This window comes from Microcoleus sp. MON1_C1 (assembly GCF_036701945.1).
In the GTDB taxonomy this organism is placed as follows: domain Bacteria; phylum Cyanobacteriota; class Cyanobacteriia; order Cyanobacteriales; family Microcoleaceae; genus Microcoleus.
The window spans coordinates 6,951-122,293 of sequence record NZ_JAUBRO010000020.1 but is presented as its reverse complement, the minus strand read 5'-3'; the positions used below and the strand labels follow the sequence as shown (position 1 = coordinate 122,293).

General features: G+C 45.9%; 88 protein-coding genes and 2 riboswitches (1 of these 90 only partly in view). Of the genes, 42 read left to right on the top strand and 46 right to left on the bottom strand.

All coding sequences use genetic code 11. The features are described 5' to 3' along the window. Nucleotides 1-1,525, bottom strand: the 5' portion of a protein-coding gene (dnaG, locus tag QUA62_RS13670) for a DNA primase (protein ID WP_333404670.1). It extends 494 nt beyond the left edge of the window; only the first 1,525 of its 2,019 coding nucleotides appear in the window; its start codon is at nt 1,523-1,525; the stop codon falls past the left edge of the window. Nucleotides 1,526-1,904: 379 nt separating this feature from the next. Here dnaG and QUA62_RS13665 point away from each other — a divergent pair, with 379 nt between their 5' ends. After that, a complete protein-coding gene (locus tag QUA62_RS13665) occupies nt 1,905-2,846 on the top strand; it encodes an NAD-dependent epimerase/dehydratase family protein (RefSeq protein WP_333404668.1) in 942 nt (313 codons plus the stop codon). Nucleotides 2,847-3,429: 583 nt separating this feature from the next. Further along, nucleotides 3,430-5,526, top strand: coding sequence for a tetratricopeptide repeat protein (locus tag QUA62_RS13660; RefSeq protein WP_333404666.1), 2,097 nt, complete (start codon nt 3,430-3,432; stop codon nt 5,524-5,526). An 85-nt stretch (nt 5,527-5,611) separates the two neighbouring features. Here the strand turns inward: QUA62_RS13660 and QUA62_RS13655 are convergent, their stop codons facing one another. Together QUA62_RS13655 and QUA62_RS13650 are read right to left on the bottom strand one after the other, a co-directional pair. Beyond that, nucleotides 5,612-6,280: a hypothetical protein gene (locus tag QUA62_RS13655; protein ID WP_333404664.1), complete on the bottom strand. Its 669-nt coding sequence runs from the start codon at nt 6,278-6,280 to the stop codon at nt 5,612-5,614. Nucleotides 6,281-6,345: 65 nt separating this feature from the next. After that, on the bottom strand, nt 6,346-6,672 hold the full coding sequence (locus QUA62_RS13650; protein WP_190656658.1) for an MgPME-cyclase complex family protein: 327 nt from the start codon (nt 6,670-6,672) through the stop codon (nt 6,346-6,348). Between the two features lie 114 nt (nt 6,673-6,786). Here QUA62_RS13650 and QUA62_RS13645 point away from each other — a divergent pair, with 114 nt between their 5' ends. The 4 genes from QUA62_RS13645 (at nt 6,787) to QUA62_RS13630 (ending at nt 12,134) form a co-directional block, all read left to right on the top strand. Next, a complete protein-coding gene (locus tag QUA62_RS13645; protein WP_333404662.1) occupies nt 6,787-7,011 on the top strand; it encodes a hypothetical protein in 225 nt (74 codons plus the stop codon). 364 nt (nt 7,012-7,375) lie between these two features. Beyond that, a complete protein-coding gene (locus QUA62_RS13640) occupies nt 7,376-8,584 on the top strand; it encodes a glycosyltransferase (protein WP_333404660.1) in 1,209 nt (402 codons plus the stop codon). An 812-nt stretch (nt 8,585-9,396) separates the two neighbouring features. After that, nucleotides 9,397-10,605 carry a hypothetical protein gene (locus tag QUA62_RS13635; RefSeq protein ID WP_333404658.1) on the top strand — a complete coding sequence of 403 codons (1,209 nt, stop codon included), beginning with the start codon at nt 9,397-9,399 and terminating at the stop codon, nt 10,603-10,605. After that, nucleotides 10,605-12,134, top strand: a complete 1,530-nt coding sequence (locus QUA62_RS13630; protein WP_333404656.1) for a Dyp-type peroxidase — start codon at nt 10,605-10,607, stop codon at nt 12,132-12,134. The genes QUA62_RS13635 and QUA62_RS13630 overlap by 1 nt, the downstream gene beginning before the upstream one ends. Nucleotides 12,135-12,165: 31 nt before the next feature. Here the strand turns inward: QUA62_RS13630 and QUA62_RS13625 are convergent, their stop codons facing one another. The 3 genes from QUA62_RS13625 to QUA62_RS13615 form a co-directional block, all read right to left on the bottom strand. Beyond that, complete coding sequence (locus tag QUA62_RS13625; RefSeq protein ID WP_333404654.1) at nt 12,166-13,074, bottom strand: MoxR family ATPase; 909 nt, start codon at nt 13,072-13,074, stop codon at nt 12,166-12,168. A 163-nt stretch (nt 13,075-13,237) separates the two neighbouring features. Further along, on the bottom strand, nt 13,238-14,452 hold the full coding sequence (locus QUA62_RS13620) for a bifunctional riboflavin kinase/FAD synthetase (RefSeq protein WP_333404652.1): 1,215 nt from the start codon (nt 14,450-14,452) through the stop codon (nt 13,238-13,240). 243 nt (nt 14,453-14,695) lie between these two features. Then, the gene (locus QUA62_RS13615) at nt 14,696-15,598 is read right to left on the bottom strand and encodes an MBL fold metallo-hydrolase (protein ID WP_333404650.1); all 903 of its coding nucleotides are present in this window, start codon (nt 15,596-15,598) and stop codon (nt 14,696-14,698) included. Nucleotides 15,599-16,720: 1,122 nt separating this feature from the next. Between QUA62_RS13615 and QUA62_RS13610 the strand changes: the two genes are divergently transcribed. Continuing rightward, nucleotides 16,721-17,653, top strand: coding sequence for a hypothetical protein (locus QUA62_RS13610; RefSeq protein WP_333404648.1), 933 nt, complete (start codon nt 16,721-16,723; stop codon nt 17,651-17,653). Here the strand turns inward: QUA62_RS13610 and QUA62_RS13605 are convergent. Then, nucleotides 17,621-18,235: a hypothetical protein gene (locus tag QUA62_RS13605; protein ID WP_333404646.1), complete on the bottom strand. Its 615-nt coding sequence runs from the start codon at nt 18,233-18,235 to the stop codon at nt 17,621-17,623. The genes QUA62_RS13610 and QUA62_RS13605 overlap by 33 nt on opposite strands. Before the next feature lie 530 nt (nt 18,236-18,765). Here QUA62_RS13605 and QUA62_RS13600 point away from each other — a divergent pair. Further along, nucleotides 18,766-19,671: an alpha/beta hydrolase gene (locus QUA62_RS13600; RefSeq protein ID WP_333404644.1), complete on the top strand. Its 906-nt coding sequence runs from the start codon at nt 18,766-18,768 to the stop codon at nt 19,669-19,671. A gap of 328 nt (nt 19,672-19,999) precedes the next feature. Here the strand turns inward: QUA62_RS13600 and QUA62_RS13595 are convergent, their stop codons facing one another. Further along, complete coding sequence (locus QUA62_RS13595) at nt 20,000-20,524, bottom strand: DUF4330 domain-containing protein (RefSeq protein ID WP_333286546.1); 525 nt, start codon at nt 20,522-20,524, stop codon at nt 20,000-20,002. A 372-nt stretch (nt 20,525-20,896) separates the two neighbouring features. Here QUA62_RS13595 and QUA62_RS13590 point away from each other — a divergent pair, with 372 nt between their 5' ends. Beyond that, nucleotides 20,897-21,748: a M48 family metallopeptidase gene (locus QUA62_RS13590; protein WP_190660841.1), complete on the top strand. Its 852-nt coding sequence runs from the start codon at nt 20,897-20,899 to the stop codon at nt 21,746-21,748. 187 nt (nt 21,749-21,935) lie between these two features. On the opposite strand, the gene QUA62_RS13585 is transcribed toward QUA62_RS13590, so the two are convergent. The 5 genes from QUA62_RS13585 to rfbF all read right to left on the bottom strand — a co-directional run bounded on the left by QUA62_RS13585 (nt 21,936) and on the right by rfbF (nt 26,820). Then, nucleotides 21,936-22,706: a metallophosphoesterase family protein gene (locus tag QUA62_RS13585; protein WP_190660839.1), complete on the bottom strand. Its 771-nt coding sequence runs from the start codon at nt 22,704-22,706 to the stop codon at nt 21,936-21,938. A 329-nt stretch (nt 22,707-23,035) separates the two neighbouring features. After that, nucleotides 23,036-23,782, bottom strand: a complete 747-nt coding sequence (locus QUA62_RS13580) for a DUF1995 family protein (protein WP_333404642.1) — start codon at nt 23,780-23,782, stop codon at nt 23,036-23,038. 176 nt (nt 23,783-23,958) lie between these two features. Beyond that, on the bottom strand, nt 23,959-24,690 hold the full coding sequence (locus QUA62_RS13575) for a cyclase family protein (RefSeq protein ID WP_333404640.1): 732 nt from the start codon (nt 24,688-24,690) through the stop codon (nt 23,959-23,961). Between the two features lie 84 nt (nt 24,691-24,774). Continuing rightward, a complete protein-coding gene (locus tag QUA62_RS13570) occupies nt 24,775-25,839 on the bottom strand; it encodes an acyl-CoA dehydrogenase family protein (RefSeq protein WP_333404638.1) in 1,065 nt (354 codons plus the stop codon). A 204-nt stretch (nt 25,840-26,043) separates the two neighbouring features. Next, a complete protein-coding gene (gene rfbF / locus QUA62_RS13565) occupies nt 26,044-26,820 on the bottom strand; it encodes a glucose-1-phosphate cytidylyltransferase (protein ID WP_333404637.1) in 777 nt (258 codons plus the stop codon). Between the two features lie 318 nt (nt 26,821-27,138). On the opposite strand from rfbF, the gene QUA62_RS13560 reads away from it, so the two are divergent. Together QUA62_RS13560 and QUA62_RS13555 are read left to right on the top strand one after the other, a co-directional pair. After that, entirely contained in the window at nt 27,139-27,678 is a 540-nt protein-coding gene (locus QUA62_RS13560; protein WP_333404635.1) for an RNase A-like domain-containing protein, read from the top strand. Then, entirely contained in the window at nt 27,675-27,974 is a 300-nt protein-coding gene (locus tag QUA62_RS13555; RefSeq protein ID WP_333404633.1) for a contact-dependent growth inhibition system immunity protein, read from the top strand. The genes QUA62_RS13560 and QUA62_RS13555 overlap by 4 nt, the downstream gene beginning before the upstream one ends. 70 nt (nt 27,975-28,044) lie before the next feature. Here QUA62_RS13555 and QUA62_RS13550 read toward each other — a convergent pair whose 3' ends face one another. From QUA62_RS13550 to QUA62_RS13540, 3 genes are all read right to left on the bottom strand, one after another. After that, nucleotides 28,045-29,409 (bottom strand): GH39 family glycosyl hydrolase, encoded by a 1,365-nt coding sequence (locus QUA62_RS13550; protein ID WP_333404631.1) that lies wholly within the window; start codon nt 29,407-29,409, stop codon nt 28,045-28,047. Nucleotides 29,410-29,445: 36 nt separating this feature from the next. Next, nucleotides 29,446-32,952 (bottom strand): glycosyltransferase, encoded by a 3,507-nt coding sequence (locus QUA62_RS13545; RefSeq protein ID WP_445301661.1) that lies wholly within the window; start codon nt 32,950-32,952, stop codon nt 29,446-29,448. Nucleotides 32,953-33,095: 143 nt separating this feature from the next. Then, complete coding sequence (locus tag QUA62_RS13540; RefSeq protein WP_333404627.1) at nt 33,096-35,663, bottom strand: glycosyltransferase; 2,568 nt, start codon at nt 35,661-35,663, stop codon at nt 33,096-33,098. A 160-nt stretch (nt 35,664-35,823) separates the two neighbouring features. Here QUA62_RS13540 and QUA62_RS13535 point away from each other — a divergent pair, with 160 nt between their 5' ends. From QUA62_RS13535 to QUA62_RS13520, 4 genes are all read left to right on the top strand, one after another. After that, nucleotides 35,824-38,142: a tetratricopeptide repeat protein gene (locus QUA62_RS13535; protein ID WP_333404625.1), complete on the top strand. Its 2,319-nt coding sequence runs from the start codon at nt 35,824-35,826 to the stop codon at nt 38,140-38,142. A 180-nt stretch (nt 38,143-38,322) separates the two neighbouring features. Then, nucleotides 38,323-39,615, top strand: a complete 1,293-nt coding sequence (locus QUA62_RS13530) for an ATP-binding protein (RefSeq protein WP_333404623.1) — start codon at nt 38,323-38,325, stop codon at nt 39,613-39,615. Between the two features lie 418 nt (nt 39,616-40,033). Continuing rightward, the gene (locus QUA62_RS13525; RefSeq protein WP_333404621.1) at nt 40,034-45,229 is read left to right on the top strand and encodes a PAS domain S-box protein; all 5,196 of its coding nucleotides are present in this window, start codon (nt 40,034-40,036) and stop codon (nt 45,227-45,229) included. 360 nt (nt 45,230-45,589) lie between these two features. Then, the gene (locus tag QUA62_RS13520; RefSeq protein WP_333404619.1) at nt 45,590-47,005 is read left to right on the top strand and encodes a lipid-A-disaccharide synthase-related protein; all 1,416 of its coding nucleotides are present in this window, start codon (nt 45,590-45,592) and stop codon (nt 47,003-47,005) included. Nucleotides 47,006-47,138: 133 nt separating this feature from the next. Here QUA62_RS13520 and QUA62_RS13515 read toward each other — a convergent pair whose 3' ends face one another. After that, nucleotides 47,139-47,930 (bottom strand): 2-phosphosulfolactate phosphatase family protein, encoded by a 792-nt coding sequence (locus QUA62_RS13515; protein WP_333404617.1) that lies wholly within the window; start codon nt 47,928-47,930, stop codon nt 47,139-47,141. Between the two features lie 89 nt (nt 47,931-48,019). Between QUA62_RS13515 and QUA62_RS13510 the strand changes: the two genes are divergently transcribed. After that, nucleotides 48,020-48,913 (top strand): EI24 domain-containing protein, encoded by an 894-nt coding sequence (locus tag QUA62_RS13510; RefSeq protein ID WP_445301662.1) that lies wholly within the window; start codon nt 48,020-48,022, stop codon nt 48,911-48,913. Nucleotides 48,914-48,916: 3 nt separating this feature from the next. On the opposite strand, the gene QUA62_RS13505 is transcribed toward QUA62_RS13510, so the two are convergent. Further along, the gene (locus QUA62_RS13505; protein WP_190657915.1) at nt 48,917-49,171 is read right to left on the bottom strand and encodes a hypothetical protein; all 255 of its coding nucleotides are present in this window, start codon (nt 49,169-49,171) and stop codon (nt 48,917-48,919) included. 307 nt (nt 49,172-49,478) lie between these two features. Here QUA62_RS13505 and QUA62_RS13500 point away from each other — a divergent pair, with 307 nt between their 5' ends. From QUA62_RS13500 to QUA62_RS13485, 4 genes are all read left to right on the top strand, one after another. Further along, the gene (locus QUA62_RS13500) at nt 49,479-50,984 is read left to right on the top strand and encodes an MBOAT family protein (protein ID WP_190657913.1); all 1,506 of its coding nucleotides are present in this window, start codon (nt 49,479-49,481) and stop codon (nt 50,982-50,984) included. A gap of 10 nt (nt 50,985-50,994) precedes the next feature. Next, nucleotides 50,995-51,948, top strand: coding sequence for a hypothetical protein (locus QUA62_RS13495; protein WP_333404612.1), 954 nt, complete (start codon nt 50,995-50,997; stop codon nt 51,946-51,948). 170 nt (nt 51,949-52,118) lie between these two features. Then, the gene (locus QUA62_RS13490) at nt 52,119-52,850 is read left to right on the top strand and encodes a DUF7873 family protein (protein WP_333404610.1); all 732 of its coding nucleotides are present in this window, start codon (nt 52,119-52,121) and stop codon (nt 52,848-52,850) included. Nucleotides 52,851-53,323: 473 nt separating this feature from the next. Next, a complete protein-coding gene (locus tag QUA62_RS13485) occupies nt 53,324-54,253 on the top strand; it encodes a serine/threonine-protein kinase (RefSeq protein ID WP_333404608.1) in 930 nt (309 codons plus the stop codon). Here the strand turns inward: QUA62_RS13485 and QUA62_RS13480 are convergent. From QUA62_RS13480 to QUA62_RS13470, 3 genes are all read right to left on the bottom strand, one after another. Next, nucleotides 54,247-54,873, bottom strand: a complete 627-nt coding sequence (locus tag QUA62_RS13480) for a J domain-containing protein (RefSeq protein ID WP_333404606.1) — start codon at nt 54,871-54,873, stop codon at nt 54,247-54,249. The genes QUA62_RS13485 and QUA62_RS13480 overlap by 7 nt on opposite strands. Nucleotides 54,874-55,003: 130 nt before the next feature. Then, nucleotides 55,004-55,597 carry an ATP-dependent Clp protease proteolytic subunit gene (locus QUA62_RS13475; RefSeq protein WP_190657906.1) on the bottom strand — a complete coding sequence of 198 codons (594 nt, stop codon included), beginning with the start codon at nt 55,595-55,597 and terminating at the stop codon, nt 55,004-55,006. A gap of 156 nt (nt 55,598-55,753) precedes the next feature. After that, entirely contained in the window at nt 55,754-56,413 is a 660-nt protein-coding gene (locus tag QUA62_RS13470) for an ATP-dependent Clp protease proteolytic subunit (RefSeq protein ID WP_006632447.1), read from the bottom strand. Nucleotides 56,414-56,485: 72 nt separating this feature from the next. On the opposite strand from QUA62_RS13470, the gene QUA62_RS13465 reads away from it, so the two are divergent. From QUA62_RS13465 to thrB, 4 genes are all read left to right on the top strand, one after another. Next, nucleotides 56,486-57,721, top strand: a complete 1,236-nt coding sequence (locus QUA62_RS13465) for a VWA domain-containing protein (RefSeq protein ID WP_333404603.1) — start codon at nt 56,486-56,488, stop codon at nt 57,719-57,721. Nucleotides 57,722-57,943: 222 nt separating this feature from the next. Continuing rightward, on the top strand, nt 57,944-58,510 hold the full coding sequence (locus tag QUA62_RS13460; RefSeq protein WP_333404601.1) for a Uma2 family endonuclease: 567 nt from the start codon (nt 57,944-57,946) through the stop codon (nt 58,508-58,510). A 3-nt stretch (nt 58,511-58,513) separates the two neighbouring features. Continuing rightward, nucleotides 58,514-59,008, top strand: coding sequence for a tetratricopeptide repeat protein (locus QUA62_RS13455; RefSeq protein WP_333404599.1), 495 nt, complete (start codon nt 58,514-58,516; stop codon nt 59,006-59,008). Between the two features lie 89 nt (nt 59,009-59,097). Next, on the top strand, nt 59,098-60,159 hold the full coding sequence (gene thrB / locus QUA62_RS13450) for a homoserine kinase (RefSeq protein WP_333404597.1): 1,062 nt from the start codon (nt 59,098-59,100) through the stop codon (nt 60,157-60,159). Between the two features lie 286 nt (nt 60,160-60,445). On the opposite strand, the gene QUA62_RS13445 is transcribed toward thrB, so the two are convergent. Beyond that, nucleotides 60,446-61,693: a response regulator gene (locus tag QUA62_RS13445; RefSeq protein ID WP_333404595.1), complete on the bottom strand. Its 1,248-nt coding sequence runs from the start codon at nt 61,691-61,693 to the stop codon at nt 60,446-60,448. 466 nt (nt 61,694-62,159) lie between these two features. On the opposite strand from QUA62_RS13445, the gene QUA62_RS13440 reads away from it, so the two are divergent. From QUA62_RS13440 to QUA62_RS13430, 3 genes are all read left to right on the top strand, one after another. Further along, nucleotides 62,160-64,853 (top strand): endonuclease MutS2, encoded by a 2,694-nt coding sequence (locus QUA62_RS13440; RefSeq protein WP_333404676.1) that lies wholly within the window; start codon nt 62,160-62,162, stop codon nt 64,851-64,853. A gap of 251 nt (nt 64,854-65,104) precedes the next feature. Further along, nucleotides 65,105-65,710, top strand: a complete 606-nt coding sequence (locus tag QUA62_RS13435) for a DUF3038 domain-containing protein (RefSeq protein WP_333215091.1) — start codon at nt 65,105-65,107, stop codon at nt 65,708-65,710. Nucleotides 65,711-65,931: 221 nt separating this feature from the next. Further along, nucleotides 65,932-67,524 (top strand): DUF4335 domain-containing protein, encoded by a 1,593-nt coding sequence (locus QUA62_RS13430; RefSeq protein WP_333404593.1) that lies wholly within the window; start codon nt 65,932-65,934, stop codon nt 67,522-67,524. Between the two features lie 253 nt (nt 67,525-67,777). Here the strand turns inward: QUA62_RS13430 and QUA62_RS13425 are convergent, their stop codons facing one another. The 4 genes from QUA62_RS13425 to QUA62_RS13410 form a co-directional block, all read right to left on the bottom strand. Beyond that, nucleotides 67,778-67,954: a hypothetical protein gene (locus QUA62_RS13425; RefSeq protein ID WP_333404678.1), complete on the bottom strand. Its 177-nt coding sequence runs from the start codon at nt 67,952-67,954 to the stop codon at nt 67,778-67,780. Next, complete coding sequence (locus QUA62_RS13420; protein WP_333404674.1) at nt 67,872-68,189, bottom strand: VanZ family protein; 318 nt, start codon at nt 68,187-68,189, stop codon at nt 67,872-67,874. Before QUA62_RS13420 ends, QUA62_RS13425 begins: the two co-directional genes overlap by 83 nt. A 188-nt stretch (nt 68,190-68,377) precedes the next feature. Continuing rightward, on the bottom strand, nt 68,378-69,736 hold the full coding sequence (locus QUA62_RS13415; protein ID WP_333404591.1) for a DUF3370 domain-containing protein: 1,359 nt from the start codon (nt 69,734-69,736) through the stop codon (nt 68,378-68,380). A gap of 157 nt (nt 69,737-69,893) precedes the next feature. Continuing rightward, nucleotides 69,894-70,817: a nucleoside hydrolase gene (locus tag QUA62_RS13410; protein ID WP_333404589.1), complete on the bottom strand. Its 924-nt coding sequence runs from the start codon at nt 70,815-70,817 to the stop codon at nt 69,894-69,896. 79 nt (nt 70,818-70,896) lie between these two features. Here QUA62_RS13410 and QUA62_RS13405 point away from each other — a divergent pair, with 79 nt between their 5' ends. Continuing rightward, nucleotides 70,897-72,858, top strand: coding sequence for a S9 family peptidase (locus QUA62_RS13405; RefSeq protein WP_333404588.1), 1,962 nt, complete (start codon nt 70,897-70,899; stop codon nt 72,856-72,858). A gap of 236 nt (nt 72,859-73,094) precedes the next feature. Next, nucleotides 73,095-73,313 (top strand): hypothetical protein, encoded by a 219-nt coding sequence (locus tag QUA62_RS13400; protein ID WP_333123847.1) that lies wholly within the window; start codon nt 73,095-73,097, stop codon nt 73,311-73,313. A gap of 212 nt (nt 73,314-73,525) precedes the next feature. On the opposite strand, the gene QUA62_RS13395 is transcribed toward QUA62_RS13400, so the two are convergent. The 4 genes from QUA62_RS13395 to ntrB form a co-directional block, all read right to left on the bottom strand. Continuing rightward, nucleotides 73,526-74,311 (bottom strand): universal stress protein, encoded by a 786-nt coding sequence (locus tag QUA62_RS13395; protein WP_333404586.1) that lies wholly within the window; start codon nt 74,309-74,311, stop codon nt 73,526-73,528. A gap of 46 nt (nt 74,312-74,357) precedes the next feature. Then, a complete protein-coding gene (locus QUA62_RS13390) occupies nt 74,358-75,197 on the bottom strand; it encodes a nitrate ABC transporter ATP-binding protein (RefSeq protein ID WP_333404584.1) in 840 nt (279 codons plus the stop codon). Between the two features lie 152 nt (nt 75,198-75,349). After that, complete coding sequence (locus tag QUA62_RS13385; RefSeq protein WP_333404582.1) at nt 75,350-76,780, bottom strand: ABC transporter substrate-binding protein; 1,431 nt, start codon at nt 76,778-76,780, stop codon at nt 75,350-75,352. A gap of 117 nt (nt 76,781-76,897) precedes the next feature. Further along, the gene (gene ntrB / locus QUA62_RS13380; RefSeq protein ID WP_333404580.1) at nt 76,898-77,746 is read right to left on the bottom strand and encodes a nitrate ABC transporter permease; all 849 of its coding nucleotides are present in this window, start codon (nt 77,744-77,746) and stop codon (nt 76,898-76,900) included. Nucleotides 77,747-77,846: 100 nt separating this feature from the next. Continuing rightward, nucleotides 77,847-78,059: riboswitch (cyclic di-AMP (ydaO/yuaA leader) on the bottom strand. A gap of 175 nt (nt 78,060-78,234) precedes the next feature. On the opposite strand from ntrB, the gene QUA62_RS13375 reads away from it, so the two are divergent. Continuing rightward, complete coding sequence (locus QUA62_RS13375; RefSeq protein ID WP_333404578.1) at nt 78,235-79,428, top strand: sensor histidine kinase; 1,194 nt, start codon at nt 78,235-78,237, stop codon at nt 79,426-79,428. Between the two features lie 142 nt (nt 79,429-79,570). Here the strand turns inward: QUA62_RS13375 and QUA62_RS13370 are convergent, their stop codons facing one another. Further along, nucleotides 79,571-79,738: a hypothetical protein gene (locus QUA62_RS13370; RefSeq protein ID WP_333404576.1), complete on the bottom strand. Its 168-nt coding sequence runs from the start codon at nt 79,736-79,738 to the stop codon at nt 79,571-79,573. Nucleotides 79,739-79,837: 99 nt separating this feature from the next. Beyond that, nucleotides 79,838-80,050, bottom strand: a riboswitch (cyclic di-AMP (ydaO/yuaA leader). 170 nt (nt 80,051-80,220) lie between these two features. Here QUA62_RS13370 and QUA62_RS13365 point away from each other — a divergent pair. After that, nucleotides 80,221-81,417 carry a sensor histidine kinase gene (locus tag QUA62_RS13365; RefSeq protein WP_333404574.1) on the top strand — a complete coding sequence of 399 codons (1,197 nt, stop codon included), beginning with the start codon at nt 80,221-80,223 and terminating at the stop codon, nt 81,415-81,417. A 170-nt stretch (nt 81,418-81,587) separates the two neighbouring features. Here the strand turns inward: QUA62_RS13365 and QUA62_RS13360 are convergent, their stop codons facing one another. Continuing rightward, entirely contained in the window at nt 81,588-82,925 is a 1,338-nt protein-coding gene (locus QUA62_RS13360) for an ArsB/NhaD family transporter (RefSeq protein ID WP_333404572.1), read from the bottom strand. Nucleotides 82,926-83,132: 207 nt separating this feature from the next. Here QUA62_RS13360 and QUA62_RS13355 point away from each other — a divergent pair, with 207 nt between their 5' ends. Both QUA62_RS13355 and bchD read left to right on the top strand, forming a co-directional pair. After that, nucleotides 83,133-84,416: a HAMP domain-containing sensor histidine kinase gene (locus QUA62_RS13355; protein WP_333404570.1), complete on the top strand. Its 1,284-nt coding sequence runs from the start codon at nt 83,133-83,135 to the stop codon at nt 84,414-84,416. 34 nt (nt 84,417-84,450) lie between these two features. Further along, on the top strand, nt 84,451-86,598 hold the full coding sequence (gene bchD / locus QUA62_RS13350; RefSeq protein WP_333404568.1) for a magnesium chelatase ATPase subunit D: 2,148 nt from the start codon (nt 84,451-84,453) through the stop codon (nt 86,596-86,598). 75 nt (nt 86,599-86,673) lie between these two features. Here the strand turns inward: bchD and QUA62_RS13345 are convergent, their stop codons facing one another. Further along, on the bottom strand, nt 86,674-87,000 hold the full coding sequence (locus QUA62_RS13345) for a PEP-CTERM sorting domain-containing protein (protein ID WP_333404566.1): 327 nt from the start codon (nt 86,998-87,000) through the stop codon (nt 86,674-86,676). Between the two features lie 564 nt (nt 87,001-87,564). Between QUA62_RS13345 and QUA62_RS13340 the strand changes: the two genes are divergently transcribed. Together QUA62_RS13340 and QUA62_RS13335 are read left to right on the top strand one after the other, a co-directional pair. Continuing rightward, a complete protein-coding gene (locus tag QUA62_RS13340) occupies nt 87,565-88,293 on the top strand; it encodes a Bax inhibitor-1 family protein (RefSeq protein WP_333215010.1) in 729 nt (242 codons plus the stop codon). Between the two features lie 249 nt (nt 88,294-88,542). Next, a complete protein-coding gene (locus QUA62_RS13335) occupies nt 88,543-90,126 on the top strand; it encodes a tetratricopeptide repeat protein (RefSeq protein WP_333404564.1) in 1,584 nt (527 codons plus the stop codon). A gap of 85 nt (nt 90,127-90,211) precedes the next feature. On the opposite strand, the gene QUA62_RS13330 is transcribed toward QUA62_RS13335, so the two are convergent. Next, nucleotides 90,212-90,937 carry a Uma2 family endonuclease gene (locus QUA62_RS13330; RefSeq protein ID WP_333404562.1) on the bottom strand — a complete coding sequence of 242 codons (726 nt, stop codon included), beginning with the start codon at nt 90,935-90,937 and terminating at the stop codon, nt 90,212-90,214. Between the two features lie 204 nt (nt 90,938-91,141). Here QUA62_RS13330 and prfB point away from each other — a divergent pair. Together prfB and rpsU are read left to right on the top strand one after the other, a co-directional pair. Further along, nucleotides 91,142-92,276, top strand: a protein-coding gene (gene prfB / locus QUA62_RS13325; protein ID WP_333321884.1) for a peptide chain release factor 2 whose coding sequence is annotated in 2 segments (ribosomal slippage) — nt 91,142-91,213 and nt 91,215-92,276 — 1,134 coding nt in all. Because the reading frame shifts where the segments join, the coding sequence is not laid out codon by codon here. Nucleotides 92,277-92,449: 173 nt separating this feature from the next. Then, nucleotides 92,450-92,644: a 30S ribosomal protein S21 gene (rpsU, locus tag QUA62_RS13320; protein ID WP_006632476.1), complete on the top strand. Its 195-nt coding sequence runs from the start codon at nt 92,450-92,452 to the stop codon at nt 92,642-92,644. Between the two features lie 11 nt (nt 92,645-92,655). Here the strand turns inward: rpsU and QUA62_RS13315 are convergent, their stop codons facing one another. The 12 genes from QUA62_RS13315 to fbp form a co-directional block, all read right to left on the bottom strand. Continuing rightward, on the bottom strand, nt 92,656-94,119 hold the full coding sequence (locus QUA62_RS13315) for an AtzE family amidohydrolase (protein ID WP_333404560.1): 1,464 nt from the start codon (nt 94,117-94,119) through the stop codon (nt 92,656-92,658). 24 nt (nt 94,120-94,143) lie between these two features. Further along, entirely contained in the window at nt 94,144-94,320 is a 177-nt protein-coding gene (locus QUA62_RS13310) for a DUF4089 domain-containing protein (protein WP_015176516.1), read from the bottom strand. A gap of 120 nt (nt 94,321-94,440) precedes the next feature. Next, entirely contained in the window at nt 94,441-94,899 is a 459-nt protein-coding gene (locus QUA62_RS13305) for a KGK domain-containing protein (protein WP_333404558.1), read from the bottom strand. A gap of 100 nt (nt 94,900-94,999) precedes the next feature. Beyond that, nucleotides 95,000-95,452 carry a hypothetical protein gene (locus QUA62_RS13300; RefSeq protein WP_333404556.1) on the bottom strand — a complete coding sequence of 151 codons (453 nt, stop codon included), beginning with the start codon at nt 95,450-95,452 and terminating at the stop codon, nt 95,000-95,002. Between the two features lie 11 nt (nt 95,453-95,463). Beyond that, nucleotides 95,464-95,772 (bottom strand): hypothetical protein, encoded by a 309-nt coding sequence (locus QUA62_RS13295; protein ID WP_333404554.1) that lies wholly within the window; start codon nt 95,770-95,772, stop codon nt 95,464-95,466. Nucleotides 95,773-95,798: 26 nt separating this feature from the next. Next, entirely contained in the window at nt 95,799-97,067 is a 1,269-nt protein-coding gene (codA, locus tag QUA62_RS13290) for a cytosine deaminase (RefSeq protein WP_333404552.1), read from the bottom strand. Nucleotides 97,068-97,279: 212 nt separating this feature from the next. After that, a complete protein-coding gene (locus QUA62_RS13285; RefSeq protein ID WP_333404549.1) occupies nt 97,280-97,771 on the bottom strand; it encodes an ureidoglycolate lyase in 492 nt (163 codons plus the stop codon). A gap of 211 nt (nt 97,772-97,982) precedes the next feature. Then, nucleotides 97,983-99,527 (bottom strand): cobyrinate a,c-diamide synthase, encoded by a 1,545-nt coding sequence (locus QUA62_RS13280; protein WP_333404547.1) that lies wholly within the window; start codon nt 99,525-99,527, stop codon nt 97,983-97,985. Nucleotides 99,528-99,783: 256 nt separating this feature from the next. Next, entirely contained in the window at nt 99,784-101,148 is a 1,365-nt protein-coding gene (gene opcA, locus QUA62_RS13275; protein WP_333404545.1) for a glucose-6-phosphate dehydrogenase assembly protein OpcA, read from the bottom strand. A 162-nt stretch (nt 101,149-101,310) separates the two neighbouring features. Then, nucleotides 101,311-102,840, bottom strand: coding sequence for a glucose-6-phosphate dehydrogenase (gene zwf, locus QUA62_RS13270; protein ID WP_333288673.1), 1,530 nt, complete (start codon nt 102,838-102,840; stop codon nt 101,311-101,313). Nucleotides 102,841-103,101: 261 nt separating this feature from the next. Beyond that, nucleotides 103,102-104,256 (bottom strand): transaldolase, encoded by a 1,155-nt coding sequence (gene tal / locus QUA62_RS13265; RefSeq protein WP_333404543.1) that lies wholly within the window; start codon nt 104,254-104,256, stop codon nt 103,102-103,104. A 216-nt stretch (nt 104,257-104,472) separates the two neighbouring features. Beyond that, nucleotides 104,473-105,546: a class 1 fructose-bisphosphatase gene (gene fbp, locus QUA62_RS13260; RefSeq protein ID WP_333404541.1), complete on the bottom strand. Its 1,074-nt coding sequence runs from the start codon at nt 105,544-105,546 to the stop codon at nt 104,473-104,475. A gap of 323 nt (nt 105,547-105,869) precedes the next feature. Between fbp and QUA62_RS13255 the strand changes: the two genes are divergently transcribed. The 5 genes from QUA62_RS13255 to QUA62_RS13235 all read left to right on the top strand — a co-directional run. Continuing rightward, nucleotides 105,870-106,004, top strand: a complete 135-nt coding sequence (locus tag QUA62_RS13255) for a DUF4058 family protein (protein ID WP_445242804.1) — start codon at nt 105,870-105,872, stop codon at nt 106,002-106,004. A 205-nt stretch (nt 106,005-106,209) separates the two neighbouring features. Further along, nucleotides 106,210-108,639 (top strand): ankyrin repeat domain-containing protein, encoded by a 2,430-nt coding sequence (locus QUA62_RS13250; RefSeq protein ID WP_333404539.1) that lies wholly within the window; start codon nt 106,210-106,212, stop codon nt 108,637-108,639. 29 nt (nt 108,640-108,668) lie between these two features. After that, nucleotides 108,669-110,018, top strand: a complete 1,350-nt coding sequence (locus tag QUA62_RS13245) for a serine/threonine-protein kinase (RefSeq protein ID WP_333404537.1) — start codon at nt 108,669-108,671, stop codon at nt 110,016-110,018. Between the two features lie 519 nt (nt 110,019-110,537). Further along, the gene (locus QUA62_RS13240; protein ID WP_333404535.1) at nt 110,538-112,820 is read left to right on the top strand and encodes an AAA-like domain-containing protein; all 2,283 of its coding nucleotides are present in this window, start codon (nt 110,538-110,540) and stop codon (nt 112,818-112,820) included. A 36-nt stretch (nt 112,821-112,856) separates the two neighbouring features. After that, a partial coding sequence (locus tag QUA62_RS13235; protein ID WP_333404533.1) for a WD40 domain-containing protein occupies nt 112,857-115,343 on the top strand: 2,487 nt, incomplete at its 3' end.

Genomic DNA, 115,343 nt, shown 5'->3' with positions numbered 1-115,343 from the left:
ATTGCGCTTCTGCTTCTTCTAAAAGACTGCGGGCTACGGCAGATAAGCTGGATTTTGAGTTTTTGTTTTCGCCGCTTGCACGCTGCTTTTTATATTGTTTGTTCGGCTTCAGCTTGTTTCTAATTAACAGGGGCATTGTTAAAGATTCGTCTTGACTTTGCCGCTTTGCCCAATCGCTGACTACTTGATTGAGCAAGTTTTCAGCGATCATTTTTGTGAGTCTAAAATCTCCTTTACTGAGAATTTCGGCGCACTTTTGCAGGTAATGTGCTAGCTGATTGTCGTCAGTGATATTGGTTAATAAATTAATGATTTTTTTTGTTACTTGCTGGGAAGTATCGGCTTGCTTCAAATCTTGATTGACGAGCATTTGTTGCAGTTGCCAGTCGATCCACAGCGGAGCATTTTCGAGCAATTCTCGATATTGTTCTGGGGAGTACGTTTTGAGGTATTCGTCGGCATCTTTGCCGTCGGGAATGTTGAGCACCCGCAGTTGCACTTCTCCTTGATAAGCGAGTTTTTCTATTTCTCCAATTGCGCGTTCTGCTGCTTGAGTTCCTGCTTTGTCGGCGTCGAAGTTGAGGATAATTTGTTTGGAGTCAGTGTACCGCAATAACTGCCGCACTTGGTTTAAACTTAAGGCTGTGCCGAGGGAAGCGACGGCGTTGGAGATGCCGGCGGCATGAAGTGCGATCGCATCAAAGTACCCTTCTACCACCACTGCGCGATCGGCTTTGCTAATGGCTGTTTTTGCTGTATCTAAGGCGAATAAAGTTTTGCCTTTGTCGAACAGTTCTGTTTCGGGAGAATTGAGGTATTTCGGCTGTTCGTCGCCGAGAGCTCTGCCGCCGAAACCGATGACTCTGCCTTGGGTGTCGCGAATGGGAATCATAATGCGATTGCGGAAGCGATCGTAATAACCGCTGCCTCCATTTTTTCGGGGTACAATTAATCCAGCTTGTTCGACTAACTGCGCCGGATAGTTTTTCTGTTCTACTAAATAACTGTAAAGTGCTTCCCAACCTTGGGGTGCATAACCTAATTGAAATTGTTGGATAGTTTCTTCGCTTAGCTGGCGCTCTGATTTGAGATATGCTAAGGGTTCTTCTCCTTGGGTTTGCCGCAAAGCGTGTTCGTAAAAGTTGGCTGTTAGTGCTGAGATTTCATAGAGTTGTTCCCGCAAAGAAATTTGGCGCTGCAATTCTTGTCGGTGTTCCGGTTCTACAGTTTTGACGGGGACTTGATAATTTTTAGCTAATTCTAATACTACTTCGCTGAAAGGGCGTTTCTCCAGTTCCATGAGAAACTTAAAAGCATTGCCGCCCGCACCGCAGCCGAAACAATAATACATTTGTTTGCCGGGACTGACGGTAAAGCTGGGAGATTTTTCATCGTGAAAAGGACACAAACCTACAAATTCTTTGCCGCGTTTTCGCAAGACGACGCGGCCGGAAATGACATCTACTATGTCGGCTCTTTGTTTAACTTCTTCGATTGTTTCTGGATGCAGCCGAGGAACTTGCATAGGGCGATTTTAGGGAAATTGAAAGTATAGCGGAAGGAAGAAGAAAGAAGGAAGAAGAAAGAAGGAGGAAGGAAGAAGGAAGAAGACCCTTCAGCTTTGCGATCGGATAAACAAAAGGAAGAAGGAAGAAAAGCCAGGGTTTTGGCAAGTGAGAAAGTGTTAATCGTCCTAGGGATTGCTATATGTTTATTGGGAGCTATCGCACTTTAGTAAAGCACAAAACTGACTTTCAGGACTTGCACATAAAAACTCAATCGTTCCGGTTTTTTGTACCATGGCTCCTCGCGGTTAATATGTGTTTTGTTAAAAAAACGGTTTCTCCGTAAGGCATAACTTTATTGTAAGATATTTACACTAACTGTAAGGAGCATCGAAAATAATGCGAATTTTAATGATGGGCGGTACTCGGTTTATCGGGGTTTATCTTACTAAGATTTTAGCAGCACAAGGGCATGAAGTGGTGTTGTTTAACCGGGGCAACAAGCCTGTACCGGTTGCGGGGGTAAAACAGATTCAGGGCGATCGCACAAATGTTGAACAATTGCAAGAAAAGTTATCGACGGTCGAGTTTGACGCTGTTTTTGACAACAACGGCCGCGAACTCAGCGATACAAAGCCTTTAGCTGAAATATTTAAAGGGCGGGTGCAGCACTTTGTTTACATGAGCTCTGCGGGGGTTTATTTGAAGTCGGATCAAATGCCTCATATCGAAGGGGACGCTACTGATCCTAAAAGCCGGCATTTGGGTAAATGCGAAACCGAAAATTACTTGGCCACATCGGGTTTGCCTTGGACTTCGATTCGCCCGACTTACATTTACGGCCCCCAAAATTATAACGATTTAGAGGCTTGGTTTTTCGATCGCATTGTGCGCGATCGACCGATTCCGATTCCCGGTAACGGAATGCACTTCACGCAGTTGGGGCACTGTCAGGATTTGGCTAAAGCAATGGCCGCGGTTTTGGGCAACTCTAGGGCGATCGGGCAAATTTACAACGTTTCGGGCGATCGATTTGTCACCTTTGACGGTTTAGCACGCGCCTGCATTCAAGCCGCAGGCAAATCTCCTGATGCTATTAAGATTGTACACTACGATCCGAAACAATTTGACTTCGGCAAAAAGAAAGCTTTTCCGATGCGATTGCAGCACTTTTTTGCTTCAGTTAATAAAGCTGTCACCGATCTTAACTGGCAGCCGGAATTTGACTTACTTTCTGGATTGAAAGATTCTTTTCAGAATGATTATGTAGTTTCGGGACGCGACAAAGCTGAGATAGATTTTTCAGTCGATGATGAAATTTTGAAATCGGTTCAAAGTTAAGTTAGAGTGGGAGCATCCCCATGCCAGCAAAAATCTAGAACCCCACCCTAACCCTCCCCTTACTAAGGGGAGGGAACAAGAAAGAAAGCAAATAGACTGTCACAGTAAAGTTCCCACCGGGCACCTTACATCAAAACCAAAGATAGCTACTTAGAGGTGATAGCAAAAATTCACAAAGGCACGTCTGTAATTAATTATTGAAATCCAACTTCTAAATCGGTAGGTGTTAGACCAGCTAGCCTTTGTACAATAAAGCAACAAATGAGGGAAATAAATTAATGATTGAAGGGTAGTGGTATTTCGTAAAGGACAGAGTAAAATACTCTATTTTGGAAGTCAGACTGGGTAAGACTCCTCGAAAGGTCGATTATTCTTCATCCTTTACGAAAAGACACTACCGATTGAAGAACTGCACAAGGGATTTCACCCTAAAAGTGATTTTATTGAAATTCAAACTCCCCAGTTGCGGTTCGACCAATTAAAAAATTTAGAGGGGTCATGTTAGAATTTGCAAATGCGGAAGATGTGACAGCTTGGTTGGAAGCTAATTCTCCAAAGGACTAGGAAATATTAGGTGAATTTCATGCTTGGAATAACACTCAGCAATCGCTACAGTATTATCCGTCACTTGGGAGGCGGCGGATTTGCTCAAACTTATTTAGCTGAAGATAAGCAGCTACCAGGCAATCACCTCTGCGTCGTCAAGCAGCTTAAACCTCAAGCAACTGATCCGCAAACTCTACAGGTAGCAAGACGTTTATTCGATACCGAAGCACAAGTTTTGTACAAATTGGGAAATCACGATCGCATTCCTCGACTTTTTGCTTTTTTTGAAGAGAATCAAGAGTTTTACCTAGTTCAAGAATTTATAGAAGGTCACGATTTAAGTCAAGAAATTACGCCCGCTTCTCCTGGAAATGCGGGAGTCATGCAGGAAGATCAAGTCATTTGTATATTGCAAGAACTTCTGGAAATTTTAGACTTTGTACACCAGCAAAATGTGATTCACCGCGATGTCAATCCTCGTAATATTCTCCGCCGAGATAGAGACGGAAAATTAGTTTTAATTGACTTCGGCGCCGTCAAAGAAATTACTACTCAAATCACCAATCCTCAGCCCAAGAATAGCTTGAGTGTGAGCATTGGTACTCCCGGTTATATGCCCAGCGAACAATCTCACGGCAACCCGAAACTCAGCAGCGATATCTATGCCGTAGGTGCGATCGCGATTCAGTTCCTCACTGGCATAAATCCTCACCAAATGCCAAAAAACCCCGATACAGAGGAAATTATATGGCAGGACAAAACATCAGTCAGTCCTGAATTTGCGAAGATTTTAGACAAGATGGTAAAGTACGATTTTCGGCAACGTTATTCTAGTGCCGGCGAAACGCTGCAAGCTATTAAAGAATTGAAAAATTCTTTCAGCGGTACAGTTCCTGTATTGCCTCCGGTTGCTGCTGCGAATAAGCCTGTAAAACCCCGAAAAAAACTGTATTTAAAAATATTGTCGATCGCCAGTTTAATTGGCATCAGTATTATAGCATCAATTTATGGTGTAAATACTTTTAATTCTGCCAATGCAACTGACCTGTACAACCGAGGCAATACTCTTTACAATTTAAGTCGATTTGAAGAAGCTCTGGCCGCTTACGAGCGAGCAATAAATCTCAGGCCGGACTACGCGGAAGTTTGGCAGGAAAAAGCCAAAACTTTATATAAATTGAAAAAATACCAAGAATCGCAGTTAGCTTATGATAAAGCCATAGAATTAAAGCCGGAATACTTAGAAGCTTGGACGGGACGGGGTTATGCTTTGGATAAGTTGCAACAGTCTCAAGAGGCGATCGCATCTTTTGATAACGCTTTGAAAATCCAGCCCGACTATGCAGCAGCGTGGGAAGGTAGAGGCGATGTTCTATTAGATTCGCAGCGGTACGAAGAAGCGATCGCTTCCTACGAAAAAGCCGTTGAATTTCAGCCTAACTTGTACCGTGCTTGGTACAATCGCGGACAAGCTTACCAAAAATTAAAACAGTACGATCGAGCCGTAGAATCATATCAAAAAGCAGTTGAAATCAAATTCGATAATTCTGAAGCGTGGTACAATTTAGGCAATGTTTTCCTCGAAGTAAACAAAAACAAAGAAGCTTTTGAAGCCTACGAAAAAGCCGTGCGGTTCCAGCCAAAATTTTATCAAGCCTGGTACAGTAAAGGCATCGCTTTGCTGAAAATGCGGAGGCATGAAGAAGCGGTAGAAGCTTACGAAAAAGCTGTTAAATTAAAACCGGATTATTATCAAGCGTGGTACAATTTAGGTTGGTCATATCACGAATTACGCAAGTACGAACAAGCAATTGAGTGTTACAACAGAGCCTTAGACTTAAACCCGAAAGAATATCAAGCGTGGTACAATAGAGGCAATGCCCAGTACAATTTGAAACGGTATGAAGATGCGATCGTCTCTTACAATGAAGCCGTTTATGTTAAGCAAGATTACTCCGAAGCCTGGTATAGTCGCGGTAATGCACTTGTGGCGGTAAAAAGATACGAAGATGCGATCGCCTCCTATGACAAAGCAATTCGCTACAAACCGGATTACGGAGCGGCAATGGAAGCAAAAAAGCGGGCAGAAAGTCAGCTAGGAAGCAGCCCGCTAGAATCCCAACCACAACAATAATTGTTATTAGTCCCCCTCTGCTAGGACGAGGGGCAAGTGTAGTAGCGATTTCAAGAGCCGAATGATCGTGGGGGTAGGTTATCTTTTAGCGAACAGCGGGAGCAATTACGGTAACTCGGCGACTGTCTACTAACATCGGCCAAAAACCTCGATCGCTCAATGTTTTTACCGCAGCAGTAGCGGCGTTTTGATCCGTTGTATAAGCGACGAATAAAAAGGGACGCTGGCCGTAGGAAGCTAACCCTACTTGCGTGCCTAATGCTTGCCTGACTTGGGCAGCTAATTCCGGTTGGTTGAAGTAATCTACTAACACTGCATAACCAGGGCCCAGGGGTTGGGGATTGAAGGCAAGATTGCCAGTTGAAGGATTGGTGATGGGTTCAGAACCTGGTGCTGGCTGAGGGTTGTAGACTGGCAAATTTTGGGTTAGTGCCGCTGCGGGCGATCGTACTACGTAAGCTTGCAATCCGACAACATCTTCGATGTATTTAACCCAATCGCTGGCGATTTGCGAGTCCCGAAAGCCACCAACTCGCGTCACCGTGTCATTGATGTACCGACAAACTGTGTTGTTAGTATTTCCAGGGAAAGAGCGTTTTGCTCTTTCTTGCTGTTCGGGTGTTGGGGTGACAATTAACAGTAGATATTCATCGGACTGGGGCGGTTGGCAGCTCGACTGAGCTTTAACAGAACTCGATAATATTGTCAATACCAAAAGGGCGATCGAAGTAGCAGAAAATAGGGGGATAGACAAAATATATTTGTACAATTTACCCCTAATTGTTGTTAGTTTTGTTATCGAATATTTGGCTACTTTTTTCATGCGGGCTGTAGGGATGCGAGGGCATCGGGAATAGTTGGTGATGGTGCTTGAAATTCACCTGTCAGTACATATTCTAATCGCAGTTTCAACCAGGTAATGAAGACAGGATCGGTAGAAATAATAGCGGCGGCTGGCTGAGGGCATTTTGCTTTAACTTCTGCCATTGTCGGTGCTTCTAGGAAAGCCGGCTGTTTGACCAACCAGAAGTCTATTTGTTTTTCTTGTTCGTTGTAGTTGCGAGTTCTTTCTTTAAACACTTCATCTAGGGCTTCTTCTTCTAGCAAAAAGCGTTGGCTGGCTAAAACGTAGTAGTAGGTTTGCATTTTTCTCGGTTGTTAGAGGTTGACGGTTAGCGGTTAATGCCGCCTGTACCGGCCAGTTTTGCTGGTCAGGGGCGGGTTTGCCTAGTTGCGGTCGTTCGAGAGTTCTAGACTCTTGTGCCGTTTACTTTACCTTATTTGCTGTCATCTTGGGTAGATGCAGAGCAAGTCGCCTCAGAAAAATTGTTGGTGGTGAGAGTTGGGGGAGGTGTGAGAGTTGCGAGAGTTGCGGGTTTTTTGGGGATTGGGGCGATTATTTTTCGGGCTGGTGATTTTCGGGAAAATTTAGGTGACAATAGGAAATTAGATGGAATTGCACGTTTAATAATGGCCAATTATTGAGGCAATCTGGGGGCGGTTAAACCTGATTGGGAGTGGTTTGCATATGAAAACACTTCGGACAGTTTGTGATTGGGAACCCTAAAAAAAGGCTTTCATGGTGATCAATGTGCTCGCGGGAAAATCACGGGTTTGTGGCTACTACCTAAAAACTGTCCTAACTATTGTATTAAAAATGTAAAATGTGTGGATTGATTTCCTCTCGCCGGAATAGCCATCGCCCCGCTGGCACTTCCCCCATCCACCAAAAGCGATCGCCCTCCGCCCCTGCTCAAATAAGCTCCACAAATCAGCTAAATTTGTTGCCCACGTACTGCAGCTAAAGGCTAAACTAATCTAAGTTTTACCATAAAATTTTCTCCCCTTCATGAACATCGCTTATTTAGTCAACCAATATCCCAAAGTCAGCCACAGCTTTGTCCGCAGAGAAGTGCTAGCCGTTGAAAATTGCGGCATGAAAGTCGCACGTTATTCTATCCGATCCTGCGAGTCTGAACTCGTTGATGGGGCCGACAAACTAGAGCAAGAAGTGACTAAAGTAATCTTAGGAGTTGGTGTACAGGGGTTAGCGTGGGGTTTGCTGCGCGTTGCCGCAACTAGACCCATTCGATTCATCGAAGCTGTGCGGTTAATGTTCAAAGTTGGCTGGCACTCGGAACGGGGGATTTTGCTGCATCTAGCTTATTTAGCAGAAGCTTGCATTCTTTTAAATTGGTTTGCAGAATCCGGTACAGCACACGTTCACGCTCACTTCGGGACAAATTCGACAACAGTCGCAATGCTGTGCCGCGTGCTTGGCGGCCCCACTTACAGTTTCACCGTTCACGGCCCTGAAGAATTTGATAAAGCGACACTTCTTTCCTTAGACGAAAAAATTAAGCGATCGACCTTTGTAGCAGCAGTTAGTTCCTTCGGTAAAAGTCAGCTTTTTCGGTGGTGCGATCGCACTTTTTGGTCAAAAATTCACGTTATACACTGCGGTGTAGATGCTGCATTTTTAGCTGCACCCTACGTCCCCATACCCGCAGCACCCCGCTTAGCTTGCATTGGGAGGCTCAGCGAACAAAAAGGTCATTTGTTATTGCTAGAAGCTGCTAACTTGCTAGCAGTTCAAGGCTTAGAGTTTAAGTTGGTACTCGTAGGAGACGGGCCGCTGCGATCGGATATTGAACAGCAGATTCTGCAACTCGGCCTGCAAAATCATATAGAAATTACCGGCTGGGCCAGTGGCGATCGAGTTCAGCAAGAGATTTTAGCTTCACGGGCAATGGTATTGCCGAGTTTTGCTGAAGGTTTGCCCGTCGTAATTATGGAAGCCCTCGCTCTCAATCGGCCCGTAATTAGCACTTATGTTGCTGGCATCCCGGAGCTCGTAGAACCCGGTGTTTGCGGTTGGTTAGTTCCTCCCGGTTCCCCAGAAGCATTAGCCGTAGCGATGCGCGCGGTATTGGAAGCACCTTTAGAAAAGCTAGAACAAATGGGGAAAACAGGAGCCGAGAGAGTTGCTCAACAACACAATGTTGATTTAGAGGGAAAAAAATTAGTCGCGCTGTTTGAGAAAGCTGTTGAGCCTTGATCAAAGAAGTTTCGCTAACGCCCTTGATGACGGAAATACTTTGAGTGCACTCCTGAGCGGGCTGGGTGCGCACTGCGCACCTTACTCCAAACGCAGCAATCTAACTATAACAGGACTTACGCAGGCCTACTATATAGTGCAGAAAAAATCTGGTGATCGCCGACGGTTTCAAATGGTGAGCGAAGCGACAAAACGGTAAATTAATTGAATTAATTTACTAAATAATTAAACAAGCTTCATCTTCACGCAAAGGATGTTTAAGCTCTTGAAGGAGGTAGTCCGCCAATCAAGTCAGCTTTTAAATGCTACACAGTTTTAGATACTAAATTACCCATATTTTAAGGAAGTTCCAAACTAATAAAGCACAAGCAATATGATTTTATTGAACTCTCGCTTGACGACATTGACCAGATTATAGACCCGTTATCGGTTGTTTGATACTGTTAGGCTCGATCGTGTTTTTCAAGCTTTTTTGAGGTTGAGCAGTTCAAAACCTGATCTACTAAGCTTTTTAATTGGCTTGTCACCCCGTCAGGGCAATTATCCAATGAGCGAGTGGGAGTGCTCGGAATGCGACGCCAGGGGGCGATGGACGAGAATTGCCGAATGGGGAGTGAGGCGCGATTCTTCCTGTCCCTCAAATGAGTGACACTCAAAGATGCGACTGGTCGATCCGGTATAGCGTTGCTTAGAATGGCGTCAAGAACAGAGAAAAATCACGAGACTCAGAGCCTATTTATCAGGAGGCAATGTGACAATTCTGACCGTATATAGCTTTTGTCTTATTCAAGGTATCTAAAGGAGCGTTGAAAATGTGGGTATTCGATCCAACCGCAAAATTAACTGATTTTGAGCGTGTTTCTGGGCTGAAGGACTTATGGAGTTCATTCATCAATGATCTGTACGAAAGGAATCTCTATGGTGATGCGCTAACAGAATTGCAAAGATGGGGAAGTTCTGACAGTGATTTGCGCGTATACAATCCAGCCTCAAGGCCTATTCTGTCCTCTTCAGAACTTAAGAATGTTATTTGGTCAGCACTCCCAACAAGTTTTGATGAGCAATTCAACAAGACAGATGAGAAATTTACCTATCTCGATCAACGGCAACGTTTCCCGAATGACCCATCCGTTATTACCCGAATTCAAGATGAATACTGCGAATGGGTTGTCAAACGTAACACCGACAACAAGATTACAGAAGTTATCTTCACGAGTGAGCCTCCAGAATATTACCATTTCATGTTCTACACTTCACAGGAATCACGCGAGCTATTAGTAGATGTCTATCGGGAGATCACTGGAATTCCATCAATCACAATTGATGATTTAGTTGACAGCAGTGGTGAATACGACTGGTACAACCGTTACAACAACGAATTTGCTGTACACATGCAGCAACCGAACAATACGCTTGGCGCACAGGTAAATATTGTGTCACGGTCTTGTATTTTGCGAGTTAATCGTCTTGGCAATCCTATTACAGATGCACAAGGACTTATTCGCTGTGGTCGGTATGGTGATGAAGCACGTCAGAGCGATCCGAGTATTGGAGATGCTATCAATCAGTTTTCGGGGGAAAACCGCTTTATTACTATTGAGAATCCAGTGGGATTGTATATGAGTGATGTTGATTGGAGCGGTTGGGAAACTCCTGATGCAACTCCAGCCGATGCCTTCTGGACAGTGTTACGAGGCTCACAGGATGCTGATCCAAACAAATCCTATATTGTTCGTGCTGTGTATGCAGTACCTGAGACCAAGGACTACACAGTTTCGGATATCAAGATTGGTGGCGAGCAAATCGAATTTGGTGCCCAGATTGCAGCTCGTATCAATGTGCGTGTCGGAGTTTTGGTAAGTGACCCCCAACAAATTCCGTTGCCGCGAGCGATCGGTTGCACGGGTACACCCCCATTTCCATTACCAGCTCCTGTAGCTGTAACTCCTTCAAGTGCAGTAACTGGGCTTAGTGGTATGTCTAGCCGCATGAATACAAACAGAACACGAGGAGAAATGTAATGCTTGAAGAGCCAGTCTTAGATCTTGACGACATCCAAGGCAATGTCCTGCCAGGCTTTAAGAAGGATAGCCAACACTTCTTGTTCCTTCAAATTGTTGATCCAGAGCCAGCACGACTGTGGCTCAAGGCACTCGCTCCACGGCTGTGGTCTGCCACAGAGGTTCTTGCTGCTCACAGTATGTGGAAGGCGATGCGCTTGAAATTGGGGCACGAACCCGACAATCTTGACTTCTTGTTTCTCAACTGTGCAATTTCAGCACAAGGACTGGCGAAGCTGGGTGTACCAGGTATCGAGGAGTTCGACGATAAAGCTTTCAAACTAGGGCTTGAGGAGAGAGCAGCCTCCATTGGCGACCAGCCTAGGGGTAGTGGTGAACCAGGAGCACCAGAAACTTGGATCTTCGGAGCTGGTTCTCGTCGTCCAGATGTACTTCTCATTCTGGCATCTGATAATCTTGATTGGGCGGTGAGAGCTGAAGAGGAACTCATCACTTCCGCAGAACAGCAGGGACTACAGCGAATTCATGTTGATCAAGGTCGAGTACGACCTGGTGCACTGGCTGGGCATGAACACTTCGGCTTCAAGGATGGCGTTTCGCATCCAGCAATTAGAGGGCGCAAATCCATTGCACCAGACGATTTTATTGAACCACGAACATGGCCAGAAGATTCAGGATTCGATATCTACCGTAGTAGATTTGCTGCACCTGGTCGTCCTCTAGTATGGCCAGGTCATTTCTTGTTTGGCTACTTGAGACAGTTTAAAGATAAGCCAGAATCGAGTCGTCCAAATTCTGAGCCTCCTGGGCCAGCTTGGGCAGTGAATGGCTCGTTCTTAGTCTATCGGAGATTATCTCAGAACGTACAGGGGTTTCATACATTCCTTGCTGAAGCATCTGAAACTCTACGTCAAAATGGTTTTGATCCAGACCTCTCTCCAGAGCGACTTGGTGCGTTGCTTGTCGGTCGATGGGCATCTGGATGGCCAGTAATGCGTGATCCCAAGGTTGATCGTAGAGAACAAGAATTAGGTGAGAACTATTTCACCTTTACTGAAGCAACGACTGTATCATTACCGAACGATCCACATCCGCTCAACCTACCCGATCCAAGTGGACTAATCTGTCCTTTCGCAGCACACATTCGCAAGGTAAATCCGAGGGATGATGCCACAGATATTGGTCCAAAGGAGCGAACTTTTCAGAAATTACTCCTTCGACGCGGTATTACCTTTGGAGCAGAAATAGAAGATCAACCTCAAGCTGAGAGGGGTCTTTTGTTTGTCGCGTTCCAAACATCAATTGTTGACCAGTTCGAGTTTTTAATGAATGACTGGGTAAATGAGGCAAATAAGCCCCATGCTAATGGAGGCGTAGATCCGATCATCAGTGCTGCACGTAATACTAAAATTTCTTTGGTAAATGGCACTAAGAGCTCTGACGTGCCAATTCCGGGTGGGTGGGTAGTAGCAACGGGGGGCGAATATATGTTTGCTCCAGGAATCCGTTTTTTTTCAAATGTCCTGTAATCTGAAATTCCCCCTGCGGGGAAACTTCAGTTTAAGGAATAGGAACAGACCGCAATAATCGATCGACAATTGCCTTAGCCCTCCTTCCCCCCGCCGGAATCAAACGGTGAGACAGTACGTGCGGCGCCACATACTTAACATCATCATCAGTAGCAAAATCCCGGCCCTCCATAAATGCCAAAGCCTGGGACGCCCGGTGCAAAGCCACCGCACCGCGGGGACTCACCCCCAGAGTAATCTCCTCATCTTCCCGCGTCGATCGCACCAAATCTACAATATACTGTTTCAACGAGCCTTCCACCTTCACAGCAGCGCACAACCGACGCAATTCCTGCACTTCTTCCAAAGAAATACAAGGCTGCAAATCTTCAACAGCAAAAGTATCAGAAAGCCGTTCCAACATTTGCAACTCTTCCAACGCAGCGGGATACCCCAAAGTCAAAGACAAAGTAAACCGATCCATCTGGGCTTCCGGTAGCGGAAAAGTGCCTTGATATTCGATCGGGTTCTGAGTCGCAATCACAAAAAACGGCGTCGGAACCTTTCGAGAAACTCCATCTACTGTCACCTGCTTTTCTTCCATCACTTCCAGCAAAGCTGACTGAGTTCGCGGCGTCGCCCGATTGATTTCATCGGCAAGCAAAACATTAGCAAAAACTGGCCCGGGCAAAAACTCAAACTCTCCGCTGCGCGGATTCCAAATATTAGTACCGGTGACATCCGTCGGTAACAAATCGGGAGTGCACTGAATCCGCTGAAACTTCCCATCGATCGATCGCGCCAAAGACTTCGCCAGCAGCGTTTTTCCCACACCGGGCACGTCTTCCAGCAGCGCGTGCCCCCCCGAAAGCACGGCTACCAGCACCAAGCGAATAGCATCCGCTTTGCCGACCATAGTTTTGCCTAGATTTTGTTTGAGTCGCTCAATATGTTGTCTCATATCCCTGATTGCTAATTGCTAATTGCTAATTGTGAATCAAACATCAAATTGCCAAAATCTTGAGTCTTTGCCTTGCGGACTGCGGATTTGTACAACTAGAATTTAGTCTGACTCATCTTGCACCATTTTTAAAACCGATCGCCCGTTCTAGATCACATAATTATTAGACTTTAGCAGTTAATACGCTTCTAGCAATATCGCAATCTGCCTGAATTTGAGTTTTGAGAGCATCCAGAGAAGCGAATTTTTGTTCGGGTCGCAAAAACTCTACCAAACTCGCGCTCAAGGTTTGACCGTACAAATCCCCAGACCAATCTAACAGGTGAACTTCCACAGTGGGTTGCAGCCCGTCTACCGTCGGGCGACAGCCAACATTCATCACCCCATTGACAAAAGATAAATTTGATGCTGCGCCGGGAATTAGAGATTTGGGATTTTCCCGCTGATAGGAAGAACTTTCCTCTTTCATCTTTTCCCATCCATGCTTCAGCGAGACTCGCACCGCGTACACGCCAAAACGTGGCAAAAATTTTTCCGGCGGCAGTTCGATGTTGGCAGTAGGAAATCCGATCGTCCTACCCAGCCGCTGTCCGCCAACCACAGTCCCGACTAAACTGTAAGGTCGCCCCAGCAACTGATTCGCTCTTGTGAGGTCGCCGGATGCCAGACCTTCGCGGATTGCAGAACTGCTGATCCGATCGCCCTCACCGCAATTGTGCAGCGGTACAAGAGCAACATCAATACCGTAACCCGAGGCGATCGACTGTAAATCCACAGCCGTTCCAGCGCGTCCCCGTCCAAACCGAAAATCAATCCCCACACTAATTCGACTCGCTTTTAGTTGCCGCACCAAAATTTCCTCGACAAACTCACAAGCAGTCAAAGCCGCCAATTCTCGATCGAACGGCAGCAGCACAAGTTGCTCGACGCCCATTGCTGCGAGCAATTCTACCTTTTCTGCCAGAGGCGTCAGCAGTTTTTTCTGTTGACCAGTAAAGAATTCTTGCGGGTGCGGATCGAATGTCACCACAGTGCCGTAAAGCCGATCGACCCCATCAGAATCGCGACCAGAGAGGCTGTTGCCGTCGGCCCTAGGGCCTATCAAACCCTCGAAATTATGGCTGCTGCCAGCTCGATCGGGCGGTGCTGCTGAGTCGTTGTAGCAGGTCGCCGGAGGTTCGCTTTCCAAATTTTCATCTCTGCCAGCGTTGGAGCGCAAGTTTTGCCCCGACGCAAGAATCGTCGCAGAATTTTGCTCAGGCGATCGATTTAAAATTGGCTGCACGACTTGTCGATGCCCTAGGTGCAAACCATCAAAGTTTCCCAAGGCAACAGAAGTAGGAGTCAGAGCAGCGGTACAAGAAGAAGTTACCCACACGCTTAAAATTTTGACATACTTAGCCAGATTGCGATCGCCAGTCGATGTTAGATTTTAGATTTTAGATTTTAGAATTGACTCCCCAGAAAAATCTGGAAGCTTGAACTAGGGTCTAAACTTTGTGGTTTTCCACGACAGCAGTACGTGGCACGGTATCCGTCCTTGAGTGAGGTCAGCCCTCGCTTAAATTTCAGATTTCACAGATCATCGAGATTTCAGAACCATCTGACAAGCTCAAATCCCTCAGACAGACACTTGAGGCGCTTGCACCGACGCTTCAGACAAATCGTTATCAGGAGGCAGCAATTGTAACGACAAACCTTCCCGCGCCATCAAACTATTCGGGAACCTTTGAGCCACTTGTTCTCCCACCCTGTCTAAAAACTCGTCATTGTGCAGCGGGTCGTGGTGAAAAATCACCAACTTTTTGACATTAGCAGCCTTTGCCACCTTCACCGCTTCCTGCCAAGTCGAATGTCCCCAGCCGACCTTGCTGCTTTTCTCCGCATAATACTCCTCATCGGTATAAGTAGCGTCGTAGATCAGCACGTCAGCATCCTTAGCCAAATACACCACATTTTCGTCTAAACGATCGGGAAAATGTTCGGTATCAGTCACGTAAGCAGCCGAATACCCCCGCCAGTTTACGCGGTAGCCTATAGCTTCCCCCGGATGGTTCAACAAAGCAGTTTCCACCTTAATATCTCCGATTTCCAGCGGTTGGCCCACTTCTATATCGTTAAATTTCAGGTCTGCCCCCATAATTTGCAGGGGCACCGGAAAATTGGGGTGCAGCATCTGGTCGTGGAGCCGCTGCTGGATAGTAGCCTTATTAGGAGCAATAGCCCCATAGATGTGAAAACAATTGCCCGGAATAAAAGCTGGGACAAAAAATGGGAATCCTTGAATGTGATCCCAGTGAGAGTGAGTAAAAAACATATGAGCTTTTACGGGCATCTGGGAAAGGAGAGTTTGTCCCAAAACCCGCAATCCAGTACCACCATCGAAAATTAGGCGACTGTCACCCACTCGCATTTCTACACAGGGCGTGTTGCCCCCGTAACGTACTGTTTCTGCCCCGGGAGACGCTATGCTACCTCTAACGCCCCAGAAGTGAACCGTGAATTGGTTTTGCATACTAGACATGGGTTTTCTTGCAAGATTGTTCCGGCGAGTTATCGGTAAGGTGTTTACATATTAGTCAGGGCTTTACCATCAAACCCAAGTTCTTTGACGGTCGAGTTCCCCACTTGTTGGAAGTGCCCAGAGTCTCGCTCATCGCGAGAATGCAAAACTGTTGGGCTTGACAACTGAGCAATAAATTACAAGGTAGACTAATCAAGTCTCGATCGTAACTATTCTTTTCCTCTCTCCACTAGCCTAACCTTCGCAGACACACTTTGGGGCCGCAGTTCTGTATGAGTTTGGTCAAAAGCCGCTGTTTTTCCAGCCTCCGCACTTGCCGAACACGATCGCGCGGTCGGTTGCTTGCCTTGCTGCGTTACGGGTTTGAACCCGGATGAGGGCCTTCCTGCTATCTAGTCGGGTTGAGGGACCATAATATGCAGGTGGCGGGGCTGTTTTACCCCGATATCTGGCGGATCTTGCCGATCGGGCGTAAAGGCGCCTCTACAATAATGACGGTTAATTTACCCGACTTGAGATGCTCCCGCCATTTAACCCCTGCCCATGAGCATCAGGGACTCCTTTTTACCAGAACCCGGTTGAATTAACTCAACTCCCATTAATTCAAAAATCTTAGCAGTTTAAGAAGGCTTCTGCTATTAATTATCAACCAATACTGTCTGGATTCTCGACCCGCCCAGAGGCTGCGGTTCGTCCCGCTAGCGGTCAAGCTGAACCCAGCCTCATCTGACACCGGGGTAGCAGCGAGAACCCGGGCCTGGGGACAAAAGGCTAAATTTTCGTCGTGCATTTCTTGGCGGACGAATTGAATCACTCAAAATTCACCTATTTTCTGAGTTAAATTAAAAAAATTAGTTTTTTTGCTGCCATCAGGTTAACTCCGAGCGACCTTCTGTCTCAAGAGTGATGCAAAAATATTTGCTGTTAACCTGTGGTGCTTTTCTCAAAAATTTTCAATAGCTCTATTTTTGGTAATGATTTCTCGGAATTCGGCGCCGTAGCGGTACTCGCCACGGGTTGAAATTTCCGGTATCATAGAGTCTTAGACTCTTGTTTGCCGAGAATCTAAATCAGTGCTAAAAACGCCTGGATAACTTTAAGTTATTTTTCAAAAAAGTCAGTATGAATCAAGTTAAAAAAACTACAACCAAGCTGAATAGATCGCCTGTGAAAGTGTCCGATCGCACTTTGGAACTCGGTAATCTCCCCTTGAGCGACCTGTCTGTAGAAAGGACTGATGGTCAAGCTTTGAGCCAATTTAGTTCGGACGATCGCCCGCCGGGAACCCCAACAGCCACAGGCCGGACTGCCGAAACAATGCGCCGGAGGGCAGATGGCAAGAGCGATCCGGCCCGATCGCCTGTGGTTTCTACTGCGTTTCTCAAGTGGCTGCTAGAGAGTTTGACTCGAACAAAAGGTTGGCTGGCAGTTGTCACCCTGGCAGCAGTTTGGGGGTGGTGGAACAGTGAGTTACTGTTTTCCACAGGCCTGGGGATAGCAGCGATGATGCTGGTTTACCGAGGGCAGTCGTGGGACTGGCAATTGCTGCGAGCAAAAGGCGAGCAATTTTGGGAGGGCCCGAACCGCCGATTTGTTTTAGCGGTGGGTACGGGCGGCATTGCTACCTTGGGCGCTTACATGAGTTTTGCGATTTGGGCAGACTCCGAGAGCCACTGGATGGCTTTGAACCTGATTTTGCAGAATTTGGGCACGATCGCTATTGCAGGGCTGTTGCTGCGGCAAGGGTTGAGTCTGGGGGCCGCAAAAGATGAAGTGGCGCTCGATCGCATCTTGGCGGATTTGACTGATGCTGACCCCGTGAAGCGTTTAATTGCAGTGCGGCAAATGACCGATTTGGTGAATCAGGGTGGGTTTGGCCCTGTGAGCTCTGTCAAAAGTTCGATCGCCCGTTCCCGCGCTGCCGAGTGCTTTCGACTGATGCTGAGTCGGGAACCAGAAGCTTTAGTCCGCAATGCCCTTCTCGAAGGTTTGCAGACTTGGGACGCTACTTATGGCTTTGCTCTAAAATCCAAAAATCAAGTCATCGACTACTAGCTGACCGTCAAAAGCGTAAAAAGTAATTCGATGAATATTCGGAGCTTTTACGCGCAGGGGAGCTCTAGGGGCGATCGGAGAATTAGACCCGACTAGATTGGGCGCCGGCATTTCATCCTGAACAATTGCGTTGCCGTCAATGTCACAAGCAGATAAAACAGTTCGTCGCGAACTGGTGACCAGTCCTGACACGCTGCGAACTGGATACTTAAAACTTACTTCTATCAGTCCGCTTTTGGGGGCCCCCATTAACACTGTTGCCGCAGATCCCGTAAAAAATGCTGGGTTTGAAGGTTGGATGGCGACGGCATTGCTAAAAGTCACCCCCCAATGTGCAAACTGGTGTTCTACTACTTCAAAGCATTTCAAGTCTTCTAAAGCTACGCGGACGATCGCCGGTACCGTGGCGCGCGATCGCACCTCTGACCCTGCGCCTGAGCGTTCTGGAATGGCAACAAAAGACTTTTTGCCGTTTAAATCCATGCTTCGACAGGCTGTATCAAATTCTGCAAACCCGTCAGATTGAAGACTTTTCGCATCAACCATAAAACCCTCGCGATCCCGTTTCCTGAGCAGTTGCATTTTTAGTAGACCTCCCTGAGATTAGTTGTTTCTTGTGTTTTGGAATTGATAACGGCGAGGCCCGTGATTGCCAAACCTGCAATTAGGAATCGAAACCCCATCGCCCGCCCTCCAACAAAGACTTTCGACCTCAAAAGCCACTGCTCCGCAAAATATCGTGATTAATGATTTGTGATTGGCGAGCGTCGGCCAACCTGCCTCCTGCCTGAAAGCGAGTTCTAATACTCTTCCTTTCCGAGCGTCTGCTTTCCGGCTTGGCGAACAGACTCTCTTTCGTTGAGGGGTCTTACCCATCATTTTGCTATTATCTCCGATCGGCGGTAGTTTGCAAGGCTAAGGATAACTACACCGGCGAATTGCCCAAATCGCAAAACTTACTTGCTGTCTGTAGTTTCACGCTTCACCTGTACTAAAATAGATTTAAATCATTACTCAATCTTTACAAAAACGCCACCAGCTTTGCAAGTTTTTTAAACAAAGACGGGGCGGCTCAAAAGAATCTAAAATATAACAGCGATTGAGGTTAATTTATGCTTGTGCCCCTCGGCTTCGGTCAGCGCTCAATAGTTACTTCTCTCGGCAGAATGGTTTACTACACTGCTGAAAAAATGCCTTGGATGGGGTTGCCGACCTCAACTTCGGAAAATCAACCCAACTTAGTATTTTTTCACGGTTTTGGTGGCGGGTCGAGTGCCTACGAATGGTCGAAAGTTTATCCGGCTTTTGCGGCAGAATATCGAATTTTAGCACCTGATTTAATCGGTTGGGGGCGATCGGAACATCCGGCAAGAAATTATCAGGTAGAAGATTATATCACAATTCTGATTGAATTTCTAGAAAAAACTTGCGGCAGTCCGACAGATGTGATTGCTTCTTCGCTGACAGGGGCGATCGCGATTCGAGCTGCGATCGCACGGCCGGATCTCTTTAAATCCCTGATTTTGACCATACCCAGCGGTTTGTCGGACTTCGGACAAGATTACGGCACCAGTTTCTTCGCTAAGCTAGTGGGTACGCCGATTTTAGACAAATTGCTCTACAGTACCGGCATCGCAACAGACGGCGGCATCCGTAGCTTCCTAGAACAGCGCCAATTTGCCGATTCCCGCCGCGTTTATCAAGAAATTGTTGATGCTTACCTCGCATCTGCTTTGGAACCAAATGCAGAATATGCCGCCCTGTCTTTTGTGCGGGGAGATTTGTGCTTTGATTTGTCGCTGTACATCACTCAGCTAACAACGCCGACCGCGATTATTTGGGGAGAAAAATCGCAGTTTACCGGGCCCGATATCGGCCAGCGGTTGGCCAACCTCAACCCCGAAGCAATCAAAGTTTTTCAACCTCTGGAAAATGTAGGTTTGACTCCGCAGTTAGAAATTCCCGCTGTTACGATTGGCTTAATTCGGCAATACTTAAAATTGCTTTCCGAAGGGTGAAGAAGTTCGGCAACGGATTTTTTAACGGATGCAAACGGATGTCACGGATAGAGGTTCCAGGTTCGAGGGAAGAAGGAAGATTAATTCCCCACTACCCAGAGATGTCAACTTAATCCTAAAGACCGCTGTATCTCTCGTTTATATCCAAGTCTATATCCCCCTAAATCCCCCTTAATAAGGGGGACTTTGACAATAATCTTGTCCCCCCCTTTCTTAAGGGGGGCTAGGGGGTATCTAGACTCTGCTAGAAGCGAGATTTATCATGAATTTTAGTCTGAATTTGACACCAATAACCACTGACAACTGTCAACTGACAACTGACTACTAATTATTCTTTGACTCGCACGTCGATAACGCTGGCGTTGAAAATGTACTTGCTGCCTTCAAGCTCTAACGTAGTACCAATTTTGACTTTCGTATTACCTAAAACCGGGCCATTTTCAGTAAGTTGACCTTTTCCCTCTAAGGTAAACATCATATTTTTGCTGAAGGATTCTTCTTCTCTGGGGTCGGGGAGAGCTTTCAGAGTGCCGTTGGGCTGAGGAACTGCTAGGGTTCTGGTGAGAGTTTTGACAGATTTGATGGTAATCTGACCGGAGGGTTGATTGCGGATCACCACATTGATTTTATCACCTGGTTTGAACAAATCTTGAACGTTTGTTCCTTTGAGACCGATCGCAATTGCATCAATTTCTACAGGTTTGACACTGGTGCCGACTTGAGCGACGGAACCGCCAGAAGTGCCGGGAAAGAAGAAGATTCCGACTGCAACTAGCAGTACGATTAGAACGGCACCTACGTCTAGGATGCTGAGTTTGCCGAACAGCCGGCCTTGAGAATCCAAAATTTTCATAAATCGCCTATTATACTGATAGCGACAGGAGTATGTTTACAAGCTCAGGACTTACGCAGACATCGATGAAAAACAGATGCTGCTATTGCTGAGCTACTGCTGCCAATGACATACTTTATTGATGTGTAAGTCCTGAAGCTAAAAGATATTACCACAACGATAGCCCAAAATCCGCATGACTGGGGCACTTAACCCAGAAGGCAGTTGACGGCGGTTGGTTGGCCTTGGCTCGATCGCCCAGAAGCTTGTGGCGCCGTTAAAAATTGACAAAAAGCTAGAATAGCAACTAAGCAGCCTCAAATTACGTCTGCCTATTTAGTGACTTTTCGAGTTTTTCCTCAAATTTTATCTAACTTCTGGCACCTATCACTCATGTTAAAAAGTTTTTGGTTGACTTGCCGGCGTACTTGTGGCCGGGGGATTTATCTGTTTCTGTCCCTGATGGTGGCTGCGGGTATCTGGGTGGTTTCCCCGGAACCGACTCAAGCATTTTCGTTGCCCGAACTGATTTTTCGAGGCATTCAAGTTATTCAATTGTCGAATATGTCCGATCGCCAAGAGGTGGCTATTGGCAGACAAATTAATCAGCAGTTAACGAACAGCCAGTTTAAGATTGACCGCGATCGGGACACTACAGAATATATCAACCGCATCGGTCAACGACTCGCTCAAGAAAGCACTCGCCCGAATATTCCTTATACTTTTCAAGTGATTGACGACGACACGATTAATGCTTTTGCAACTATGGGCGGTTTTGTTTATGTGAATAAAGGCTTGATGGCAGCGGCGGACAATGAGGCAGAATTGGCAAGTGTGATCGCCCACGAAATCGCTCACATTAATGCTCGCCACGCGATTCAACAAATGCGTCAAATGGCGATAGCTTCAGGTGTAGCTTCCGCAACTGGGCTCGATCGATCTCAGGCGGTTCAGATTGGGGTGGAATTGGCTTTGCGGCGCCCCCACAGTCGCCAAGCTGAGTATGAAGCCGATCAGTTGGGATTGCAAACTATGGGGCGAGCAGGCTACGCTCAATCTGGGATGGTTGATTTTATGAAAAAGTTGCTCGACAAACCTTCTCCTCCTAGCATTTTGAGCACTCACCCGGCTACTGGCGATCGTATTGCTGCTATTTCGCAGGCTATAGATCCGGATCTTGCTAGCGGTGAAGGTTTGAATAATGAGGATTACAGGCTAGAAATCCGCAGGCTTTTAGGTTCGTAGCAAACGTAAATCAGTCAGGCACTCTCTTATTTTCTCTTCTCTTCCCTTCTCTTTTCTTACTTCGCGATCTTCCCGTCTTCGCGGTTCGTTAAAAAATAAATCCAGTTACTAAGGTATGTCAGCACCAAGTTAATTTCGATTTAAGAGATCGGACTTAAGCTGACATACCCTACAACGAAAACTTGATTTAACACTGCTGTTGAACAACAGAATCGATCGCAGGTTTCGGGGGTGCAATCGGCTGCGGCTTCAATTGCCTGACAACTTCGTCAAACGGCAAAATTCGGACTTGATTGTTAAATACATTTACTTGATAAACTCTGCGGTAGCTGAGGTCAAATCCTGTCAGCCAGCCGCTTTTGGGGTGATAAGCACCCGTGTCAATGTCCAACCACCCTTCGCCCCTGACTAATTCGCCCGGTCTGACCCCATGAAAGGTAAAGGTGATCGTGTGACCGGTGATAATTAATTTATTGGGAAAATAGGGTTTCGACATGGTGTGAAATTCCCTGCGAATCCAACACAGTTGTTCGATCGACTGTTCCTCGATCGACAGATGGGGGTCAACGCCGGCGTGAACCAGCCAGATGTCCCCTAAGTCCCGGTGCGTGGGGAGCGATCGCAGCCACTCTAAGTGTTTGTACGGCATCATCCCTGTATCTCTGTAGCTCGCTACTGTCGCATCCCCGCCACTGTAGAGCCAAGATTGCCACGCTCGCATATCCATCGGTGTCCCCGACAAAGCTTCCAGCATGAGTTGTTCGTGGTTGCCCAACAGAGTTTGGTAGGGGCTTTGCTGCACAAAATCTAATACCTGAGCGCTTTTGGGACCACGATCGATTAAGTCTCCCAAAAAATAGACGCGATCGTTCAAGCTGGGGGCAAGTGCCTCTAGCAGGGTCATTAAGCCATCGTAATGCCCGTGTACGTCCCCGATAACAATGCGCCGATGCTCCATTGTGTTTATCCGCTTCCCTGACTCAAAAGCCCCATCTCTACCTTATAGCATCTGATTTTGCTGCTATTTGCCTCTCCTCTTTTACGGTGGAGGGGTGTCACCCATTATACTGCTTTGTATAAAGATTCTGTAAAGCTCGCCAGTACCTGTTTGCGTAGCTACTGATAGAAACAGAGGCAAGCTGTTAATTGTGCTTCTGCAACTGCTGTTAGTGAGGCAAAGCTGTGAGTTATTTCACGCTTTAGGGTGCTTCAGCGATTAGGCGACGGATTAAGTCGAAAATAATCCTAGCTGACACACCCTAAAATACGATCGAGCCTTAACGATTGTCACTGAGTCAAAGCTTTGAGGAATGTCTGGAGTTCTGCCAAAAAACCTTTCTTTTTTACAGGTTTGGCAGGTGTGGTGGAGTCAGGATCGTCGGTTCCGAGAGCTTTGGCTAAAATCCGCTCTAAATCGTCTCCGACTGGTTTTTGGGCGGTTTCAGAAATTAGTTCGTATTCGTTGTTTGTTTCCAGCCACACTTGCCACGATTGGGGGTAGCAGCGGAATAAAGCAGCAGTGTCTAGGGGTCTGATGTAGTAGCAGGATTCAATTTTGCTGAGGAATCGATCGCGCAATTGGCGGCCCGCATAGCCTATACCTATGGTGGCAACATCTTCCAGGCGCGGGTTGAGTAGAATTACTGGGCGACCGGCCGCAGCTATGTAAAGTTGTTCGACTTGTGCCACTTCTACGGCTGCGGGATTGATCAAAAGGAAAAGTTGATCTTCCGGTGCTATTTTATCTTCAACAGGGCTGCGACTGCTACCCAAATCACTGACTTTAAACGGTGTTTCTCCCCAGTCGCGGCGCGCGAGGGCTGCCGCACCGGCGTCGGGAAAAAAGACTTTTACTCCGGGGTAGATTTCTTCAAATTCTGGGAGGAATTGTTCGGTGATAGACTGTGCTTGCAGGGCGATTTCTGGAAATACTAATTCGACTTGCAGTAGAGTTTTGCCGTCCGAGAGGGCAGCGGCGGTGGCAATGCGGGATTGGGCGATCGCCTCGTTGAGATCCTTGGGCAGTTCTGTCATTAATCTTATTGTTTTTACTCGACTTCTCTCAATCTAATTTTACCTGAGATATTGCACTATTCTCAATTACCTATTTAGGAACAGGCAAGATGCCTGTTCCACAAGAAAATTTACTCTTTGTGGAACAGGCATCTTGCCTGTTCTTGAGAATGGTACAAGATGTAAGTTTGACCGCACTAAGCGACAAAAGCTAACACCGACACAGGCGAGCCGGAACCTCCCAAAAGACGCAAGATTCCGATAACTAAAGTGATGTTAGCCACAGGTAACAAGTCGAGATTTGCTAGATTTTCCAGCACTATTCGCTGCTTTTCCAATACCAATTTGTTAACCGCAAAACTTTCATCTCGCCCGGTATCGACTCCGTGGGTGTCGGTTCCAATTCCCGCGATAGAGCGTTCTTCTAGCAAAAATAGAGTGGCTGCTTTGCCAAATCCGGGAAAGTGGCAAATTCCGCGATCGTCTCGGTTAAAAAATGCTCCCTGATTATCCCATTTTTCTTGCCAGCCAGTATACAATAAAACTAGATTTCCGGGTTCTATAAGTTTGTGCTGCCGTTCCCAAGTCAATATATCATCTATTGTTAAAGTGTAGTCGGGATTGGCAAGACTTTGCTCTCGGATGTCGATCGCAATTGCGGGGGAAACTAACGACTGCGGGGAATAACTATCAATGCTGGCGCCTCCTGCATAAAAGCTGTTGGGTGCGTTGATGTGAGTGCCGCTGTGTTCTCCCATTGAGAATTTTCGCAGGAAATACCCGTCTGTTTCTATTTGAGATACTGTGGCAATTTCTGTGGCTGGATCTCCTGGCCAAATGGGAATATTTGGATGAATTGCATGGGTTAAGTCTATAATTTGGCTGTAGGCGATCGTTTTTAAGTTATTTGAGTTGAAGTTGTTGGTCATCAGGTTAAATATATCTATTATTTATTAAACACAGTTGAGTTTTTGACCTTTTGCAAGTTCAATATAAAAGATAAAATCTACAATCTAAAATTCGATTAGTCGATCGAGCGTTGCTTCCATCACATCCTTTGTTTGCCCGGAAACAGTATACACCAAAGCTTCTCGATAAACTCTCCCGGCTGGGTGTAGCGCAGCGTTAGCAGCACCGCTAGAAACTGCAACTGCCACGTGCCCGCAACGCACCGCTAAATCAATGGCTTGAGCTCGCAACGCTAATTGTTCTGCTTTCGAGCTATGTTGAGATTGTGGGAAATTCTGTTTTAGCCGATCGAGCTTTTGCTCTAGTTTTTGGCAAGCCGCCGTTATAAAAGGTGAATTCTTAGCAGCCGCCGCTGCTGCAATTACATCCAATCCCGCTCGAATACAGCCAAAAGTACCCGGAACAAAATTCACTATATTTTTGCTGTCGTTTTCCGAAATCCAGCCGACAGGTTTAAGTGAAATTATTTCCGATTCATGCAGCAACCAATTATCGAGAGTGGCTGTCACAGTATTAGTCGAGTTCATGGCGATTAACTGCATGATTTCGCTAAAAGCTATTTTACCCGATTCGCGTTCACTATTGGTAAAAGGCACTAAACCGAAAACAGCACGTTCGTCAGGAAGTACCGCCGCTACAATAAACTTTTGAAACAAGCCAAAACCTGTTACCCAAGGAACTTTTCCTGACAGTAAATAGCCCGCTTTTGTGGGAGTCGCGGTGACGGCAGGATTGCCCGATCGCCTTAAATGCGAAAACCCAATACCCAAGCGTAAGTCTTTTTGGGCGATCGCGGGCAAGTATCTGCTTTTTAGCATTTCATTGTCGCTGTTGGCAAGCATCCCAGTTGCGCTGTGGTGCTGAGTTTGCAGGAAAGACAAAGCGCCGGAATATCGAGCCGTCAATTCCTGATATTGGTAAAAAATCTCCGGTGCAATTTCAGCGCCGCCCCATTTTTGGGGAACTCGCAATGCTAAGAGCGATCGAGCTTCCAATCCAGCAACTGCTGTTTTCAGCGCTTCCGAGTCGCTGTCGATAATTTCCGCGTGAGGTGCAACGCACTTTTGTAGGTAAGTTTCTGTGCTGTTGAGAAGATCTTGGAAATCCATTTTTTATAATTATTTTCTCGTAATTTTCACCCTTACTTCGGAAAGCTGTATAGCCCACGGATAGGTAGCTAGAAACCCGGTTTCTACGAGTTTTGCGACGAGTCACGATAAATCTACGAAGAAACCGGGTTTCTGAAGTCATTTTATAGTTATTTTTTTTCAAAATTCTGTGGGGCGGGGAGAAATCCCCGCCCCAAAACTAACTCATTTCCACACTTTCCAAGGAGCCTTCCCTTCATCCCAAAGCTCGTTTAAATACTTGTATTCTCGAAAAGTATCCATCGCAAAGAAGAACCCATCATGACGGTAAGCCATCAACTGTCCGTCTGCCGCCAAACGCTGCATCGGCTCTTGTTCTAAAATACAATCATCTCCCCCCAAATACTCAAACACCCGGCGGTTGAATATCATATATCCAACACTGATCCAGCCGTCAACTTGAGGTTTTTCCGAAAATTGAACTACGCGGCTATCGCTGTCTACATCCAAAATTCCAAAGCGAGAAATCGGACGAAAGGTGGTGACAGTTGCCAGCTTACCGTGAGACTTGTGAAAATCGAGCAAGGCGTCAATATCGACATCAGCTACTCCATCGCCGTATGTCACCATGAAATTCTCGCGATCGATATATTTTTCGATCCGTTTTACCCGCCCTCCTGTCATGCTTGCCGCGCCAGTTTCAGCTAGTGTCACTTTAAAATCTTGTTCGAGATGTTCCTCGTGATAAGTGATGGTATTTTGGCGTCCCAGACAGATAGTAAAGTCATTGTTCATGGCTTCATAATTGAGGAAATATTCCTTAATCATGTTGCCGCGATAGCCCAAGCACACAATAAAGTTTTGGAAACCGTAGTGTGCATAGATCTTCATGATGTGCCAAATAATTGGATGGCCTCCCACCTCAACTAAGGGTTTGGGACGAAATTCTGTTTCTTCTCTGAGACGAGTACCGAGACCGCCGGCTAGGATAACTACTTGCATTTTGGCACATTTTTAAAGATGATAAATTAATTTATCATCAATCCTCAGGGATTTTTTCAAAGAATTATTAACATTTTCTCATAGTGAGTGAAGCTTTGTAAACCGCAGAAATCACGAACTTTTATAAATAATTCTAGGGTGCGTGCGACTGCACCGTGTATTTGAATGCTGCGCGCAATTTCTAACTAACAGTAGGGTGGGTACTGCGGACAGTATATTTGAATACAGCGCAATTTCTAACTTACTAAGAGTCGATTAAAAAAGAGACAAAAAAACAGCAAATACCTATACTAAATATAAGAAATAGATTCAACAGCAATGAAAAATCAACTCGATCGCCTAAAAAAGTTTTTAGGTATCCTCTGTGCGATCGCCTCAATAATTATATTATTCCAATCGGCTATACCTGGTGTTTACGCCACGGTTGTTGCACCGAAAATCTCAACCCTACCACAAACGACCATAGCTTTTGTACCCAACATACCGGGCGGCGGATTAGACTTTCACGAATCAGCAGGAGGACACACTTTAGAGAGACACGTTGGCAAAACAGAAGCAGAACTAGCACAGCGACTCGCAAGCGAAACGAGAATTTCTGCAGCATCTTCTTTTACTGACCGTTCCGTCGCCGAAGCGGCTATTGCAGAAGCAATGAACAGAAATCAAAGTGCGATCGACTCCTGGGTGAAAAGTCGAGGAAATCGTTATACGATCGACTACAATGCCAACAGAATCATTGGCATTACTCTGCCTCGCCGCGCATCCAAAGCAACTTCAACATCTCGCCTGAGAATCGTCCTCCAGCGCAGCGCCAAATTACCTCCCGGATACTTTATTCTCACAGCCTATCCCCAATGATCAATCAATTTCCTCATTTAACCCAATTTTTCAGTTCCTACTTTCACCAAGACTGGCCATTAGAAGCTGACACTCCCAGCGATGTAGTGAACAACTACCGCAGCAGCGAACCGCCCGCAAGTGTTGAAGCTGCATCGCAAGAACTCAGCAAACTGTTAGAAATGCCGATCGCCCCAGCCGATTTAGAAGCATTCATCCTCGATGAATTAGGGTGTTACTACGACCCACAATCCGAAAATCAAACAGTCCGAGAGTGGTTGGAATCGGTGCAAAAATCTTTGAATACTCCCAGCTAAAATCTATATATTTGTAAGAACACGGCAGTGCCGTGTCCTCTATATAATTCCGATGCAAACGAAAACGATATCACTTGCTAACCGTCAATAAGTAGCCTTCGTGGACGTTGAAATTAGGGATAACATAAGCCAAGCTGCCACTACCCACCGAAAAACTTTCTTCTTTAACGGTGACAAGCTGTGGCACGGCTCCTTCTTGATTGTTGGGAATTTTTTCTAATTTTAGAGTTATTTTCTGGCCTCTTTGAATACCTAGCTGCTCCAAATTTCCGAGGCTTAATGTTACCGTTGTTGCTGAGGAAAAATTGGGATCGAAATAACCTAAAAGTATCTGTGCTTTACCTTCAGGATTTGACTTGCTGGCTAAGGCGACAAGGCGATTGTTATTTGACCAACTCCGCACCCGCGAATTAACTCCGTCAGCATAAGCTTTGTATGCCCACCAAGCTGCTCTTGGCGCAAAAGTATTAGGCGTGACCATCCCACTCAGCGTATTGTTGAAGCAATTGCTAACTTTATTTGGCCCTTGAGTCTCCCAACAAGCTCTGCAAGCACCGTCAGCTTTTGCATACTCTAAGTTATACAAATAACCTAAGATTTCCCCGGGCTGGTACTGCGCTAAGTTGCCGACAATTTCGTTGACGTAAATTTTTTGCAATTTCAGTTCCTTGTAAGAGGGACTTTGCTGAAAATTACGTTTAGCATCAATTACATGGTCGTCAACAAATAAGATCATGGTATCGTTGAGTTCGTGCCAAGCTAGGAAATTTACTTCCAGTTTGTTCGCTTTGCAGTAATCCAAAAAAGCGGCGATATATTCTTTGTTGTAGTTGGTAATGCTCGGTCCGCCAATCATTGCTGACGGCCCCAATTCTTCTCGCAAAATTTTGTAAGCTCTTTTGTAGGTTTCAAAGAATTGTTCTCTGCTTCCATTCCAAAACGGATTTTTTAAATCGGGTTCATTCCATACATCCCAAATAATTTTCTTGCCTTTATTTTGCTGCGCTAACTGTCGGATGAATGCTTCCCACGCAGGGTAGTTTTGATAGGGCCAGCCATTGGGATTGCTACCGTAGCCCCACAAGTCGCTAACGAGTAACTGAAACTCGGCTCCGCTGGCGATTACTCGATCGTAAATATCGAGTCTCCCGGCCCGCCAAAGTTTGGGCTGCAAGGGTTTTATCGAGCTATCCGGCGGTTTGGCAGTGTCGATTCCGTGCAGGATGCCACTCATGGAAATTGTACCGGTGGCTGGCTGTCCAAAATCTACTGTAACGTTCGATCGCAGTTGGGCGATCGCTCTTGGCTGTCCCACATAGGCTATTAACAGAACAGTGACAATAGCTAAACCAATTGGCAGCAGTTTATTAATACGTGGGAACTTGAATGTAAATTGCATATCTTTTCTTTGGTTGATGTTTGGTGAAATGGGCATATTGCCCGTTCTTAAGAATGCTGCAAGAACTCAGTTTTAACGAACCGATGAAAACACTTCAAAACCCTGTATTGATTCTATCACTTGTTGCCACGCTCGGGAGTCGATCAGCTCGTTGGCATCGAAATTAACTCCTTTTTCCGCAGCGAAAGTACCAAAATTTTGCACCCACTGAAAGATAGTTTCTGTGGTCAAAAAAGGTGTGCAGGCCCAAGCAGATTGCAAATTCTTCACCATCTCGGACATATCTCCCCGCTCGTAAGCCTCCCAAGCTTTCCACACTAAATAATAGTATTTCAGCAGGCTATCCACTTGCTGTACCTGCTTTTGGAGTTTCGGACTAATAGAGAAACTGTCGCTCTCATCGTCACTTACAAATGCCTGTTCAATTATTTCTCCATATTCCCGAAGCATCCGTTCTTCTTTGAATAGTTCTTGGGCTCGCGCTTTGCACGCTTGTCCTGCAAGCCTGCGCGATTCGGGATTTTCTGCCCATATTTCCACCGTTTCTACCAATTCTTTTACTGTTCCTTCTGGGTCGATTGTAGGATCGGGGAGCAACTTTCCCGTATCTCCCAATTCTTCAGGAATCCCGCTGACTGCTGTGGCAATTACGGGCAATCCTTTCGCCATTGCTTCCATAATTGCTAGCGGCATTCCTTCTGCTTGGGAAGATAAAATAAAGATGTCGCTGGCGTCGAGCCAATCAGCAATATCCCACCGCTGTCCTAAGAATTTAACCTGTTCTTCTACTCCCAATTGGCTCACAGTTGCTCTTAATTCAGGTTCCCTATTGTCGTGAGTTGTAGACCCAGGCCCGGCCCAAACAAAGTAAATTTGGGGCCAAAGTGGACGATTTTTCAATTGGGCGATAGCCTGCAATTGATACTGATGTCCTTTAATTGGAGTCAATCTCGCCGCCGTAAAACAAACGATAGCATTTTCCGGGATTCCTTGTTCTTGACGCAGGCGTTGGCGAGTGGAAAGATTCGGCGGCTCAAAATAACTGTTCGGTCTCCCATAATAAATAACTTTGCCTCGTTTTAGAGGTACTTTAAAAATTCTTTTGAACAAGTTTAAATTTTCCTGGGACACTGCTACTACTGCTTTGGCTAAATCGTACTGATAGGAGACGGCCTTTAAATAGGGAATTCGATCGCCCCGATCGAAAGTTTCATAATTGCGACCGATATAACCGAGAGTAACTATGTACGGTATATTCTGCTTAATAGCAACTTGTTTGGCCGCAAAATTGGTCATCGGCGAGCCGTCGCTAAATATAATTAAATCCGGTTGAGCCTGCGCGTAAATTTTTTCAGCATCGCCTAAATTGTAAGCACCTCGCAAAAACTCTTTTACTGTGTCAAAATCCAGCCAAATATGTTCTATACCTAACTGTTTTTGTTCGGTAATTAAAGGGTGAGAAGCTTTAGTTTGAACGCTAATAACTTGGTATCCTTCGGCTACTAATTTACACATCAGCGAGTGGTTGAAATGAGCTAAGCCTCCCACTCCGTGGTCTTCTGCGTACAGTAATAGGCGGGCTTTTTGCGGTTGGAAAATCGAAATATGTGCAGGTTGAAATTGAGGAGTATTGTTAGCAGCAACCACTACGATATCTTGCCATTCTTTTAAATTGGTTAAGGCATAACTATCAAAGTCGGTACCGTATTCTTGCGAAACACCCCTAAAAGTTTCTAACCATTTAAATACTGTTTCCGTACCTGTAAAAGGAGTGTAATGAAGAGATTTCTCCAAACACTCGACCATCTCGGCCAAATATCCATCACGGTACATCCGCCACGCTAGCCATACTAAACACCTGTAACGTTCCTCGCGTTTCAAGTCGCGGATGTACTGAGGTAAGTCTAGCCGCGCGAAAAATTGCTCCATCACAATTTCCATATTTTTCATTACTTTGGAGCCGCTGGACATGAGATTACTGTCGTGCTGGCGATAGCAGGTTAATATCTCTTTTAACCAAACTGACTTGCAGCCTTTTAAAGCTAAACGCAGGACAAAATCTAAATCTTCTGTTGGCGGCAAGCGATGATCGAAACCCCCCAAGCGTTCCCACCACTCTCGCCGCAGCATCATGGCGCTGGGACGCGCTGATTTGTACAAAACAAAAGTTTCTAAATCTAATTTTGGTGATTCTTCCCAAGGCTTTACTCCATAGATGCCTTCGTCGTTTTTGCCAACGATAAGCCAACCTGTTTGCACCAAATCTAATGTGGGGTCACCGTCAAAGCAAGCTACTTGTTTTTCTAGTTTTTCTGGTAAGAAGAAGTCGTCAGCATCTAAAAAAGCTAAAAATTCCCCTTTTGCTAATTTGCAAGCATTATTTCGAGCAATTGCTGAGCCTTGGTTATCTTGATAGATGTATTGAATTAAATCGAGGTAAGGTGCTAAAACTTGGCGAGTGTTGTCAGTTGAACCGTCATCTACGACGATAATTTCCCACTTTTCATAACTCTGACTGAGAACGCTCTCTACGGCTTTGAGAATGTAGCGCTCGCAGTTGTAAGTCGGGATGATGACACTGACGCGCACTTTTTTGGGAGTGATGATACTAGCCATTAACTGTTTCCATTCTGGTATTTTTCTGAGAGCAATGCCATCTATTGGGCAGCCGTAGCTGTTAGAAATTCCGGTAAGGCGCTTTACCCAATCTATTATAGTTAGTGTCAGCGAGGACGGGGTATAATCTAAAGATTTTTGCAAATACTCAGTCATTTCTGCCGGATAGCCGCTGTAGTAAAGTTGCCACGCCATCCATGTCAGAGCTTCATAAAGAGCCTGCTTTTCTAATTGACGGATGTCCTCTGGCAAGTCGGCTCTACTGAAGAAACTTTGCTTTAATTTAATACAAAGGTTTGCCTGTTTTAGCGCTCTCTGGATGGACACATTTTGCCCGTGCTGGCGGTAGCATACTGTCACTTGAGGCAACCAAGCAGCTTCGCAACCAGATAGTGCTAAACGCAAGATTAAGTCGGCATCATCTACTGAATCATACTGAGAATCAAAGCCACCGACTCGTTCCAGCCACTGCCGCGAAAACATCATGGCGCTGGGAAGTAGGGGCATATAAACAATCCAGGTTTTTAAGTCTAGCTGAGGCAAGTATTCCCAGGGTGTTACATCGAAAATACTTTCGCCTTGCTCTTTAACCATCCGCCAGCCACTATTAACAATTCCTAGTGATGGCTGACCGTCAAATAACGCAACTTGTCCAGCTAACTTATCGGACAAGAAAAAGTCATCTTGATCTAAAAAAGCAATTAATTTACCTCGGGATTCCTGAATTCCTCGGTTGCGGGCGGCAGCTACTCCTTGGTTTTCCTGATAAACATAGCGAATTTTGTCAAAATAAGGCTGCAATGCTTGGCGGGTGTCGTCGGTTGAGCCATCGTCTACGACGATAATTTCCCAGTTTTTATAGGTTTGGCTGATGACGCTTTCTACCGCTTGCGCGATGTAGCGATCGCCATTATATGCTGGAATAATTACACTTACTCGCGGTGTCGGATTTGCCATTGACATGAGTTTTATCGGTGATAAGGAAGGGTTCGGCAACGGATTCTGAAACGGATGTAACGGATGTAAGGGAGGTCAGGCAGAAGGCAGAAGGCAGATACAATTCTACTGCTGAAAGCAATCCTAATTTGAAAGGTAAATCGGGTATTTTAACGTGCATAAAATACAGATTCAAGACCCTGTAATTTGTGGACTAATTGTTGCCATTCTGCTGAATTAATTAGAGAATATGTATCTAAATTATGCCCTTGAGCTGACGAAAAATTACTAAAAGATTCTATCCAGTTTAACAGCGTTTCTGTACTCAAAAAAGGCGTACACTGCAAAGATTCTTGAAGCCACTTCTGCATCCCGAGGAGATCTTCTTGACAGTAAGCGTGCCACGCTTTCCACACTAAAAAGTTGTAGCGCACCCGGCTTTCTACCTTCGCCATCCACTCCTGCACCTGTTTTTGAGTAACAAATCGATCTTTTTCGCGATCGGAAAGTAAAGCTTTTTCGATCGCCTCAACAGACTCGGCGAGCATCCGCTCCTCTTTAAACATTTTCTCGGCTCGCTGCTTGCAAGCTTTGCCGATTTGGCTGCGCAATTCTGGATTTATCGCCCAAGCTTCTAAAGTTTCCGCCAATTCCCTCGCTGTTCCCTCCGGATCGGTATTGGGATCGGGCAACAACTTCCCAGTATCGCCGAGTCCTTCTGGAATCCCGCCCGCTGCCGAAGCAACTACGGGCAATCCTTTAGCCATCGCTTCGATGACTGCAAGAGAAGGCGCTGCCTCTGCTAGAGAAGTCAAAATGAATATGTCGCTAGCATCCAGCCAATCTAGGATATCCCAGCGCTGTCCGATCAACTTCACGCGATCGCTCACCCCTAACTCTTTAATAGTTTCCCTCAATTCTCTTTCTACATTGTCAGCGCTTCCCTCACCAGTTCCTGCCCACACAAAATACAGTTTAGACCACACAGGAGACTGCTGCAACTCCTTGATTGCTTCGATCTGATATCGATGCCCTTTAATCGATGCCAATCGAGCAGATGTGAAACAGACAATCGCATCTTCAGGAATTTCTATTTCTTGTCGCCGGCGTTGACGAACCCCAGCATTAGGAGGTGCAAAATATTCAGGAGAACGCCCCAAGTAAATCACTTGTCCTCGCTCTTTTGGCAACTTGAAATGTTGGCACAATAAATTCAAATGTTCGTAAGCCAAAACAATCACGGCTCTAGCTTGCAGACAGTGGTATAGCACTCCTTGTGCATAAGGCACTACATCCCCGCAGGCAAAAATTGCGTGTTCTGGCATAACTAACCCGATCAGCATAATGTATGGTATTCCCATTTGAATAACTACCTGTTTAGCTGCAAAATTGGCAAATGACCAACCATCGCTAAAAATAATTAGATCCGGTTTATTACTAGCAAAAAATTCTTGTGCATCCTGAGTATTTCTTAACACCCGCTGTAAATCTTTATGGCTGCTAAAATCCAGCCACAAGTGCTCTATACCTAACTCTCGTTCTCGCTCAAGCAAGGGGCTAGAATGTTTGGTTTGCAAGCAAGTGACTCGATAGCCTAATAAGGCTAACTTACAGAGAATGGCATGGTTGTAGTGGGCTAATCCTCCCACGCCCGGATCGTCCGTGTTGTAGAGTAGAATGTGTGATTCCCTACGGGAGCGCTTCGCTTCACGCGCTGGTGAAGGTGTGGGAATAGAAGTCTGTTGAGGTTGGGGTGGATTAGTCATCACCATCTGAATTATCTCTTGCCATTCCGCTAACTTACTCAGCGAATAAGCGTCAAAATTTTCACCGTATTCTTCAGAAACTATCCTAAAAGTTTCCAGCCAATTCAATACTGTTTTTGTGACCGAAAAAGGCGTATAGTGCAATGATTTTTCCAAACACTGGGCCATCTCTGCTAGATGACCGTCGCGGTACATCCGCCATGCCAGCCACTTTAAGCATAGATAGCGTTCCTGGTTTTCTAACTGGCGGATTGACTCAGGCAAATCAGGTCGCTCGAAGAATTCTTTCATCACAATTTCTGTATTCTTTATTAGCGCCCAACCGCTTGACATGATATTAGAATTGTGCTGTCGATAACAGGTAAGAATCTCTTCTAACCAAACTGCTTTGTACCCCTTTAAAGTCAAACGCAAGGCAAAATCTAAATCTTCGCCTAGCGAAAAATGAGAATCGAAACCACCCAAATCTTCCCAGCACTTTCGGCGCACCATCATCGCACTCGGACGCACACATTTATCTATAATAAAGCTGGCTAAATCTAATTCGGGTGCTTGCTGCCAAGGCTTGACAGCAGAAATCTCTCGCCCGGTTTCATCGACTAGGAGCCAACCTGTTTGCACCATATCTAATGCGGGGTCAGCGTCAAAGCAAGCTAGTTGTTTCTCTAGCTTGGATGGTAGGAAATAGTCATCGGCATCTAGAAATGCCAAAAACTCGCCTTGGGCTAGTTGGCAAGCAATATTTCTGGCGACGGCTACTCCTTGATTTTCCTGATATATGTAGCGAATACTTTCAAAATAAGGCTGCAATACTTGCTGTGTGCGATCGGTCGAACCATCGTCTACAACTATAATCTCCAAATTAGTAAAAGTTTGACCTAGGGCGCTTTCTACCGCTTGCACGATGTAGCGAGCGCCATTATATACAGGTATAATTACGCTGATTAGCGGTGTGGGATTGACTATTGACATGATTTAGCTCGCTGTTAACCTATTACTGTCTAGTTTATATTAATCTCGCGGACATTCAGCACTATTCTCAGATCGCTAGCTCTACTTACAGAAACTTGAAAATTGGCAAATTGTAGCATATAATTTTACATGGAATGATTACTCAAAAGGAAAATAAAAAATGAATTCAGAAACAGTGCAAGTGAATTTCCAGCAGCAGGCAGAAATTTATTTGGCTACAGGGAACTTTGAGCGGGCGATCGCACTTTGCCAACAAGTTTTGGCATCTGAACCCAATTCTGCTGAGACTTGCAAGACCCTAGGAAAGGCGCTGCAAGCTCAGGGTAAACTAGAAGACGCAAGGTATTGGTATAAAGTTGCGATCGCCCTGCAACCAGATTTTGCCGAAGCTTTTGCTAACCTCGGCACTCTCTGCGCTACTTTGGAACAGTGGCAAGAGGCGATCGCCTGTTACCAAAAAGCCATCTCCATCCAACCGGACTTTGCAGGATTTTACCGAAATTTGAGCCGGATATTTACCCAAGTCGGTCAAGCTGAGGAAGCGACAGACTGTTGGTATCAAGCACTCATCTTGGAACCAATAGAAATAGCGGAAGACTATCTAGATTTTGGTAATACATTGCTTGCCCAAAATAAGCCAGAAAAAGCGCTAGTTTGTTACCACCGCACCATTTTTTTAAACCCGAGTTGTTGCGAAGCTTATTGCAAAATAGCAGAAGCTGCTAGCGACTTGAAACAGTGGGACGAAGCTATTGTTAACTACCGCACAGCTATTCAACTCCAGCCGGAGATTTCGGAGTTTCATTACAAATTAGGCAATGTTTTGCAAGCTAAGGATCTCTGGCGCGAAGCGGAGGCTGCCTACCGAAAAAGTATTGATTTAAATCCCAATTCTTTTTTGTCATACTACAACTTAGGCAGCGTGCTGCTCAATTTAGAAAAATGGCAAGAAGCTGCGATTGCCTACCGCACGGCTGTTGAAATTAACCCGGATTATTCTTGGTCTTACTACAGCATCGGTGCAGCTTACGATCGATTAGAAGAATGGTCTGAATCCGCTGCCGCTTACCAGCGCGCTACTGAAGTAGACCAGAATTTTTTCGCAGCTTTTCACAAGTTAGGAGATGCTCTTTTTAAACTAGAAAAATGGTCAGAAGCTGAGGCTGCATACGAACGGGCGATCACCCTAAATGCAGATTTATTTTGGTCTCATTATAACTTAGCTTTGACTTTAGTTAAACTTCAGAAATTTTCGCCCGCAACATTCGCTTATCGGCGGGCGATCGCACTCAATCCAGAATTCTCTTGGACTTACCACAATTTAGGAGAAGCGCTGTTAAAAACTCAACAGTGGAAAGCCGCAGCTACCGCTTATCAACGTGCTATTGAACTTAATCCCAGTATTTCTTGGTCTTATTACAATTTAGGCGATGCTTTGAGTGAAAGTCACGAATGGAATGATGCGGTTTCCGCCTACCTTTGTGCGCTTAAAATCGAGTCGTCTATACCGGGAATTTACATGAAGTTAGGTAAGGCTCTCATTAAAAGAACTCCGGTTGATTCAGATGTAGCAACTAGCTACTATCACCACCAAATGCAGCCGCAGCACGCTCCTGAATTTTACTGCGAAATCGCCCAAAAATTTGCTGAGAGCGATCGGCGTGACGAAGCCATAATGTTGTACTTGATGGCATTAGAAATTAGACCAAAAGATCCAGAAATATCCCAAAAATTAGAGGAGATTTTAGAAAAACAGCGTCAAATAGGGGAATCTACTTTATTATTAGAGTTAGAAGCTAAGGATATTCGCGATCGTTACATTGCCCGAGTCGTCAAAGGCAAGACTTTTGCAGAAGTCGGCGGCTTGTGGGGAACTGTCAGTGAAAAAGTATCTGTAGCTAGTAAATACGGTGCAGTATCTCTGACAATGATTGATGCCATGCCAGCATACCTCCACTGGTGGCAAGATTTTCACGATCGCATGACAAGTTTAAATATTGCTAATTATCACTGTATCAATCGAGATATAACTCAGATTCAGCTTGCCGACATTGGCGAGCATTACGATGTAGTTCACTGTGCAGGAGTTTTGTACCATCACCCGCATCCGTTGCAGATTTTAGTTGCCTTGCGTCAGATAACTCGCGAGCATTTAGTTTTCACTTCAGCTATTACTCAAGAAGTGATAGAAAATGAGTTGGGACGCTATGAAATTCCAGCTTCGGCAGTAATGTTTATTCCAGCTTTGGACGACGCAGAACGAGCTATTTTAACAGCATACTGGCAGCAATACCTCAACAACAACCCACTTATAGGGATAACTGAAAAAGCAGTTTTTGACATGAACGACTTTGCGCCGTGGTGGTGGCTACCTACAGCTACTGCTTTAGAAGCTATGTGCAAAGTCGCGGGATTTAAGGTTTTAGACAAAGGATTGGCTTGGGACAATAATGTTCTGACTCTGCTACTGGGGATTTGAGGGTTTGTAAACGAACAATAACAGGACTTGCTTGTGCACAAACGGCTAAACACCCGGTTTATGAGCTGATTTCTCGTTTTTTTCCCATATTCCTACTAAAAACCGGGTGTTTTCCGTAAGTCCTAAATAAAATAGCTGCAAACATCTTTTGTGAAGAAAACAGGAACAGGGAAATAATCAATGAACGATCACCAACCAGGGACGCCGTTAGGAAACATTTTAGTAGTAGACGATACAGCAGAAAACCTGCGTCTGTTGTCTACGATGTTGACTCAGAGGGGGTACACCCCCCGCTGCGTGATTAACGGAAAAATGGCTCTGAGAGCCTGCAATTCTAATCCACCCGATTTGATTTTGCTCGACATAATGATGCCGGAAATGAACGGTTATGAAGTTTGTCAGCACTTGAAATTAGAGCCTAAAACTCGCGAAATTCCGGTAATTTTTATCAGTGCTAAAGATGAAATTTTCGACAAAGTAAACGCATTTGCTGTGGGAGCTGTGGACTATATCAGCAAACCATTTCAGTTTGAAGAAGTGCTCGCCCGCATCGAAAGTCACCTCAGCCTGCGGAATTTACAAAAGCAGCTAAAAGAACAAAATATGCTGCTGCAAGAAGAAATCACGAGCCGCTTAGCAGTAGAAAAAACTCTTCAAGAAAAAAATCAAATTCTGCAACAAGAAATCAGCACCCGTCGGGCCGTTGAAAAAGCTCTGCAAGAGCAAAATTTGGTACTCCAACAAGAGATATCAAACCGCCAGCGCGCCGAATCTGCTCTATTAAAATCTAACCAAGAATTGGCGCGTTCAAATGCGGAACTAGAACAATTTGCTTATGTGGCTTCTCACGACTTGCAAGCGCCTTTGGCAACCATTGCCAGTTACGCTCAACTTTTAGAAAAACGCTACAAAGACCAACTCGACACCCAAGGTAGTAAGTTTATCGGCAATATCGTTCAGGGCTGCACCCGAATGCAAACTTTAATTGACGATTTACTGGAATATTCGCGCGTTGGCCGGAGTCGGAAACCTTTTGAACTGACAGATTGCAATCACGCAGTCGAGCAAGCACTCGCGAACCTGCAAGGGGCGATCCGCGAGACTAAAGCCGTTGTCACCTACAGCGAATTACCCGCGGTAATGGGGGATATTTCTCAACTCATACAGCTTTTTCAAAATTTAGTCAGCAATGCGATTAAATATCGCCACGATGCACCGCCTGTGGTTCATATTACCGCTTGCAGACAGGAGGAAAACTGGTTAATTTCTGTCTCAGATAATGGGATTGGGATTGCTCCCCAGCATCAAAAACGTATCTTTCAAATTTTCCAGCGCTTGCATACTCAAAGAGAATATTCTGGGACAGGTATTGGTTTAGCAATTTGTCAAAAGATTGTGGAACTTCACGGGGGATGTATCTGGGTGGAATCGGAACCGGAGCAAGGTTCTACGTTTCACTTTTCTATCGCTTAATTGAGACATTTTTTCGTCAAAATGTAGAATTTATAAGGTAGAAAAAGTCAATTATTTTCTATATTGTTAGTCAACAACTATAAATTACAATTGACAATTTAACACCATTTTAAATAATAAAAAATAAGTAAATAATTGGCATTTTTTTTTGACTATCGGGGTTGGAATCTTGACTACAGTTGCATTCTTTTTTAACTGGTCTAAATCGCAAGTTATAAAAAAAATAGTTTCCGTTGACAGTCTAGTTACTGCGTGATATAATTTTAATTATTAAACACATTTTTTGTAGCGCTTGCTCACCCCGCAATCTTACGGTCAATCTTACGGTCGATGTATGTGTACGTGCAATTGAATGACTGCCCTGAAAATAAAAGGTCAAATTCAAGTTAGTTTAACATTTTCTTGATTAATAAATATTATGAAAGCAGTTTTTAACTTAGCTTTGCCTCCTATCTGCTTTAAAGTTCTGTTAGTAGAAGACAACCCTCAGGAAGCTGAGCTGATTGAAGATTTGCTTTCAGAAATTGGCGGCGCGCAGCGTATAGTGCTGACGAAAGTAGAGCGCCTCAGCGAAGCGCAGCAGCGATTGAATCAAGAAACTTTTGACATAATTTTATTAGACCTTTCACTGCCAGATAGTCTGGGAATCGAGACGGTGGCTCGGGTACAAGAATACGGGGTAAATGTGCCGATCGTAGTTCTGACCGCCCAAAACGACGAAGAACTTGCCCTGCGGTTGATTTCGGTCGGGGTCCAGGATTATTTGGTAAAAAGAAAAATCGACAGCGAACTGTTAATTCGATCGCTCCGTTACGCCATAGAACGCCAGAACAGTCAAGATGCTTTGCGAAAAAGTGAAGAAAAATATCGCTCGGTGGTGGAAAATTCCCTGATCGGCATTGCAATCATCGCTCCAATTATTGACAGCGACATTCCTCTAAATTGCCACTGGATAGAAGTTAACGATGCCCTGTGCAATTTGCTGGGCTATGAGCGCTACGAACTCGTGCAAAAGAATTGGCTAGAGTTGACTCATCCAGAGGATTGGGAGGCTAATTGTGAAAATTTTTCTCAGATGTTAGCAGGTAGGCTCGACGGTTACATCTTAGACAAAAGGTGGCTCAGAAAAAACGGCGAAATAGTTCACACGCGAGTTTCCCGGCGCTGCATCCGCCGCCTGGACGGGTCTATTGACCGGATAATCGAAGTAGTGTTGGACGTGAGCGATCGCTACCGCTACGAAGCGAAACTGAAAGCGTCAGAAGAATTTTTAAACCACACCATAAATGCTACGCCAGACCCAATTTTTGTCAAAGACGAGCAACACCGCTGGATCATATTAAATGATGCTTTTTGTCAGTTGGTCGGCAAATCGCGACAAGAACTGATGGGCCAATCAGATTCTGACTTTTTCCCCCAATCAGAAGCTGCTGTTTTTTGGACAAAAGATGAAGAAGTATTGACAACGGGTGTCTGCTTGGAAACCGAAGAAAAATTCACCGACTCTGCCGGGAGAGAACATATAATTTCTACCAAAAAAAGCGTCTTCCAAATAGCAGACGGCAGTAAAGTAATAGTGGGTATAATTAGAGATTTTACAGAATACAGACAGCAACAAAAAGCCCTGGAACAAAGCGAAGCTCGCTTTCAAAAATTGGTAGCTAACCTACCGGGAATAATTTATCAATTACGAAGGTCAGCAACTGGAAAAATGTCTTTCCCCTACATCTCTTCAGGCAGCCGCCAACTCTACGAATTAGAGGCAGAAGCAATAGAGCAAAATGCGGAACTCATTTCCAATGGAATTCACCCAGACGATCTCTTAGATTTAAAAGCATCGATCGCAATTTCAGCCACTACGCTGGAACCTTGGCAGCAGCAGTGGCGGCAGACTTTACCATCTGGAAAAGTTAAGTGGCTGCAAGGAGCTGCAAGACCAGAAAGGCTCACTAATGAGAGCAAATGTGGCAGCGAAGGCGATATTCTCTGGGACGGTTTAGTGATGGATATTACTGAATTAAAGCAGGCACAAACAGAGCGCGATCGTTTTTTTACCATCTCCTTAGACTTGCTTTGCATTGTAGGTTTTGACGGTCATTTTAAACGTTTAAACCCAGCTTGGTCAACAGCTTTAGGCTACAGTATTAGTGAATTGTTGGCCAAGCCAATGATCGAATTTGTTCATCCAGACGATCGAAAAGCCACCGCAGCCGAAGGGGCAAAACTAATAGCGGGTACGTCCAGTATCTCCTTTGAAAACCGCTACATCTGCAAAGACGGTTCTTACAAATGCTTCCTGTGGACGGCATCGCCATTTACCGAAGAAGGTTTAATCTACTCAGTCGGTCACGACATTACCTCTCGTAAACAAGTAGAGTCCCAACTGCAGCGACAAGCAGTAGCAATGGCCGCTGCTTATGACGGCATCGCCATTTTTAATAATAATAAAGAATGTATTTATTCAAACGAAGCTTATCTCAAAATGTACGGTTTGTCAAGCCCTAGCGAACTGTATGGGAAGAAATGGAAGATGCTCTACAGCAAAGCAGAAAATCTATTTTTTGAACTACAAATAATGCCGGTTCTCCTGCAAAAAGGGTACTGCAATATAGAAGCGAGCGGTCAGCGCCCGGACGGTACTAAGTTCCCTCAAGAATTGTCGCTGACAATGCTTGTAGGTGGCGAAATCATTTCTATAGTCCGCGATATAACTAATAGAAAACAGGTAGAATCAGCCCTGCGGTCGAGCCAGCGCCGCTACCAAACTTTAGCAGAAGCATCGCCAGTTTGCATATTCCACACCGACACGTTGGGAAATTGCCTTTATGTGAATCAACGGTGGAGCGAAATTACGGGGTTAAACGCAGAATTAGCAGCAGAAACTGGCTGGATGAATGCCCTACATCCCGATGATACGGAGCGGGTAAAAAATGAATGGAATCGAGCAATTATTGAGAAAATTCCTTTTAAATCAGAATACCGCTTTCAGCGTCCAGATGGTCGGGTAATTTGGGTGATAGGTCAGGCAATTGCAGAAATCGGAGACAAGCAGGAGATTAAAGGCTATATCGGCACTATTACTGATATTAGCGATCGCAAACAAGCAGAATTAGATTTGCTGCGAGTTACTCAAGCGGTGGAAAGCACCAGCGACGCGATCGGCATTGCTGACTTGACAGGGCGATCGATCTACCACAATCAAGCCTTTGTTCAACAGTACGGCTACACAGCAGAAGAACTAAACACAGCAGGCGGATTAACAGCAATTTACCCCCAAAGTAATGTGCTGCTAGAAATGTTAAAAACGCTCCGTAAAGGCAAATCTTGGCAAGGCGAACTCAAAATCAACACTAAAAACAACAAACTGGTAACAACTTTATTTCGCGCCGACGGCATTAAAGATGAAACTGGTCATTTAATCGGGTTAGTGGGAGTAATTACCGACATCACCGAACGCAAACAAGCGGAGATGGCCCTGCAGCAGCAATTAAGGCGAGAACGGCTGGTAGTTGCCATGCTCGATCGCATTCGCTCCTCCCTAAAGTTAGAAGAAGTCCTGACAACTGCTGTCGAAGAAGTGCGACAATTTTTGCAAACAGACCGCACAGTTATTTACCGCTTTAATCCCGACTGGAGCGGTTTTGTAGTTGTCGAATCCGTAGCAAAAGATATAATTTCGTTGAAAAACTTTGACAACTTGGATACGTGTTTTAGAGATAAATTTGTTGATATTTACCAGCAAGGTAATATTCGTGCTATAGCAGATATTTACGCGGAAAAGAGGAGCGAATGTCACCTTAAATTCCTCGAACAATTTGAAGTTAAAGCTAACTTAATAGTGCCTATTTTACAAGCACGAGAAAGCATTTCCCAAGTCCAACCGACGGTAGAAAACCACCTCTGGGGACTCCTGATCGCCCACGATTGCAGCGGCCCCCGTTCCTGGGATTCATCAGAAATAGAATCCCTCCGGCAATTGTGCGTGCAATTGGCGATCGCGATCCAGCAATCCACGCTATTTCAACAAGCACAAACCGAAATTGCCGAGCGCAAACTTGCAGAATCTGCCCTCCAACAAGCTGCATTAGCCGCAGAAAGCGCCAACCGCGCCAAAAGCGAATTTCTTGCCAACATGAGCCACGAACTACGCACGCCTTTAAACGGCGTTTTAGGTTACGCTCAAATCCTCAAAACCGACAAAGACTTAAGCTCAGAGCACCAAGAAAGTCTCAGCAATATTCAACAGTGCGGTCAACACCTGCTGATGTTAATCGACGATGTTTTAGATCTTTCCAAAATTGAAGCTAGAAAAATGGAACTCTACCCGGAAGAGTTAAATTTTCTAAATTTCACGAAAAACATTGCCGATCTCTTTCAGATGCGGGCCTCTCAAAAAGAAATTTTATTCAATTACGAACAAGTCTCTCCCCTGCCTAGCTGCGTTCGTGTCGATCCAAAAAGATTGCGCCAAATTCTCATAAACTTACTCAGCAATGCCGTTAAATTTACTAACAGCGGCGGTGTGACTTTCAAAGTCGGCTATGTCGGCACAGGGGCCTGGAGTCGAGGGCAAGGAGAAAATTATGAGTTCTCGACTTTGAGTTCGGAACTGAAAGAAAATTATATGCGTTTCGCCCACAATGCGATCGCAGCCAAACACGCTTTAAAAATCCGCTTTCAAGTCGAGGATACCGGCACAGGAATAGAGCGAAGCAAGTTAGAAGAAATATTTTTGCCCTTCCACCAAGTAGGAGGCAATACGTTTGTTGAAGGTACAGGTCTCGGACTCTCGATTAGCCAGAAATTAGCGAAACTAATGGGTACCGAAATTCGCGTCCACAGCACTTTGGGAAAAGGCAGCACTTTTTGGGTAGATTTAGAAGTGCCAGCAGCTAAACGGTACTTGGAGGTGTCTCCTTTGCAGGAAAAACGCTGGGTTGTCGGTTTTATCGGCAACAAGCGGAAAGTGCTAATCGTGGATGACAATCAACTGGATCGCGATTTGTTGTGCAGGCTGCTGCGGCGTTTGGGATTTGAGGTTGCAGATGCCCAAAACGGACAAGAATGCCTATGCAAAACAGTTGAATTTCAACCTGATGTGATTTTAATGGACTTGCGGATGCCTGTAATGGATGGCTTAGAAACTGCAAGAAAACTGCGGCAGTTGCCGGCAGTAAAAGATGTCGTGTTAATCGCTATGTCAGCTAGCGTTTTCGAGGCTACGCAGCAAGATAGCATCCTCGCAGGGTACGATGATTTTATTCCCAAACCGATCGAAGCAAATCACTTTTTGGAACAGTTGCGCGTGCATTTGGGACTAGAATGGATTTATGGGGAATCTTCGGAAAACAAAAAGCGCACAACTCCCAGTTTGTCATCCGCCTCTGATTTTCCTGCTTATTCTTCTCTGTTACCTGCAGCTTCTGAGTCAGTAGCAAAACTTTTGAAACTCGCAGCTATGGGCGACATTGAAGAAATTTTTGAGGAGAGTGCTAAGCTGGAGAGTTTAGAACCTAATTTAGTGCCGTTTGTCTCGAAGCTGCGCCAACTTGCTAAGGGATTTCAGCTCAAACAAATTCGGAATACTTTAAAGCAATATATCGAGGGAAAATAGTATGACTCTCATGGTTGAGAGCTTGGCTGCATACAGATAATTTAGATGTGCAGCAACTTAGCGCCGCGTTATTTAGCCGGATATCTGGCAATTGTCGATCGCGCAATTGTCAGTGCATGCAATCGTAACTCCCAACATTAAACAAGTTGTTTTCCCGGTTCAGAAGTTGCCCTCGCAGAGTCCGATCAACTGCTGTTAAATGCCAGATCTTTTTGGGTACAGCAGAGATTTTGATAGGCGCCGGATAGGGTTCGCTCTTACCGTGTTTTGTACTATTTCAAACAACAATTTTCTGGTAAACTAAAGTGGAAAGTTGCTTTCCATCCCTAGACTGAAGTCCCAGGGTTTGCAGGCTATTTTTTGACAATAGAGTTTTTGAGAGAGTTGGGATTGAAATTACTTTGCCTCAGTAACGGCCACGGAGAAGACGCGATCGCCCTTCGCATCTTGCAGGAACTGCAACAGCACCCGCATCCGCCAGAATTAGCCGTGTTTCCGCTAGTGGGTGAAGGGCAAGCTTTCGCTCAACTAGAAAACGCCCGCATCATCGGCCCGGTGCAGCGGATGCCTTCGGGCGGCTTTATTTACATGGACGGGAGGGAATTTTTGCGCGATGTCAAAGGCGGCCTGCTTCAGTTAACCATCGCTCAGTTTAAAGCCATCCGCGCTTGGGTGCGATCGCAACAACAGTCTGGGAATCAAGACGGCGTTATTTTAGCCTGCGGGGATATTGTACCGCTGCTGTTTGCTTGGCTCGGCGGCGCGCCCTATGCCTTTGTCGGTACTGCCAAGTCAGAGTATTATTTGCGCGACGAGAACGGGCCTCTGGCTCGCAAATCCAGGGTCTTTGGTTGGTGGGGTTGCCCGCGCTCGGTTTATTTGCCTTGGGAGCGCTGGTTGATGACTCGATCGCGCTGTCGAGCCGTTTTTGCCAGGGACGCGCTAACCGCCGAGACTTTACAAAAGCTGGGAATTCCCGCTTACAATCTCGGAAACCCGATGATGGACGGACTGCAACCGGAAAATCCAGCCGGTTTTTACGGCCCTGACGCAGAGTTGCGGGAAAGGTCGCGATCGCTCGTCATCACCTTACTGCCCGGTTCTAGAGCGCCGGAAGCCTATGCTAATTGGCTGCTAATAATAGAGGCTGTAGCCGGAATTTTGTCGCTGTTTGCCGATCGCAAATTGTTATTTTTCGGAGCCATTTCTCCAGAGTTAAACTTAGAAGCTTTGCGACCTAGTTTAGAATTTTTTGGCTGGCGACAAGAAGGCGAAACTCGAACGCAGCGGCGAGAAGGAAGTATTTTGCGACCTCCTGTTTCTAGCGCTCAAGAAATTCAGAAAGAATCTCCTAATTTGCTATTGCCCTTGACCTTTGTGCAGAGAAACGCCACGATGATTTTAACTCAGCAAAGTTTTAACGATTGTTTGTACGAAGCAGATTTAGCAATAGCAATGGCAGGAACTGCTACAGAACAATTTGTAGGTTTAGGAAAACCGGCGATCGCCATTCCCGGAAACGGCCCGCAATTTACTCCAGCTTTTGCAGAAGCTCAAAGTCGCCTGTTAGGCCCGTCATTAATTTTAGTCAAACATCCCGCCGAAGTTGCCGGCGCCGTGCAGTCTTTGCTCCGCGACCCCGACAGGTTGCAGCTAATCGCTGAAAATGGATTGCGCCGCATGGGAGAACCCGGTGCAGCAGCCAGAATTGCCGAGTGTTTAATGCAGCGCTTCGGCGGTGAATCCAGCAATTCTCAATTGCCTGCAATTCACTAGGAACCAAACAATTTTGTGTTCCGGGCCAGTATCTTTAATACTACTTTCTTTTAAAAAAATCTTGTTCGCTAACTACTAATTTCCGTAGGGTGCGCCTAGGCGCACCTTACTAATACTGCATTCGCAGAAAATTTCAATTCGCCGTTTTTTCTGAAGATTGAACCCAGAAATCAGCCTGAGGAATTTTAAAATCCGACTTAACCAAAACTCCCGGTTCTCGCTGCATCGGCAGCACATCTAAAGTATCCGTTTGCGCGCAATATTTTAAATCTTCAATAACACCTAAACCGAGGAGGCGCTGGCCGTGACTGGCTCTTTCCAACAATTCGTGCAACCGATCTTGCCAGTGCAGGTAAAGAGCAATAGCCCCAAATACTTCATCGTTACCAGCAAAATCGCTCGCAGGAATACCGCTTTCTGCTAGCAGACTTTGGGCGATCGCACCAGCACAAACCGTATCTTCCAACGAATAACTCCCTTCCCAACCAGAACCCACAATCCAAATAGTTTCCGGCTGTTTATTTAACAAAAACTGCACCACAGATTTGCGGTTAATCAAAGCCGCCGTTAACACAGTTGCAGCAGCTTGCACTCGCTCCAGAGCCCGAGTACCGTTAGTTGTGCTGATAAAAATTCGCTTCCCTGTCACCTTTTCTGGCGTGCAGTCGAAGGGGGAATTCCCCATGTCAAATCCCTCAACTTTGCCGCCGCCGCGCTCTCCGGCGCGAATCCTCTTATCTGCAGGCCATTTTTCGCTCTCGGCCATTAGCTTATCTAAGTTGCTGAAAACTTGGACAGCTTCCGCCCCATTATTCAGGGCCGTTGCCATTGTCGTAGTCGCCCGCAGCACATCAACTGCGATCGCGCAAGCCGGCATTTTGTCGGCTGGCGTAAGTTCCGGGGTATGGTAAATAAAAAGCTTCACTTTGGGGCTACCTGCGATAAATCCTCATCAGCAATAATAATGGAAAGTGGATGATAGAAAATAGAGTCGAGTCCTCAAAAGCAGAAAATATGTCAAAACAGCTAAATTCAAACCCCGCCCACGCCGCCATTACCGCACCAATTGGACTCCTCGCAGGTTTCACCTATCCTTTGCGAGCTTTCACGCTGATTTTGCAAACTCCCAAGCTGTGGACTTATGTATTAGTTCCCCTGGTGCTAAATTTTATAATTGGTATTGGTCTTTATTTAAGCTTGCTATTTCCCAGTTTGGCAGGGATAGACGTTTTAGTTGCCGATTTGTCCGTCCGATTTAATGCTCTAATTGCGAGTTTTCCAGCTTGGCTGAGCTTTCTCGGCGTGTTAACAGTTGCTTTCGGCTGGCTGCTGCGCGTACTCCTAGTGTCAGGACTTTTGCTGATAATTGGATTTTTGTTAGTGCAGTTTGGCGTAATTTTAGGTTCGCCCTGGTACGGCAAACTTTCCGAACAATTGGAACTGCTGCGGAACGGTCAATTGCCCGCAGAAGCACCAATGAATTTGGCGAGTAGTTTTGGGGATATTCAAAGGGCGATCGCCTTTGAACTGCGAAAACTACAAATTTTGTTGAGCGTCGGCATACCGCTGCTGCTGCTGCATTTGGTGCCGGGTGTCGGCTCTATTCTTAGCAGTTTGGGTGGCGTAGCTTTGGGCGCGACTATTGTCTGTTTGGACTTTTTAGATGCACCTTTGGAGAGGCGGAGGCGACCTTTTCAGGAGAAATTGAAGATAATTTGGGCGAGTTTGCCGGCCAGCGGGAGTTTTGGTGTGGTTTGTTTGGGTTTGGTGAGCATTCCCCTGTTGAATCTGTTGGCAATTCCGCTGTGCGTGACGGCGGGAACTTTGTTTTTTTGCGATCGCATTTGGCCGGCCCGTTTTGCCCCAGAAGAAACAAAGAGCGATCGAGAAACTAACATTACCAATTAAAAACTAGGAAGATGCTTCTTCCTTCGGCTGACTCTGGGAGTTAAGACCCAAAAACGGGCTTAACAACAGCCAGCTAATGAAGAAAAAGGATGCTGTAAATAGCTGGACAATATCGATCGCCGACAAATATCCGTCAGATAATAGTGCAATAGTTCTATCTGTCAGCCCGAATATCCAAGAGAGAATCCCAAACAGCCAAATGCCTTTTTGGAGCATGGGCAAAAATGCTGAAACTTCGGAGTTTTGCGACTTGTTCATTGATTGAGCCCTTGTTTGCGAAAAGTCTGATTAACCGGGGCACCCCAAGGGCTTAAGGATTTTTGGTGTCTCCTCGGATTCCCTTTGTTATCTATATGTTAAGAAATATTTCCCGATATGACAACGCGCCCTGAGAGGGATTTCCGCATCTATCTCAAGAGGTAGTCGCAGCGCCAACAAAGAGTGATATTTGCTACACTTTGGTAGGATGCGCGATCGCGATCGGGTTCTGGGCCACTCTTGCCATGAGTCCCAGGGGCTTGATATAGTGGGTCACAGGCTACGTAAAAGAGCGAAATCACAAATTATGTTATTTAACAGTATTGAATTTTTAGTATTTTTTGCGATTGTTTTCGCCATATATTATTTCCCTCCGTTGCAAAAAGTGCAGGTTCCCATCCTGATAATTGCCAGCTTTATTTTTTACAGTTGGAGCGCCCCCGCACTGTTGCTGATCCTGCTACTGTCCATTATTATCAACGCTACAGTTAGCTTTCAAGTGGCCAGAATTTCTGACAAAAAACAGCGATTTTTTTGGGCTTTATCGGGAGTAGTTCTCAATGTATTAATTTTGAGCTTGTTTAAATACGCTGGTTTGCTAACTAACTTTGTTACCGATGTTTTTAATATTGCTCGCTCCGAAGGCAGCATTGCTTATTTATTCTTAAAATTGCCTCTGCCTATCGGCATTTCTTTCTACACATTTGAAGGCATAAGTTTAATCGTAGACGTACTGACTCAAAAAAACAAAAGCGAAACAGAATCAAACGCTTACGTCTCGCCCAACTTTAGCCAACACCTGCTAAATACTTCATTTTTTATTAGCTTTTTCCCCAATTTACTGTCAGGCCCGATTTTAAAATCCAAGACTTTTTATCCCCAGATTGTTCCTAAATACTTTAAAGACATTCCTTGGAATTTCATTTTTCGCTCGCTCGTTGTCGGCTACTTCCTAAAAATGGTCATCGCCGACAACTTAAAAGACTATACCTTTTGGATCAGCTTTCCCTACTACCAAGGATTTGGAACTATTACCAACCTGACACTGCTGTTTGGATACTCAATACAAATTTTCGCCGATTTTGCCGGTTACTCCTTAATTGCGATCGGTTTTGCTGCTGCTTTGGGTTACAAAATTCCCGACAATTTCGACTTTCCTTACATCTCGCGTTCCCTGTCCGAATTCTGGAGAAGGTGGCACATTTCCCTATCAACTTGGCTCAGAGATTATCTATATTTTCCCCTCGGCGGAAACCGCAAAGGAAAAATCAGAACTTATGTTAACTTAATGATAGTAATGACTTTAGGAGGATTATGGCATGGGGCTGCTTGGAGTTATGCAGTTTGGGGAATTTATCACGGCTTGGGTTTAGCCGTAGAACGCTTTTTTGGCTTTGACAAATCTAAAAACAAATCGCCAGAAACAAATCAAGCAGAAACCAAACCACTCTGGCAGCAATTATTATTGGACAGCCTTAGCGTTTTAGGAATTTTCTCTTTTGTTTCCGTGGGATGGCTGCTTTTCAAACTGCCTCGATTTGAAGAAGCGGTTGACTTCGCAGTTACTTTAGTTCGCAACTATAAAGTCAAGCCCGGTTGGAGTCACATTATTCCGACGCTAATTTTTTCGCTACCAGTAGTGATTTATCACATTCCCCATTTTCCCACTTGGCAAAATCGGATGAAACAGGATTCAAATAAAAACGGTCAAAAAGTCTGGAGCCTTTATCAAGATTTAGCTTTAGGAATTATGCTAGCAATGATATTCCTCAACAGTGGCAGCTCGAAACAATTTATTTATTTCCAATTCTAGAAGGTGTTCTATGTTTGTCAAATTCCAGTTGCGACCGATTTTGCGCCCGCTACTAATTTTTCTGTTTCTCATGAGTTTTTATCAAGTGCTCGTCAGCGGCGGAGTTTTGCCAGCTTCCGAGGGAGTTAGCCTGATTCAAAATAATATTGTCAAAGCTCAAAGGTATGTATATCAGGATGATTCCGATCTGAAAATGGTAATGGTAGGTAGTTCTCTAGCTGCAAACCTTAATATTAAAGACATTGGAGAGGGCGTAAAGAGCATAGCTTTAGGCGGAGGAGCGAGCCAGACAGGTTTAGAAATAGTTAAAAGAAGTAAAAGCAAGCCTCCTATCGTTTTGGTAGAAATTAACGATACTATTGTTCGCAAAATAGATACAGAATTAATAGATTCTTTGTATCATCCTATTTTTTATTGGTTACGCCAGTATCTACCGATGATGAGAGAGGAATACCGTCCGATTAGCATTTTTGTGGATTATTTCAAAAATCGATCGAAGCAGAATCAAAAAATGACGCGAGAGGCTCTAGACAGATTAGAAGGTCGAAATCTTACTCCTGAATTATCGCAAAAAGCTATCCAAAGTATAGTTGATATTCAAAGCCAACCTTTGTCTGAACAAGATGCAGAAAATATAAAAAAAGAAGCTGAGTTTATTAAAAGTCAACTCGCAGAAATTAACAAGAAGAGCGGTGCAAAAGTAGTTTTATTTGACATACCGCAAGAGTCGCGAGTTAACGCTGCAATCAGGAAAAAACAAGTCCAAGAATTGGCTAAAAAGCTGTTTCCGCCTGAGCGTTTTGAGTGGCTGCCACCCCCGAAAGAGCGAGAATGGCGTACCAATGACGGCGTTCACTTGATCCGCAGCGACGCTAGAGATTTTGCCGAGTTTTTGAGAGATAAATTGCTGAGCAAGGTAGCGGCGGGATCTCTTGGCACCGCGCCTAGAAAAGAAAGCTTGTAATTTATTTTGAAGTAAATGATGCTACAAGGTGAGCAAGTTTGGTTAAAGAACGATCGTGAGGTTTGTACTGAGGACTGAAGTCCTCAAAGCCCTAAAAGCCACAGGACAAACAATTTGATTATCAAAATCAACCGGACTTGATGTGAGTTCAGCGCCAATAAAATCGAACAATGGCACGCTTAAATCAGATTATTGCGATCGAAAAAGGCATCAAAAGCCGCTCGGTTCAAGAACTGGCAGAAGCTCAAAAAGCTCTCCAGAAGCCCGCTGTGCTTTCGGGAATCTCCCGCACTTACCGTCCCAAAGACGAAGAGGGCGAACAACTGCCGCCAGAGTCCAAAAAAGTTGAAGTCAAAGCAGAAGAGATTATCCGCAAAACGACTGAAATTTTGACCAAACTCTTCGACGTAACCGCAACCAAAGATTGGAAAAATTGTAGCGCCCGCGCGGACGTAACTGTAGACGGAAACGTGCTTTTGAGCGAAGTTCCCGTCAGCTATTTGCTATTCATTGAAAAGCAGTTAGCAGATTTGCAAGCATTTATCAAAAAACTTCCAGTCTTAGATGCTTCCGAGAGTTGGAACTTTGATGCTTCGGCAGACTGTTGGGCCACAGAACCGGTGCAAACTCTCAAGACTTTTAAAACTCCGCGCAATCACGTTAAAGCTGAAGCTACCGAACACCATCCGGCTCAAGTCGATGTTTATTACGAAGATATTACGATCGGCTATTGGCGGACTGTCAAGTTTTCGGGTGCTTTACCAGCGCGGCGGATCAATGAGTTGCTGCAAAGGGTGGAAATCTTGCAGCAAGCTGTTATGTTCGCCCGCGAAGAAGCTAACAATTCTGAAGTTGAGGAACAGAGAGTGGGAGAGCGAATTTTTCAGTTTATTTTTCGCTGATTGCTTGCTTTTTTGATAGTTATGGTTTAAGATATAAACAGAGTACAATTTAAAACTCAAACTTCAACTTAAACCGTACAAATGTGATAGTGCAGGTTCGACTCCTGTCCCTCCTACCCAAAATAGGGATCAAAATAGGGGGGTAGCCCAATTGGCAGAGGCAGCATTGCGTACAAATTCAACAGCAAGCTATTACTCTAAACTCAGCATTCACCGCCGATCGCTAAAACGAATGTCAGGAAAATCACATCATCGAGGTTGCTGGCTCATATCCAGCCCCCTCTACCAAACGCAGGGGGGTAGCTCAATCGGTAGAGCGCGATGCTATTAATCTTAAATCCTTGACTTAAATGTGATAGCGTGCCCAAATGGGCGGTAAATATAAACCCAGTAGTAAGGTCAGAACTGCTGGGTTTTATGCTAATAATTGATTCAATTCGTTAAATCCGTCAGTCCTGGACGTATCAAGACAGATGATTTATTGCATCAATCCTCACTGCGAACAACGCGAAAATCCTGCTGCTGCTCAAAATTGTCAGGCTTGCGGCACGGATTTGTTAATTGGCGATCGCTATCGTATCCTTAAACCAGTGCGATCGCCCAATCCCGCACGCCCCACAGACATCTTTGAAGTCGAAGATTTGGGAACCGGAGAAAACGAATGGGGAACTGTCAAAATTTTAAAACTCTTGAAACAGACCCACAATCACGATTTAGTTCGCTTGTTCAAGCAAGAAGCGCGAGTTTTGATTTGGCTGGCCGGAAAGAGTTCAGTTCCCCAAGTCGAACCTGACGGTTATTTCCCAATTAAACTCCCCCATAACTTCCAGAAATTGTCTTGTTTGGTGATGGAAAAAATTACCGGAGAAAACTTGGCAGAATTCTTAACTAAAAAACAGTTTGTTTCTCAAAATCTCGCTCTAGATTGGCTGCAACAAATGCTTCATATTTTGCAGGAAATCCACAAATATCATGTAGTACATCGGGATATTAAGCCATCCAACCTGATGGTTGAAGCCAATGGGAAATTGAGATTAATTGACTTCGGCGCCGCCACAGAAGCAGATATAGAGACCGCACCCATAGGTTCTGCTGGATACGCCGCACCGGAACAAATTTTAGGTAAAGCAGGCGTGCGATCGGACTTTTTTGCCCTAGGGCGTACTTTTGTACATTTATTAACAGGCATACAGCCAAGTCACTTTCCCGTTAATGAAAAAACTGGTAAAATTAATTGGAGGAACCAGGCTGTAGATATTGACCCGTTACTCCTCGACTCGATCGACGAATTGATCGAACCGCTACCAGAAAATCGACCTGAAAATACCCAAGTTATTTTAGAAAAATTAAAAATTTATGAGGGAGACCCCCTGCAAAAGGGGGACACAACATCGCTTCAATAAATCTCTTCCAGCCGGCGAAAATCCCGCTCAACTTCTGCCCACAAAGCCCGATTGTGAGGGTCAGTTTTCACAGCCTTTTTCAAATAAATTCTCGCCTTATCAACCTGCTTTTCTCCGATCAAATGCCGTCCCCAGCGCTGATAGGCGATCGCCTGCCACTGACGCACCTCCAAATCTTCGGGAACCCGCTGGGCCAAACCCTCAATCAAGGCGATCGCCCGCGGGAACCTCTGATATTTCAGCAACTGCTGCAGCTCAAAATAAGCATCTTGCTTTAACTTTTGTTCTACCGCCGACAGATCCGCATTAGATGGAACGGCAGCCTCTTTTCGAGTCACTTTAACTGCCTGCGGTTGAGCTTTCACCCCCCGATCCACCGATGTCCAAGTAGGCGGCACAGTTGAATTGGCAACTTTCGACTCCGCAACATGGTGGGGGGCAACATTCACCAAGAACTTATAAGCCTCAGTAATAGCAATAAACTTATTCTTAGCCTGTTCGTTTCCCGGATTCACATCGGGGTGATACTGTCTGGCTAACTGCCGATAAGAGGCCTTAACTTGCGATAAACTCGCGCCAGACCTCAGTCCTAACTGTCGGTAATAATCTGCAATATCCATTTAGCATGAATGAGCGTTGATAGTACCATTAAATATGGCAGAATCCTTAAATGTAAAGATTCTGCCAAAATTTACTGCGAACTAGGTTGTAGTGCGAGGGTTGCCCGCACTACTGAAGCGCAAAAATAACTTACGGACGATCTTCGATCACTCTGTCAATCAAGCCGTATTCCTTGGCTTCCTCAGCGGACATGAAATAGTCGCGATCCATGTCCTTCTCGATTTTCTCGATCGGCTTGCCAGTATTCTTAGCATAGATATTATTGAGTTCGTGGCGCAGCCGCAGAATCTCTTTCGCCTCAATCTGAATATCCGTTGCTTGTCCCCGCGTCCCCCCAGAAGGCTGGTGAATCATGATTCGCGAGTGAGGCAAAGCTAAGCGTTTTCCCTTCGCACCGGCAGCTAACAGGAAAGAACCCATCGAAGCAGCCAAGCCCACACAAATCGTCACCACGTCCGATTTAATGTGCTGCATGGTATCAAAAATAGCCATGCCTGCCGACACCATCCCGCCTGGGGAATTGATGTACAAAATAATATCCTTACCTGAATCTTCCGAATCGAGATAGAGCATCACAGCGATGATTTGATTGGCAATTTCATCGTCAACGTCCCTGCCCAAGAAAATAATCCGTTCCCGGTAGAGGCGATCGTAGATATTAATCCACTGAGTATCATAACCACCCGGCATTTTGTAGGGAACTTTTGGCACACCTATAGGCATAATTCGGAACTCCGTTTAGTTGGTAATTGGTGAGCGGGCAATTGGTTCGGGTTTATTAGTTATTTGTTACTTGTTATTTCAGGTTTTTTAGTTTTTGGTTATATAATGACCAATAAACAATAACCAATAACTAATAACTAATAACCCATAACCGAATTAGATGACTCCAGCCGGCAGCGGTTTCGGCAATTCTTCCGAACTTTCAAGAACGCGATCGATCAAACCGTATTCTTTAGCTTCCTGGGGCGTCAGGTACAGCAACCGATCCATATCTTTAGTAATCTTTTCGATCGGTTGGCCAGTACAGCTTGCAAAAATCTCAAGCATCGTTGCTTTATTTGCCAGCACTTCCTTAGCCCGAATTTGAATGTCGCTTGCTTGACCCCGCGTGTAAGCCTTGGGTTGGTGCAACACAATCGAAGCGTGTGGCAAACTCGCCCGAAAGCCTTTTGTACCAGCCGCTAAAAGCATCGCAGACATCCCCATTGCCGAACCGAGGCAAATAGTGTGCACGGGCGGCTTAATATACCTGATCGTATCGCAGATAGCGAAGGCTTCTGTTTCAAAGCCGACGGGTTCGCCACTGTAACCAGAAGTGCCGGTCGAGTTGATGTAGATTTTGATCGGCTTATCCGGGTCTTCGTACTGCAAGAACAACAGTTCAGCGATAATCAGTTCTGTTACCGCAGGCACTAGAGGCATCCCCAGATAAACGATCCGCTCCTTCAGCAACAGGGATGGCAAATCGGGAGGTGGCGTCCGAGAGTTCCCTTCCCCGTAGTATGGCGATTGCACAGCTTTAATTGGTGTGTTCATATAACCGAAATGTTGCCTGAACTGATGGAGCTATTCTTAAAGAAATAGTAACGCAATCTTTAGGTATCCCGCATGAAAGTTAGTTTGCTCCCGGTTTTAAACGACCCTAACCTTGACGCTGCCGCGCCCTCGACCCAGCGCCAGCTAGCGATTTCAGTGTCTGCGATGGCAAGCTCGATCGACTCCAGCGTACCCTTAAACCTGTGCCTGATTCTCGACCACAGCGGCTCGATGGGCGGACGCCCCCTGGAAACCGTCAAACAAGCCGCCGGACGGTTGCTAGACAGGTTGAAGCCCGGGGATCGCTTTTGCGCGGTGGCTTTCGACCACAAAGCCAAAGTCCTCGTCCCCAATCAAATTGTGGGAGACCCCAGTAGCATTAAACGGCAAATTGAGCAATTGCGCTCGGCGGGCGGCACAGCAATTGATGAGGGCATTAAATTAGGTATTGAAGAGTTGGGCAAAGGCAAAAAAGAAGCTATATCTCAGGCGTTTCTGCTGACTGACGGCGAAAACGAACACGGCGACGACGGCCGCTGTTTGAAGTTGGCGAAACTGGCTGCAGACTACAACATGACTTTAAATTCTTTGGGATTTGGCGATAACTGGAATCAAGATATTTTGGAAAAGATTGCTGATGCCGGCGGCGGTGCTCTGGCTCACATTCAGCGTCCTGAAGATGCGGTTGACGAGTTTGGTAAACTGTTTAGCCGCGTCCAAGGTGTAGGTTTGACTAATGCTTATTTGCTATTTTCCCTGATGCCAAAAGTGCGGTTAGCCGAACTCAAACCGATCGCCCAAGTTGCCCCGGATACGATCGAATTACCGGTACAGCAAGAGGGCGATCGCTTTATGGTGCGCTTGGGAGATTTAATGAAGGATATAGAGCGAGTAGTTTTGGCTAATATTTATATTGGACAGTTGCCCGAAGGTACACAGGCGATCGGGCAATTGCAAATTCGCTACGACGATCCGACTGTCGGTCAAAGTTTGCTTTCCGATCCCGTTGCAGTTTCCGCTAATGTCTTGAAAGTTTATCAGCCGGCACTTAACCCGATGGTACAGCAGCACATTTTAGCTTTGGCTAAATACCGCCAAACTCAACTCGCAGAAACCCGATTGCAACAGGGCGATCGCGCCGGTGCGGCTACGATGCTGCAAACTGCTGCTAAAACTGCTTTGCAAATGGGTGATAAAAGTGCCGCAACTGTCCTGCAAACCTCTGCTACTCGCTTGCAATCTGGTGAACAATTGAGTGAAGCCGATCGCAAGAAAACTCGCATTGCTTCTAAAACTATTTTGAAGTAATCCGATGATTTAAAATTTTAAATAATTTTAAATTGGGCGATCGGACAATTTGGTGATGCGAAATCGCCTCTACAAAAACGAAACCCGCCTGGGCGCGGGTTTCAATATTCTGAGTCTCGCTTGCAAAAAGCGAAAGTCAGTGTATGCCGATTGTTTCAAGCTGTGGATCGTGTAGAAGCTCGATCGTTTAGAATGTTTCTATCACCTATCAAGAGTGCTTGTATGAACCAGACAATATCTGATAAAGTACGCTGGACTACCGCCGATTTAGAACTATTGCCCGATAACGGCGAGCGTTACGAAATTATTGATGGAGAGTTATTTGTGACTAGAGCACCGCATTGGGGTCATCAACAGGCTATAGGCAACCTCTACCAAGAACTTAATACTTGGTCGCGAGAGACTAATTTAGGACGAGCAGGAATCAATCCGGGTATCATTTTCACGGATGCTGATAACGTTATTCCTGATTTAGTTTGGGCGAGCAATGAACGCTTGGCTATCTTGCTAGACGAAGCCGGCCATTTAACCGCCGCACCCGAGTTAATTGTTGAAGTATTGTCCCCCGGTGCAGACAATCATAGACGCGATCGAGATTTGAAACTCAGACTCTATTCGGTGCGAGGAGTGCAGGAATACTGGGTTGTGAATTGGCAATTGCAGCAAATAGAAGTTTATCGCAGGGAACAAGCAAGTTTAAGGATCATTGCTACGCTGTTGAGCAATGATGAACTAACTTCGCCTTTGTTGCCCGATTTTAGTTGTTCTGTCGCTCAAATTTTTGCCTGAATTATGAAATCATCCTTTTACAATTTAATTGCTACTCTAGTAATCTTTACTATCTTTGGTAATATATCCCCTGCTGTCTCTGCTAAATCCTCAGCAATATTAATAGTTCAAAAAACGATTGTTCAAAATCCTGCTGAAGACTTATTCAATAGTGCTTTAGCTAAATCAGAGGCGGGAGATATTCAAGGGGCGATTGCCGATTACACCGAAGCTATTCGCCTCAACCCCAACTACGCCAAAGCCTACAACAAACGCGGCATCATCCACGGCCGCAATCTCAAAGACTATCCAGCAGCTAAAGCAGATTTCGATCGCGCAATTGAAATCAACCCCAACTACGGCGACGCCTACTATAACCGCGCCCGAGTCCGCGAGTTCTTAGAAGACAAACCGGGGGCGATCGCCGATTATCAAAAAGCAGCCGAACTCTATCAAAAAGATGGCAATACCGACGATTATCAAGATGCCATCAAGCATCTTCAAATGCTGCAAGAATAAATGGCTTTTGAAAACATAGTATAATACCTGCGATCGGCGTTCATCCGCATTCATCTGCGGTTAAACACTCCAAATTAACTATTCAAAAAATGCCCGAAACTTCCACCGTCACCGTCACCGTACCCGCCACAACCGCCAACCTGGGCCCCGGCTTTGACTGCATCGGCGCCGCTTTAAGCCTCTACAACCGCTTCCAATTCTCCCGACTCGAATCTTCAGCAACAGAGAAACTAAAAATTACTGTTACAGGCCAAGAAGCCGCCAAAGTCAAGACAGACGATAGCAATCTCGCTTATCTAGCCTTTGTCAAGTTATACGATCGCCTCAACCAATCGCCGCCTCCTGTAGCCATACATATAGATATGCAAGTTCCGCTGGCTAGAGGTTTGGGGAGTTCCGCCACAGCTATTGTCGGTGGGTTAGTCGGTGCAAATGAGTTAGCCGGTGCGCCTTTGAGTCAAGTGGAAGTGATGCAATTGGCGATCGAACTTGAAGGTCATCCCGACAACGTTGTCCCCGCTTTATTGGGAGGATGTCGCCTCGCTGCTAGCAATGCACCCCCCCAACCCCCCCTTAGTAAGGGGGGGCTAAGAGAAGGATTCCCCCTTACCGAAGTGGGGCTAACAGAACAATCACCCTTAGATGCGGAAATTCTACCATCACCCCCCCTTAGCAAGGGGGGGCAGGGGGGGGGTTCTTGGGAGATTTGCGATATTCCCTGGCATCCGAATATCGTGCCCGTGGTAGCCATTCCCGATTTTGAACTGTCTACAGCCGAAGCCCGCCGAGTTTTGCCTGCAGATTACAGTAAGGCGGACGCGATTTTTAATGCTGCACACCTCGGTTTGCTAGTGCGGGCTTTGGAAACGGGCAATCAAAACTGGCTGCGCTGCGCCCTCCAAGACAAAATTCACCAACCTTACCGGCAATCTCTGATTAAGGGATATGAAGCGGTGCAACAAGCCGCCGTGAATGCAGGGGCTTGTGGAATGGTAATTAGCGGTGCCGGGCCGACGCTTTTGGCTTTAACGGATGTGACATCCGCTGATGCGGTTGAGAAAGCGATGGCGGCTGCTTGGATGGAATTTGGGGTAAAGGCTGAGGTAAGGGCGATCGGGCTCGATACTCAAGGCGCGCAAGTCTCCCTTTAGTTATTCCACTCTTAGACACGCAACGTCTACATAACCGTGTTTTGTAGGGGCAATCTCCCGTGGTTGCCCCTCTCCATGGAATTATTCATATTTCTATTCTCTTCCTCTCTCCTTCAAATCTCTTGAATATCAACTCAAGTCTCTTTTCGATAACTTCTGCCAAGCCCTCTACAGAATTTTACCTTTAAAAAAAATGCAGTCATTGTAGGGGCGGACTCACCATAATCTCAGGCTAAAACCAACAATCTCAAAAACCAGTCCCTACAATGAATGTAAATACTATTAATTAGCTGTGACGCATGGGAATTTCTATGTAAATTTTAGTACCTTTACCGGGTTCCGAAAAACACTTTAACTCTCCTTTGTGCTGCTCTACAATTATCTGATAGCTGAGAGCAAGTCCCGAGTAGATGGGTGGTTCCGCAGGGGGGGCCACCAAAAAGGGCTCAGAAAGTTGCGCTGTGATATCTTTGCTAATTGCCATGTCGTTATCAGCAATCTCAATAGAAATTCGCTCAGCATCGACCACCTGAGTGGTAATCAAAATCACAGGCTTAAATTTGATTGATTCCAACTCTGCCAACTCTTGAGCAGACTCTTCCAAAACATCGATCGCGTGATTGATGATATTCAGAAAAGCTTGATTGAGCAGACCTGCATAACACTCAATTTGTGGCAAATTGCCGAATTCTTTCATCACCTTGATGTCTCGCCTTCCCTCGCGAGCCGGCAAGCGGTGCTGTAACAACAACAGAGTATTTTCTAAACCGTCAGAAACATCGAATAACTGCCAGCCCGATCGATCGCTGCGGGAAAAATCCTGTAGCGACAAGATTATTTGGCGGATGCGATCGCTCCCGGTACGCATGGAACTCACAATTTTTAATAAATCGTCGAGTACGAATTCCACATCCATATCTTGTTGTTTTTGCTGAATTTCAGCTCCGGGTTCTACTACCTCTTTTTGATACAATCGCAGCAGTTCAATTAAATCGGTAGCGTAGCTTTGGACGTGAGTTAAATTGCTGTAAATAAAAGTAATGGGGTTGTTAATTTCGTGGGCGATACCTGATACCAATTCGCCCAAACTAGACATTTTTTCAGTTTGCAGCATTCGATCGCGGGACAGTTGCAATTCTTGCTGGGTGAGAGCCAACTGCGCCCTCAACTCGCGCGATCGCTTAGAAGCGCGCACCCGCGCCAACAATTCCTGCTTAACTATCGGTTTAAACAGAAAGTCGTCAAAGGGCGCATCCAATTCTTGAATTTCATCAAATTGCTCGGGTGTTGTCAGCAGAATAAAATAGGCTGCCGCCAATTCTCGATCGGCCTTCAGCAGCCGGCACACCTCCAAAAAGTTGATTTGAGGCGAAGTCCCGTCGCAAATTATCGCATCGGGGAACACTTCCCTCGCCAAGTCTAAACCCTCTTTGTCGTCGGAAACGACTCTTACCTGATTTCCCTCTTGGCCGAGTAACTCTTGCACCACTTGAAAAGTCACACTATCCGCGACGATCGCCAGAATCTTTGCCATACTTCTATAATCTCCACAAATTACTTTTTAGGATACAACCGCCCGAATTGCGCTGACATATTTAAAATTCCCAAATAGTTCAATGCCACCAAAAAACAACCGATGCCCGAGCCCTCAAAACCAAAAATAGCTCATACCATTTTATATTTTATATTTTAGAGTAAAAAATTGGGAATGACTTACTGTATAATAATAGTTGGGAGCTTGCCTACAGTTGCATATTTTTTGGGGAATGGCATCACTAGAAGGTATAATTTTAGACGGGCAATGCAAAAATGCAAATTTTCTCCTTCGTAATTAATGGTACATCAGAGCTTTCTGCCGAAAGACTGCTGAGGGCGATCGCAGATACTTTGTCAAGTTGCGCCAGGAAACAATAAAAAACTTTAAAATCAATTAATAGTATCGTCAAATTCACCTTCTCGGTCAGCGCCTGAGAATGCCAATTACCAACACCACCTCAACTTTGATTCAAGCCGAAACACTAGAACTATTAGAATGGCCGCGCCTGTGTCAGCACTTGGCTACCTTCGCGGCCACCAAACTCGGCGTCGCCGCCGCCCTCGACCTCGAAATCCCGGCAAATCAAGCTCAAACAGCAGAACTCCTAGCCCAAACTCAGGAAGCTTATCAGTTAGAGAGCCGCGCTGGCGGTGCTTTGAGTTTTGAAGGAATCCAAGACATCGGCACTTCGCTGCAGCGAGCCGAACTGCAAGGTTTGCTCAGCGGCGAAGAATTGCTGGCAATTGCTACCACCCTCGCCGGAGCAAGGCAATTGCGCCGGATAATTGACTCTCAGGCAGATGTGCCGACGCTCAAAGAATTGGCATCCCAATTGCGGACTTATCCCGAACTAGAGCAAGAAATCCATCGCTGTATAGACGATCGCGCTCAAGTAGCAGACAGAGCCACTCCTAAATTAGCAGGAATTAGAGTTCAAATGCGACAGTTGCGCGATCGCATTTATCAAATATTGCAGGGGATTTTGCAGCGCCAATCCAACGCCGTACAAGAACAGCTAATTACCCAAAGAAGCGGACGCTTTGTCATTCCCGTCAAAGCTCCCCAAAAAGATGCCATACCGGGCATCGTTCACGACTCCTCGGCTAGCGGCGCCACACTGTACGTAGAACCCCACAGCACAGTCAATCTTAACAACCAAATGCGGCAGTTTCTCAGGCAAGAACAAGCCGAAGAAGAAGCAGTCCGCCGCGCCCTCACGGAGCAAGTCGCAGCAGTAAAACCGGATTTAGACAGATTGGTGGTGGTAGTTACAACTTTAGATTTAGCGGCCGCTAAAGCGCGTTATAGTTTTTGGTTGCAAGCAAATGCGCCGAAATTTATCGAATTGGGAGAGCCAGAATTAGCACCAAAAAATCCCGAAAAAGAAGATGAGGAAAAAGAAGATGAGGAAAACTCAGAAAAAAGTCAATTATTAATTCGCAACCTGCGATCGCAAATTACCCTGCGCCAGTTGCGCCATCCTTTATTAGTTTGGCAGCAACAGCACGAGCAAGGCTTTCCAGTCGTGCCGGTCGATTTAACGATCGGGCCGCACATCCGCGTCGTCGCCATCACCGGCCCCAACACTGGCGGCAAAACTGTCACCCTCAAAACCTTGGGATTGGCAGCTTTAATGGCGAAAGCAGGAATGTTTGTTGCCGCCCGCGAACCCGTAGAATTGCCTTGGTTCGACAATATTTTGGCCGATATTGGTGACGAACAATCTTTGCAGCAAAGTTTGTCTACTTTCTCCGGCCATATCCGCCGCATCAGCCGCATTTTAGAAGTTTTAGGCAATAAATCGCAGCCTGAAGGGGAAGAAAATTCAAACCTTCCAATTACTAATTCCCAACAGCAAGACCAGGAAATCACAGACACACAGAACACTGTTTCTGCTCTCCCAATTCTCAAACCTAAATTACAAATTCCCCAACCCCAATTACCAATTACCAATTCCCAATTACCAATTCCCAAATCTTTAGTTTTGTTAGACGAAGTAGGAGCAGGGACAGACCCCTCAGAAGGCAGTGCATTGGCGATCGCCCTGTTGCAATACCTCGCCCAACATTCCCTATTAACAGTTGCAACTACTCACTTTGGCGAACTCAAAGCCCTCAAATATCAAGACTCCCGCTTTGAAAATGCCTCAGTAGAATTTGACGACAATTCCATGCAGCCAACCTATCGCTTGCTGTGGGGAATTCCCGGACGTTCCAACGCCCTCACCATTGCCAAAAGACTCGGTTTGCTACCATCCATAGTCGATGAAGCTCAAACCTATGTCGGGGGAGCGTCTCAAGATGTCAATCAAGTGATTGCTGGACTCGAAGCACAGCGCCGGAAACAGGAAACCAAGGCCAGAGAAGCAACTCAACTGCTACACCAAACCGAAAAACTGCACAGAGAAGTTTCTCAAAAAGCAGCCGCTTTGCAAGAGCGGGAGCGAGAACTAAAAATAGCTCAGGAAGTGGCAGTAAATGAGGCGATAGGGTCGGCGAAATCAGAAATTGCTCAAATCATTCGTCGCTTGCAGTCGGGCAACCAGACGGCTCAAAATGCCCAACAAGCGACAGAAACCTTAAATCAAATTTCTGAAAAACACCTGCCCTCTCGCCAACAACCGGCTAAACCCAAACCGAGTTTTATGCCGAAAGTGGGCGATCGCATCCGCATTCCCAGCTTGGGCCAAACCGCCGAAGTCCTCAGCGGCCCCGATGCTAACGAAGAGTTGAGCGTCCGGTTTGGGATTATGAAAATGACTGTCAAACTAGGAGAAATTGAATCCCTCGACGGTCAAAAACCGGAAACTAAAGCTCAATTAGCCAAGGCGGCCGCCCAAGCACAAGCACTCGCTACCGCTAAAGCTAAGCAAGCAGCGACGGAACCTGCAAAACCCAATCCCGAAATCGCCATCCGCACTGCTAATAATACGATCGACCTACGGGGTGCGAGAGTCTCAGACGCAGAAATCGAAATAGACAGAGCTCTTTCCAAGGCCGTGGAATACGGAGTGCTGTGGATAATTCACGGCAAAGGTACGGGACAGTTGCGGCGCGGCGTTCACGAGTTCCTCGCGACTCATCCGCAGGTTTCCCGCTTTGAGCTCGCCAGTCAAAAAGAAGGAGGTGCAGGTGTGACGGTGGTTTATTTACATTGATTTGTGGCAGCCGGTGGCGTAGCATGGTGAGAAGTAAAAATTTATGGGTTTTGCGGATTGCGATCGATCGAACCTGAAGCCGCAACTTTTAACCCGCAACTCCGTCCAGCAATTAGGATTGCCGGAATCAAAGCAACGAGCTATGGAGACAAATTAACAGATATGCTGTTGCCCACAGGCCGCAAAGCTTTCATCACTGCATACTGTTTGATATCCTGCCTCAACCTGTCTTAATTTCCCGTGCTGAAGCCATGCGCTCGACCGTAAAGCCCTCCGCTCCCACAAACGAAACGGGCCCATCTCCCAACTGGGAAGAATTGACCCAAAAAGCACCAGAACCTACCCAGTTGGACAACATTAAAGCCCAACTGGATTTAGTGCTGTTAGCCCTAGAAGCATTGGCAGAAATTGGCTCAGAGGCGATGCTCAAGGTAGCAGCCGAGCTGAATTTAGAGCCAATGGTAGCCGATCGGGTAGCTTTGTGGCGGCTGCGCCAATCTAACCCGCTGCGGAAAGGTCACGGAGGGCGCAAAAAACTCGATGTGGAGGAAGCTCGATCGCTCGTTTTGATAAGCTGTCATTTGGCAAAACAGCACCAAGCTTTAATCCGCCGGGCTGTTGCTTTGCTCGAACAAATGGCAGAGCAAAACCGGGAACCTCACACCATCGCTTTGCTGGGAGATTATATTGACAGGTTCAGCAACACTTATGGCTCGCGCATGGAAGATGCAGAAAATTTATCGGCACGAGAACTGACTGATTTGGCCCTCAAACTCCTGATCGATTTGCTGTTTTACAGCAGTCCCGGCGGGCACCGCCGCCTCTGGCTGGCTCTTCTAGACCGGGCTAAAAATTAGAAATTTATGAAATTGCGATCGGACGAGAATAACGAGAATGACAAACATCAGGAACAGGCAAGATGCCTGTTCCACCAGAAAATTTATTTATTGTGGAACAGGCATCTTGCCTGTTGCTAAAAAAGCTTGTTAAGAATGCTGGAAAATATTAGATAAAACATAGTTATTTCCTCTTCCCTCTTCCTTCTTCCTTCTTCCTTCTTCCTTCTTCCTTCTTCGCTATGGTTCTCAAACGGTACACGCCCCCCACTTGCACGCTGGAAATTACAGCCAAAAGTTCGCCTTTATCTCGCTGGGCGGGCCAACCGGTGTTTAAATCTTTAAGTTTCGAGCTGCGACTCGACGACCCCAGGCTGCCAGATACCGAACACGTTACCCTCAGGGGCGATCGAATTCAACTCGAAACCCTCCACGAAGCTGTCAGCACCTACGTCCAAAACTTGCTGGGCGAATCCCGCGATTGGGAAAGCAACCTCAACTCTCAAACCGCTCGTACCGCTGGGCCAGACTCGCCACAAGCCGCGCCTAACGCCGTCATATTCGATCGAGCGGTCAACACTTCCGAACTAGCAACTTCCGCCCCGAACACCTCCTACCTTCCGGTTCCCCCCCGCTTAGAACCCCGCGGTTTGCTCGCCCACAACTTGTTTTTAGGCTCTTTGAGCGCCGCAGAATCCGGGCCGGTAGTAAAATTGAGCACCCTGCAACTGTTTGACTTAGCCACAGCACTAGATGACTGCGCCGCGGAAGTGATGGCGCTTCCCAACCTCAACCGCGAGCGCCGACAAACCCTGTCCTCACCCTGGCTTAAGGTGGCAGCAATGATGGTCGCCAGCGCGGGTCTGACGACAGGAATTATCAAAATGCTCGATCGGGCCGCCACCTCCCCGCAAACCGCCACAGCCCCCGCTCCCGCCCCCGCCAATCCACAACTCGCCCCCGCTCCCGGAAACCCCCAGCTAGCTGCCGGCGTCTCCCCCAGTCCTGTTGCCGCCCTACCGACACCCCCAGCACCAACACCCGCAGCCACACCCGGTTTACCGCCCCTGCCGCCCCCACCCATTAACACCGCCGCCTCGCCCAGCCCCAGCTTACCTCCCATCGCCCTCGCCCCAAATCCCCCCAGCAACAGACCCAGCCCCATCCAGCAGCCACCCCTGCTATTTCCCCCCAACGGCAGCGCAGCCAGCGCCCCACAGAGCGCCCCAGCTTTCCCTCAAGGGCAAACAATCACAATTCCCGCCCCCGAAGAATCGCCTATTTCCGCCCGCCAAGCACCCGCACCAGTACCCTACGTGCTGCCCCCCCTACCGCCGAGACTAGCTCCCGCCGTACCGCCCCCCCTGCCGCCCTCCCTGTCTGCTTCCCGATTTCCCGTTCCCCCGCCGCAACCCTCCCCCCGCCCCATCGAGCCGATTGTCCCCCCCGCCAGTACCGAACTCCCACCTCTTGAGGATGCTCAACCCCCAGCCGAACCCGAGGACAACAACCAGGCCGCGGCGAGTCAAAAAAACCCCACTTTATTTGATACAATTCCTCAAGTTTCAGAAGCTAGAACTTACTTTGAGGAACGCTGGAAGCCTCCAGAAGGAATGGAACAAACTTTGGAATACAGCGTGCTGATCGATGAAAATGGATCGGTTCAAACTATTGTGCCGATGGGAAAAGCAGCAGCAGATTATATCGAGCAAATTAATATGCCATTAGTCGGCGAGCCGTTTGTTTCTGCCGTTTCTAATGGCAAAAACCCGAAAATTCGAGTTGTTTTGCGACCGAACGGTCGAGTACAAACCTTTTTGGAAGAGAGTGATTAAACGTTCTCAAACACATTGTCGAGATGGGAAATCCCGGTTAATTGCTAATCTTAAACAAGTTCAAAAAAATTAAATTTTAACTGCGGCAGCAGCAGCGAGCATATTGACAGTTGCTCCAGTTTGTGCTACCCATATCTCTTTACCCGTGCGGGCAGAGTCACCAGTAAAAAAAGTTGCTGACACTCGTCAACCGGTTCGCATTGTGCACCCTACAAACTTCCTTCTTCCTTCTTCCTGACATCCGTTACATCCGTTACAGAATCCGTTGCCGAACTTCCTTCTTCCTGACATCCGTTACATCCGTTACATCCGTTACAAAATCCGTTGCCGAACTTCCTTCTATATCATCAATGCCATTTTTTTCTATCCCAAACTTCTCCAATCCAATAAAAAACTGCAATCCCGCAAAAACTAAATAAAAAATCTTCAATACTAGCACTGCGATTGGGTAAAATCGCTTGCAGCATTTCTTCCGCAGCAGTGAACAGAGTAAAAATTGCGGGTCCGAAAGGAATTGAATAATTAAACAAATTGATATTTTTTTTTCCAGTTGCTCTATGGCACAGAAAAGATGCTATTCCGTACAAAATAAAGTGGCCGAGTTTGTCATAAGGCGGATGAGCGAGAGGAAAGTTGACTAAGTTCCCCGTATCTGCTAAAAGCATGATACTGAGAAGAATTAAAACGTACACAAAACAAGCAATAATCCAGAATTTTTTTGATAAGTTCATCTTTTTTTGGCCGATAGCAACTAGGGACAAATCAATTCCGCGCAGCGCAAAAATAAAAACACATCTGGTTAATTACGCATTGTCTTTGTAGGCGTCTGCCTACCCGTAGCAGCCGCTAAAATTTAATTGGTTTTCACTGTCAAAACTTGCGGAGGCGACGCATCGGGCGGATAAATAAAATCCACTTCTACAACTCGCTTTTCTCCCGCTTGCATCTCTAATTTTACCAAAGGTTCCCCCTGCTGTCCCCGCCGCTGCACTAAATGCACGTAGCGAGTTTGAGGCACTTTACGCTCATCAGTATAGCGCACTCTGACCGTCCCCCTAAAAAAAGTTTGAGGTGCTGGAGGTTCTAAAAAACTAAGTCCTCCTGAAGTTAATTTGTCTGTCTTAATTGGAGTTTGAATGGCGACAGTTACAGTTTGATTTTTGCTGGTAGAATTGTACAGTGGCAAGCTGACACTGTATTGAATTCCGTAATTGCCGTGGGCGCGGTATGCTGTATCTGGGTAACGGACTAACATTCTCGCACTTTGCACTTGATTTGTGCCCAGCATTCCGCGCGGGAGGCTGCTTAATGGGTAGGAAAATGCTGTTCCGGGTTGGGGAATTGCTAGGTTTGATGTGGCGGGGTTGTCTGAGAGAAGTGCTCGCCATTCTGAACCTAATGCTACACCGGCAACTCGGCCGTAAATTATTTGACCTTCGGTGATTTCGGGCGGTGTGGGAGTTCGATCGCGCGGCCCGGCTATATTACCATTGTCTAATAAGTTTTGCCATTCTGCTAAGTTGGGCGATCGCTCGTTTCCCTGTCCGTTTTCCTCTCCGTCAACTCGGGCAAACATCGCCAGACTGGCAACATACACTATACCATCGCTGCGTAACCGCATCAAGGTCGATCGACCGTTTAGCGGCGGTACCAATCCCCGCACCGGTATCGCATGATTCATCAACAGTTCGCTTTTTCCCGGTGGAATAATTAACTCAGCCCCAAACTCTGACTGTCTCCTTCCTCTGAGAATATCATTCACAGCGCGACTTCCCGGCCCCGCGTAAATATTACTGTTTGAATTATCGACTTGTGGCGGCAATTCAATAAAAGGTGCATCCGGTTGACTGAGATAACTCGCAGCTTGCAATATATCTAATTTTACTGGTTTATTGCCAGGATTGTAAACAATTACTCCTTGATACAAGGTTCGCAAATCTTCCGGCGAAGGTGCGCGGGCGATGTGGTGGGCAAATATGTCGAAACGTCCGTGAAACGGAAAGTTTAAATGTGCCGCCGGAAATCTTTTACCATCTGGGGGAAATGTCGAAAGCAAAATTCCTTCTTGCAGCACTACTTCGGGACTGTTGCTGTTAAATACTGGTATGTTGTCTAACTGTCCGGGGAGAGGTCGTACTTCTTGGATTTGGACTATTTCTGGAGGTGCGGGAGGGGTTTGGGCTAAGGGGATAATTGATAGAATTGGCAGCATTTTTTGATGTTTTGCTTTTTTGAGAGGAGTTTTTTTTACCGCAGAGGGCGCAGAGGGCGCAGAGGAAGAGAGGGAAGAGAAGAGGAGGTAAATATTCGTGTCAGGGCGGGTTTTGTACGGAGATTTTACCTACCAGTCCTAGCAGATATTGGGATTTTTACCTCGCCCACTGTTGTAATATGTAATTGTAAAATTGGGCTGTGTCTACTTTATCCATTGCTTGAATTTTTCGCCCTCCCATTTTAACTTTTGTGCGTCCTTGGCTGATGCCTTCGGTAATAATTTCTGTTTCCCATTCTCGCAGTTGGTAAAATTCTGGATGCGCTAAATAAGCGGTTGCCAAAATGTCCCAAAAATAGTAATCTTGAGATATTGCTAGGGCATAACACTGTCCGGCTAAGTCGGAAATTGGATATTTGCGCTGTTTTGCTAAGAGATTGGAAAATTCTACAGTCAGGGGTACATTATTAGTGATATCTAAAGGACACATGACAACAGGAATTTGGGTTTGCCAAATTCTCTCGATTGCTATCGGGTCCCAGTAAGCATTCCATTCCGCCGACATATCTTGTCCGGGTTCCATATCTTTGCTAACATTGCCAATAACATTGAGTGCGCCTCCCATCCAGACAATTTCTTGAATTTTGCTTTCAATTTCTGGCGCGGTATCTAAAGCTTGCGCTACTGTTGTTAACGGCCCCGTTACCATTAATGTGACTGGTGCGGCTGCATCCCGCAAAACTCGCACCATAAAGTTTTGTCCGGGTTCTGATATTAAGGGCGTGTGAATGGTTCCTTTTTCATTTAGAATGGGAAGTCGATCGACTGCAAAGGAATCTCGCCGAAATAACACCGGAAATGGATTCAGTCCCCGCACCGTACTCGCCGCCACCGGAACCTCTGAATGCCCCATCAAATCGAGGATTTTGCGTGTTGCACTCACCGCCGGTTGAATATAGCAGTCCGCAGGAGTTACAATTACTCCCAGAGTTTCGACTTCCTCCATTGTCATCAGCAACACGACGGAGAGATAGTCGTCAACTGCACCATCGTGATCCATGAGTACGAGTTTTTTGGACATTTGGCTTCCCCGGTGACTGAAGTAGTGTAAAGTACAAATATTAATTTTTTTGTGCGAGAAACACAACTGCCTCAACTATATGAATAAAGTATCACCTTACGGCTCTTGGAAATCGCCTATTTCTTCCGATTTAATTGTTTCTGGAACGGTCGGACTCGGACAAATTGCTATTGACGGCGATGATATTTACTGGGTTGAGGGAAGGCCTTCGGAAGCGGGAAGAAGCGTCCTCGTGCGGCGCACTCCTGACGGTACAATTAGCGACGTGACACCGCCTCCTTTTAATGTTCGCACTCGCGTTAACGAATACGGCGGCGCTTCCTTTGCAGTTGCGGGCGGTGTTGTCTATTTTTCTCATTTTGCCGACCAACGTATTTATACTCAAACATTAAATTCTCAACCCGAACCTCTGACACCTACTGCTAATTCTCGCTATGCAGATGCGATAGTTGACAAGCAAAGAAATCGCCTGATTTGCGTGCGCGAAGACCATGCAGGTGAGGGCGAACCTGTCAATACTATTGTTAGCATTAATTTAGATAACGGCGAAGATATTCAAATCTTAACTCAGGGCAATGATTTTTATGCTTCCCCTCGTTTAAGTCCAGACGGTTCTCTACTTTCCTGGATTTGTTGGAACCATCCAAATATGCCGTGGGATGGCACAGAATTGTGGGTAGCAGAAATTAATGCTGAGGGTTCTTTAGGTGAAAAATACTTAGTAGCTGGCGGGGTTGAGGAGTCGATTTTTCAACCCGAATGGTCGCCCGATGGAGTTTTGTATTTTGTTTCTGACAAGTCTAACTGGTGGAATTTCTACCGCTGGCAATCTAGAACCCCCCTCAATCCCTCCTTGGTAAGGGGGGAAGCAGAGATAGAAACCAGCTTGTGCGAAATGGCGGCTGAATTCGGACTTCCTCAGTGGGTTTTTGGAATGTCTACTTATGCCGTTGTCTCGGAAAGCCAAATTATTTGCACCTACACTCAGCAAGGCCAGTGGCATTTAGCGAGTCTCGATTTAACGACAAAGCATTTGACAACTATTGAGACGCCTTACACTGATATTTCGTCGGTCAAAGCGCGGGGAGAAACTGTTGTTTTTCTGGCAAGTTCGCCGACTGAATCTACTGCTATTGTACAACTCAATTTAGCAACAAGCCAACTAGAAATATTGCGCCAATCGAGCAATTTAAGCATCAATCCGGGTTATCTTTCTGTACCGGAACCGATTGAATTCCCCACGGAAAACAATTTGACGGCTTTCGGTTTCTTCTATCCCCCGAAAAATCAAGATTTCGCAGCACCTGCGGGTGAAAAACCGCCGCTTGTCGTGAAAAGTCACGGCGGCCCCACTGCTGCTACTTCTAGCAGCATGAATTTGAAAATTCAATATTGGACGAGTCGCGGTTTTGCCGTGCTCGATGTTAATTACGGCGGCAGCACTGGTTACGGCCGAGAATACAGAAAAAGACTGCAAGATAGTTGGGGAATTGTCGATGTTGACGACTGCGCTAACGGTGCTAAATATTTAGCTCAAAAAGGTTTAGTTGATGGCGAAAGAATGGCGATCGCCGGAGGCAGCGCAGGGGGGTACACTACTCTGTGCGCTCTTACTTTCCGCGATGTGTTTAAGGCGGGTGCGAGCTATTATGGAGTTAGCGATTTGGAAGCTTTGGCCACGGATACTCACAAATTTGAAGCGCGCTATCTGGATGGATTGATCGGGCCTTATCCTGAAAGAAAAGATTTGTATGTAACTCGTTCGCCTATTCATTCCGCCGAACGTTTATCTTGTCCCGTTATCTTTTTTCAAGGATTAGAAGATAAAGTGGTTCCGCCCAATCAAGCGGAAATGATGGTAGAGATATTGAAAGCTAAAGGTTTGCCGGTTGCTTATGTTGCTTATGAAGGGGAACACCACGGTTTTCGCCGCGCTGAAAATATCAAAAGAACTCTTGACGGCGAATTCTATTTCTATTCCCGGGTGTTTAAGTTTGAGTTAGCTGAACCTGTGGAGGAGGTGGTGATTTTCAATCTTTAGAAAACATTAAGTTTGCAGTTGCTCGGTCTTCCCTAAAACGCACCTGCAAGCTATATCATAATTCGCAAATTTTAAATGTGATTTACTTCACAAATTGGGCTGTTTACTATCACAAATTTGGCTGTTTATTGTCACACTTTTAAAGGCAATACAGCTCTAAATTTTTATAGTGCGATCGCCTTTTGCTACCGCAAAAACGCCCGATCGCGCAATCGTCAAATTCAGACTTAATCCCTATGCTAACTCCTATTCACCTGATTCCATCTGCTTTGGCCGAGCTGTTTGCCGAAGTGAATCATAATGGCTACATTACCCTAGCCGATAGGTACGGTTTGATGGCTGCTATTTTTGACGAAAATTTGACGGAGGAAGACAAACGCTCGATCGATCGACTCCTGCGCTCTGTGTGTCGAGGAAAGATCAAATTAGTTAACGAATTGTCTATGATCAGGTAAGTGAGGATAATTTTACTTAAGAGTAATTTTAAACATCTCAATAATTAAAAAAAGTCCCAATTCTCTGGTAGTTGGGACTTAGAGCGAGAAAACTATTGTTAATTTTTTATCGACATAGAACTTACGCAAAAAAAGGTTTAGCGCACTACTTTATAGCGGTAGGATTTGCACTGCGAACCTTACATATAGTTTTGCGTAAGTGCTGAACAAGTTTAATGTGCAGACATAACTGTAGCCAACTGTAACTTGCTCAAACTTTCTTCAGGCGGAACATCCATGTGATAGCTGAGTGCCGAAGGAATCCCGAGTACGCAGCAGGGAAAATTATTGCCTAGTTCCTTAACCAGCCGATGGTTGTCAGAACCACAGCCCAAGAACAGTAAATTTGCTGATTCTAATTCAACCACCTTTCTCAGTTCTGTAGCAACCCCCCCGATGCGTAAATGAGCTTTGAATAAACCGCGCCACTCCTCAGCCAAACAGCGCGCTTGCCACAGCAACTTATCTGCTACCTCGTACTCATTATTTTGACCATAAATTGCTTGGAAATAATGCGGCTCTATCCAAGTTTTTTGCTGGGATACCGATGGGATTTCGGTTGGTAAAGCGATCGCAGGCGCGGCACAACTAAGGGCGAATGTTTCCTCTAAATCAGACACTTTCTGCTGTGCAGCCAAGGCATTTGCTACAGCAACTTTGCAAGTATCTTCGCGGTAACTTTTTGACGATTCGTCGATTACGTAGACGACTTGAACCGTGACTTCTTTAGTTGTTACTAAACGAGTTTGATGCGCCATCCAAAGGGTAATATCCAGAGCTACTTGACTTTGGGGAGAACTGTTGTAACCGACAATAAAATTGATAGTTTTTGCCTGTTTTGGGGATTTTGACTTCTTATAAACTGGTAATGTTGGCTCCGGCAGCAACACCATTTCTTCTGCTAAATTTTGGTATCCCAATGCACTTTCAAAACGCGCTAACATTGTTTTGAGATTCACAGGCTTAACCTCTCTTAAGTGAATTGTTATGTCGATCCGTCGGGTGTTATTCGTCTTGAGTAAAGTAGCGATCGAGAAAATTCAAAGCATAGTTGCGGATTTCGTAATACTCCTTCGATTCCCGCAACTCCTGGCGATCGCGCGGGCGCGCAAACGGCACTGACAAAACTTCACCTATCGTCGCAGCCGGGCCGTTTGTCATCAGCACAATGCGATCGGACATATAGATAGCTTCATCAACATCGTGAGTAATCATCATTGCAGCTTGTCTGTGATTTTCCCAAATATCCAGCACCTGTTTCTGCAACTTGCCGCGAGTCAGAGCATCCAGCGCTCCAAACGGTTCGTCCATTAATAACATTTTCGGTCGAATCGCCAAAGCTCGCGCAATTCCTACGCGCTGTTTCATGCCCCCTGAAATCTCGTCTGGATATTTATCGGCTGCCGATGTTAAGTTTACCATTGCTAGATGTTCGTTGACAAGACTAATCTTCTCCGGGCGGCTAAGACTTCGCAAAACTTCATCAACTGCTAGCCGAATATTTTCTCGCACCGTCAGCCAAGGCAGCAATCCGTAGTGCTGAAATACCATCATGCGATCGGCTCCTGGTTTGCGAATTTCTTTTCCTTCCAGTGTCACCATTCCCGCGCTCTGTTTTTCCAAACCTGCCACTATTTTTAGCAGCGTTGATTTGCCGCAACCCGAGTGACCGATTACCGAAATATATTCGTTTTCTCCAATACTTAAATTGATATTTTCCAAAACGCTAAATTCGCTACCGTCAGCACTTTTATACGACTTGAACAAGTTGTTAATTTCCAGAAATTCCGGGTGCTTCTGGACTTGGCTGCTGGCTTCGATAGAAGTAGAAAAGTATTGAGTCACGGTATTCTCCTAAAAAGTAGTAAAGTGTTAATTTGATTTCCTTCCGGTTGCGTAATTTCTAAAATATTTTAGTCTGTTTCAACCGACTTTAGCTATTAGCCAGGGACTTAAGTGCCTGGGGGGACGGTCGGAAAAGCGCAAGATGTCAAACATTAAGACTGAAAAAAAGACTGAGGGCGGTTGGCTCGAATTTCAAAACTATTCAAATAACCCACCGGATCGCTAGGATCAAATGCCTTTTTATCAATGAAAAGTTCCGCAGGTTCGACTTGGTAATCCTCCTGGGGACAATCGATCCCCATTTCGGCAACAATCTTGCGGTAAAGGTCGGTTCTCCAAGCTTTTTTAGCTAATTCCTCAGCATTTTTTGGCACCTCCTTAATCTGTCCCCAGCGAGCGGCTTGAGTCATCAACCAAATACTCTGAGACTGCCACATAAATGTTGAATGATTTCCGGGTATTTGAGGTAAATTCTTAGGAATGTCATAGAAAATAGTTGCATCTTCCGATTGTATGGTGCGGTCTTTTTCGTCAAACCCTCCATAGTTGTAGTCGCCAACTATTGCCGGTCGCGTAAATTTGTCGATCGCCCCTTTTTTCGGTTTCGCCCCCGTGAACGATCGCTCAGTCAGCAGCGCCGATATTTCACTGCGATTTTCCGGCTTGCTGCAATACTGACAAGCTTCCACCATTGCCTTAACCAGCGAGTAATAAGTCTTCGGATTTTCCTCAATGAATGATTGCATTACTCCCAAAAGGCGATCGGGATGCCCCAGCCAAACTTCCTTCCCTTGCACGAAGGTAAAACCCACGCCCAAATTGCCTTGAATTGCCCGCGTATTCCAAGGTTCGGCCACCATGTAAGCCTGCATGGCGCCAATCCTGATGTTCGTTACCATCTGCGGCGGCGGCACAATAATTACCCGAAATTCTTTGAACGGATCGACACCGGCAGCCGCCGATATGTAGCGGACAAAGTATTCGTAAATCGCAGAACTCAGAACCACTGCCCAAACTCTTTTTTCCGACGGCTGACTGTCAAAAAAGGCTCGAAATTGTTTACCAAATTCTTCCAAATTGCCGTTGTATTCGTGCCACGGGCGCAAACCGGAATCCCACATAGCTTTGTTCATCGTCATGGCGTTGCCGTGGCGGTGAATTGTCATTGCCGCGCACAGGGGTGCGTGGCGCGCTCCTTCGGCGCCAATTCGGGCGTTTGTGACGGCGCCGGAGACGACTGGGGAGGCGTCGAGGCGGCCGAAGATTACGCCGTCCCGGGAGGTTGCCCAGCTTGCTTCGCGGTTGAGTTTGACGTTTAAACCGTATTTGCGGAAAAAGCCTTTTTTCCAGGCGATCGCAAATGGTGCACAATCGTTAACCGGCACGTATCCTACGGTTAAATTTGGTTTTTCTAAGGTTCGGGAATCGACGATCGGCTTTACGGCTGAGGCTTCTTCAGTCAGTCCTTTTGCCGATCGATCCGCGCTAATTCCACAACCCGATAAAGCCATTCCCGCCGCCGCCGCTCCCATTCCTTGCAAAAACTCTCGGCGGTTCCATTCATTGGAAAACTTGTCACTCATATTTAATTTGACTAATGACTTTTAAATGTTGACTGTTGACTGTTGACTGTTAACTGTTGACTGTTGACTGTTGACAACAGACAACTGCTTGCCTAACAACTGCCAACTGACTAATGACTAATGATTAATGATCGGTCGATGCGTTACCAATTCCTGAACTTTGTCAACAGCAGCGTCGAGCAACAATCCAGTTATGCCAATTACCAACACCGCTAAAAATACCGAACTCAGATTCAAACGGCTCCACTCATCCCACACAAAAAAGCCAATTCCCACACCGCCTGTCAGCATTTCCACCGCCACAATCACCAGCCAAGCAATCCCCAAACTAATCCGCAAACCTGTAAAAATGTATGGCAAACTCGCCGGCCAAATTATTTTTGTAATCCGCCTCCAGCGGGGCATTTCCAACACTTGCGCCACATCCAGATAATCCTGGGAAACGCTAGAAACTCCCAAAGCAGTGTTAATAATTGTCGGCCACAAAGACGTGATGAATATAACAAAAATTGCCGACGGCTCTGCTAAATTAAAAATGGATAGAGCTATCGGCAGCCACGCTAGCGGCGACACCGGTTTGAAGATTTGAATCAGCGGATTAAGCGCCATCATTGCCGGTTTCGACATCCCGATGAGAAATCCTACGGGAATCGCAACTGCAGCACCCAGGAAAAATCCCACCAACACCCTACGCAAACTCGCTAGCAGCAGCCAGCCAATGCCTAAATCTCCAGGCCCGCGCTGATAAAATGGATGCAATATGTAATCTAAATTAGCTATAAACGCCTGATAGGGAGTGGGAATCAACTCGCTTTTGAAGCTGGCAACAATCCACCACAAGCCAAGAATTCCCAAAAAACCCGCCGCCGGTAACAAAACAGCATCTCGGATGACAACGGGTTTTACACGCTTCCACGTTGCAACTCCTGCAAGTGCGATCGCAGATAAATTAAGCTGTATGAACATTTCAATCTCCTTCAGAGTCAGGGCAGGTACAAGAATCTTGAACAATACCAACCTGAGACACTGACGAAGCCAAACAATCTTTTTCAGAACATTTGGCTTTTCAGTCTCTTCTCAATGCCTGCGAAGTTAGCTGACGGGCTAGGACTGAGAGATGTCCTTCTCCTTAGATTTCAAAATCCAAAATTACACTTAAATTTGGCAATTTTTAACTTTGCTTTTTAATTCTTTAGAGATTCGCCCCGAAAATTGGTTCCTCCGCTCCAGCCGCACGCTTGGTTCGATCGCGCATTGGTGGATTAGGCTTGACGTTTTAAGCCAATTTAACTTAAGCTAGCACGACCATTTAATTTTGTCAATATGTCTTTAGAAGTAGCTATTGGCGATCGGGGAAGCCCAAAAAAAGTTGACAAACTCTTCAAAAATTTAATTATTAAACGAACCTAGAGAGATAAAATGCGATCGCTGACTTGATTTATATATTAAGGGCCATGATTGATTTTAGCCAAGCGCTACAAGATAAAATTGACCTAATTACCCAAAACTGGATCGAAGCTGTTCGCGCCGAGGAACAAATCCAAACCGCCAAACAACTCACCTACGATTCCGTGCGCGACAGCCTTCCCGTCGTACTGCAAGCGATGGTAACTATGCTGTCCCAATCAGAAGACAGCGACACTGGGACAGTCATAGAAGAAAGTTTACACCACGGGACTGTCAGGGCACAACAAGGTTACGATGCCCAAGAAATTGCGCGGGAATACCGCTTGCTGCGGAGGGTAATTTTCGAGGCTTTAGAGCCAGAATTGCTAAAAGGCTCGGGCGCTGAAGTGAGCCGAGCTTACCGCTTAATTGACAGTGCTATCGACGAAGCAATTGCTGATTGTTTCCAAACCTATACCCAAGCAAGATTCCAAGAACTACAGGAGTTGCACAACCACTTGCAACTTACAAATCAAGAGCTGACTCGCTTAGTTCGCGCCAGTCAAGAGAATCTATCTCACTTAGCTCACGAATTGAAAACTCCCCTCACCTCTATTATTGGTTACTCAGAATTGTTTTTGCGCCAAAAAAACAGTTCTCAACTTAGAGATTCTGTTCCCAATTTGGCACATATTGATAAAGTCCTCAGCAACGGCAGACGCTTACTTAGATTGATTAACGATACTCTCGAAATCTCGCGGTACGACGCGGGACGCATAAAATTGCAGCTAAGTGCTACAAATTTGCGATCGGCGATCGGGACTGTTGTCGAAATAATCGAGCCTTTGGCTAAAGAAAAAAATTTAGAGATCGTCGTTGAGTGCACTCCGGTTCTCGATCAAGTTATGACAGATTACTTGCGCTTGCAGCAAATTATCACCAACTTGGTGAGCAACGCCATTCGCTACACCCAAGCTGGTACTATTACCATAAAAACCGAATTATTGTCAGACGAACAGTGGAGTCTCTGCATCAGCGATACAGGAATTGGCATTGCTTCAGAAGACTGCGATCGGATTTTTCAACCCTATTTTCGAGCCAACAGCTCCCTGGGTTCTAGCATTCCTGACACTACCGGCTTAGGGCTAGCAATTGTCGTTCGATTAGTCAACCTCTTGCAAGGTAAAATCGAATTAGTTTCTGAAGTAGGAGTTGGCTCCTCCTTCACTGTAATTTTTCCCTTAGAATTGGATGGGGTTTAGATTACTGTTAACTGTTGACTGTTGACTGTTGACTGTTGACTGTTGACTGTTGACTGCCAACTGCCAACTAATGACTAATTACTTCTTCAAATCAGAAACCGAAGAGTTACATAAATAGCCGCAGTTATTAATTGCACCGCCATCACAGGCAGCCCGTAACGCAGAAAAGTTTGAAAAGAAATCCGGCGCCCGTGCAGTCAAAACCAGCCGCCGGCAACAAAACAGCATCTCGGAGGACAATGGGTTTTACCCGCTTCCACGTTGCAACTCCTGCAAGTGCGATCGCAGATAAATTAAGCTGTATCAACATTTCAATCTCCTTCAGAGTCAGGGCAGGTACAAAAATCTTGAACCATACCAACCTGAGACACTGACGAAGGCAAACAATCTTTGTCAGAAATTTGGCTTTTCAGTCTCTTCTCAATGCCTGCGAAGTTAGCTGACCGGCTAGGACTGAGAGATGTCCTTCTCCTTAGATTTCAAAATCCAAAATTACACTCAAATTTGGCAATTTTTAACTTTGCTTTTTAATTCTATAGAAATTCGCCCCGAAAATTGGTTCCTCCGCTCCAGCCACACGCTTGGTCTGAGCGCGCATTGGTGGATTAGGCTTGACGTTTTAAGCCAATTTAACTTAACCTAGCACGAGCGTATTATATTGTCAATAGGTCTTTAGGAGTAGCTATTTGCGATCGGCGAAGCCCAAAAGTTGACAAACAATTCAAAAAGTTAATTATTAAACTAGCTTAGAGAGATAAAATGCGATCGCCCACTTATTTCTCTACTTGAGCCATGAGAGACTTTAGCCTCGCGCTGCAAGATCGAATCGACATAATTATACAAAACTGGATCGAAGCTGTACGCTCCGACGACCAACTCGAAACCGCTAAAGAACTCACCTACAATGGCGTGCGCGACAGCGTTCCACTGGTACTGCAAGCGATCGTAACTATGCTTTCCCAATCCCAAGAGAGCGACATTCGCACACTCGTAGAAAAAAGTTTAGAACACGGAACTCTCAGAGCAAAACAAGGCTACGACGCCGAGGAAATTGCGCGGGAATACCGCTTGCTGCGCTGGGTAACTTTCGAGGCTTTAGAGCCAGAATTGTTAAAAGCCTCTGCAGCAGAAGTCAGCAGAGCTTACCGGTTAATTGACACGGCGCTCGACGAAGTAATTGCTAAATGTTTCCAAACCTTTACCCAGGAAAGATTCCAAGAACTCAAGGATTTGCAAAACCAATTGCAACTTACAAATCAAGAACTGACTCGCTTAGTTCGCGCCAATCAAGAGAACTTATCTCACTTAGCTCACGAATTAAAAACTCCCCTCACCTCTATTATCGGCTACTCAGATTTGTTTTTGCGCCAGCAACAAAACTATTCCGAAATTAAAGGTTCTGTTCCCAATATAGGGCATATTGATAGAGTCCTCAACAGTGGCCGACTGTTGCTGAGATTGATCAACGATACTCTGGAAATTTCGCGGTACGGAGCCGGACAAATAAAGTTACAGCTAGCTCCAATCAGACTGCCAGATGTACTCGCCACGGTTGTTGAAATAATCGAGCCTTTAGCGAAAGCCAAAGGTTTAGAGATAGCTGTGGAGTGCCATCTCTCAGACGATCAAGTGGTGACAGATTGCTTGCGCTTGCAGCAAATTATCACAAACTTAACCAGCAACGCCATTCGCTACACCACAGCCGGTACTGTTACAATAAAAAGCGAACTCTTGCCAGATAAATATTGGACAGTAACGGTCTCAGATACAGGAATTGGTATTGCTCCTGAAGACTGCGAGCGGATTTTTCAACCCTACTTTCGAGCCGACAACTCCCTGAGCTCTGGCATTCCTGACAGTACCGGCTTAGGGCTAGCAATTGTCGCTCGATTAGTCAATCTCTTGCAAGGTAAAATCGAATTAGTTTCTCAAGTAGGAGTTGGCTCCTCCTTCACTGTAATTTTTCCCTTAGAATTGGATGGAGTTTAGATTGCTGTTAACTGTTGACTGTTGACTGTTGACTGTTGACTGTTGACTGTTGACTGCCAACTAATGACTAATGACCAATAACTAATGCCCAATGCCCAATGCCCAATGCCCAATGCCCAATGCCCAATGCCCAATGCCCAATGCCCAATGACTAATGACTAATGACTTCTTCAAATCAGAAACCGAAGAGTTACATAAATAGCCGCAGTTATTAATTGCACCGCCATCACAGGCAGCCCGTAACGCAGAAAAGTTTGAAAAGAAATCCGGCGCCCGTGCAGTTCAGAAATTCCCGCCGCCACTATATTAGAAGAAGCTCCTACCAAAGTGCCGTTTCCCCCTAAAGTTGCTCCGTACATCATCGCATAAAACAGCGGCAGCACAGCAGGTGGAAACTGCCCTGCAAAATCCGGAGCCAGCACCTCTGCAGGTGCGAGCCCGATATTGACAACATACTGTTTTAGCAGTGGCACCATCGCCACTACCAACGGAATATTTGGCACCACGCTCGACATCAAACCCACAAAAAATAACAAAACTAAAGAACCCAGAAAAATATTCTTACCTAAAATCACTGCTAATATTCCAGATATACTGGCGATAACTCCGGTTTTTTCCAAACCGCCAATCAGCACAAAGATAGACATAAAAAATAGCAGCGTGCTCCAATCTAAATCCCGCAAAATATTATTAACAGAATCAACTTTGGAATGGTGAGCTAAAAGCATTGCCAAAGCAGCCCCCAACAAAGCAACCGCTGCCGGTGAAATAGGCACGGGTAGAGACTCTCCTATTACAAAAAATGTCAGCACAAAAGCTATAATTACACCGCCCACTGCTAAGATTCGCGGGTGATTAATTGTTGGGCGCGGCAAATGTTCCAAATCGTCTAAGTTCTTGTGCCAAATATCGCGGAACAGCCAAGGCAACATAACTACTATCACTCCTACGGCAATTGCCCCGCCCAAACTTAACTTTACCAGGTAATCTGCAAAGCTCATGTTAATAGCATCGCCGACAATGAATGTCGCCGGATCGCCCACGATGGTCAGCAGTCCCGAACTGTTAGCTACAAATACCATTAAAATCAGTAACGGCACAAAATCTACACCCACTTCTTCTGCCATTGGCGGAATTAATGGTGCTAGCAGCATGACTGTCGTGGCATTGGGCAAAACAGAACAAATTGGGGTAGTAATCGCAACAATACCCAGCAAGAGATTTTTGCCTTTGCCTTTAGCCAAAAGCACAATTTGAGTTGCCAAGTATTCAAATACTTTGGTAGGCTCAAACGCTCTCACTATTACCATGACTCCGAAAAATAAGCCCAGCGTGGCGTGACTACGACCGATATATTCGATCGCGTTGTTTAACGTCATCACGTGGGTAAAAACCAGAATCACTGCTCCCAGAAATGCCGCAACTGTGAGGTGTATCCATTCTGTAATTATTAACAAAATTACACATATAAATGTTGTTGCAGCAATCACAGCTTGCACGTTTTCCATTTAGTCCCCTGAAAATAATAGAACTTAAAAATTAAAAAGTCTCGGTTCGAGTGACTATACTACTTTCTGGCTCTTCTGTCAATAAATTTAAGTGCTGATTTTGGCAGCAACAAGCTGGGAACGAGTCATCAAGAGCTCTCCAGCACAGGGAAAAAATCACCTCAAAACTACTTCTTTCGGCAGGGTCGCGAGCGCCCAAAGTTTGATATGGCGATCTGGCGATCGCTCAACTACAATGAAGCATGGGCAATCTCTGCCACACTCAACCCCCACGCAGACATTATGGACTACAGCCAAGTGCTCGCCGAAAAAACCGATATTATCGTCCAAAACTGGATTGAAGCAGTTCGTCAGGATAGGAACATTGAAAGCGCTGACGCCTTAACGCACTCAGCAATCGAAAATCACATACCTCACCTGCTGGCGGCGATGGTCACAGTGCTTTCCCAATATCAAAACAGCGAAATAAAACTATTAATTGAAGCCAGTTTAGATCACGGATTTCTCAGAGCAGAACAAGGCTACGATGCTGCAGAAGTAGCCCGGGAATACCACTTATTGCGTCAAGTAATATTCTCGCAGTTAGAATCAGAATTGCTAGCAGGAACCACTGCCGACGTATTCAGAGCTTTTAGGCTGATAGATGCCGTAGTAGACGAAGCAATTGCCCAGTGTTTCAACAGCTACGTCGCTCAGAGGCTGCAGGAACTTCAACAAATCCAAACTCAGTTACAACTCACCAATCAAGAACTCTCTCGCCTTGTCAGCGTCCATCAAGAAAACGTCTACCATTTGGCTCACGAACTTAAAACTCCTCTCAACTCAATTATCGGTTATTCCGAACTATTCCTGCGAAAAGAAAAATGGCAATCTGAAGTCAAAGATACCCTCCCCGGCATCGAACACATCGAGCGAGTATTACGCAACGGCAGACACTTGCTTCGCATGATTAATGACACACTAGAACTTTCTCGCGCCAATGCCGGAAAAATTAAACTTAACCTGCGGCCCACTAATGTACAATCTGTAATTAACACCGTAGTAGAAATGATGCAGCCAATTGCTGATGCTAAAGGATTAAAGCTCGCTGTTACCAGCGAGTGCGCCCCAACACAAGTAATCGCCGACGCACAGCGGCTGCAACAAATTTTGACCAACCTGGTGAGCAATGCCATTCGCTATACAGAATCTGGTAGCATCGAATTAAGTTGCCACCCTGCGGGAGACGGAAAGTGGGCGATCGCAATTACAGATACCGGCATTGGCATCGCCCCGGAAGATACAAAGCGCATCTTTGACCCCTTCTTTCAAGCAGGAGAAGCAGGCAAACAGCTCTTTCCCACCGAAAGCACTGGCCTGGGATTAGCAATAGTATCGCGGCTCGTCACGCTGCTGCAAGGCAAAATCGAGTTAGTATCAGAAATAGGAGTCGGCTCAACTTTTACCGTCATTCTGCCGCAAGAAGTTAAAATACTCCAAGAAGTAAGCTAAACATTAAGTTCAAATTTTTACATCCGAAAATCCTATGCCCGCAGCCAACCTTAGCCCTTCCACCACAGCCTTTCCCCTCACCGCCGTAGTCGGGCAAGAAGCAATCAAATTAGCTCTGCTGTTAGCAGCAGTCGATCCCGGATTGGGAGGAGTTGCGATCGCAGGCCGCCGCGGGACAGCAAAATCAGTAATGGCCCGCGCCTTGCACTCATTACTGCCACCCATTGAAATTGTTAAAGATTCTTTTTGCAACGCCGAACCTAATGATATTCTTGCAGAACAAGCATCAGGCTTGTTACCAGAAAATGGCGGGCAAGATACCCACACCACCGATAGTAATTCCTTAACTACTGAAATAATTCCCACACCATTCATTCAAATTCCTTTGGGTGTCACGGAAGACAGACTCTTAGGTTCAGTCGATGTCGAACAATCAGTAAAATTCGGCCAAACCGTATTTCAACCCGGACTCTTAGCCCAAGCAAATCGAGGCGTACTATATGTAGACGAAATTAACCTCCTCGATGACAACATTTCCAACCAATTGCTAACAGTATTAACCGAAGGGCGCAACCAAATAGAGCGCGAAGGCATTAGCTTCCAACACCCCTGCAAACCTCTATTTATCGCCACCTACAACCCCGAAGAAGGGCCGCTGAGAGAACATTTGCTCGATCGCATCGCGATCGTACTTTCAGCCGACGCAGCACTCGAAATAGAAGAAAGAGTCTATGCAGTAGAACAAGCTTTATCCTACTCCAGCTCTCCCCAAGACTTTCTCAATCAATACAGCGAAGACACCGACAACCTCAAAACCCAAATCATCCTAGCCAGAGAATGGCTCAAAGATGTCAGCATTAAACGCGAACAAATTGCCTACCTAGTAGAAGAAGCCATCCGGGGTGGCGTTCAAGGACACCGCGCCGAAATCTTCGCAGTCCGCGTCGCCAAAGCCGCCGCCGCCATGGAGGGACGCACAGAAGTTAACGCCGAAGACCTGCGCCGCGCCGTAGAATTAGTCATCGTACCCCGCGCCACCATCATCCAAACTCCCCCAGACGAAAACTCTCCTCCTCCTCCCCCCCCGCCGCCTCCCCAAAAGCAGTCAGAACAAGAACAAGACGAACCAGAAAACGAGCAAGAAGACGAAGAAGACCAAGAGGATGAAGACAACCCGGAACCTGAAGAAGAACCAGAAAAAGATACCATTCCCGAAGAATTTCTCTTCGACCCCGAAGGCGTAATTCTCGACCCCAGCGTGCTTTTCTTCGCCCAAGCCGCCAGCCGCCAAGGCAAATCGGGCAGCCGCAGCACCATTTTCTCGGAAGATAGAGGCCGTTACGTCAAGCCAGTTTTACCCAAAGGCCCCGTCCGCCGCATCGCCGTTGACGCCACCCTCAGAGCCGCCGCACCCTACCAAAAAGCCCGCCGCGACAGGAATTCTAACCCCCCCCAACCCTCCAGCAAGGGGGGGCAACAGGCGAGTCAACCCCCCCTTAGCAAGGGGGGGCAAGGGGGGGTTGAGCGCCGTGTATTTGTGGAACAGGGAGACATTCGGGCGAAGCGCTTGGCCAGAAAAGCTGGAGCTTTAGTCGTATTTGTCGTCGATGCCTCCGGTTCGATGGCCCTCAACCGGATGCAGTCGGCCAAAGGTGCAGTCATGCAGCTACTCACAGAAGCTTATCAAAGCCGCGACCAAGTTGCTCTCATTCCCTTTCGCGGGGAACAAGCAGAAGTGCTGCTACCGCCGACTCGCTCGATAGCCTTGGCCCGCAAGCGTTTGGAACGGTTGCCCTGCGGAGGCGGTTCCCCCCTGGCCCACGGTTTGACTCAAGCAGTGCGGGTGGGAGTCAACGCGCGGCAGTCTGGAGATATCGGTCAAGTTGCGATTGTCGCCATTACTGACGGACGCGGCAATATTCCTTTGGCTCGTTCTTTGGGCGAACCGATTGTAGATGGAGAAAAGCCTGATATTAAGCAGGAATTGTTAGAAATTGCTGCCAAAATTCGCGGGTTGGGAATGCAGTTGCTGGTGATTGATACCGAGAGCAAGTTTATTTCGACTGGCTTTGCGAAGGAATTGGCCAAGACTTCTGGAGGGAAATACTATCACTTGCCCAAAGCTACCGAACAGTCGATCGCAGCTATGACTAAAAATGCTCTGCGCGACGCGATCGGCTAAAATCCTGATACCCGGATTTATCTCCGTTTATCTGCGGTTAAAAATCAAAAAATTAGACTTTTTGCCAAAAAAAGTCTAATTTTTAACTCTCACTCTCCGGCGACTCAGCGCCAGCGAACCCGCAACTAAACCCAACCCTACCACCGTCGAAGGCTCAGGAATTCTTACGCGCAGAGGCTCCCGCCTTACCGTTGCCCGGTTCTGGGTTGAAAAAGTTGTACCTTGGGGGGCTTGATCGGTCTGAGCCAGCAGCAAATTTTCTGAACCCTGCCATGAAGCAGCGGTAGAAACGGCTCGGACATTAGCTGCAACTGCAGCTTGACCGCTGGAAATAACGGCGGCGACAGCCAATAAAATCCCGGCTGTAGGGGGCAATAATTTGCGTTCAAAAAAGGTGGGCATTGGATATTACCTATTTAGCAGTTTGTCGATAGAACTCAATCTTTTCATTAATTTTATCGGTATCCTCTGCCTGAGCTACTGTCTGAGCTACCTTAGCCATTAACGGAACCGATTTTAGATTTTAGATTTTATTTATATTTTATATTTTATATTTTAGATTATTGAAGTTTCTGGTCCCTAGTTTCAACTAAGTCGCAAATCAACAACCTAAAATCAACTGTGGCCCCTGCCTCTAGCATATACTCCTTAATCCCCAATCGTAAATCCCCCCTCCCAAATAGATTGACTTCAGCTATCTGTGATTCGATCGACTTTAAGCTAGCCCTTGGCCGCAGATAGGGCCGGCCCTTTAAACTCTATAGCTTTGGAGCGAGGCGCAACGGTGCCACACAGCAACACGGCACAGACCTGTACGCAGTCGATTATAAACAATCGAGCCCTGGTTGGGAGTGATTTCACCCCCCTTCTTTATCAAATCTTTAAACTCTTTCAGATTTTGCAAACAAAGTGTAAAGCTGTCAAAATGATAGATAGCAATTCTCAGCCAAAATTAGGTAAATCCTCGTGAGTAACACTAGCAATTTCCGCGAAGCCGTGCGCGAGGCCAAAAACCACGCGCTGGTAGGCCCGAACGTCATCTCCAACGCTCTCCCCTTCGTGGGCGGCGGACTTGTCTTAACTGCTGTCGGCACCTACGGCGGCCTCGGAGTGATCCGTAACTATCCCGGGATCTTCTTTCCCACCTTCATTGCCGCGATCGTCGTAGAATTAATTCTCTTCTTCATCGCCCGCGGCGCCGCCGAACAAGGCAACAAAAACACCGCCTTGCCCCTGCTGGCAACCTACAGCCTGCTTTCCGGCTACACTCTCAGCGGATTGGTATTTACAGCCCTCAGAACCCAAGGCGTCGGCATCTCCGGCATCGCTTTTGCGGCTCTCGGATGCGGCATTACCTTTATCGCCGCCCGCCAAATTGGCTCCAACCTTTCTGAACAAGACGGCATGGCCCTCACCAAAACTATCAGTTTAGGTGTGATTGCTTTGTTAGTCGTCGTTGGCGGTCAGTTTCTGCTCTCTCTATTTGGCGTCTACACCCCAACCTGGTTGGAAATTGGCATTTCTGGCATCGGCGTGTTTATATTTGCCGGCGCTGCGATCGTCGATTTTTACATATTACCCCGCAGCTACCGCGACGACCAGTATTTGCCCGCCGCTCTGTCGATGTACTTGACCTACATCAACTTGTTCATTTTCATTCTGCGCCTGCTGATTGCTATCAACAGCCGCGATTAATTGAAACTTTAGCTTATTAAAAAAAACCGCGGCTCGATCGACATCGGGCCGCGGTTTTTTTTATTAAGATTTGGAATCAAGATAGTCGTCATCGCCTCCTCTGTCCCTCATACAAAAAACTTATATCATGTTCACAGTCGGCAGGCATAAGGTATAATTTTAATTTTTAATCACTCAATCAAAGTTCTTGTTATCTAATTGTGTCGATCGCGATTTCAATATTAATCACAAATTAATCGGGGAAAACTCATGTACTTAAAATATGAAGATATCAGAAGAGTCAGCGTAGAAATTACCTCCAGGTGCAATGCAGCTTGCCCGCAGTGTCCCCGCACCGACAACCCGATTTTGCCGGGGGCGGAATTAAAGATGGAGGATATTGAGAGAATTTTCCCACAAGAGTTTTGCTCTCAGTTGGATTTGGTGTATATGTGCGGCAACTACGGCGATGCTATGACTAGCAATACCACAATTCCCGCGATCGAGTATTTGCACCGCATGGGAGTTCCTCATATCAGCCTGTACACCAATGGTAGCGGACGCAATCCAGACTGGTGGCAAGCCCTGGCACAGGCGATGACAGGAGAACACGATCGCGTAATTTTTAGTATCGACGGGTTGGCAGATACTAACAGCATCTACCGCCAAAATACCAACTGGGACAGGATAATGCAGTCGGTTAATGCCTTTATCCAAGCTGGCGGAAAAGCTGTATGGCATTACTTGATATTTGAACACAACCAGCACCAAGTAGAAGCAGCGCGGGATTTAGCCCAACAACTAGGATTTGTCGAGTTTGTACCGAAAGCTACCTCTCGTTTTGTGGCGAAAGAGATTTATGACAAAGAGTCCGCAAATCAACAGCCTCAGAAGGCAGAAAACTCTCAGGTAGATGCTAAGAGCGATCGCCCCAACCAACCAGCAACAACTAATGCGTCAGCCCCTCAAAATCAAACACAGACCGCTGTTGGGTTGCACCAACAAGCTGAGGACTTTTTGAAACAAGGACAGCTCTCAGAGGCGATCGCAGCCAGCCAACAAGCCCTAAAAATTCAGCCTAATTTTGCAGCAGCCTGGAAAACTTTAGGAAATGCTGTTCAAGCTATGGGGCAGATGCAAGCAGCAGCAGATTGTTACGCCAAAGCCCTCAAAATTCAGCCTAATTTTCCAGAAGTTTATGCTAATGTCGGCAGTCTTTATGCTCAACAGCAACAGTGGCAGCCAGCTAGTGCTTATTACCAAAAGGCGATCGAGCTTAAACCCAATTTTGCTGGAGCTTATCGCAATTTAGCTCAAGTTTTGACACAGTTGGGGCAACCAGAAAAAGCCAATTATGCTTGGTATCAAGCTATAGCTATCGAAATCTCTCAAGCACCCGCTCAAACTCAGCCTATCCCATCAAAGCCAGCCAGCGAAGAACTCCAACCCCCATCATTGGAACAATATAAAAATCCACAGGGAGACCAATTTATCCAAGCTGTAGAAAAATTTGGTAGCCTAAATAATTACTACCGCAATGTAGAAATTAGCTGTCAAACTCAAGCCACCCAAGAGATTTTCATCAGTTTTGAAGCGGAACTCTGGCCTTGCTGTTGGGTAAGTCATACTAAATACGCTGTTTATAACCACACTTACAGACCGCAAATGCTGGCTTTAATTGAAAAGTACGGAAATGGCTTTAATTCTCTGAGAACTCAATCGGTGAAAGACGCGATCGCAAGAGATTGGTTTCGCGAAGACCTCACAAAAAGTTTTTCCTGTTCTAAAAGGTTGGATGTATGCGCTCACGAATGCGGTAAAACTTTCAATTCAACAGGTTCGCAATATATATAAGAAGTCAGTTGACTGTTGACTGTTGACTGTGGACTGTTGTCACAAAATAGAAGGAAGAATGCGGTGAAGCCGATCGAATTTCATGTCACGATTCAGGCAGGTTATCGGGATCGATCCCTTGCGATCGCAAATACTCAGCTAAACGTTCGGCTCGCTGTCGTTCTACCCTCAACTCTTCGCGCATCTGCCCCGCCGCTACATCCGGCAGGGGATAGATATTTCCAGACTCATCGTACCAAACCAAAATTTCTTGCTCTATGCCCCCAATAACTTGCTGAGATCGCCCTATGCCCAATCCCACTTCTGGCATCCAATAGGGTTCGCCAATCTGCTGCCGGTACTGCCCGTCAATCAGCTTGTAGGCTTCAAACGGTTGATGCCGATCGCGCCGCCAAAATTCGGGGTTGTAAATAATGTAGTACAAAACCCCTAACCCGGCATAAATCGACATTTTATCGTCGTACTCTCCACCGGGTTTGTGAGACACCATTTCCAATGCTAAGATCGGCACAACCTCGTTTTCTTCCCAGACAGCATAGCTGCGGCGAGATTTGCCTCCTTTTCGGCGCTCCACCCCCAAACTGAGAAACCCGTCGGGGACGACAGGCACTTTGGGACTTATTCCTGTGGTATGATACACCGCCATATCCACCCCAAAGTACCAATCCATGCGATCGGACCAAATACCGGTCAGGACAAACAACAATAGGTTGGGTAGCAGATTCTGGTCTTCGTTATCCACAGGCGTATCGTCCGAACAGGGCAGGTCTTCGGTGGACGGCAAGCTTAATTTTAGTTCTGGGGAAATCATGGCAGTTAACTTCCATTGAGAGCGTTAACCTGATTTTAGATTATAGCAACTTTTTTTGAATGGGGAATTTTTAATGCGGTAAAGTTTTTAATTCAACGGGTTCGCACTATATCTAATCAGGAAGAAGCAATAACATTTTGTTTGTTGAAATATCCCAATTTCAGCTAAACTTAAAAATACACCCCACAACTAGGAGAACTCACAGTGGAAGTTCTAGACATCAAACACAATATCGAAACATTGTCCGATCGACTGGGTACAACCCAGGACTATCTTTGACATCCCCGCACTCACAGCCAAAATTCAAGACTTAGAGCAAATCTGCGCCCAACCAGCATTTTGGGACGACCAAGATCGAGCTCAAGAAACTCTCCAAGAACTCAATGACCTCAAATCTCACTTAGAACAATACAGCAATTGGCAAACTAGCTTAGAAGACGCTAGAGCTATTTTAGAACTGCTGGAGTTAGAAGCCGACGAGTCCCTGTTCCAAGAAGCCTCATCGAGTCTTTCTCAGTTAACCCGCGAACTGGACCAGTGGGAACTGCAACAATTACTATCTGGGCCCTACGATGAAGGCGGCGCTGTTTTGACAATTAACGCCGGGGCCGGCGGTACAGATGCTCAAGATTGGGCGGAAATGCTGCTGCGGATGTACACCCGCTGGGGGGAAAGTCAAGGTTACAAAGTACATTTAATGGAAATTTCCGAGGGAGAGGAAGCAGGTGTTAAATCTGCTTCTTTGGAAATTGTCGGCCGCTACGCTTACGGTTATATGCGATCGGAAAAAGGCACTCACCGTTTGGTCAGAATTTCGCCTTTTAATGCTAACGACAAGCGTCAAACCAGTTTTGCTGGCGTCGAAGTGATGCCAATTCTCGATCGATCCGTACAGTTGGACATTCCAGAAAAAGATTTGGAAGTCACTACTTCCCGCGCTGGCGGCAAGGGCGGGCAAAATGTTAACAAGGTAGAAACCGCAGTCCGCATCGTTCACCTTCCTACTGGTTTGGCCGTCCGCTGTACAGAAGAACGCAGTCAGTTGCAAAATAAGGAAAAAGCTTTGGCATTACTCAAGGCTAGGCTGTTGGTGATTGCTAAGGAACAGCGGGCTTCGGAAATTGCCGAGATTCGCGGCGATATGGTGGAGGCGGCTTGGGGCCAGCAAATTCGCAACTATGTTTTTCACCCCTATCAAATGGTCAAGGATTTGCGTACAGGGGTGGAAACAACCGCCATCGCAGATGTAATGAACGGCGAATTAGACCCGTTTATTCAAGCTTACCTGCGGCAGGAAAATCAGTTGATAGCCCAAACTGATTCAACCGCGCGAATCTAATTCGCGCCTTGACATACAAAGTCTGGCTGTGCAAACTAAAGAATCAAGAGCGGTAATGGCCGCGGATTTGCTATAATTTTGGGGTTTTGGCCGATCGCCCGACCTTCAACAGGTCGCGCGGTCAAAAACCTTGATATGATAAAACTTGATCTGACAAACACTAAGGAGAAATAATGACCCAAGTTGTAATAGGCGAAAATGAAGGGATTGAGTCAGCCCTGCGACGGTTTAAGCGACAAGTTTCTAAAGCGGGTATTTTCCCCGACATGAGAAAGCACCGCCACTTTGAAACTCCGTTGGAAAAGCAGAAGCGCAAAGCTATTGCCAGAAGGACTAAGAGACGCTTTCACCGCAATAACAAGCCCTAGAATTATTAGCACTAAATTGATTCGGCAGATATAATGCCTTGCGATTCTAGTACCGCAGCGACTCGGAGAATCACCGCTTCGCTGTAGGGAGCACCAATAATTTGTACCCCCAAGGGCAAAGCGCCGGGCCGCTGTACGGGCACGCAAAGAACGGGCAAGCCAATAAATGATAGGGGTTGGGTGAACAGTCCGAGATTGGGACGCACTAAGATTTCTTGTCCGGCTATTACCATTTTCTCGACGCCAATTTCAGGGGCAGCTATCGGGGTTGCGGGTGCGAGGATGATGTCTGTTTGTTGGAATATTTCGCGAATTCGATCGCGGTACCACTGTCTGAATCTCTGGGCTTGCAAGTACCAAGTCGCAGGGATCAGGGTTCCCGCTAAAAAGCGATCGCGCGTGGCAGGATCGAAGTCTTGAGGGCGCGATCGCAAATTGTCTAAATGCAAGTTTCCCCCCTCGCAAGCGGTAATGATAAATGCCGCAGCCCTGGCGCGATCGGATTCCGGTATGCTGACAGTTGCAAGCCCCCCTATTTTTGGGGGGTTTGTTGTTTTTTCTGTCCATATACCACAATCCAATATATTTGTCAAGGCTTTAGCAATTATTTCTACAGCATCCATTGCTTCCGGTTGAGTTCCTGTGGCGAAATACCCGTCAGCAACAGCAATTCGCAATCCTTCGATGCCTTGATTTAACTGCGGCGAACACAGTTCTGGCGGGCGTTGAGTGCAAACTGGGTCACGAGAATCAGGGCCTTGCAGGATATCGTACAGCAGCGCCATATCTCTGATCGATCGCCCAAACGGCCCCACACAATCCAAACTACCCGAAAATAAATAAGCGCCAGCCCTGGACAAACGGCCGTAAGTAGGCTTAAACCCAAAGACACCACACAAAGCAGCCGGTACGCGGATGGAACCGTTAGTATCAGAACCGAGAGTGAAGGGTACAAAACCGGCGGCGACTGCTGCTGCAGAACCGCCGCTGGAACCGCCGGCGATGCGCGTAGTATCGCGGGGATTCCGAGTCGGCCCGTAGTGGCTGTTTTCCGTGACGAAACCGTAGGCGTACTCATCCATGTTGAGAGTACCTACGAGCACAGCCCCGGCTTGTTTGAGTCTGGCGACCACCGCCGCGTCCTGGGTAGCCGGAGGATTGTCAGCGTTGATTTTTGACCCTGCTAGAGTGGTAATTCCGCCGATGTCGAACAGGTTTTTGACTGCGAAGGGAACGCCTGCTAAAGGGCCTGGGTTTTCGTTATTTGCGATCGAATTATCTATTTTTTCGGCTGCTGCGAGTGCGCTTGATGCAGTGATTGCAGTAAAGCAATTAAAAGCTTTATCCTTAACAGCAATCCGTTCCAAAGCAGCATTTACCGCCACTGTAGCCGTAACCTTACCCGATTTAACCGCCGCTGCCGTAGCAACCGCATCAGCCTTATCTAAAAAACATCTGCGTTCATCTGCGTTCATCGGCCCTCATCTGCGGTTAAAAATCTAAGGTTCAAACACCGGCGCGACTTCTACTTCTGGGGGTAAAGGAAACTCAGTAACGAGTCGGGCGATCGCAGCTATCCTCTCGAAGTTTACCACAACGCCTGGACGATGTTCCGGGTCTAAGGGTAAGTTTATCAGTTCGGCGGTGCGATCGACATATTCTTCTACATTTACCATGAGTCCCTCCCAAAAAAACATCAGCGTACATCCGCGTACATCCGCCCCCATCTGCGGTTAAAAATCTCAGGTTCAGATATAAGTGCGATCGATTATTGTATTGTAATCGCGATCGGGCTGTCAGTTGTTATTGCTCAGTTTTTTGTATTCCTCGGATTGTCTGATATCATCTAAAGGCGATTTTGGCTCTACTGGTTCATCAGCACAAAACTTTATACATACCTGTGTTTCACCCAACTGTAAATTTTCATTAACTTCTATTTTAATCTTTCCTTTTTGCCAACCCTTAGAACCTATTTTGAGAACTTGACAATCGATTCCTTCTTTAGGGGAGTTCCAGTTTATTTCAGATCCCAAAATTATTATTTGTTCGTTAATCCGCAGCTCGTTCATACAATCAATTATCTGCTTTTTACCTCCTTGGAGATTATGTTCTACATAATACCCAAGTATCTTACTAAACTTGCTGGCGGTTAACTTTTTAAACTTACGCACCATAAAAGTAGCTTCATCGAATAACAAAACATCATCATCACCAACTGTCTCATAGTTATTATTGGATTCAATTTTTTCGTTCATTTTATTTCACAAAATTCTGCTCCTTCCTATTTGATACCATTTGAAGGTATCTGAGTCAAGGTGGTAAACAAATAATTTGCGATAAGCGCACTTTTCCAACTCAAACACTGACAATTTCCCCCAACTTCTCAACTGCAACATCAAGCGGATGCAAAGCAAAATCCTCAGCATCCATCAATTCCTTAACCTTCTCAAAAATCTCAACCTCCGCCTCTTCTTGGTCTGTCAGCTTATCATAAAAATAAGGATCTGTAAACCACTGTTCAAACGCTATCATTAACAAGCCATTGGGCGAAAGTTCAAACCGCCAATACTTAGAAACTCTACTGTCAACCACTTCAAACATCGGTGCCGGATTCTCCATCGGATAATAGCTAAAAATATCGTCGCAGATGTAGTACCAAATACTACCTTGCCATTCTCGGATAGCGTAAACAACATATTCTTTGCCTATTGTTAATGACAACTTAATTTTTTTAGTGTAACCGCGTGGCGGATCTATATATTTTTCAGGGAGAGATTCACCCGTATTAGCAATACAACGAATTTTCATAACTTGATGACCTACAAATTTTTAGGAGCAATTTTGGGATACTGTCGCTTGAACTTAAACTCCACATCTTGAAGAGTCTGACTGTTCCGAAACCAATGAACTTGTACGGAAGCTCCATTAATTTCAAAAGCCTCAATACTTGTCATTTTATCCCAATCTTCAGAATTCCCGCTATAAACAGCAATAAGTCTCGGCGCATCCCCCAACAATCTATCTGTACCGCGACGAATTACTTTGCAATTACCAGCCTTAGCATCTTGCAGTAGCAGTTGCTCCTGCAAATTTCTAGGACTCTCATCGGGAATAGCACCTTGATTCACAATTTAACAGCTTCAAATATTGTTTGTCAAATACCATAAAAACTAATTTTAGCAGGTGCAGTTTCCGCCAGCAACTTTCCGCGTGAAATCACATACCGAACCGCAGCGCGCCTCCTAATTGCATCGTAACAATCATCAGCATCCAACACAATCAAATTTGCAGGTTTCCCCGCATCTATCCCATAATTGTCATCTCCCAGATTGAGAGTTTTAGCACCGTTGACAGTGACCATATTAAAACAAGCTGCAATCTCAGCCATTCCCGTCATCTGACAAACATGAACCGCCATATGAGCGACATCCAACATATTTCCCGTACCTAAACTATACCAAGGATCTTGCACACAGTCGTGGCCAAAACTCACATTCAATCCCTGCAGCCACAACTCCTTAACTCGCGTCACCCCACGGCGTTTGGGATAAGTATCAGCGCGGCCTTGCAGGGTGATATTAATTAAAGGATTGGCAATAAAATTAATTCCCGATTTTGCCAAACTTCCCATCAGCTTAAAAGCATAAGCATTGTTATAAGAACCGAAAGCCGTCGTGTGGCTAGCCGTCACCCGCGAACCAGCCCCGCTTCTAATCGCACAAGCTGCTACAACTTCCAAAAATCTCGACTGTTCATCATCGATTTCATCGCAGTGAACATCTATTAATCTATTGTATTTTTCCGCAAGTTCAAAAATTCGCTCAACCGACTTCACCCCATCTTCCCGCGTCAACTCATAATGGGGAATTCCGCCCACAGCATCCGCACCCATATCCAGAGATTTCTCTAAAAGTTTGTCATTTTCTGGACTTCCATAAATCCCGTCTTGGGGAAAAGCCACAACTTGCAGAGTCATCCAATCTTTGACTTGTTCTCGAACTTCCAAAAGTCCTTGCAAAGCAGTCAGCGTCGGTTCGCTAACATCAGCGTGACTCCTGACAAACAAAATCCCTTGAGACGCTTGCAGCCTTAAAGTTTCAACAGCCCGTTTTTTGACATCATCCAGAGTTAAACCTTGCTTTCGTTCCCCCCAAATTTGAATTCCCTCGAACAAAGTGCCGCTTTGATTCCATCGCGGTTCCCCCGCAGTCAAAGCCGAATCGAGATGAATGTGCGACTCCACAAAAGGAGGACTAACTAAATTGCCTTGAATGTCGATTTCGCGTTCGCCAAGTTCTGAGATGTGCGGCGAAACGGCGACTATTTGGTCATCCTCGATAGCAATATCTACCGTTGGGCGATCGTCGATCGCACCTAACAAACGACATTGGCGCAGAACAATGCTATACTTTTGCTCAGGCATGACAATTGCACCTAAATTTAACACTTGTAAACGTGATCTTTCCTAGTTGCTACTCAGCCTAGTGAGACCAAAAAAATTCCCCAATCACTTGCGAACCCCCTCCTTCTCCTCCTCTGCGTCCTCTGCGCCCTCTGCGGTTAAAAAATCTTACTCAAAAAACCAACCTCTAACGAGAATCACCCCGAAGAAAGCGCAACTACAAATCGCCAAACTCAGACAATCTCAAACTCCAGATTGTGATTTTTCACCAAATCAAAGCTAAAATGGTCAACCACATTAGTATTGCTCAACTCCAGATTGTAAAAATCAACAAAATCCGCATCAAAATACGGCCCAGCGTGCCAAGTACCCACATCTAACTTAATAAAACAATTGCCCGGAATCCGAAAAGCAGCCATATCCTCTAAACTCGGTTTATAGCTATCCCCAGGAGGCGCAACCGCCATCAACCAATCCTTCCCCTCCAAAGAACCCAAACACTGAGTACATTGAATGTGTCGTGTAATTTTGCCAAACTTGCGACCTTTATGATGCAGCCGCATAATGTAAAATCTAGGAATACCATTTTGCAAATTTAACTGAGCATCCTCAGCATCGAAAGACTTGCCATCAACCGCCGCACAGATAACTTGACCGTAACTCCGAAAATTCTCCGGTGTCACCCATTGTGCGGATAACTGCTTAGTCGAAATTGATTCGCTCATAAATCCCAACACCCCTAGCTTTCTCCGTCATAAATATTCTAATATAAATAGTAAGAACACTGGATTTATACTCTGGGCGCAGCCAGGAACAGGCTTTGCCACTTGTTTCACAAAAAACTTAATTGATTTACTGCCCAAGCGCTACAGACAGTACCTATCTTCTGCTTCCTCTTCATTCTCTTCCTTCGTGTCCTTCGGTCTTCGCGGTTCGTTAAAAAGATATTAATTGAGCTCGATCGCCCAAAACACCCTTACAATCAAAATCAGCACACTGCTGCAAAAAACGAGCCGGAATATCAGGACGAGCACCCCAATGCAAATGCAAATAAGAAGCGTGCACCTGACAAACTCCCCAACCTTCAGCAACCGCCTCAACTTCCCCTCGCTTCCCATACCTCCAACTGTGATAAACTGGATTAGTCGGTTCCACAGTTAAATGCGATCGATGAAACTCATGTCCCCAAACCTCATCAAAAGCAGTTAACACCGAACTATCCCTCACCGCCACAGCTTCTCGGTATCCCAGCGTCAAACGCTTTCCCATCGCAGCAGCAGTTTCCAACACACCCACCCCTGGCCAAGAATTGCCATCGAAGTCTACAATAGAATCGCACAAATACATCAAACCGCCGCACTCCGCATAAGTCGGCATTCCCGAAAAAATAGCACTTTTTACCGCATCCCGAATTAAAACATTACCGCTCAATTTTTGAGCAAAAACTTCGGGAAAACCACCACCAAAATATAACCCTTGCACATTGTCAGGAAAAACAGCATCATCAAGCGGGCTCCAAAATACTAACTCCGCACCCAACTCTTCCAACAAATCAAGATTGTCCTGATAGTAAAAATTAAAAGCCCGATCGCGCGCAACTGCAATCCTCACTCCCAATTGTTTTCCTAAAGAGTTGACAACATCCTCTTTTTTAGTTATAATCCCGGAAGGGAGATTGTGTCTACCCAAAAGTTGCTCCGACCCCTCACCCCCCCCATTTCGAGTTGCAGCCAACAAAGGCAAAAGTTGCTCCCAGTCAAAACTAACAGCAGCCAAATCAGCCAGTTTATCGATCGCAGCATGAAGATTCGGCAACTCCTCAGCAGGAATTAGCCCCAAATGTCGATCGGGAATAGTAACAGCCTCATCCCTACGCAAAACGCCCAAAATCGGTAAATTGAGCGGTTGGAGAGCATCTTGAAGCAGTTCCAAATGTCGATCGCTCGCCACCCGATTCAGCACCAAACCAGCGAATTTAAGGTCAGGGTTAAAAGAACGAAAACCGTGCGCGATCGCAGCCACAGAACCAGAGAGCCTGCTGCAATCTATCACAAACAATACCGGCAAATTCAGCAAATAAGCAACATGAGCCGTAGAAGCAAAGGAAAAATCATAATTGCCTTCTTCTTTTCGATAATTAATCCGTGTATCCGTGTCAAAATCCGTGTCCTGGCTTCGTGATTCCTGATTCCTTCGACTCACTCCATCAAATAGTCCCATTACCCCTTCAACTAAGGCATAATCGACAGCTTGAATATGACGAGAAAAACACTTTTTTACATAAGATTCAGAGGTTAATATCGCGTCTAAATTCCGACAGGGCCGACCAGTTACAAAAGCATGAAACATCGGATCGATGTAATCCGGGCCTACCTTAAAAGATTGAACATTCAAGCCGCGACGGATTAAATAAGCTAAAAGGGCGATCGTTACAGTAGTCTTTCCCGCACCGCTGCGTTCGCCAGCAATTACTAAAGTCATAGTTCTAGATTAGTTACAAAAAATACATATTTAACGAACCGCGAAGACGCGAAGGGCGCGAAGGAAGAATGAGAAGAAGAGAGGTAATTTAGTGGCTTTTGGGAAGTAATTTAGAGTTTTGAGTTAAATAACATGATTAATTCAAAACTCATAACTCATAACTCATAACCCCTAAAAAAGTAGGGCAGACATTGCCTGCCCCACTGAATATTAACTCAATCCTTCTTCCTTCTTCCTTCTTCCTTCTTCCTTCTTTTTACCGCTTAGCTAACTTCAGCATTTGAGCCGTCACTGCCAAACTTTCTTCGTAAAGCACATCCCGGCCCCAACTCTGCAAGTGCTGGCCCAGCAAGTGTTCCGTCACCTGATCGAACAGAGGACTCACCTGGTTAAACCGATCGGTTTGAGCGCCACCCTTCGTTTCCATCCGCATACAGCCACCCACTTCCGAACATAGAACTGTACCGCAGTCAGCCTTTTCGTTCGTAGAATTCAAACGCAGAGCAATCAAATCGCCCGGGACATCGCCCGTATCAGCAGTAGGAATAGCAGCCAACTCGGCTTCTACAACCCGTTCGTCCGGCCCGGCGAACTTAATTCGCTTGATTTGGTAATCGCCCTCTTCTTGTTTGAAAGCAACCGGACGCCACTGAAGCCGGCTCGCCAGCCAACCCAAATACATCAGCGCTTGCGTAGAATTGTCCTGTTCGTAATCGATCGTCACCCGATCGATTTCCCGAATCGCAGCGCGACGTTCCGGGGCGTCAAAAGCCTCAGCAGCCAACTCCTGCCACGCGGCCAGCCGGCGCCAATTCAGATCCGCGATCGGAATTCCCTCCTCGATCAGACTTTGCATCAACAGCAATTCCGCTTCACACTCGGCAAAGCTGCTAGAGTCAACAATCACAGAACTGCTAATTGCCGCCAGTCGCTGGAACAAACCTCGATCGGCATCAGGATTCGCTTTCCACCACAGCAGCGTCGGCAAATCGGGGATCGTCAACGCCGTCACGATGCCGCTCACCCGTTCCAGCGCCTCTTCCGTACCCCGGAGCGTAATATACTCGCAGCAGATCAGATTGCCAGTGGTGCGCTTGTGGACAGGACAATAAGCAGCCACTTGAGCCTGCACGCCTGTATCTTCCCCCGCCGTCGGGCACAGAGCAATAATCCGGCAGGGATTGGCAGCCACGATCGCGTCAGCCACCCCCGAACCCCCGGAACCCAAACCACTCGATCCCATCTCCTCGCCATTGGAATTTTTGCGAGCCACTTCTTCCCGCAAAGTCGCCAGCAATTCAGCATTAGGTTTGCCAGTTCTCGGCAGCCCGTAAGCTTTTTGAGCCGCCCTGATGCTAGATGCCGTCATCGGCCCGGTAATACCGTCCACCGGCCCGTCGTAAAACCCCAGATCCGCTAATAACCGCTGAGTTTCTTCGGGTTCATAGACTACAAAAGTAAAAGTTGTTGCCCTACTAGCGATCGGAACATCCCCTTTCGACCCCGATTCTCTGTAACTTTCCCAGATTTGACTCAATTCGGCCTCTATCTGGTCGAGCGACACATCTTTAGGATTTTGCAGCGAAACTAGAGGCGGAGCTTTCATAGGTGTCATCGTCATAAATCTTCTCTCCCTTGTTATCAGTCATTACTCATTGGTTATTAGTCCTGGGTCATTAGTTAGTAGTTATTAGTTAGTAGTTATTAGTTAGTAGTTATTAGCTAATCACTAATACTAATGCTGACCAATAACGAATGACTAATAACTGCTGACCAATCACTCTTAAAGTCTGCGCCACTTGCGGCCGTCTCTGTTAATTAGCAGTTCTGCTTCCGCCGGTTCCCAAGTACCCGCTTCGTATTTAGGAACCAAATCTTGGTCGTTGGACGATTCCCACTCCATCAGAGCCGGTGTTACCACCCGCCAAGCTTCTTCCACTTCATCAGAACGGGTAAACAAAGTTTGGTCGCCCAGCATACAGTCAATTAACAGTCGATCGTAAGCATCCGAAGATGTCACCCCAAAGGAAGAACCGTAACTGAAATCCATATCCACCGTCCGCGTCCGCAAATCCGGCCCCGGCATTTTCGCCTCAAACCTCAGCGAAATCCCCTCGTTCGGATGCACGCGCATAGTCAAAACGTTAGGAGTAGTTTGTTGGGCCGCGGACTGAAAGATTAGCAGCGGAACTTCGCGGAACTGAATCGCAATTTCGCTAACTTTTTTCGGCAACCGTTTGCCGGTTCGCAGGTAAAAAGGCACTCCCTGCCAGCGCCAGTTGTCAATCATAAACTTCATCGCCACAAAAGTCGGCGTTGTCGAGTTGGGAGCAACCCCCGGTTCTTCGTGATATCCCGGCACCTGTTTGCCCTTCATCCAACCTGCGGAATATTGACCCCGAATCGCTGAGAAGTCCAAGTTATTCAAATCGGCCAAGCGAGTTGCTTGCAGAACTTTCATCTTTTCGGTGCGGATGCTGTCAGCGTCGAGCGAGTTCGGCGGTTCCATCGCCGTCAGACAGAAAATCTGCATCAAGTGGTTTTGCAGCATATCCCGCAACGCCCCAGATGATTCGTAGTAACCCGCCCGGTCTTCTACGCCTACTGTTTCTGCAACTGTAATTTGTACGTGATCGACAAATTGCCGGTTCCACAGGGGTTCAAAAATCGCGTTAGCAAACCGGAATACCATTAAATTCTGAACAGTTTCTTTACCCAAATAGTGGTCGATCCGGTAAACTTGCTGTTCTTGGCAAACCTGCTGCACCACTCGGTTGAGAGCTTTTGCCGAACTCAAGTCGCGGCCGAAGGGTTTTTCAATTACCAAGCGGTGTTTTGCTGGGTCAACCAACATTTGAGCCGCGCCCAGTTGCCTAATTGCTTCTGGGAAAAAGTTCGGGGAAACTGAGAGATAAAATATGTGATTGCCGCGAGTTCTCCTTTCTTCGTCGAGTTCCGCTAAGAAAGCTTTGAGTTTTTGATAGCTTTCCGGGTTGTCAATGTCGCCGGGACAGTAGTACAAACCTTTAGCGAAATCTTGCCAAAATTCTTCATTGCCAATGCCGCCGCCAAATTCTTCAATGCCTTCGCGCATTTGCTCTCGGAAGTAATCGTGACTCCAAGGGCGGCGGGCTACTCCCACGACGGTAGTTTCCGGGGGCAAGCGCCGATCGCGCTTCATCTGATAAATTGCAGGTACCAGTTTGCGCTGGGTGAGATCCCCTGAAGCTCCGAAGATTACCAGAATTTGTGGTTCCGGCACCCGTTCTTTTCGCAAACCGACGCGCAGTGGATTTTCAAGTAGCGTTACCATTATTTATTTTCCTTGTTCTAGTGGTGTTAACCCTGCCAAGACACCATGATAGTTTGCGGTCATTTCTGCTAGTTGCTGGGTGAGAGAGTTAATCGATTCTTAATACTGCTAGAGGAGGCAGAGGATTTTGCTCTCTAGGAACTATGACATCCATTAATCTCAAAATTCCTAGAGAGGATTTAAGACTCAGCATTTAAGAACCCAAATAATTATCTATTCCGATTCCTAAATGCTTCTGCCTTTCAGGATACAGATATCTGCCTAAGCGACGGGTGACAACTTCTGGACTTTCTCTTGCAAGGAATCCATCAGGGATTGGAAGGGCCCGACAAATTTTGCAATCCCATCGAGGAGCAAGTCTTCCATCACTTTGTCCAAGTTGATGTCAATGTCGGGATCTTGGAGACTTTGGATCAGCGTGTAAGCTTCTTCAACGTTGTTCTCAATCCGGGGTGCGACATCGCAGTGGTCGAAACAAGCTTCCACGGTGTTCGGTGGCAAAGTGTTAACGGTCTCCGGGCCGATTAGTTCATCGACGTACATGACATCGCTGTAGTTGGGGTTTTTGGTGCTGGTGGAAGCCCACAGCAAGCGCTGCACTTTCGCTCCTTTGGCTGCTAAAGCTTGCCAGCGATCGCTCGCGACGATCTCTTTATACTTCTGGTAAGCTATCTTCGCATTGGCGATCGCCACTTTCCCCTTCACCGCTTCCAGTCTAGCTTTTGTGGAAATATCTGTGACATTTTTGAGTTTCTCGTCAATCTTGCCATCGATATTAATGTCGATCCGGCTCAAGAAGAAACTGGCAACAGAAGCAATATTGCTCACATCCAAACCTTTAGCCACCCGCGCTTCCAAACCGCGAATGTAAGCCCAGAAGGTTTCGACGTAGCTGTCAACGGAGAACAGCAAAGTCACGTTAACGTTAATGCCTTCGCTGATGACTCGCTCGACTGCGGGCAAACCTTCAGCGGTTCCCGGAATCTTAATCATCACGTTTTCTTTGCCGAGGGCTTGGTAATAGCGCATGGCTTCGCTAATCGTGCTTTCTGTGTCGTTGGCGATCGTCGGTGGCACTTCAATGCTAATGTAACCGTCCAAACCCTTCGACTCTGCGTAAACTGGAGCGAAGATGTCGCAAGCGTTGCGGATATCTTCAAATACCAGAGATTCGTAAATGTCCATTACAGATTTACCCGCCCGGATGCCCGCTTCGATATCCGCGTCGTAAATCACATTACCCGCGATCGCTTTCTCAAAAATAGCCGGATTAGATGTAATCCCGCGCAGTCCCCGACTTTCAATCATCTGTTTGAGTTCGCCCGACTCGATCAGATCGCGAGTCAAATTGTCCATCCAGATGCTTTGGCCAATTTCTTTGATTTCTAACAGGTGATTCGTTGGCGTTGCCGTCATTACTGTAACTCCTACAATTTGATAGTTGATAATTTGGAATTGAAAATTGGAAAGTGAAAATTGGGAATTGCTAAGTCAAAATTAGGAATTGCTAAGTCAAAATTGGGAATTGGCAATTGGGAATTGGCAATTGGGAGTTGAAAGTTATAAGTTAAAATCCTCTTCCTTCTGCCCTCTTCCTTCTGCCCTTTTCCTTCTTTCTTCTTCGCTCTTCCTTCACCCTTGGACTGTTCTAGGATTGCGCGCTCGATCTTGAATAAAAGACTCGACCATCGCTACATTTTCTTTACTGCCGATAATCAAGGGCGATCGCTCGTGCAGCTTGGTCGGCACTACATCCAAGATGTCTTGAATACCTGTACTTGCCCGCCCGCCGGCTTGCTCCATCAAAAACGCCAAAGGAGCCGATTCGTAGAGCAAGCGCAATTTGCCCTCGGGGTTTTTCACCGTTCCGGGGTACAAAAACACGCCTCCCTGGAATAAAATCCGGTGGAAATCTCCCACCAAAGCCCCGCCGTACCGGGCGCTGTAGCCTTCGCTACGGTGTACGTAGCGAATGTAATCTCTCAAAGATTCCTCCCACTGCCAGAAGTTGCCTTCATTAACGCTGTAAATCGGGCCGCGATCGGGAACCTTAATGTTTTCGTTAGCTAGAATAAACTCGCCCAAACTGGGATCGAGGGTAAAGGAATGAACGCCCTGACCGATCGAATAAACCAGCATGGTACTCGGGCCGTAGAGTACGTAGCCGGCCGCTATTTGTTTGTGTCCGTGTTGCAGCAAGTCGGAAGCAGAACCGTCTTCATCGTCCCCCTCTTGCTTGCGGATGCTGAATATGGAACCTACATTGAGATTGATGTCAAGATTGGAAGAACCGTCTATGGGGTCGTAGAGCAGACTGTAACGCCCGATCGGACAGTTTTCGGGAATGTAGTAGGGTTTTTCCATTTCCTCCGAAGCCAAGCGGCAGACAAGTCCGCTTTGCTGGAATACCGAGATAAACACTTCATTGGCATAGATATCCATCTTTTTGACGGATTCTCCCTGCACGTTCGTAGCCCCTGTAAACCCCAAAGCATCTGCCATTAATCCGGCTCTGCTAAGTCGCCTGGCGATCAGCTTGGCCGCCAGCCCGATGCGATTCATCAGGGCACTCAGATCCTGAGCATCTGTTGAAAAGCTGTGAAGTTGCTGGAGTACGTGACGGGATAAAGTTGTGCAATCGCGGTCTAAGGATTGCACCTGATCGATCGGGCCCAGGCGGGTTTCCCCTGTCGGCGCGTTTACCATGATTTTGATGTTCTCCCTGTCTTGCTGCTCTAGATTTGGGTTCGATGGAGTCCTTGACACTTGCTCCTGAATCGGCTAAAAGACCGATCGTCCCCCAACTTCTATCTTAGGAAGGGTTTTGCCAAAGGGCGTCGAACTTTAGGTGAATTTTAGATCCGCATCGAAAATTGAGGAGTTCGATCGACTGTTGAGCCGGAAAGTGTATCAAAAATCACTATAATTTTTTATTAACCGCAGAGGACGCAGAGGGCGCTGAGAGAGAAAGTGGCGATAGAGAAGCCTACGAACGTTGGCTAGCATCTCAAAAAGACCGACAACTTCCTTTGCGCGAAGAAGATGTAGAACCTATTGTTAATTTGCCGGAATTGCTTGCAGGCATTTACGATCGCGCCGGCTATGATTATCGGCTCGATTACGATCAAGATCCCGTACGTAAATTTTCGCCAAAGGTGATATGACACTCCAAAATTCTGGGTAAGGTATCCATAGAAATACGGTAATTGAAATTTAAGCAAATATACAGAGTCCGTCATTGACTTTTCTATTGACTTGTTTGAAATATACTCAAACACTCAATTTACATTGCATAAATTTTTCAAGACTTGGGTTACAAAAACCCAAATATAAAATGTTTCTTGGTACTCATCAACCCAGGATAATGCTATGGATATTGTCGAACAAATTCCCCATAACTTAGTCAAACACTATCAAATTAAAAAGCTACTCGGAGAAGGCGGTAGTAGCACAACTTATGAAGCCGTTGACCTCCAAACACACCAGCGAGTCGCACTCAAAGCTTTGTCTTTACAGAAGATGAATGACTGGAAAGTCCTGGAACTCTTTGAACGAGAAGCCAATGTTTTATCAAAATTGAATCATCCGGGAATTCCGCGTTATTTGGATTATTTTTATGTCGATACTCCCGATAACCGTTGTTTTTATATAGTACAAGAACTGGCCCAAGGGCAATCTCTAGCCAGTTTAGTCGAAAATGGCTGGCACGCTAGTGAACCTGAAATTCAACGCATTGCAACACAAATTTTGGAGATTTTAGTTTATCTCCATTCACAGACACCACCTGTGATCCACCGGGATATTAAACCAGAAAATATTGTTTTCAAATCGCCGCTCGATTCCCACAAAGAAAAAGACTGGGCAGTCTGCTTAGTAGATTTTGGAGCAGTGCAAAACACTTATTACAATACTTTAATGCGAGGAAGTACCGTAGTTGGAACCTATGGTTATATGGCTCCAGAACAATGTCTCGGACAAGCCGTACCTGCAACAGATTTATATGGTTTAGGAGCGACATTGTTGTATTTACTAACCCACCGTTCCCCCGCCGAATTACCAACAAATATACTAGAGAAAGATTTTCGCTCTCAAATTCAGATTTCTTCAGCATTTGCCGATTGGTTAGGAAAAACGATCGCGCCAGATTTAGAAAACCGCTTTCGATCGGCAAAAGAAGCGCTTGAATCTCTTCGCAATCCTCGAATAGTTAACGTTAAATCCAATCCGACGCAATGGAAAAAGCGCCTCAAAATAGGAATTGCTGCTATTGCTACTGTTGCTGTTTTCAATCACTTTAAATATCCCATCCTCAACCGGATTGGATTTACCCCCAATGCAGTTGTCGAGGCTGCCAGCCAGGGAGATACTAACACTATTAGGCATTATCTGGATCTTGGTATTAGTGCCAATAGCAGGATAGGCGATCACAACTTACTACACTTTGCTGGCTCAAAAGAGGTGGCAGAATTGTTAATTGCCAAGGGTGTAGATGTCAACGCTAAGGGTACACATGGCGGTACCCCATTACACATCGCTGCTATGTTCGATCGCATAAAAGTAGCACAGACGCTAATTGCTAAAGGTGCAGATATTAACGCCAGGACAGGAAGTCAATATTTTAATAGAACTCCTCTGTTCTTTGCCCGATCGCCTGAAATGGCCAAGTTGCTGATTGCTAAAGGTGCGGATGTCAATGCCAAAAACAAAAATGGCTTGACTCCTCTACATACGGCGCGATCGAAGGCGATCGCACAAATACTACTCTCTGCGGGCGCAAAAGTTAACATCAAAGAAGAAAATGCCCGAAATGGCAAGGGTACAACTTTATTACATAATGCAGCCAAAATAGGTTTTAAGGAGTTGGTACAACAGCTAATTAAAGACGGTGCAAATGTGGCGATTCTGGATAGTGAAAAAAGAACTCCCCTGCATCTTGCTGTGGATCGAGGATCTCAAGATATCGCTGAACTGCTAATTGCTAATGGCGCAAGGGTTAACGCTAGAAATGCGAACGGTCAAACTCCATTGTATCGAGCGATCGCGATCGGACACAATGAGATTGCTGCACTGCTAATTAACAACGGTACAGATGTCAATAATATAGATGGATCTGGCACAACTCCACTGCACAAAGCCGCACATTATGGCACTGTAGAAATCTTAAAATTGCTGATTGCTAAAGGTGCAGAAATTAATATCCAGGATAATCAAACAAAAACTCCACTGGATATCGCCGTAGACCTGAAACTTCAGGATACAGTGGCGCTGCTAATTAGTAAAAACCCAGATGTTAATAGTGAAGACAAAGAAGGCAGAACTTTACTGCATATCGCTGTCGATTTCAAACTTGAGGATGTAGCCAAACAACTCATTGCCAAAGGTGCATTCGTTAATGCCAAAAATAACTTGCTTCAAACTCCCCTGCATCTTGCGGTTGCTCAAGGCTCTCAAGATATCGCTCAACTGCTAATTGCTAATGGCGCAAGGGTTAACGTTAAAAATGAGAACGGTCAAACTCCGTTGTATCAAGCGATCGCGATCGGACACAATGATATTGCTGCACTGCTAATTAAAAACGGTGCAGATGTTAATAATAGAGATAAGTGTGACACAACTCCCCTGCACAAAGCCGCACATTATGGCACTGTAGAAATCTTAAAATTACTGATTGTTAAAGGTGCAACAATCAACGCTACAAACTGCTATGGCGACACGCCCCTAAAGATAGTAGAAACCAACTGGAACCCCGACGGAGAAGCAGCAGCCAAAATACTCATATCTCGCGGTGCAACCTACTAATCATCCACAATCAACTCAGGCACAAAAATATGAAAACACTACAACAATCGGAAAAAATCATTGCTGAAAGATATCGCATTATCGGCAAATTAGGACAGGGTGGAGTTGGAATCACCTATGCTGCTGTAGATTTAAACAGCAATCAAAAAGTTGCACTCAAAGCTTTATCCCTGCGTCTGACAACTGAATGGAAGAAAATCGAGTTATTTGAACGAGAAGCAAAAACTTTATCGGGATTGAATCATCCGGGAATTCCTCACTACATTGACTACTTTCAAGTTGATACTTCTCAAGATCGTTGTTTTTATATCGCCCAACAATTCGCACCGGGAAAGTCTCTCGCACAGTGGATAGAAAATGGCTGGAAACCAAATGAAGCGCAAGTGCGTCATATCGCCTATCAATTGCTAGAAATTCTAACTTACCTGCAATCGCTGTTACCTGCTACTATCCACCGAGATATTAAACCTCAAAATATTATTCTGCAAAAAAATGGGCGAGTCTTCCTAGTGGATTTTGGCGCAGTTCAAAATACTTACCATCATACCGTTACTGGAGGCAGTACCGTTGTCGGAACCTACGGTTACATGGCACCAGAACAATTCAGAGGAAAAGCTGTATTGTCAACAGATTTGTATGGATTGGGAACCACGCTGCTTTTCTTGTTAACCCAGAAATTTCCATCGGATTTGCCCAGACAAAAGCTGAAGGTAAAATTCCGCGAGATCGTCTCTATTTCTCCAGAGTTTGCCGACTGGTTAGAGAAGGTAATTGAACCTGCAATTGAAGATCGATTTAACTCAGCAAAAGATGCTTTGTCAGCGCTGCGAGGGGAACAGCCAAGCGGGAATAATCCCGACAAAATGTTTAAGCGATCGCCCCAATCCCGAATTACTTTAATTGACACTAAACGGTGGTTATTAATCAAGATACACCCCGATCGTTCACCTAGCAAACTCAAGTGGTTTTTCCAGTTCATTCATCTGAGTTATAAATTTTTACTTCCATTCTCTTTGATTCTGGGATTTGTTCTATCTAGCTTGTATTGTGAATACACTACAACCGATTGGCTACAGAGATTATCTGGGCTATTTTTCAATATATCAATCCTGGCTATAACAACATTTACCCTATTTTATGCTTTGATGTGGTTGTGTAGGACTGATTATCGTCAATTCACTAGACCAATTCAAATCCGTCCTCAAGATATCCAGCGGGTAAAGTTGAGGGGAATTCATCTGCCATTGCTCAAAAAATCGATGACTTTTTGCGGGATTCGCGCCAAGTCGCGTAACTATTGTTTTGGCTTATTTTTGCCGCAAGCTGAGAAAGAATGGTTGGTAGGGGAATTGAATGATTGTTTAAGTAAACTAAAATAAATCATTGTTGTTATCCACAGATTTGATAAAAAACCCGTTTTTTTTTTCGGAGTGCGTGGGTTAAGTAAGCTGTTCTGCATTTAACTTGTATATCAAAAAATAATCAAACTCTTGTGGGGTGGGCGTCCCGCCCGCCCTGAACCTAAAATTTAAATGCGCGACAGCTTAAATGCGGAAGTATAGAAGATTTTATGTACTAATTTAGGCAATAATAATAATCAAAAAATCCTGGATCGGGCATGAGAATAAAACTATAAATAATCTCGATATTTATGAAATATGACTGCAAAAGGGGAAGCCGATCGCACTTCTGGAATAGGTTGCTCAAATGATTACTAGAGAGTAGCGATCGCGTTTTCGATTGGTTATGCTTGACTCAGGGCGATCGTTTCTGCCAGTTTACTGACAAACAAAAATAAAGATGTTTGTGCTTAAATACCGTTAAGGCAAGAAATATCTCGCCCTGATTGGGGTAGTGTCGTTAAGCTCCTGTATCTCCTAAGCGTGAAGGTTCCATTGATGAGCATTTATCCTTTAAAGAAAAAAACTATCCTGTTTTTGGCTGCCAACCCCAAAAATACCACCCATGTGGACTTACAGAAAGAGGCGAAGGAAATTGCAGAGGGGTTGCAACGCTCTAAAAAGGCCGACAAGTTCCAACTGGAGCAACAGTGGGCGGTGACGCCAAGAGAAATGCAGCGAGCCGTATTAGATTATAAACCAGAGATTGTACATTTCTCTGGGCATGGTGCAGGAGAAGGCGGTTTAGCCCTAGAAGATGGCATGGGGCAGATTAAGCTAGTAAATGCCAAGGCTTTGGCAGCTTTGTTTGAGGCGTTTAATGAGTACGTGGAGTGCGTCATACTCAACGCTTGCTATTCAGAAGTGCAAGCGGCTGCGATCGCACGTCACATTCCATACGTTATCGGCATGAAGCAAGCGGTGGGAGATAACGCCGCACGAGAATTTGCTGTAGGTTTTTACGATACGTTGGCGGCGGGGGAGTCGATCGAACGTGCCTATAAGTTGGGTTGCGTTAGCATCAGCATGGCAGGGATTCCAGAAGAACTTACTCCGGTATTAAAGAAAAAGTCGGATTTTTCGGAGTTGGATGCAGCAGAGCGATCGCGCGATGCTTCTGTTGGTGATATCGTTGAGGAGTCGCCGCCGATAGTGGAAAATGCGCGATTCTTGATCGTCGCACCTCCCGTTGCTCTTCTCAATTTAGATAACCCAGAAGGTTCTGTTAGTTTAGATTCACCCCTATATATTGATCGACCTCCCATTGAATCGGAGTGCTACGAAACTATTGTAAAACCCGCAGCTTTAATCCGAGTCAAAGCCCCCCGTCAAATGGGAAAAACTTCCTTAGTGCAGCGAATTTTAGACCACGGCAAGGAACAGGGATATCAAACGGCTTATTTAAACTTTCAATCGGCTGATGGCAGTTCCCTCACCAATATAGATGAGTTGTTGCAGTGGTTTTGTGGTGAGATTACCAATGAATTAAATTTAGAAGATAGGTTAGGAGAATATTGGAAAGGGGTTCTCGGCAGTAAAAATAAAAGCACGAAGTATTTCCAACGCTATCTACTATCGGACAGCGATCGGCCTGTTGTTTTAGGGTTAGATGAAGTCGATCGGATTTTTGAGCATTCCGAAATAGCCACCGACTTCTTTGGATTATTACGAGCTTGGCACGAGCGGGGAAAAAATGAGCCTATTTGGAAAAAGCTGAGGTTAGTCATTTCTCACTCTCAAGAAGTTTATATTCCTCTTAATATTAATCAGTCGCCATTTAATGTGGGATTGCCCATAGAGTTACCTGAACTCAACCAGAGACAGGTAACAGATTTAGTGAATCGACACCGATTAAATTTGTCAAATCAAGAGATTGGTGACCTGATGGAAATGGTGGGCGGTCATCCTTATTTAGTTAGAGTTGCTCTCTACCAAGTTGCCAGGGGGAGAATTACCTTAGAGCGCTTGCTAAAAGTCGCTCCTACTGAAGAAGGCCCTTACTACGATCATTTACGACGGCATTTAGTTAACTTGGAAACAGATGCAGAACTAGCAGCAACAATTAGACAAGTGATTAACAGCGAACAACCTGTAGAGATAAAAACCGGAGAGGCTTTTAAATTGCGAAGCATGGGGTTGATCAAATTTCAGGGAAATGCTGTAATGCCATTGTGTGGTTTGTATCGTCAATATTTTCGCCATCGCCTAGCCTCTCCCCAACCGAATATGACTGCTGTGCAACAAACGAATAACCAATCAAGTTTGAACTTAGAGAGTAATTTAGGAACTATAATTTTCTCGGATGTTGTTAATTCCACCGCTTTATCCGCTGCAAACCAAAAGCTGACACTAGAATTAGTGAATCGAGATTTCAGGATCATCCGAGACATCTGCGATAGATATCAAGGCAAAGTCCTTAAAGAAATGGGCGATGGTTTATTAATTTTCTTTCCAGAAAGTGCCGTAAAAGCAGTCGCCTGTGCCCTAGAAATACAGCGAAGTCTCGCCGAAGCTGCTACAACCTTACCTGCGAGTCATGTCCTCCAACACCGGATTGGTATTCACTTGGGGGAAATCTTCTTTTTTAATAATGATATCAGGGGGACTGGTGTAAATTTAGCTGCTCGTTTAGAAGGGAAAGCAGAGCCAGGAGGAATCTGTATTTCTGAAACAGTTTATCAAGTCGTTAGAACCCACTCAGATTTAAATGTGATTGACTTAGGCTTGCAAGAGTTAAAGGGAATTCCTGAACCTGTACGGCTGTACAAATTGATTCCTTAATTTTGTGACTTTCCACCTATGAATTAACAAGAACCTATGAAAGATTATCAATATCAAGTTGGAGGGAGCCTGCCTGCAAACGCCCCAACTTATGTCACTAGAAAGGCGGATGAAGAACTTTATCAAGCTTTAAAAGCAGGAGAATTCTGCTATGTTCTTAATTCCCGACAAATGGGAAAATCGTCCCTGCGAGTGCAGACAATGCAGCGTTTACAAGCAGAGGGAGTTGCCTGTAGTAGCATTGATATCACAGAAATTGGCACCTCAGATATTACGCCAGAAGAATGGTATGCAGGGGTGATCGATAGCATCATCAGCCGATTAAATTTGTATGATGTTTTTGATTTAGATGAATGGTGGGAGGAGAACAGTTTACTATCGAATGTTAAACGATTTAGTAAATTTATTGAAGAAGTATTGCTCAAAAACCTCTCAGAAAATATAGTAATTTTTGTCGATGAATCGGACAGTTTAATCAGCTTGAATTTTAAAATAGAAGATTTTTTTGCTGTAATTCGTGATTGCTATAATAATCGAGCTGATAAACCCGAATATCGTCGATTAACATTTACGATGTTAGGGGTAGCCACTCCATCAGATTTAATTCAAGACAAGCGACGAACTCCTTTTAATATTGGTCGAGGGATAGAGTTAACGGGGTTTCAATTAGCAGAAGCCCAACCTTTGGCAGTTGGGTTAGACACTCAAGCAGAAAATTCTCAAGCTTTATTAGAAGCAGTCTTATATTGGACGGGTGGACAGCCATTTTTAACCCAAAAAATTTGTAAAATACTGCTTGATAGTGCCAACTCTACACCCATTAAACATCCTGCTGAGTGGGTAGAAAGTTTAGTCCTAGAAAAGGTGATTGAAAATTGGGAAGGACAGGATGAGCCAGAACATTTAAAGACGATTCGAGGACGCATTTTACGCAGCGAACAACGGGCAAGTCGGTTGCTGGGAATTTATCAGCAAATTTTACAAAATAATGAAATAGCGGCTGATGATACTCCCGAACAAATGGAACTGCGATTAACTGGGTTGGTGGTTAAGCAATCTGGTAAACTTAAAGTTTATAACCCAATTTATCAATCGGTTTTTAACCTTGATTGGGTAGAAAAAGAATTAGCTAATCTCCGTCCTTACAACGAAAGTTTTAAAGCTTGGATAGACTCTGATTACCAAGATGAATCGCGGCTGTTGCAAGGTCAGGCATTACAAAATGCTCAAAATTGGGCAAGTAGTAAAAGCTTGAGCGATTTGGATTATCAATTTTTAAGCCTTAGTCAAGAAATAGACAAGCGAACAATTCAAACAGAATTGGAGGCCCAGAAGAAAGCAAATCAAATTTTAGCGAAAGCTCGACAAAAGGCGAGTTTGATTAGTTGGCTTTCCTTGGGTGTATTTATTTTTTCTCTAGCTGCGACGATGATAGTTAGTAGCCAAATACTGAAAGCAGCGGGCGTAAAATTAAAAACTGCATCTTCCAGAGAAAAACTTGTTTCTGGTCAAGGATTCACCGCATTACTGGAAGCATTGCGGGCGGGGCAACAACTCAAACAACTTAATAGATTACTCTGGGAAAAGGACGACACTGAAGCGGAAGTGTTAGATGCCTTGATGCAAACGCTTTATGCTACCCCAGAACACAATACTTTGTCAGGTCATCAGGAATCTGTTTATAGTGTGAGTTGGAGTCCCGACGGTCAAACTCTAGCTACTGCAAGTGATGACAAGACGGTGAAACTCTGGAGCAAACAAGGCAAACTCCTTTTCACTCTTAGCGGTCATCAAGAAGGTGTCTCTAGTGTGAGTTGGAGTCCCGACGGTCAAACTGTGGCCTCTGCAAGTTATGACAAGACGGTGAAACTCTGGAGTAAACAAGGCAAACTCCTCTTCACTCTTAGCGGTCATCAGGAATCTGTCGATAGTGTGAGTTGGAGTCCCGACGGTAAAACTCTAGCTACTGCAAGTTATGACAAGACGGTGAAACTATGGAGTAAACAAGGCACACTCCTGCAAACTCTTAGCGGTCATCAAGAAGCTGTCTCGGTTGTGAGTTGGAGTCCCGACGGTCAAACTCTGGCTACTGCAAGTGATGACAAGACGGTGAAACTCTGGAGTAAAGGAGGCAAACTCCTCTTCACTCTTAGGGGTCATCAAGAATCTGTCTATAGTTTGAGTTGGAGTCCCGACGGTCAAACTGTGGCCTCTGCAAGTGATGACAAGACGGTGAAACTCTGGGGTAAAGGAGGCAAACTCCTCTTCACTCTTAGCGGTCATCAAGAATCTGTCTATAGTTTGACTTGGAGTCCCGACGGTAAAACTCTAGCTACTGCAAGTGGTGACAAGACGGTGAAACTCTGGAGTAAAGGAGGCAAACTCCTCTTCACTCTTAGCGGTCATCAAGAATCTGTCTGGAGAGTGAGTTGGAGTCCCGACGGTCAAACTCTAGCTACTGCAAGTGGTGACAAGACGGTGAAACTCTGGAGTAAAGGAGGCAAACTCCTCTTCACTCTTAGC

Coding starts and splice junctions, on each gene's coding strand:
- QUA62_RS13305 (WP_333404558.1), bottom strand. CDS start 94,899: ATGAACGAAAAAATTGAATCCAATAATAACTATGAGACAGTTGGTGAT.
- QUA62_RS13545 (WP_445301661.1), bottom strand. CDS start 32,952: ATGTCAATGGCAAATCCGACACCGCGAGTAAGTGTAATTATTCCAGCA.
- QUA62_RS13365 (WP_333404574.1), top strand. CDS start 80,221: ATGAGAGACTTTAGCCTCGCGCTGCAAGATCGAATCGACATAATTATA.
- QUA62_RS13575 (WP_333404640.1), bottom strand. CDS start 24,690: ATGACCAACAACTTCAACTCAAATAACTTAAAAACGATCGCCTACAGC.
- QUA62_RS13500 (WP_190657913.1), top strand. CDS start 49,479: ATGTTATTTAACAGTATTGAATTTTTAGTATTTTTTGCGATTGTTTTC.
- QUA62_RS13600 (WP_333404644.1), top strand. CDS start 18,766: ATGCTTGTGCCCCTCGGCTTCGGTCAGCGCTCAATAGTTACTTCTCTC.
- QUA62_RS13660 (WP_333404666.1), top strand. CDS start 3,430: ATGCTTGGAATAACACTCAGCAATCGCTACAGTATTATCCGTCACTTG.
- QUA62_RS13605 (WP_333404646.1), bottom strand. CDS start 18,235: ATGCAACTGCTCAGGAAACGGGATCGCGAGGGTTTTATGGTTGATGCG.
- QUA62_RS13355 (WP_333404570.1), top strand. CDS start 83,133: ATGGCGATCTGGCGATCGCTCAACTACAATGAAGCATGGGCAATCTCT.
- QUA62_RS13410 (WP_333404589.1), bottom strand. CDS start 70,817: ATGTCCAAAAAACTCGTACTCATGGATCACGATGGTGCAGTTGACGAC.
- QUA62_RS13560 (WP_333404635.1), top strand. CDS start 27,139: ATGAAAAATCAACTCGATCGCCTAAAAAAGTTTTTAGGTATCCTCTGT.
- QUA62_RS13370 (WP_333404576.1), bottom strand. CDS start 79,738: ATGTTGATACAGCTTAATTTATCTGCGATCGCACTTGCAGGAGTTGCA.
- QUA62_RS13580 (WP_333404642.1), bottom strand. CDS start 23,782: ATGACAGAACTGCCCAAGGATCTCAACGAGGCGATCGCCCAATCCCGC.
- tal (WP_333404543.1), bottom strand. CDS start 104,256: ATGACGGCAACGCCAACGAATCACCTGTTAGAAATCAAAGAAATTGGC.
- QUA62_RS13430 (WP_333404593.1), top strand. CDS start 65,932: ATGGTTCTCAAACGGTACACGCCCCCCACTTGCACGCTGGAAATTACA.
- QUA62_RS13345 (WP_333404566.1), bottom strand. CDS start 87,000: ATGCCCACCTTTTTTGAACGCAAATTATTGCCCCCTACAGCCGGGATT.
- QUA62_RS13460 (WP_333404601.1), top strand. CDS start 57,944: ATGAACCAGACAATATCTGATAAAGTACGCTGGACTACCGCCGATTTA.
- QUA62_RS13630 (WP_333404656.1), top strand. CDS start 10,605: ATGCTTGAAGAGCCAGTCTTAGATCTTGACGACATCCAAGGCAATGTC.
- QUA62_RS13625 (WP_333404654.1), bottom strand. CDS start 13,074: ATGAGACAACATATTGAGCGACTCAAACAAAATCTAGGCAAAACTATG.
- QUA62_RS13475 (WP_190657906.1), bottom strand. CDS start 55,597: ATGCCTATAGGTGTGCCAAAAGTTCCCTACAAAATGCCGGGTGGTTAT.
- QUA62_RS13480 (WP_333404606.1), bottom strand. CDS start 54,873: ATGGATATTGCAGATTATTACCGACAGTTAGGACTGAGGTCTGGCGCG.
- QUA62_RS13285 (WP_333404549.1), bottom strand. CDS start 97,771: ATGAGCGAATCAATTTCGACTAAGCAGTTATCCGCACAATGGGTGACA.
- rpsU (WP_006632476.1), top strand. CDS start 92,450: ATGACCCAAGTTGTAATAGGCGAAAATGAAGGGATTGAGTCAGCCCTG.
- QUA62_RS13400 (WP_333123847.1), top strand. CDS start 73,095: ATGCTAACTCCTATTCACCTGATTCCATCTGCTTTGGCCGAGCTGTTT.
- QUA62_RS13665 (WP_333404668.1), top strand. CDS start 1,905: ATGCGAATTTTAATGATGGGCGGTACTCGGTTTATCGGGGTTTATCTT.
- QUA62_RS13650 (WP_190656658.1), bottom strand. CDS start 6,672: ATGCAAACCTACTACTACGTTTTAGCCAGCCAACGCTTTTTGCTAGAA.
- fbp (WP_333404541.1), bottom strand. CDS start 105,546: ATGGTAAACGCGCCGACAGGGGAAACCCGCCTGGGCCCGATCGATCAG.
- QUA62_RS13570 (WP_333404638.1), bottom strand. CDS start 25,839: ATGGATTTCCAAGATCTTCTCAACAGCACAGAAACTTACCTACAAAAG.
- QUA62_RS13635 (WP_333404658.1), top strand. CDS start 9,397: ATGTGGGTATTCGATCCAACCGCAAAATTAACTGATTTTGAGCGTGTT.
- ntrB (WP_333404580.1), bottom strand. CDS start 77,746: ATGTTCATACAGCTTAATTTATCTGCGATCGCACTTGCAGGAGTTGCA.
- QUA62_RS13360 (WP_333404572.1), bottom strand. CDS start 82,925: ATGGAAAACGTGCAAGCTGTGATTGCTGCAACAACATTTATATGTGTA.
- QUA62_RS13640 (WP_333404660.1), top strand. CDS start 7,376: ATGAACATCGCTTATTTAGTCAACCAATATCCCAAAGTCAGCCACAGC.
- zwf (WP_333288673.1), bottom strand. CDS start 102,840: ATGGTAACGCTACTTGAAAATCCACTGCGCGTCGGTTTGCGAAAAGAA.
- QUA62_RS13595 (WP_333286546.1), bottom strand. CDS start 20,524: ATGAAAATTTTGGATTCTCAAGGCCGGCTGTTCGGCAAACTCAGCATC.
- QUA62_RS13535 (WP_333404625.1), top strand. CDS start 35,824: ATGAATTCAGAAACAGTGCAAGTGAATTTCCAGCAGCAGGCAGAAATT.
- QUA62_RS13505 (WP_190657915.1), bottom strand. CDS start 49,171: ATGAACAAGTCGCAAAACTCCGAAGTTTCAGCATTTTTGCCCATGCTC.
- QUA62_RS13555 (WP_333404633.1), top strand. CDS start 27,675: ATGATCAATCAATTTCCTCATTTAACCCAATTTTTCAGTTCCTACTTT.
- QUA62_RS13330 (WP_333404562.1), bottom strand. CDS start 90,937: ATGATTTCCCCAGAACTAAAATTAAGCTTGCCGTCCACCGAAGACCTG.
- QUA62_RS13585 (WP_190660839.1), bottom strand. CDS start 22,706: ATGGAGCATCGGCGCATTGTTATCGGGGACGTACACGGGCATTACGAT.
- QUA62_RS13420 (WP_333404674.1), bottom strand. CDS start 68,189: ATGCTTTTAGCAGATACGGGGAACTTAGTCAACTTTCCTCTCGCTCAT.
- QUA62_RS13465 (WP_333404603.1), top strand. CDS start 56,486: ATGAAAGTTAGTTTGCTCCCGGTTTTAAACGACCCTAACCTTGACGCT.
- QUA62_RS13245 (WP_333404537.1), top strand. CDS start 108,669: ATGAAAACACTACAACAATCGGAAAAAATCATTGCTGAAAGATATCGC.
- QUA62_RS13490 (WP_333404610.1), top strand. CDS start 52,119: ATGGCACGCTTAAATCAGATTATTGCGATCGAAAAAGGCATCAAAAGC.
- QUA62_RS13550 (WP_333404631.1), bottom strand. CDS start 29,409: ATGCCCATTTCACCAAACATCAACCAAAGAAAAGATATGCAATTTACA.
- thrB (WP_333404597.1), top strand. CDS start 59,098: ATGCCCGAAACTTCCACCGTCACCGTCACCGTACCCGCCACAACCGCC.
- bchD (WP_333404568.1), top strand. CDS start 84,451: ATGCCCGCAGCCAACCTTAGCCCTTCCACCACAGCCTTTCCCCTCACC.
- QUA62_RS13495 (WP_333404612.1), top strand. CDS start 50,995: ATGTTTGTCAAATTCCAGTTGCGACCGATTTTGCGCCCGCTACTAATT.
- QUA62_RS13455 (WP_333404599.1), top strand. CDS start 58,514: ATGAAATCATCCTTTTACAATTTAATTGCTACTCTAGTAATCTTTACT.
- QUA62_RS13240 (WP_333404535.1), top strand. CDS start 110,538: ATGAGCATTTATCCTTTAAAGAAAAAAACTATCCTGTTTTTGGCTGCC.
- codA (WP_333404552.1), bottom strand. CDS start 97,067: ATGCCTGAGCAAAAGTATAGCATTGTTCTGCGCCAATGTCGTTTGTTA.
- QUA62_RS13280 (WP_333404547.1), bottom strand. CDS start 99,527: ATGACTTTAGTAATTGCTGGCGAACGCAGCGGTGCGGGAAAGACTACT.
- QUA62_RS13445 (WP_333404595.1), bottom strand. CDS start 61,693: ATGGCAAAGATTCTGGCGATCGTCGCGGATAGTGTGACTTTTCAAGTG.
- opcA (WP_333404545.1), bottom strand. CDS start 101,148: ATGACGATGACACCTATGAAAGCTCCGCCTCTAGTTTCGCTGCAAAAT.
- QUA62_RS13335 (WP_333404564.1), top strand. CDS start 88,543: ATGTACTTAAAATATGAAGATATCAGAAGAGTCAGCGTAGAAATTACC.
- QUA62_RS13530 (WP_333404623.1), top strand. CDS start 38,323: ATGAACGATCACCAACCAGGGACGCCGTTAGGAAACATTTTAGTAGTA.
- QUA62_RS13610 (WP_333404648.1), top strand. CDS start 16,721: ATGAATCAAGTTAAAAAAACTACAACCAAGCTGAATAGATCGCCTGTG.
- QUA62_RS13300 (WP_333404556.1), bottom strand. CDS start 95,452: ATGAAAATTCGTTGTATTGCTAATACGGGTGAATCTCTCCCTGAAAAA.
- QUA62_RS13540 (WP_333404627.1), bottom strand. CDS start 35,663: ATGTCAATAGTCAATCCCACACCGCTAATCAGCGTAATTATACCTGTA.
- QUA62_RS13415 (WP_333404591.1), bottom strand. CDS start 69,736: ATGCTGCCAATTCTATCAATTATCCCCTTAGCCCAAACCCCTCCCGCA.
- QUA62_RS13375 (WP_333404578.1), top strand. CDS start 78,235: ATGATTGATTTTAGCCAAGCGCTACAAGATAAAATTGACCTAATTACC.
- QUA62_RS13510 (WP_445301662.1), top strand. CDS start 48,020: ATGTCAAAACAGCTAAATTCAAACCCCGCCCACGCCGCCATTACCGCA.
- QUA62_RS13525 (WP_333404621.1), top strand. CDS start 40,034: ATGAAAGCAGTTTTTAACTTAGCTTTGCCTCCTATCTGCTTTAAAGTT.
- QUA62_RS13435 (WP_333215091.1), top strand. CDS start 65,105: ATGCGCTCGACCGTAAAGCCCTCCGCTCCCACAAACGAAACGGGCCCA.
- QUA62_RS13385 (WP_333404582.1), bottom strand. CDS start 76,780: ATGAGTGACAAGTTTTCCAATGAATGGAACCGCCGAGAGTTTTTGCAA.
- QUA62_RS13405 (WP_333404588.1), top strand. CDS start 70,897: ATGAATAAAGTATCACCTTACGGCTCTTGGAAATCGCCTATTTCTTCC.
- QUA62_RS13250 (WP_333404539.1), top strand. CDS start 106,210: ATGGATATTGTCGAACAAATTCCCCATAACTTAGTCAAACACTATCAA.
- QUA62_RS13615 (WP_333404650.1), bottom strand. CDS start 15,598: ATGTCTAGTATGCAAAACCAATTCACGGTTCACTTCTGGGGCGTTAGA.
- QUA62_RS13485 (WP_333404608.1), top strand. CDS start 53,324: ATGATTTATTGCATCAATCCTCACTGCGAACAACGCGAAAATCCTGCT.
- rfbF (WP_333404637.1), bottom strand. CDS start 26,820: ATGCAAGTAGTTATCCTAGCCGGCGGTCTCGGTACTCGTCTCAGAGAA.
- QUA62_RS13310 (WP_015176516.1), bottom strand. CDS start 94,320: ATGGTAAATGTAGAAGAATATGTCGATCGCACCGCCGAACTGATAAAC.
- QUA62_RS13315 (WP_333404560.1), bottom strand. CDS start 94,119: ATGAACGCAGATGAACGCAGATGTTTTTTAGATAAGGCTGATGCGGTT.
- QUA62_RS13590 (WP_190660841.1), top strand. CDS start 20,897: ATGTTAAAAAGTTTTTGGTTGACTTGCCGGCGTACTTGTGGCCGGGGG.
- QUA62_RS13470 (WP_006632447.1), bottom strand. CDS start 56,413: ATGAACACACCAATTAAAGCTGTGCAATCGCCATACTACGGGGAAGGG.